This is a genomic window from Brevundimonas sp. LPMIX5, from assembly GCF_003576505.1.
Classification (GTDB): domain Bacteria; phylum Pseudomonadota; class Alphaproteobacteria; order Caulobacterales; family Caulobacteraceae; genus Brevundimonas; species Brevundimonas naejangsanensis.
On sequence record NZ_QWTZ01000004.1, the window covers coordinates 221,180 to 332,163 of the forward strand.

General features: G+C 67.9%; 109 protein-coding genes and 1 tRNA gene (2 of these 110 running past the window's edge). 54 read left to right on the plus strand and 56 right to left on the minus strand.

All coding sequences use genetic code 11. The features are described from left to right. Both D1604_RS06170 and D1604_RS06175 read right to left on the minus strand, forming a co-directional pair. Window positions 1–1,393 carry the 5' portion of a M16 family metallopeptidase gene (locus tag D1604_RS06170; protein WP_119412644.1) on the minus strand. The gene continues 1,463 nt to the left of window position 1, outside the view, so 1,393 of the gene's 2,856 nt are visible here — the first part of the coding sequence; its start codon is at window positions 1,391–1,393; its stop codon lies off the left edge, out of view. 112 nt (window positions 1,394–1,505) lie between these two features. Next, window positions 1,506–1,766 (minus strand): Lrp/AsnC ligand binding domain-containing protein, encoded by a 261-nt coding sequence (locus tag D1604_RS06175; RefSeq protein WP_024353765.1) that lies wholly within the window; start codon window positions 1,764–1,766, stop codon window positions 1,506–1,508. Window positions 1,767–1,816: 50 nt separating this feature from the next. Here D1604_RS06175 and D1604_RS06180 point away from each other — a divergent pair, with 50 nt between their 5' ends. Together D1604_RS06180 and D1604_RS06185 are read left to right on the plus strand one after the other, a co-directional pair. After that, the gene (locus D1604_RS06180; RefSeq protein ID WP_119412645.1) at window positions 1,817–2,656 is read left to right on the plus strand and encodes an alpha/beta hydrolase; all 840 of its coding nucleotides are present in this window, start codon (window positions 1,817–1,819) and stop codon (window positions 2,654–2,656) included. A gap of 31 nt (window positions 2,657–2,687) precedes the next feature. Then, window positions 2,688–3,362, plus strand: a complete 675-nt coding sequence (locus D1604_RS06185; protein ID WP_119412646.1) for a bifunctional 4-hydroxy-2-oxoglutarate aldolase/2-dehydro-3-deoxy-phosphogluconate aldolase — start codon at window positions 2,688–2,690, stop codon at window positions 3,360–3,362. A gap of 256 nt (window positions 3,363–3,618) precedes the next feature. On the opposite strand, the gene ppa is transcribed toward D1604_RS06185, so the two are convergent. Continuing rightward, entirely contained in the window at window positions 3,619–4,176 is a 558-nt protein-coding gene (ppa, locus tag D1604_RS06190) for an inorganic diphosphatase (RefSeq protein ID WP_024353762.1), read from the minus strand. Window positions 4,177–4,301: 125 nt separating this feature from the next. Here ppa and D1604_RS06195 point away from each other — a divergent pair, with 125 nt between their 5' ends. Next, window positions 4,302–4,988: a DUF599 domain-containing protein gene (locus D1604_RS06195; RefSeq protein ID WP_119412767.1), complete on the plus strand. Its 687-nt coding sequence runs from the start codon at window positions 4,302–4,304 to the stop codon at window positions 4,986–4,988. 248 nt (window positions 4,989–5,236) lie between these two features. Here the strand turns inward: D1604_RS06195 and D1604_RS06200 are convergent, their stop codons facing one another. After that, on the minus strand, window positions 5,237–6,058 hold the full coding sequence (locus tag D1604_RS06200; RefSeq protein ID WP_119412647.1) for an N-formylglutamate amidohydrolase: 822 nt from the start codon (window positions 6,056–6,058) through the stop codon (window positions 5,237–5,239). A 122-nt stretch (window positions 6,059–6,180) separates the two neighbouring features. Between D1604_RS06200 and cpdR the strand changes: the two genes are divergently transcribed. The 5 genes from cpdR to hmgA all read left to right on the plus strand — a co-directional run bounded on the left by cpdR (window position 6,181) and on the right by hmgA (window position 11,959). Beyond that, window positions 6,181–6,537, plus strand: a complete 357-nt coding sequence (gene cpdR, locus D1604_RS06205; protein WP_003166166.1) for a cell cycle two-component system response regulator CpdR — start codon at window positions 6,181–6,183, stop codon at window positions 6,535–6,537. Window positions 6,538–6,652: 115 nt separating this feature from the next. Then, window positions 6,653–6,727, plus strand: a tRNA-Val gene (locus D1604_RS06210). A 285-nt stretch (window positions 6,728–7,012) separates the two neighbouring features. Then, on the plus strand, window positions 7,013–8,542 hold the full coding sequence (locus D1604_RS06215; protein WP_024353759.1) for a S10 family peptidase: 1,530 nt from the start codon (window positions 7,013–7,015) through the stop codon (window positions 8,540–8,542). A 176-nt stretch (window positions 8,543–8,718) separates the two neighbouring features. Then, window positions 8,719–10,527, plus strand: a complete 1,809-nt coding sequence (gene lepA / locus D1604_RS06220) for a translation elongation factor 4 (protein WP_119412768.1) — start codon at window positions 8,719–8,721, stop codon at window positions 10,525–10,527. Between the two features lie 136 nt (window positions 10,528–10,663). Continuing rightward, a complete protein-coding gene (gene hmgA, locus D1604_RS06225) occupies window positions 10,664–11,959 on the plus strand; it encodes a homogentisate 1,2-dioxygenase (protein WP_119412648.1) in 1,296 nt (431 codons plus the stop codon). Between the two features lie 63 nt (window positions 11,960–12,022). Here the strand turns inward: hmgA and D1604_RS06230 are convergent, their stop codons facing one another. The 13 genes from D1604_RS06230 to D1604_RS06290 form a co-directional block, all read right to left on the minus strand. After that, window positions 12,023–12,328: a hypothetical protein gene (locus D1604_RS06230; protein WP_024353756.1), complete on the minus strand. Its 306-nt coding sequence runs from the start codon at window positions 12,326–12,328 to the stop codon at window positions 12,023–12,025. Window positions 12,329–12,384: 56 nt separating this feature from the next. Continuing rightward, window positions 12,385–13,386 carry a glucokinase gene (gene glk / locus D1604_RS06235; RefSeq protein WP_119412769.1) on the minus strand — a complete coding sequence of 334 codons (1,002 nt, stop codon included), beginning with the start codon at window positions 13,384–13,386 and terminating at the stop codon, window positions 12,385–12,387. Between the two features lie 11 nt (window positions 13,387–13,397). After that, window positions 13,398–15,287, minus strand: coding sequence for a phosphogluconate dehydratase (gene edd, locus D1604_RS06240; protein ID WP_119412649.1), 1,890 nt, complete (start codon window positions 15,285–15,287; stop codon window positions 13,398–13,400). Next, on the minus strand, window positions 15,287–15,988 hold the full coding sequence (pgl, locus tag D1604_RS06245) for a 6-phosphogluconolactonase (protein WP_119412650.1): 702 nt from the start codon (window positions 15,986–15,988) through the stop codon (window positions 15,287–15,289). The genes edd and pgl overlap by 1 nt, the downstream gene beginning before the upstream one ends. Window positions 15,989–16,166: 178 nt before the next feature. Beyond that, window positions 16,167–17,633, minus strand: coding sequence for a glucose-6-phosphate dehydrogenase (gene zwf, locus D1604_RS06250; protein WP_119412651.1), 1,467 nt, complete (start codon window positions 17,631–17,633; stop codon window positions 16,167–16,169). A gap of 41 nt (window positions 17,634–17,674) precedes the next feature. After that, entirely contained in the window at window positions 17,675–18,304 is a 630-nt protein-coding gene (gene hisIE / locus D1604_RS06255; RefSeq protein WP_119412652.1) for a bifunctional phosphoribosyl-AMP cyclohydrolase/phosphoribosyl-ATP diphosphatase HisIE, read from the minus strand. Then, window positions 18,301–19,068: an imidazole glycerol phosphate synthase subunit HisF gene (gene hisF, locus D1604_RS06260; RefSeq protein WP_119412653.1), complete on the minus strand. Its 768-nt coding sequence runs from the start codon at window positions 19,066–19,068 to the stop codon at window positions 18,301–18,303. Before hisF ends, hisIE begins: the two co-directional genes overlap by 4 nt. Beyond that, window positions 19,065–19,799: a 1-(5-phosphoribosyl)-5-[(5-phosphoribosylamino)methylideneamino]imidazole-4-carboxamide isomerase gene (gene hisA, locus D1604_RS06265; RefSeq protein ID WP_119412654.1), complete on the minus strand. Its 735-nt coding sequence runs from the start codon at window positions 19,797–19,799 to the stop codon at window positions 19,065–19,067. The genes hisF and hisA overlap by 4 nt, the downstream gene beginning before the upstream one ends. Continuing rightward, a complete protein-coding gene (gene hisH / locus D1604_RS06270) occupies window positions 19,796–20,410 on the minus strand; it encodes an imidazole glycerol phosphate synthase subunit HisH (protein ID WP_119412655.1) in 615 nt (204 codons plus the stop codon). Before hisH ends, hisA begins: the two co-directional genes overlap by 4 nt. Next, a complete protein-coding gene (hisB, locus tag D1604_RS06275; RefSeq protein WP_119412656.1) occupies window positions 20,407–21,840 on the minus strand; it encodes an imidazoleglycerol-phosphate dehydratase HisB in 1,434 nt (477 codons plus the stop codon). Before hisB ends, hisH begins: the two co-directional genes overlap by 4 nt. Before the next feature lie 181 nt (window positions 21,841–22,021). Continuing rightward, on the minus strand, window positions 22,022–23,329 hold the full coding sequence (gene hisD, locus D1604_RS06280) for a histidinol dehydrogenase (protein WP_119412657.1): 1,308 nt from the start codon (window positions 23,327–23,329) through the stop codon (window positions 22,022–22,024). Next, on the minus strand, window positions 23,329–24,210 hold the full coding sequence (gene hisG, locus D1604_RS06285; protein WP_119412658.1) for an ATP phosphoribosyltransferase: 882 nt from the start codon (window positions 24,208–24,210) through the stop codon (window positions 23,329–23,331). Before hisG ends, hisD begins: the two co-directional genes overlap by 1 nt. Window positions 24,211–24,219: 9 nt before the next feature. Further along, window positions 24,220–24,516: a YerC/YecD family TrpR-related protein gene (locus D1604_RS06290; protein WP_119412659.1), complete on the minus strand. Its 297-nt coding sequence runs from the start codon at window positions 24,514–24,516 to the stop codon at window positions 24,220–24,222. Between the two features lie 125 nt (window positions 24,517–24,641). On the opposite strand from D1604_RS06290, the gene D1604_RS06295 reads away from it, so the two are divergent. From D1604_RS06295 to D1604_RS06305, 3 genes are all read left to right on the plus strand, one after another. Continuing rightward, window positions 24,642–25,856, plus strand: coding sequence for an NAD(P)/FAD-dependent oxidoreductase (locus D1604_RS06295; protein WP_119412660.1), 1,215 nt, complete (start codon window positions 24,642–24,644; stop codon window positions 25,854–25,856). A 112-nt stretch (window positions 25,857–25,968) separates the two neighbouring features. Then, on the plus strand, window positions 25,969–28,266 hold the full coding sequence (locus D1604_RS06300) for a TonB-dependent receptor (RefSeq protein ID WP_119412661.1): 2,298 nt from the start codon (window positions 25,969–25,971) through the stop codon (window positions 28,264–28,266). 82 nt (window positions 28,267–28,348) lie between these two features. Then, a complete protein-coding gene (locus D1604_RS06305; RefSeq protein WP_119412662.1) occupies window positions 28,349–29,026 on the plus strand; it encodes a Fe2+-dependent dioxygenase in 678 nt (225 codons plus the stop codon). A 13-nt stretch (window positions 29,027–29,039) separates the two neighbouring features. On the opposite strand, the gene D1604_RS06310 is transcribed toward D1604_RS06305, so the two are convergent. Continuing rightward, window positions 29,040–30,641, minus strand: coding sequence for an ATP-binding protein (locus D1604_RS06310; RefSeq protein WP_119412663.1), 1,602 nt, complete (start codon window positions 30,639–30,641; stop codon window positions 29,040–29,042). A 118-nt stretch (window positions 30,642–30,759) separates the two neighbouring features. After that, on the minus strand, window positions 30,760–32,172 hold the full coding sequence (locus D1604_RS06315; RefSeq protein ID WP_119412664.1) for a UDP-N-acetylmuramate--L-alanine ligase: 1,413 nt from the start codon (window positions 32,170–32,172) through the stop codon (window positions 30,760–30,762). 79 nt (window positions 32,173–32,251) lie between these two features. Between D1604_RS06315 and D1604_RS06320 the strand changes: the two genes are divergently transcribed. Further along, window positions 32,252–33,091, plus strand: coding sequence for an LD-carboxypeptidase (locus D1604_RS06320; RefSeq protein ID WP_119412665.1), 840 nt, complete (start codon window positions 32,252–32,254; stop codon window positions 33,089–33,091). A gap of 7 nt (window positions 33,092–33,098) precedes the next feature. On the opposite strand, the gene D1604_RS06325 is transcribed toward D1604_RS06320, so the two are convergent. Then, window positions 33,099–33,590 carry a retropepsin-like aspartic protease family protein gene (locus D1604_RS06325; protein ID WP_119412666.1) on the minus strand — a complete coding sequence of 164 codons (492 nt, stop codon included), beginning with the start codon at window positions 33,588–33,590 and terminating at the stop codon, window positions 33,099–33,101. Between the two features lie 87 nt (window positions 33,591–33,677). After that, on the minus strand, window positions 33,678–33,896 hold the full coding sequence (locus D1604_RS06330) for a DUF1289 domain-containing protein (RefSeq protein ID WP_119412667.1): 219 nt from the start codon (window positions 33,894–33,896) through the stop codon (window positions 33,678–33,680). 166 nt (window positions 33,897–34,062) lie between these two features. On the opposite strand from D1604_RS06330, the gene D1604_RS15795 reads away from it, so the two are divergent. Then, window positions 34,063–34,224 carry a hypothetical protein gene (locus D1604_RS15795; protein WP_003167825.1) on the plus strand — a complete coding sequence of 54 codons (162 nt, stop codon included), beginning with the start codon at window positions 34,063–34,065 and terminating at the stop codon, window positions 34,222–34,224. 126 nt (window positions 34,225–34,350) lie between these two features. Then, entirely contained in the window at window positions 34,351–35,148 is a 798-nt protein-coding gene (locus D1604_RS06335) for a crotonase/enoyl-CoA hydratase family protein (RefSeq protein WP_119412668.1), read from the plus strand. A 110-nt stretch (window positions 35,149–35,258) separates the two neighbouring features. On the opposite strand, the gene D1604_RS06340 is transcribed toward D1604_RS06335, so the two are convergent. From D1604_RS06340 to D1604_RS06350, 3 genes are read right to left on the minus strand one after another with little or no spacing between them, the layout of a single operon-like run. After that, on the minus strand, window positions 35,259–36,275 hold the full coding sequence (locus D1604_RS06340) for an HlyD family secretion protein (RefSeq protein WP_024353724.1): 1,017 nt from the start codon (window positions 36,273–36,275) through the stop codon (window positions 35,259–35,261). Between the two features lie 23 nt (window positions 36,276–36,298). Then, a complete protein-coding gene (locus D1604_RS06345; RefSeq protein ID WP_119412669.1) occupies window positions 36,299–37,057 on the minus strand; it encodes an ABC transporter ATP-binding protein in 759 nt (252 codons plus the stop codon). Window positions 37,058–37,062: 5 nt separating this feature from the next. Beyond that, window positions 37,063–38,235: an ABC transporter permease gene (locus D1604_RS06350; RefSeq protein ID WP_024353722.1), complete on the minus strand. Its 1,173-nt coding sequence runs from the start codon at window positions 38,233–38,235 to the stop codon at window positions 37,063–37,065. A 183-nt stretch (window positions 38,236–38,418) separates the two neighbouring features. Between D1604_RS06350 and D1604_RS06355 the strand changes: the two genes are divergently transcribed. The 4 genes from D1604_RS06355 to ilvA all read left to right on the plus strand — a co-directional run bounded on the left by D1604_RS06355 (window position 38,419) and on the right by ilvA (window position 45,101). After that, the gene (locus D1604_RS06355) at window positions 38,419–40,512 is read left to right on the plus strand and encodes a S46 family peptidase (protein WP_119412670.1); all 2,094 of its coding nucleotides are present in this window, start codon (window positions 38,419–38,421) and stop codon (window positions 40,510–40,512) included. Between the two features lie 318 nt (window positions 40,513–40,830). Continuing rightward, window positions 40,831–42,960 carry a S46 family peptidase gene (locus tag D1604_RS06360; protein WP_119412671.1) on the plus strand — a complete coding sequence of 710 codons (2,130 nt, stop codon included), beginning with the start codon at window positions 40,831–40,833 and terminating at the stop codon, window positions 42,958–42,960. Continuing rightward, window positions 42,957–43,484 (plus strand): GNAT family N-acetyltransferase, encoded by a 528-nt coding sequence (locus D1604_RS06365; RefSeq protein WP_119412672.1) that lies wholly within the window; start codon window positions 42,957–42,959, stop codon window positions 43,482–43,484. The genes D1604_RS06360 and D1604_RS06365 overlap by 4 nt, the downstream gene beginning before the upstream one ends. Before the next feature lie 99 nt (window positions 43,485–43,583). Beyond that, on the plus strand, window positions 43,584–45,101 hold the full coding sequence (gene ilvA / locus D1604_RS06370; protein ID WP_024353718.1) for a threonine ammonia-lyase, biosynthetic: 1,518 nt from the start codon (window positions 43,584–43,586) through the stop codon (window positions 45,099–45,101). A gap of 4 nt (window positions 45,102–45,105) precedes the next feature. On the opposite strand, the gene D1604_RS06375 is transcribed toward ilvA, so the two are convergent. Genes D1604_RS06375 through D1604_RS06385 form a run of 3 tightly spaced genes read right to left on the minus strand, consistent with a single transcriptional unit; the run spans window position 45,106 to window position 47,231 of the window. Then, window positions 45,106–45,507: a host attachment family protein gene (locus D1604_RS06375; RefSeq protein ID WP_024353717.1), complete on the minus strand. Its 402-nt coding sequence runs from the start codon at window positions 45,505–45,507 to the stop codon at window positions 45,106–45,108. Between the two features lie 40 nt (window positions 45,508–45,547). Continuing rightward, the gene (locus D1604_RS06380; protein WP_119412673.1) at window positions 45,548–46,099 is read right to left on the minus strand and encodes a methylated-DNA--[protein]-cysteine S-methyltransferase; all 552 of its coding nucleotides are present in this window, start codon (window positions 46,097–46,099) and stop codon (window positions 45,548–45,550) included. Continuing rightward, the gene (locus D1604_RS06385) at window positions 46,080–47,231 is read right to left on the minus strand and encodes a bifunctional transcriptional activator/DNA repair enzyme AdaA (protein WP_119412674.1); all 1,152 of its coding nucleotides are present in this window, start codon (window positions 47,229–47,231) and stop codon (window positions 46,080–46,082) included. Before D1604_RS06385 ends, D1604_RS06380 begins: the two co-directional genes overlap by 20 nt. A 147-nt stretch (window positions 47,232–47,378) precedes the next feature. On the opposite strand from D1604_RS06385, the gene D1604_RS06390 reads away from it, so the two are divergent. Continuing rightward, on the plus strand, window positions 47,379–50,006 hold the full coding sequence (locus D1604_RS06390; protein WP_119412675.1) for a M14 family metallopeptidase: 2,628 nt from the start codon (window positions 47,379–47,381) through the stop codon (window positions 50,004–50,006). Between the two features lie 21 nt (window positions 50,007–50,027). On the opposite strand, the gene uvrB is transcribed toward D1604_RS06390, so the two are convergent. Then, entirely contained in the window at window positions 50,028–52,355 is a 2,328-nt protein-coding gene (uvrB, locus tag D1604_RS06395; protein ID WP_373561208.1) for an excinuclease ABC subunit UvrB, read from the minus strand. A gap of 129 nt (window positions 52,356–52,484) precedes the next feature. On the opposite strand from uvrB, the gene D1604_RS06400 reads away from it, so the two are divergent. The 5 genes from D1604_RS06400 (at window position 52,485) to D1604_RS06420 (ending at window position 58,224) form a co-directional block, all read left to right on the plus strand. After that, window positions 52,485–53,621 (plus strand): beta-ketoacyl-ACP synthase III, encoded by a 1,137-nt coding sequence (locus D1604_RS06400; protein WP_119412770.1) that lies wholly within the window; start codon window positions 52,485–52,487, stop codon window positions 53,619–53,621. Next, on the plus strand, window positions 53,561–54,301 hold the full coding sequence (locus D1604_RS06405; RefSeq protein WP_119412677.1) for an iron-containing redox enzyme family protein: 741 nt from the start codon (window positions 53,561–53,563) through the stop codon (window positions 54,299–54,301). Before D1604_RS06400 ends, D1604_RS06405 begins: the two co-directional genes overlap by 61 nt. Continuing rightward, window positions 54,298–55,227 (plus strand): DUF6999 family protein, encoded by a 930-nt coding sequence (locus D1604_RS06410; RefSeq protein ID WP_119412678.1) that lies wholly within the window; start codon window positions 54,298–54,300, stop codon window positions 55,225–55,227. The genes D1604_RS06405 and D1604_RS06410 overlap by 4 nt, the downstream gene beginning before the upstream one ends. Window positions 55,228–55,332: 105 nt before the next feature. Continuing rightward, window positions 55,333–56,556 (plus strand): dicarboxylate/amino acid:cation symporter, encoded by a 1,224-nt coding sequence (locus D1604_RS06415; RefSeq protein WP_233551923.1) that lies wholly within the window; start codon window positions 55,333–55,335, stop codon window positions 56,554–56,556. A 63-nt stretch (window positions 56,557–56,619) separates the two neighbouring features. Then, window positions 56,620–58,224 (plus strand): hypothetical protein, encoded by a 1,605-nt coding sequence (locus D1604_RS06420; RefSeq protein WP_147399883.1) that lies wholly within the window; start codon window positions 56,620–56,622, stop codon window positions 58,222–58,224. A gap of 25 nt (window positions 58,225–58,249) precedes the next feature. Here D1604_RS06420 and D1604_RS06425 read toward each other — a convergent pair whose 3' ends face one another. Beyond that, window positions 58,250–58,468, minus strand: a complete 219-nt coding sequence (locus tag D1604_RS06425) for a hypothetical protein (protein ID WP_119412681.1) — start codon at window positions 58,466–58,468, stop codon at window positions 58,250–58,252. Window positions 58,469–58,667: 199 nt separating this feature from the next. Here D1604_RS06425 and D1604_RS06430 point away from each other — a divergent pair, with 199 nt between their 5' ends. Next, complete coding sequence (locus D1604_RS06430; protein WP_003167846.1) at window positions 58,668–58,994, plus strand: hypothetical protein; 327 nt, start codon at window positions 58,668–58,670, stop codon at window positions 58,992–58,994. A 131-nt stretch (window positions 58,995–59,125) separates the two neighbouring features. Here the strand turns inward: D1604_RS06430 and D1604_RS06435 are convergent, their stop codons facing one another. From D1604_RS06435 to D1604_RS06460, 6 genes are all read right to left on the minus strand, one after another. Then, window positions 59,126–59,416 (minus strand): GNAT family N-acetyltransferase, encoded by a 291-nt coding sequence (locus D1604_RS06435; protein ID WP_119412682.1) that lies wholly within the window; start codon window positions 59,414–59,416, stop codon window positions 59,126–59,128. A gap of 25 nt (window positions 59,417–59,441) precedes the next feature. Continuing rightward, window positions 59,442–59,816 (minus strand): membrane protein, encoded by a 375-nt coding sequence (locus D1604_RS06440; RefSeq protein ID WP_024353706.1) that lies wholly within the window; start codon window positions 59,814–59,816, stop codon window positions 59,442–59,444. Between the two features lie 14 nt (window positions 59,817–59,830). Then, window positions 59,831–60,202 carry a serine/threonine protein kinase gene (locus D1604_RS06445; RefSeq protein ID WP_119412683.1) on the minus strand — a complete coding sequence of 124 codons (372 nt, stop codon included), beginning with the start codon at window positions 60,200–60,202 and terminating at the stop codon, window positions 59,831–59,833. A 58-nt stretch (window positions 60,203–60,260) separates the two neighbouring features. Further along, a complete protein-coding gene (folB, locus tag D1604_RS06450) occupies window positions 60,261–60,650 on the minus strand; it encodes a dihydroneopterin aldolase (protein ID WP_024353704.1) in 390 nt (129 codons plus the stop codon). Continuing rightward, window positions 60,647–61,183 (minus strand): 6-pyruvoyl trahydropterin synthase family protein, encoded by a 537-nt coding sequence (locus tag D1604_RS06455; RefSeq protein WP_119412684.1) that lies wholly within the window; start codon window positions 61,181–61,183, stop codon window positions 60,647–60,649. Before D1604_RS06455 ends, folB begins: the two co-directional genes overlap by 4 nt. 104 nt (window positions 61,184–61,287) lie before the next feature. Then, window positions 61,288–62,076: an SDR family NAD(P)-dependent oxidoreductase gene (locus tag D1604_RS06460; RefSeq protein WP_119412685.1), complete on the minus strand. Its 789-nt coding sequence runs from the start codon at window positions 62,074–62,076 to the stop codon at window positions 61,288–61,290. Window positions 62,077–62,230: 154 nt separating this feature from the next. On the opposite strand from D1604_RS06460, the gene D1604_RS06465 reads away from it, so the two are divergent. The 11 genes from D1604_RS06465 to nadC all read left to right on the plus strand — a co-directional run bounded on the left by D1604_RS06465 (window position 62,231) and on the right by nadC (window position 71,997). Beyond that, on the plus strand, window positions 62,231–62,704 hold the full coding sequence (locus D1604_RS06465) for an NUDIX domain-containing protein (protein ID WP_119412686.1): 474 nt from the start codon (window positions 62,231–62,233) through the stop codon (window positions 62,702–62,704). An 8-nt stretch (window positions 62,705–62,712) separates the two neighbouring features. Further along, window positions 62,713–63,159, plus strand: coding sequence for a DMT family transporter (locus D1604_RS06470; RefSeq protein ID WP_024353700.1), 447 nt, complete (start codon window positions 62,713–62,715; stop codon window positions 63,157–63,159). Between the two features lie 16 nt (window positions 63,160–63,175). After that, window positions 63,176–65,074, plus strand: coding sequence for an excinuclease ABC subunit UvrC (uvrC, locus tag D1604_RS06475; protein ID WP_119412687.1), 1,899 nt, complete (start codon window positions 63,176–63,178; stop codon window positions 65,072–65,074). 54 nt (window positions 65,075–65,128) lie between these two features. Next, window positions 65,129–65,743, plus strand: a complete 615-nt coding sequence (locus tag D1604_RS06480; RefSeq protein WP_024353698.1) for a carbonic anhydrase — start codon at window positions 65,129–65,131, stop codon at window positions 65,741–65,743. 61 nt (window positions 65,744–65,804) lie between these two features. Beyond that, on the plus strand, window positions 65,805–66,431 hold the full coding sequence (gene pgsA / locus D1604_RS06485; RefSeq protein ID WP_024353697.1) for a CDP-diacylglycerol--glycerol-3-phosphate 3-phosphatidyltransferase: 627 nt from the start codon (window positions 65,805–65,807) through the stop codon (window positions 66,429–66,431). 98 nt (window positions 66,432–66,529) lie between these two features. Beyond that, window positions 66,530–67,222, plus strand: a complete 693-nt coding sequence (locus D1604_RS06490) for a hypothetical protein (RefSeq protein WP_119412688.1) — start codon at window positions 66,530–66,532, stop codon at window positions 67,220–67,222. Then, window positions 67,215–67,424, plus strand: coding sequence for a helix-turn-helix transcriptional regulator (locus tag D1604_RS06495; RefSeq protein WP_119412689.1), 210 nt, complete (start codon window positions 67,215–67,217; stop codon window positions 67,422–67,424). Before D1604_RS06490 ends, D1604_RS06495 begins: the two co-directional genes overlap by 8 nt. Before the next feature lie 107 nt (window positions 67,425–67,531). Further along, on the plus strand, window positions 67,532–68,611 hold the full coding sequence (nadA, locus tag D1604_RS06500; RefSeq protein ID WP_119412690.1) for a quinolinate synthase NadA: 1,080 nt from the start codon (window positions 67,532–67,534) through the stop codon (window positions 68,609–68,611). 58 nt (window positions 68,612–68,669) lie between these two features. Continuing rightward, the gene (locus tag D1604_RS06505; RefSeq protein ID WP_119412691.1) at window positions 68,670–69,548 is read left to right on the plus strand and encodes a metalloprotease; all 879 of its coding nucleotides are present in this window, start codon (window positions 68,670–68,672) and stop codon (window positions 69,546–69,548) included. A gap of 4 nt (window positions 69,549–69,552) precedes the next feature. After that, the gene (locus D1604_RS06510) at window positions 69,553–71,121 is read left to right on the plus strand and encodes an L-aspartate oxidase (RefSeq protein ID WP_119412692.1); all 1,569 of its coding nucleotides are present in this window, start codon (window positions 69,553–69,555) and stop codon (window positions 71,119–71,121) included. Further along, window positions 71,122–71,997 (plus strand): carboxylating nicotinate-nucleotide diphosphorylase, encoded by an 876-nt coding sequence (nadC, locus tag D1604_RS06515; protein ID WP_119412693.1) that lies wholly within the window; start codon window positions 71,122–71,124, stop codon window positions 71,995–71,997. 6 nt (window positions 71,998–72,003) lie between these two features. On the opposite strand, the gene D1604_RS06520 is transcribed toward nadC, so the two are convergent. Beyond that, on the minus strand, window positions 72,004–73,143 hold the full coding sequence (locus D1604_RS06520; RefSeq protein WP_233551924.1) for a cell wall hydrolase: 1,140 nt from the start codon (window positions 73,141–73,143) through the stop codon (window positions 72,004–72,006). Between the two features lie 427 nt (window positions 73,144–73,570). Between D1604_RS06520 and D1604_RS06525 the strand changes: the two genes are divergently transcribed. Continuing rightward, on the plus strand, window positions 73,571–73,768 hold the full coding sequence (locus D1604_RS06525; protein WP_024353691.1) for a hypothetical protein: 198 nt from the start codon (window positions 73,571–73,573) through the stop codon (window positions 73,766–73,768). Between the two features lie 223 nt (window positions 73,769–73,991). Continuing rightward, window positions 73,992–74,354, plus strand: a complete 363-nt coding sequence (locus D1604_RS06530) for a DUF6481 family protein (protein ID WP_024353690.1) — start codon at window positions 73,992–73,994, stop codon at window positions 74,352–74,354. Window positions 74,355–74,397: 43 nt separating this feature from the next. Here the strand turns inward: D1604_RS06530 and D1604_RS06535 are convergent, their stop codons facing one another. Then, window positions 74,398–74,667 (minus strand): hypothetical protein, encoded by a 270-nt coding sequence (locus D1604_RS06535; RefSeq protein ID WP_147399884.1) that lies wholly within the window; start codon window positions 74,665–74,667, stop codon window positions 74,398–74,400. A gap of 236 nt (window positions 74,668–74,903) precedes the next feature. On the opposite strand from D1604_RS06535, the gene D1604_RS06540 reads away from it, so the two are divergent. From D1604_RS06540 to D1604_RS15590, 4 genes are all read left to right on the plus strand, one after another. Beyond that, a complete protein-coding gene (locus D1604_RS06540; protein ID WP_024353688.1) occupies window positions 74,904–75,380 on the plus strand; it encodes a Dps family protein in 477 nt (158 codons plus the stop codon). A gap of 124 nt (window positions 75,381–75,504) precedes the next feature. After that, window positions 75,505–76,695, plus strand: a complete 1,191-nt coding sequence (locus tag D1604_RS06545) for a cell wall hydrolase (RefSeq protein ID WP_119412772.1) — start codon at window positions 75,505–75,507, stop codon at window positions 76,693–76,695. A 121-nt stretch (window positions 76,696–76,816) separates the two neighbouring features. Beyond that, entirely contained in the window at window positions 76,817–77,803 is a 987-nt protein-coding gene (locus tag D1604_RS06550; RefSeq protein ID WP_119412695.1) for a hypothetical protein, read from the plus strand. An 11-nt stretch (window positions 77,804–77,814) separates the two neighbouring features. Then, complete coding sequence (locus D1604_RS15590) at window positions 77,815–78,129, plus strand: hypothetical protein (RefSeq protein WP_147399885.1); 315 nt, start codon at window positions 77,815–77,817, stop codon at window positions 78,127–78,129. Between the two features lie 54 nt (window positions 78,130–78,183). On the opposite strand, the gene trxB is transcribed toward D1604_RS15590, so the two are convergent. From trxB to D1604_RS06605, 11 genes are all read right to left on the minus strand, one after another. Further along, window positions 78,184–79,191: a thioredoxin-disulfide reductase gene (trxB, locus tag D1604_RS06555; protein WP_119412696.1), complete on the minus strand. Its 1,008-nt coding sequence runs from the start codon at window positions 79,189–79,191 to the stop codon at window positions 78,184–78,186. 75 nt (window positions 79,192–79,266) lie between these two features. Next, window positions 79,267–79,608: a hypothetical protein gene (locus D1604_RS06560; protein WP_119412697.1), complete on the minus strand. Its 342-nt coding sequence runs from the start codon at window positions 79,606–79,608 to the stop codon at window positions 79,267–79,269. Window positions 79,609–79,766: 158 nt separating this feature from the next. Then, the gene (locus tag D1604_RS06565) at window positions 79,767–80,747 is read right to left on the minus strand and encodes a mitochondrial fission ELM1 family protein (protein ID WP_199683709.1); all 981 of its coding nucleotides are present in this window, start codon (window positions 80,745–80,747) and stop codon (window positions 79,767–79,769) included. A 38-nt stretch (window positions 80,748–80,785) separates the two neighbouring features. After that, the gene (gene greA, locus D1604_RS06570) at window positions 80,786–81,259 is read right to left on the minus strand and encodes a transcription elongation factor GreA (RefSeq protein ID WP_003170051.1); all 474 of its coding nucleotides are present in this window, start codon (window positions 81,257–81,259) and stop codon (window positions 80,786–80,788) included. A gap of 204 nt (window positions 81,260–81,463) precedes the next feature. Then, a complete protein-coding gene (locus D1604_RS06575; protein WP_024353680.1) occupies window positions 81,464–81,664 on the minus strand; it encodes a hypothetical protein in 201 nt (66 codons plus the stop codon). A gap of 42 nt (window positions 81,665–81,706) precedes the next feature. Beyond that, the gene (locus D1604_RS06580; protein WP_024353679.1) at window positions 81,707–81,913 is read right to left on the minus strand and encodes a hypothetical protein; all 207 of its coding nucleotides are present in this window, start codon (window positions 81,911–81,913) and stop codon (window positions 81,707–81,709) included. Between the two features lie 71 nt (window positions 81,914–81,984). Continuing rightward, window positions 81,985–83,313 (minus strand): amidohydrolase, encoded by a 1,329-nt coding sequence (locus tag D1604_RS06585; RefSeq protein ID WP_119412699.1) that lies wholly within the window; start codon window positions 83,311–83,313, stop codon window positions 81,985–81,987. 169 nt (window positions 83,314–83,482) lie between these two features. Then, window positions 83,483–86,782: a carbamoyl-phosphate synthase large subunit gene (gene carB / locus D1604_RS06590; RefSeq protein WP_119412700.1), complete on the minus strand. Its 3,300-nt coding sequence runs from the start codon at window positions 86,780–86,782 to the stop codon at window positions 83,483–83,485. A gap of 10 nt (window positions 86,783–86,792) precedes the next feature. Beyond that, window positions 86,793–87,113: a ribonuclease E inhibitor RraB gene (locus D1604_RS06595; RefSeq protein WP_119412701.1), complete on the minus strand. Its 321-nt coding sequence runs from the start codon at window positions 87,111–87,113 to the stop codon at window positions 86,793–86,795. Between the two features lie 174 nt (window positions 87,114–87,287). Further along, window positions 87,288–90,647, minus strand: a complete 3,360-nt coding sequence (locus D1604_RS06600) for a TonB-dependent receptor domain-containing protein (RefSeq protein WP_158584918.1) — start codon at window positions 90,645–90,647, stop codon at window positions 87,288–87,290. A gap of 223 nt (window positions 90,648–90,870) precedes the next feature. Beyond that, on the minus strand, window positions 90,871–91,569 hold the full coding sequence (locus D1604_RS06605; protein WP_024353675.1) for an HAD family hydrolase: 699 nt from the start codon (window positions 91,567–91,569) through the stop codon (window positions 90,871–90,873). A gap of 121 nt (window positions 91,570–91,690) precedes the next feature. Here D1604_RS06605 and D1604_RS06610 point away from each other — a divergent pair, with 121 nt between their 5' ends. From D1604_RS06610 to D1604_RS06620, 3 genes are all read left to right on the plus strand, one after another. Beyond that, window positions 91,691–92,998 (plus strand): amino acid permease, encoded by a 1,308-nt coding sequence (locus D1604_RS06610; protein ID WP_119412773.1) that lies wholly within the window; start codon window positions 91,691–91,693, stop codon window positions 92,996–92,998. Window positions 92,999–93,085: 87 nt separating this feature from the next. After that, window positions 93,086–94,246 (plus strand): glutamine-hydrolyzing carbamoyl-phosphate synthase small subunit, encoded by a 1,161-nt coding sequence (carA, locus tag D1604_RS06615; RefSeq protein ID WP_119412703.1) that lies wholly within the window; start codon window positions 93,086–93,088, stop codon window positions 94,244–94,246. Next, on the plus strand, window positions 94,247–95,215 hold the full coding sequence (locus D1604_RS06620) for a hypothetical protein (RefSeq protein WP_119412704.1): 969 nt from the start codon (window positions 94,247–94,249) through the stop codon (window positions 95,213–95,215). A gap of 6 nt (window positions 95,216–95,221) precedes the next feature. Here D1604_RS06620 and D1604_RS06625 read toward each other — a convergent pair whose 3' ends face one another. Both D1604_RS06625 and D1604_RS06630 read right to left on the minus strand, forming a co-directional pair. Next, window positions 95,222–95,485: a hypothetical protein gene (locus D1604_RS06625; RefSeq protein ID WP_119412705.1), complete on the minus strand. Its 264-nt coding sequence runs from the start codon at window positions 95,483–95,485 to the stop codon at window positions 95,222–95,224. A 185-nt stretch (window positions 95,486–95,670) separates the two neighbouring features. Beyond that, complete coding sequence (locus D1604_RS06630; protein ID WP_119412706.1) at window positions 95,671–96,879, minus strand: patatin-like phospholipase family protein; 1,209 nt, start codon at window positions 96,877–96,879, stop codon at window positions 95,671–95,673. Window positions 96,880–97,051: 172 nt separating this feature from the next. Between D1604_RS06630 and dnaG the strand changes: the two genes are divergently transcribed. Together dnaG and rpoD are read left to right on the plus strand one after the other, a co-directional pair. Beyond that, window positions 97,052–98,929 carry a DNA primase gene (gene dnaG, locus D1604_RS06635; RefSeq protein WP_199683711.1) on the plus strand — a complete coding sequence of 626 codons (1,878 nt, stop codon included), beginning with the start codon at window positions 97,052–97,054 and terminating at the stop codon, window positions 98,927–98,929. A gap of 75 nt (window positions 98,930–99,004) precedes the next feature. Further along, window positions 99,005–100,927, plus strand: coding sequence for an RNA polymerase sigma factor RpoD (gene rpoD, locus D1604_RS06640; protein WP_024353668.1), 1,923 nt, complete (start codon window positions 99,005–99,007; stop codon window positions 100,925–100,927). 212 nt (window positions 100,928–101,139) lie between these two features. On the opposite strand, the gene D1604_RS06645 is transcribed toward rpoD, so the two are convergent. The 4 genes from D1604_RS06645 to D1604_RS06660 form a co-directional block, all read right to left on the minus strand. After that, on the minus strand, window positions 101,140–101,493 hold the full coding sequence (locus tag D1604_RS06645; RefSeq protein WP_024353667.1) for a DUF1428 domain-containing protein: 354 nt from the start codon (window positions 101,491–101,493) through the stop codon (window positions 101,140–101,142). Window positions 101,494–101,653: 160 nt separating this feature from the next. After that, window positions 101,654–102,157 (minus strand): VOC family protein, encoded by a 504-nt coding sequence (locus D1604_RS06650; RefSeq protein ID WP_119412708.1) that lies wholly within the window; start codon window positions 102,155–102,157, stop codon window positions 101,654–101,656. Continuing rightward, window positions 102,154–102,630 (minus strand): SRPBCC family protein, encoded by a 477-nt coding sequence (locus D1604_RS06655; protein WP_119412709.1) that lies wholly within the window; start codon window positions 102,628–102,630, stop codon window positions 102,154–102,156. Before D1604_RS06655 ends, D1604_RS06650 begins: the two co-directional genes overlap by 4 nt. Before the next feature lie 3 nt (window positions 102,631–102,633). Then, window positions 102,634–103,077, minus strand: a complete 444-nt coding sequence (locus D1604_RS06660) for a VOC family protein (RefSeq protein WP_024353664.1) — start codon at window positions 103,075–103,077, stop codon at window positions 102,634–102,636. Window positions 103,078–103,169: 92 nt separating this feature from the next. Here D1604_RS06660 and D1604_RS06665 point away from each other — a divergent pair, with 92 nt between their 5' ends. The 3 genes from D1604_RS06665 (at window position 103,170) to D1604_RS06675 (ending at window position 106,424) form a co-directional block, all read left to right on the plus strand. Next, entirely contained in the window at window positions 103,170–103,859 is a 690-nt protein-coding gene (locus tag D1604_RS06665; protein ID WP_119412710.1) for a winged helix-turn-helix transcriptional regulator, read from the plus strand. Between the two features lie 173 nt (window positions 103,860–104,032). Then, on the plus strand, window positions 104,033–106,039 hold the full coding sequence (locus tag D1604_RS06670; protein ID WP_119412711.1) for a DEAD/DEAH box helicase: 2,007 nt from the start codon (window positions 104,033–104,035) through the stop codon (window positions 106,037–106,039). Window positions 106,040–106,103: 64 nt separating this feature from the next. Beyond that, complete coding sequence (locus tag D1604_RS06675; RefSeq protein ID WP_119412712.1) at window positions 106,104–106,424, plus strand: Mpo1-like protein; 321 nt, start codon at window positions 106,104–106,106, stop codon at window positions 106,422–106,424. A 75-nt stretch (window positions 106,425–106,499) separates the two neighbouring features. On the opposite strand, the gene D1604_RS06680 is transcribed toward D1604_RS06675, so the two are convergent. Then, window positions 106,500–107,063, minus strand: a complete 564-nt coding sequence (locus D1604_RS06680; protein WP_119412713.1) for a 3D domain-containing protein — start codon at window positions 107,061–107,063, stop codon at window positions 106,500–106,502. A 394-nt stretch (window positions 107,064–107,457) separates the two neighbouring features. Here D1604_RS06680 and D1604_RS06685 point away from each other — a divergent pair, with 394 nt between their 5' ends. The 3 genes from D1604_RS06685 (at window position 107,458) to D1604_RS06695 (ending at window position 110,355) form a co-directional block, all read left to right on the plus strand. After that, window positions 107,458–108,489, plus strand: coding sequence for a S1/P1 Nuclease (locus D1604_RS06685; protein ID WP_119412714.1), 1,032 nt, complete (start codon window positions 107,458–107,460; stop codon window positions 108,487–108,489). Window positions 108,490–108,580: 91 nt separating this feature from the next. Further along, the gene (locus D1604_RS06690) at window positions 108,581–109,504 is read left to right on the plus strand and encodes a nucleoside hydrolase (RefSeq protein WP_233551925.1); all 924 of its coding nucleotides are present in this window, start codon (window positions 108,581–108,583) and stop codon (window positions 109,502–109,504) included. Further along, window positions 109,501–110,355, plus strand: coding sequence for a ribokinase (locus D1604_RS06695; protein ID WP_119412716.1), 855 nt, complete (start codon window positions 109,501–109,503; stop codon window positions 110,353–110,355). Before D1604_RS06690 ends, D1604_RS06695 begins: the two co-directional genes overlap by 4 nt. 3 nt (window positions 110,356–110,358) lie before the next feature. On the opposite strand, the gene D1604_RS06700 is transcribed toward D1604_RS06695, so the two are convergent. Next, window positions 110,359–110,568 carry a hypothetical protein gene (locus D1604_RS06700; protein ID WP_003170082.1) on the minus strand — a complete coding sequence of 70 codons (210 nt, stop codon included), beginning with the start codon at window positions 110,566–110,568 and terminating at the stop codon, window positions 110,359–110,361. A 125-nt stretch (window positions 110,569–110,693) separates the two neighbouring features. Between D1604_RS06700 and D1604_RS06705 the strand changes: the two genes are divergently transcribed. Next, a protein-coding gene (locus D1604_RS06705; protein ID WP_024353655.1) for a YebC/PmpR family DNA-binding transcriptional regulator crosses the window boundary here: on the plus strand, window positions 110,694–110,984 show its 5' end (the start). Its footprint extends 483 nt past the window's final position; only the first 291 of its 774 coding nucleotides appear in the window; its start codon is at window positions 110,694–110,696; the stop codon falls past the right edge of the window.

Here is a 110,984-nt window from a genome sequence, read left to right on the forward strand (position 1 = left end):
GCATGACGATCTGGCTGTAGACGGGGCGGCTCAGCCATTTGCTCATGGCCGCCTGGACCTGGGCCGGGGTCACCGCCGCATAGGCCGCCAGCTCCTTTTTGTAGAAGTCGGGATCGTTCGAATACAGCTGCCCCTCGGCCAGGACCGAGGCCTTGCCGTTGGCCATTTCCAGCCCCTGGATGCGCTGCGAGGCGTAGCGCGTCACCACCCGGTCGATCTCGTCCTGGGTCGGGCCGTTGGCGATCAGGTCGGCCAGCACCTCGTCCATGCGCTTGGCCACGGCTTCGGCGTCGGCCCCCGGCTTGACCATGGCGGAATAGCTGAACATGCCGACGCGCTGGAACACCTGATTACCGGCCGACACGCCCGAGGCCGTCTGCTCGTCGCGCACCAGGACGTTGTCCAGACGCGAGCTGGCCAGGCCGCCCAGCACCGAGGCGCCGACGCTCAGCGGCACGGAGTCCGGATCGCCCAGGCCCGGCACGGCCCAGGTGCGGCTGATGCGGGTCTGGGCCACGCGGTCGTGCAGCACCTGCTCGACCGGCGCCGCCAGGGTCGGCACGGGAGCCGCCGCCGGAGTGTTGACCGGGCCGCGTGCGATGGAGCCGAAATATTTCTCGGTCAGCTCGCGGGCCTTGGCTTCATTGATGTCGCCTGACAGGACCAGGACGGCGTTGTTCGGGCCGTAATTCTGGCGGAACCAGTCGCGCACCGTCTCCATGCTGGCGGCGTCCAGATCGTCCATCGAGCCGATGGTCGAGTGGCGATAGGGGTGCCCCTCGGGGAACAGGGCTTCCAGCGTGGCGTAATAGGTCATGCCGTAGGGCTGGTTGTCGCCCTGGCGCTTTTCGTTCTGGACGACGCCGCGCTGCAGATCCAGCACCTCCTGGCTGACCTGACCCAGCAGATAGCCCATGCGGTCGGATTCCAGATAAAGCGTGTACTCCAGCGCCGGGGTCGGCACCGTCTGGAAATAGTTGGTGCGGTCGAACCAGGTCGTGCCGTTCAGGCCCGTGGCGCCCGCTGCGTTCATCGTCTGGATGTGGCTGGAAGGCGAGTTCTCCGACCCGCCGAACATCAGGTGCTCGAACAGGTGGGCGAAGCCGGTCGACCCCTTGGGTTCATCCTTGGAGCCGACGTTGTACCAGACCGACACCGCCACCACGGGCGCCTTGCGGTCCTCGTGCACCAGAACGGTCAGGCCGTTCTCCAGCTGAAAGCGCTGCCACGGAATATCGACGCGGGCGATCAGCTCAGACACCGGCGCGCCGCGCAGAGGCTGGGCCTGAGATGGGGCCTGGGTTGCGGCGGCGGTCGCGACGGGCGCGGCCAGAACGGGCGTGCTCACGGCCAGAAGGGCGGCGAGGGCTACGGAAGAGGCGGCAAGGCGCATGGTGTTTGGTCCCCAACGGATCATGTTGGGCCGGACCTTAGCCGTGTAAACGCGTCCCGCAACGCGGCACATGGCTCCATGAACGATTGTTCATGTTGCGAGCGAGGGCCCCTCAGGCGCGCTTGCTGGGCAGGAAGGGCGAGAAGGTGATGACGGTGAAGGTGTCGCGGATGTGCGGGCGCGTCTGCACCTGCTTGGTCACGAAGGTGCCGATGTCGGCGTCCTTCGGCAGCTGGAACTTGGCCAGCAGGTCGTGCTGGCCCGATGTCGAATAGACCTCGCTCACATTCTCGACATTATCGACCAGATCGGCCGCAACATCGTTGGCGTAGCCCAACTCGCATTTGATGAAGACGAAAATGGCGGTCATCATGGCCTTCAAGCCTCCCGTTCAAGCGGAGGTCTCTAGCGGATGGAGACGACATGGGTAAGGCTTTGTCGCCCGAGGCGACGCAGAACGAACGGGCTGCGGCCTATGAGGCGGCCTATAACAACCGCGCCCGCGTGCCGGGCCACCCCGCCATTCTGGACCGCTGGCGCAAGGATTCGCTGCGGGTGATCGACGCCCGACGGCCTGAAACCCTCGAATACGGCCCGTCTGAGCGCCAGAAGATGGAGTGGTTCGACGCCGGGCCCGGCGCTCCGGTCGCCGTCTTCATGCACGGCGGCTATTGGCAGGCGCTGGACCGGGGCTGGTTCGCCTGGGCAGCGCCCGCCCTGCTGGAGCATGGGATCAGCGTCGCCGTGCCGGGCTATGATCTGGCGCCGGGCGTCACGGTCGGCAAGATCATCAGCCAGATGCGCGACGCTACGGAGTTCGTCCGCGCCCGCAGCGGCAAGCGGCCGCTGGTGTTCGGCCATTCGGTCGGCGGCCATATGGCGGCGGGCATGTTGTCCGAAGGCCGGGCGAGGGCGGCGCTGGCGATCTCGGGCGTGTTCGATCTGGAACCGCTGGTCCACACCTCGCTGAACGAGGCGCTGGGGCTGGATGCGCCGGTCGCCCGCGCCCTGTCGCCGATCCACTGGCCCGCGCCGAACGGGGCGACGCCGGGCGGCACGACGCTGGACTGCTGGGTCGGCGGCGATGAGAGCAATGAGTTCGTCCGCCAGAGCCGAGAGATGGCCGCCGCCTGGGGCGGCAAGGGCGCCGACACCCATGTCGAGATCGTCGAGGGCGCGGACCACTTCACCGTGCTGGACCCTCTGGCCGATCCGAACAGCCCCATGGTCAAGCGTCTGGTGGAACTGGCGACCGCCGAATAGGCTTCGGTCCATCAGGCCGTAAGGAGTTTTCATGCGTCACGACCGCCTCGCCGTGCTGACCGCCATCGAGACGCAAGGGGTGGTGCCCGTCTTCTACCACCCCGACGCCGAGGTCTGCGCCGAAGTGATCCGGGCCTGCGCGCGCGGCGGCGCGCGGGCGGTGGAGTTCACCAATCGCGGCGACTTTGCGTGGGAGACGTTCACCGCCCTGGCGAAGGAGTTCGCACAGACCGACCCCGACATCATCATGGGCGTCGGCTCGATCCTGGATGCGGCGACGGCGGCCCTCTATCTGGCGTCGGGCGCGCGGTTCGTGGTCAGCTCGTGTCTGGTTCCCGAGGTGGCGCAGGTCTGCAACCGCCGTATGGTGGCCTACGCCCCCGGCTGCGGCTCGGTGCGCGATATCTCCGAGGCCCAAGGTCTGGGCTGCGAGATCGTCAAGCTGTTCCCCGGCGCCTCGGTCGGCGGGGCGGACTTCGTCAAGGCGGTGCTGGGGCCGATGCCGTGGACCAAGATCATGCCGACCGGCGGGGTCGACCCGGACGAAGCCTCCATCCACGACTGGTTCGGCGCAGGCATCGTCGCGGCGGGCATGGGGTCCAAGCTGATCACCAAGGCCGCCATCGAGGCGAAGGACTGGGCGGGGATAGAGGCGCAGGTGCGCCGGACGGTCGAAGCGATTGCGGCGTTTCGGAAGAAGGGCTGACCCTCCCCCTCCCCTTCATGGGGAGGGTGGCTGTGGCCGTCAGGCCGCAGCCGGGTGGGGGCGGCGAGGCCATTCAGGCTGCCAGGATCGCCTGGCCCTCCCCACCCGGTCTCCGCTTCGCTCCGACCACCCTCCCCATGAAGGGGAGGGAGAAGGTTGCGCTTAAGCAGCGAGCCGCCGCGCGGCGAGCGATAGCGCACAAAAAAGACCCCGCCGTTTCCAGCGGGGCCTCTTCATTTTCAGACACGCGCGCCGATCAGGCGGCGGCTTCGTGCTTGGCGGCCAGTTTGGCCTGGTGAGCGGCCATGCCGGCGGCGATCAGCTCTGCGGCTTCGCCCGCGTCGCCCCAGCCGTTGACCTTGACCGACTTGCCCTTTTCCAGATCCTTGTAGCGGGTGAAGAAGTGCTCGATCTGCTCGATCAGGATGGCGGGCAGCTGACGGTAGCTGGAGACCTCGGTGTAATAAGGGTTCAGCTTGTCGACCGGCACGGCCAGGATCTTTTCGTCGCCGCCGGCTTCATCGACCATCTTCAGCACGCCGATCGGGCGCGAGCGGATGACGCAGCCCGGCACCACCGGCGTCGGATTCAGCACGATCACGTCGCAGGGGTCGCCGTCGTCCGACAGGGTGTGCGGCACGAAACCGTAGTTGCCCGGATAGTACATGGCGGTGTGCAGGAAGCGGTCGACGAACAGGGCGCCGGAGTCCTTGTCCATCTCATACTTCACCGGCAGGCCGCCCTGCGGGATCTCGATGATGACGTTGATGTCCCACGGCGCGTTGGGGCCGACCGGGATGGCGTCGATGTTCATGGTACGCTCTTGTTGCAGGTGCGAACGGGGAGAATTGACGCGCGTGATAAGCTTTGCGCGCCTTTACGGCAAGCGTCGCGGCGATCACGCTTGCCTTGCGCGAGCCGACGTGGCGTCAATCAGGCATGAGTCTGTTCGATTGGATCGCCCTGTTCGTCTTCGTCATAGCCTGGTTGGGCTATGGCCCGCTGATGCGTCTGACAGCGCGACGCAGCGGCTCGCTCAACGTGGACATGCTGTCGGTGCGCGACGCCTGGATGCGCGCCATGACCCACCGCGAGATGCGGCTGATCGACAGTCAGCTGCTGGGCCATTCCATCAACTCGGGCTCCTTCTTCGCCTCCACCAATCTGCTGCTGATCGCCGCCGTGGCGGGCGTGCTGTTCGGAGGGGAGGCGGCCCTGCGCGGTTTCGCCGCCGTCGGCGCCGAGGCCGTCACGCCGCGCCTGATGGAGGCCAAGCTGGCCCTGGTGCTGCTGTGCCTGGCGCGCGGCTTCCTCGACTTCATCTGGGCGCTGCGCCAGTTGAACTACACCGTCGCCCTGATCGGCGCGGCGCCGGAAATCCATGAAGAGGCCGACCGCGTCGCCTATGGCCGGGCCGTGGCGCGGGTGCTCAATCCCGCCCTGACCAACTTCAATCAGGGCGTGCGCGGTTATTATTTCGCCCTGGCCGCCGCCGCCTGGCTGTTCGGGCCGCTGTGGCTGCTGCTCGGCGCAGTGTCTGTGTTCGCGCTGCTGGCCTGGCGCCAACTGGCCTCCCCCGCCGCCGGCGCCATCCGCCAGGCCCGGCGCCTGCTGGAGCGGGGCTAGGCCATCTCGCAGTTGCGAAGTCGGCCATGACGCCCGGCGCCCGGAGAACGGCCAAACTCCGTAACATCCCGTGATTGTATAAGGTTGAATCGGGCCTTGTTTTTTTGTGCGCTGCAAACTAACTTTGCTTTCGACGCTTTCGGGCGTCTTGCCCTTCCTGGGCGTTTCCTCCCTATAGACTTTACAAAGCCGCGCCGTTTGGCGCGGCTCTTTTTTTGTCCCGCGCCCAATCGTCAGGCGACCTGTCGTCAGGCGCGCCGGTCGGCGCACAACTCGGCGATCACCCGTCGCAGGGCCGAGCGGCAGCGGTTCCAGCCGGGGGAGGGGGCCCAGGCGGCCTCGTCCCAGTACAGGCCCCGGCTCAGTTCCACCTGAATGGCCTCAAAGCCCTCGTCCGGCCGTCCCCACCGCTGGGTCGCATAGCCGCCCGCATAGGGCCGGTTCAGCCCGACCGTCAGCCCCTGCGCTTCGAACAGCCGTCGCAGCCGCCGCGTCAACGCCACGTCGCAACTGGTCCCATGCCGGTCGCCCAGCACTACGTCCACCGCGCCGCCTGTCGCCCGCGCAGGCATGGAGTGCCAGTCGACCAGCACCGCCCGCCCGACGAGCGATCGCGTCGCCTGCATCATCTGCGTCAGGGCCGCGTGATAGGGGGCATGGACCTGCGCCACGCGCGCCTCGGCCTCGCTCTTGGTCAGGCGTCGGTTGTATAGAGGCGTCCCGTCCCCCGCCAGACGCGCCACCACGCCGTATCCGGCCAGAGCCTTGGCGGTGGCGGGCGCCTCGTGCGCGTCGATGATCAGGGCCGGATCCCACTCGTCCGGCGCACGGTTCAGATCGACATAGGCCCGCCCGAACCGCGCGGCGATCACGGCGGCGCCGTCCTTCGGCCCGCAGTCGATCAATTGATCCACGGCGGCGTCCTCTGCGCTGCGGACGGCGCGGACAGAGGCGGCGGTCTTCATGTCCTCCGGATAGATGTCTCCCGAATGCGGCGAGGCGAACACCAACGGCGTCGCGCGCCCGGCGTCGGCCGGTACGATCCAGAAGGGCGACTGAGGCGCATCCATGCTTCGCCCATAGCCTGCTTCGCGCGCAAAGGCGCGTCTGGCGAGGTCGCCCTTCCTCTTCATCGCCGGTTTACCCGGCCTGACTAGGCTGTCGGCTGATTTCCAACGGTTTAGACTCGATCATGGCGCGCATTCTTCTGGCCGAAGACGACAACTCCCTTCGCGGCTTCCTGACCCGCGCGCTCGAGCGGGCCGACCATGAGGTCGTGGCCTGCGAGAACGGCGACGACGCCATCGACGCCCTGGACCAGGGCCCCTACGACCTGCTGCTGACCGACATCGTCATGCCGGGCGCCGACGGGATCGAGGTCGCCCGTGTCGCCGCCGCCCGCCAGCCGGGCCTGCGCATCATGTTCATCACCGGCTTCGCCGCCGTCGCCCTCAGCGCCGCCCAGGCCTCGCCCCAGGCCAAGGTCCTCTCCAAACCCGTCCACCTGCGCGACCTGGTGAACGAGGTCGAACGCATGATCGCGGCCTAAGCGAAAGAAAAGTCGGAGAAAGGCGCCAAACCCCCTTGCAGCCTGCGCAAACTGCGGGTTATAGACGCCGCCTTCCCGCCCACCGGCCTAACCGCCGAGGGGCCGCAGAACAGGCGGACGCGTAGCTCAGCGGGAGAGCACTACGTTGACATCGTAGGGGTCACAGGTTCAATCCCTGTCGCGTCCACCATTCTTTTCAAGCAGTTATCTGGGATGCGTGGCGCGAGGGCGGTTTCACTGTGCGCCGGGTTTGCCTCTGTCGGTGTGTGACGAGCTGTTCGCCAGCTTCGAGCCTCTTGCTGTCCGGGGTCGCGTTTTCTTCGGCAAATGGTCGTGGCGTCATCGATCTGTCCGGGATTTCTGCGCGCGCCCTTGGTTTACATTCGGCGTAGCTTGCCGCCCAATCCCCCATTGGCGACGCTTGTTTGCGCGCCTGGCTCTCGAGGGGAGCCGTGACGCTTATTGGGGGTTGATGATGAAGAAACTGCTTGTCGCCGCGGTGTCGGCGCTCGCTCTGGCCGGGCCGGTCATGGCTCAGGACGCGGCGCCGGCCGGGGCGCGTTCGGATGCGGCGCGTGAACGTGGCGAGGCGGCCATTCCGCCGCCCGTGATGTCCGAGACCCGCCACACCGGCGTCTTCGGCGGGCAGCGCATCGCCTACCGCGCCATCGCCGGCGAGACCTATCTGAAGGACAAGGACGGCAAGCCGCTCGCGGCTATGGTCTCCTACAGCTACATCAAGGAAGGCCCGACCGATCCGAACCGTCCCGTGACCTTCCTGTGGAACGGCGGTCCTGGCTCGGGCTCGCTGTGGCTGCACATGGGCGCCTTCGGACCCAAGCGCGTGGTCGTGCCCTCCGACGCCAAGGATGACGGCGCCGCGCCGTTCCCGATCATCGACAACGTCGATTCCCTTCTGGACGTCACCGACATCGTCTTCATCGACCCGATCGGCACCGGCTTCAGCCGCGCCCTGGGCAAGACCGACCCGGCCGACTACTGGGGCGTGACGAAGGACGCCAAGTCGATCGCCGAGTTCATCCGCCTGTGGCTGAACGAGCATGGCCGCTGGAATGCGCCGAAATTCATCGGCGGCGAAAGCTATGGCACCACGCGTTCGGCGGCGGTGATCCATGAGCTGGAAGGCAGCTATACTGACGTTTCGATCAACGGCATCCTGCTGATCTCGTCGATCCTGGACTTCAGCCTGGCGGCCGATGCGCAGGGCAACGAATTGGGCTTCGTCACCAATCTGCCGTCGATGGCGGCGACGGCCTGGTATCACGACAAGGTGCCGAACAAGCCTGCCACGGTGGAAGAGTTCGTCGCCGAGGCCCGCGCCTGGGCCATCGGCCCCTACGCCACCGCCCTGCTGAAGGGCAATGATCTGACGGCGGAAGAGCGGGCGGCCATTCTGCCGCAGTTGTCGCGCTATACCGGCGTGTCCCAGACCTATCTGAGCAACGCCAACCTGCGCCTGTCGCCCAGCCGTTTCTACAAGGAGCTGCTGCGCGATCGCGGCCTGACCATCGGCCGTCTGGACACCCGCTACACCGGCGTCGACTATGACAATGCCGGCGACCGGCCGGACAACGACCCCAGCTTCTATGGCATCGACGGCGCCTATACCGCCGCCATGAACGCCTGGGCGCGCGAAGGCCTGAAGTATTCGCCCGACGTGGTCTATTCCTCGATCGGCGGCACGCGCGGCTGGGACTGGAACCTTCCTTCCGCCGGGCGCGGCGGGGCTGAGTATCTGAATGTGGCCCCCTATATCGGTCGCGCCCTGCGTGAGAACAGCGGCCTGCGCGTCTGGGTGGGGCAGGGGTACTACGACTTCGCCACCCCCTTCTTCGGCGCCGAATATTCGCTGAACCGTCCAGGCTTCCCGACCGACGGCCGCATCGAGTGGCACTACTACCACGCCGGCCACATGATGTACGTGCGTGAAGACGACCTGAAGAAGCTGTCCAGCGACATCCGCTCCTTCATCCGCGCGCGCTAAACAAGCGCCCGCCAAGGCTGAGACGCCGCCCGTTCCTCATGCAGGGACGGGCGGCGTTTTTCCGTCGCCCCTGAGCGGCGATGAAGGACGCCGGTCGTCCCTGAGGTCTGATCTTCGCCTCCTTGCGCGTCAGCGTCGTGGCGCAAAGCCGCGCGCCGTGCTACGCGCGCCGGACCATGACGACGCCCCCTATCGAACGCATCCGCAACTTCTCGGTGGTCGCCCACATCGACCACGGCAAGTCGACCCTGTCCGACCGCCTGATCCAGTTCACGGGCGGCCTGACCGCGCGCGAAATGTCCGAGCAGGTGCTCGACAACATGGACATCGAGAAGGAGCGCGGCATCACCATCAAGGCGCAGACCGTGCGCCTGAACTACAAGGCCAAGGACGGGCTCGACTACGTCCTGAACCTGATGGACACGCCGGGCCACGTCGACTTCGCCTATGAGGTGTCGCGCTCGCTGGCCGCCTGTGAAGGCTCGATCCTGGTGGTGGACGCCTCGCAGGGCGTCGAGGCGCAGACGCTGGCCAACGTCTATCAGGCCATCGACAACAACCACGAGATCGTCCCGGTCCTGAACAAGATCGACCTGCCCGCCGCCGAGCCGGAGCGGGTCAAGGCCCAGATCGAGGACGTCATCGGTCTGGACGCCTCGGACGCCATCGAATGCTCGGCCAAGTCGGGTCTGGGCATCGAGAATGTGCTGGAAGGCATCGTCGCGCGCCTGCCTGCGCCCAAGGGCGACATCAACGCCCCGCTGAAGGCCATGCTGGTCGACGCCTGGTACGACCCTTATCTGGGCGTGGTGCTGCTGGTGCGCGTCTTCGACGGCGTGCTGAAGGCGGGGATGCGCGTCAAGATGATGCAGACCGGCTCGACCCATCTGGTCGACCGCGTCGGCGTCTTCCTGCCCAAGAACACCCCGGTCGAGCAGCTTGGCCCCGGCGAGGTCGGCTTCATCACCGCCCAGATCAAGGAAGTCGCCCACGCCGCCGTCGGCGACACCATCACCGACGAGAAGAAGCCCACGGCCGAACCGCTGAAGGGCTTCAAGGAAGTCCAGTCAGTGGTCTTCTGCGGCCTGTTCCCGGTCGACGCCGCCGATTTCGAGGACCTGCGCGCCGCCATCGGCAAGCTGCGCCTGAACGACGCCAGCTTCACCTATGAGATGGAATCCTCAGCCGCCCTTGGCTTCGGCTTCCGTTGCGGTTTCCTGGGACTGCTGCACCTGGAGATCATTCAGGAGCGCCTGAGCCGCGAGTTCAACCTCGACCTGATCGCGACGGCGCCTTCGGTCGTCTACAAGATCGGCCTGCGCGACGGGACCGAGATGGACCTGCACAATCCGGCCGACCTGCCGGACGTCATGCAGATCGAGACGATCAGCGAGCCGTGGATCAAGGCCACCATCCTGACCCCCGACGAATACCTCGGCGGGGTGATCAAGTTGTGCCAGGACCGTCGCGGCAGCCAGATCGAACTGTCCTACGTCGGCGCCCGCGCCCTGGTGGTCTATGAGCTGCCGCTGAACGAGGTGGTGTTCGACTTCTACGACCGGCTGAAGTCGATCTCGAAGGGCTACGCCTCGTTCGACTATGAGATCACCGATTACAAGGTCGGCGACCTGGTGAAGATGTCGATCCTGGTCAACGCCGAGCCGGTGGACGCCCTGTCGATGCTGGTCCACCGCGCCCGCGCCGAGACGCGCGGCCGCGGCATGGTCGAGAAGATGAAGGAGCTGATCCCTCCGCACATGTTCACCATCCCGATCCAGGCGGCCATCGGCGGCAAGATCATCGCCCGCGAGACCGTCCGCGCCCTGCGCAAGGACGTGACGTCCAAATGCTACGGCGGCGACGCCACCCGCAAGAAGAAGCTGCTGGAGAAGCAGAAGGCCGGCAAGAAGCGCATGCGCCAGTTCGGCAAGGTGGAGATCCCGCAGGAAGCCTTCATCGCCGCGCTCAAGATGGACGAGGACTGACGGCCGAGCCCGCCCGTCTTCATCCCTGTTCGCACACGGATGATGCCTGGGCGGGTTTGATCCAGGGCAAAGTCATCCCCCTCGGGGTGACGCTGCGATGCGGATCGCTTACATCTCTCGCCAAGGGAGAAACGATATGACGCGATCCAACGCGCCCGCCTATCAGAGCGGCTTCGCCAACCACTTCGCCACCGAGGCGGTGGACGGCGCCCTGCCGGTCGGCCGCAACTCGCCGCAGCGCCCGGCGCTGGGCCTCTATGCCGAACAGCTGTCGGGCACGGCCTTCACCGCCCCGCGCGACCACAATCTGCGCAGCTGGCTGTATCGCCTGCGGCCCTCGGCCCAGCACGGGCCGTATCAACCGTTTGAGCAGGGCCGGGTGCGGTCCGGCCCCTTCACCGAGACGCCGCCCAATCCCAACCGGATGCGCTGGGACCCGCTGCCCATGCCGGACCAGCCGACCGACTGGGTCGAGGGGCTGACCACCTATGGCGGCAACGGTTGCGCCGATTCCGGCACGGGGGTGGGCGTCCACCTCTATGTCGCCAACCGCTCGATGGTCGACCGCGTCTTCTATTCCGCCGACGGCGAACTGCTGATCGTGCCGCAGCAGGGGGCGCAGCGTTTCGTCACCGAGATGGGGGTGATCGAGGCGGCGCCGGGCCACATCCTCGTCATCCCGCGCGGCGTCCGCTTCCGCGTCGAGGTGGACGGTGAAGCGCGCGGCTATGTCTGCGAGAACTACGGCGCGCCCTTCCGCCTGCCGGACCTCGGCCCCATCGGCTCGAACGGTCTGGCCAATCCGCGCGATTTTGAGACGCCCGTCGCCTGGTTCGAGGACGTGGATCGTCCGACGCAGTGCGTTCAGAAATACGGCGGCCAGCTGTGGGCCACCACCTTCGACCACAGCCCGCTGGATGTTGTGGCGTGGCACGGCAACTACGCCCCCTGCCGCTATGACACGGCGCGGTTCAACACCATCGGCACGGTCAGCTTCGACCACCCGGATCCGTCGATCTTCACCGTCCTGACCTCGCCCAGCGACACGCCCGGCACGGCCAACTGCGACTTCGTCATCTTCCCGCCGCGCTGGATGGTGGCCGAGGACACCTTCCGTCCGCCGTGGTTCCACCGCAACGTCATGAGCGAGTTCATGGGGCTGATCTTCGGCGAATACGACGCCAAGGCGGGCGGGTTCGCGCCGGGCGGCGCCTCGCTGCACAACCGCATGAGCGGCCACGGCCCTGATCAGGCCAGCTGGGACGGCGCGACGAAGGCGGACCTCAAGCCGCACAGGATCGAGAACACCCTGGCCTTCATGTTCGAGACGCGGATGCCGATCCGCACGACGCAATGGGCCGAACAGACGCCGTTGATGCAGCTGGACTACGACGACTGCTGGACCGGCTTCGAGAAGGGCAAGGTCGAATAGGCCATCAAAAAGGCCCCCGTCGCAGGCGCGGCGGGGGCCTTTTCTATAAGGGTATCGCCGACCTTAGTTGGGCTTGGCGGCGTCCTTGATGGCGTCGGCGCGCTCGCCGGCCGCCTGCTGGGCGTTGTCGGCTTGAGCCTTCATGGCGTCGGCTTGCTGTTCGGCCTCGGCCTTGACGGCGTCGGCCTGAGCCTGTGCCTGGGCGACGGTGGCGTCGGCCTGGGCGTTCAGTTGGTCGGCGGCGGCGTCGCCTTGAGCTTCGACCGCATCCGCGCGGCTGTCCGCAGCTTGCTCAGCCGGGGTTTGGTTGCAGGCAACGAGACCGGCGACGGCGAACAGGGCGGCGGCGGTGAGGGCGATCTTCTTCATGGAATTGCTATCTCCTGAACTCATGAACCCCATTAACGCCGTATTTCAAATTCGGTTCACGCGGCCGTGATCATTTTGCCGGACAGCGCCGACCCTGCGCGCGCAGCCCCCAGCAGGGCGGCGTGTTCGTGCAGGATCACCTTCGTCGGTATGGCGGCCATATAGCCCTCGAACCGCCCCTTGCGCTCGAACCGGCGCCGGAAGGGGCTGGCCTTAATGAAGGGCAGGATGCGCGGGACGATGCCCCCGGCGATATAGACCCCGCCGCGCGCCCCGGTGGTCAGGGCGATGTCGCCCGCCACGGCGCCCAGCATGGCGCAGAACCGGGCCAGGGTGGCGCCGCATGCACTGTTCGGATCGTCCAGCGCTTGGGCCGTGATCTGGGCGGGGTCGTCGATATGGGTCTCGCGGCCGTCAATCTCGGCCAGGGCGCGATGCAGGTTCAGCAGACCGGGACCGCAGATCAGCCGCTCGATCGAGACCCGTTCATAGCGGCGTCGCAGGATGCGCAGCACCTCGTCCTCCACTGTGTCGCCGGGGGCGAAGCAGGCGTGCCCGCCTTCGCTGGCCAGCGCGGTCTCGCGCCCCTGGGCGTCGCGCGCCAGGGCCGATACGCCGAAGCCCGTGCCGGGCCCGACCACGGCGATGGCGGCGTGTGGATCGCCCTCGTCAGGCCCGCCGAGCGACGCCAGCTGATCCGGCGGCACGACCGGCGCACCCCAGGCCTGGGCCTCGAAGTCGTTGATCAGCCGCACGGGATCGAGGCCCAGCGTCTGCAGCTCCTGCTCCGACACGCGCCAGGGCGAGTTGGTCATGTCGATGGCGCCGTTCGTGACCGGCCCGGCCACAGCGATCACTCCCCCGGCAGGCCGAACGGGGCATCCGTCCAGATAGGCGGCCACGCCCTCCAGAAAGGTCGGATAGGTGCGGGCGGGAAAGCTGTCGAAATGCTCCAGCACCGTGCGGCCCTCGACGGTGCGGGCCAGGGCGAAGCGGGCGTTGGTGCCGCCGACGTCGCCGACCAGAAGCGGGACTGGAGTCATGTTTTCCTGCGTCATGCGCTCCTGCGTCATGCGTCCACCGCGCGATCGACCAGGTTCGGATCGGGCGGGCCGTCGTCGTGGCCGTCGGCGCCGATGGGGGCGGTGAAACAGACGCTGGCGCCGTCCTCGGCCGTGGACACCGCCTGGCGGAAGGCGCCGAACAGCTCGCGCCCATAACCCCAGGACGAGCCTTCGGCGTGTGTGCGCGACCGCACCGCCGCTGGACGCGCGCTCAGGTCTCCGACGCCCACCGTAGTCAGCACCCCGGCCTCGGGGTCCAGCCGGATCACGTCGCCGTCGCGCACATGGGCCAGCGGCCCGCCCGCCAGCGCCTCGGGGCTGACGTGGATGGCGGCGGGCGTCTTGCCGCTGGCGCCCGACATCCGGCCGTCGGTGACGAAGGCGACCCTGAAGCCCTTGTCCTGCAGCACGCCCAGCGCCGGCGACAGGCTGTGCAGTTCCGGCATCCCATTGGCGCGCGGCCCCTGAAAGCGCAGCACCACCACGACATCGCGGTTCAGTTTCCCGTCCTTGAAGGCCTGCAGCGCGTCCTCCTGCGTCTCGAACACGGCGGCGGGAGCCTCGACGATGCGGTTCTGCGGTTTGACCGCCGAGATCTTGATCACCGCCCGGCCCAGATCGCCCTGCACCAGCCGAAGGCCCCCCTCGCGGTCGAACGGGTCCGAGGCGGGGCGCAGGATGGTCAGGTCCAGACTCTCCTTCACCGTGTCGCGCCAGACCAGTTCGCCGTCCTCCAGCCGAGGCTCCTTGAAATAAGCTTCCAGCCCCTGGCCCATGATGGTCGTCACATCGGGGTGCAGATTGCCCGCCTCGACCAGTTCGCGGGTGACGAAGGCGACCCCGCCCGCTGCCTGAAAGGCGTTCACATCGGCCGACCCGTTCGGATAGACCCGCGCCAGCAGCGGCGTGACCGAGGACAGCTGATCCATGTCGGTCCAGTCGATCAGCACGCCAGCCGCCCGCGCCATGGCGACCAGATGGATGGCGTGGTTGGTCGATCCGCCGGTGGCCAGCAGGGCCACGATCATGTTGACGATGGTCTTCTCCGATACGACGTCGGCCATCCGCCCGCGCCCTTCGCGCGCCAGCTCGATCGCCCGCTGGGCCGCCGCCGCCGTCAGGGCGTCGCGCAGGCCGGTGTCCGGATGCACGAAGGCGGTGGACGGCATATGCAGTCCGGCGATCTCCATCATCATCTGGTTGGAATTGGCCGTGCCGTAGAAGGTGCAGGTGCCGGGCGAATGATAGGAGGCGATCTCGCTCTTCAGCAGTTCGGCGCGATCGATCAGCCCCTGCGCATATTCAGCGCGCACCCGGGCCTTCTCGGCGTTGGGAAGCCCTGAGGGCATCGGCCCGGCCGGGGCGAAGACGACGGGCAGGTGCCCGAACGCCAGCGCGCCCATGAAAAGCCCCGGCACGATCTTGTCGCACACGCCCAGCATCAGGGCGGCGTCGAAGGCGTCGTGGGTCAGGGCCACCCCCGTCGACATGGCGATGACGTCGCGGCTGAACAGGCTCAGCTCCATGCCGGGGCGGCCCTGGGTGACGCCGTCGCACATGGCCGGGGTGCCGCCCGCCACCTGGGCCGTGGCGCCCGCCTCGCGCGCCGCCTGTCGGATGATCTCGGGGAAGCGCTCGAACGGATGGTGCGCCGACAGCATGTCGTTATAGGCGGTGACGATGCCGAGGTTCGGCTGGGCGCCGGTCATGGCCGTCAGTTTATCGGCGACGGTCTGCCCGGCGAAGGCGTGGGCCCAGTTGGCGCAGGACAGCTTGGCCCGGCCCGGTCCCGAGGCGGAGCCCGCGTCCATGCGGCGCAGATAGTCGGCGCGGGTCTGTCGGCTGCGTACGACGATGCGGTCGGTGACCTCGGCCACCACAGGATTGAGCGCCATCACCCGGCCTCCGTCCAGATTACTTCAAGAGGGGCCCTCGCCGCGATCAGGGCGGCGACAGGGCTGACGGCCGGATCGCCCGCCGCCTCACGCTCGAACACGGCGCGCTTGTTCGCGCCCGCCAGGGCCAGCGCCACGCATCGAGCCCCCGTCAGCCACGGCAGGTTGAGCGTCAACCGCTCCTGCGGCGGCGCCGCGCCGTCGCGCCCGGCAGGCACGCCATAGATGGCGGGTTTCAGTCCCGGCGTCAGCAGGGTGGTCAGCGTCGGACTGCCGGGAAACATCGAACAGATATGCCCGTCCTCGCCCATGCCCAGCAGAACGGCGTCCAGGGCTCTCCCCTCGGCGGCCAGAGCCTGAGAGGCGAGGGCGGCCGCCCGATCCACCGTCACGGCGGGACTGTAGAGGGGAATGAACCGCGCGACGGCGGCCGGGCCGGTCAGCAGGGTGCGCTTCAACAGGGCCGCGTTCGAGTCCGGCGAGGCCTCGGGCACATAGCGCTCGTCCGCCAGCGTCGCCGCGACCCTGGCCCAGTCGAGATCGGCCTTAGCCAGTTGCGCATAGATGGGCGAGGGCGTCGATCCGCCCGATCCGGCGAACAGGGCGCGCCCGTCGGCGGCCAGCGCCTCCGCCAGCGCCGCGGCCAGCCGATCCGCGGCGGCCTCGGCCCATGCCTCGCGGGTGGGAAAGTTCTGGATCATGTCGACACGCTCCTTCTCCCCTCGGGGGAGAAGGTGGGCCGCAGCGCGGCTCGGATGAGGGGGACGCCGAATGCAGACGCAACCTCAAAGGTCGAGCGGGCGGACACAGCCCCCTCATCCGTCCTGCTTCGCAGGCCACCTTCTCCCCCGAGGGGAGAAGGAAGAACGCTGATGCCGGTCATCTCACGTTCCACTTCCTGCCCGTGCGCGACAGCAGCACGTCCGCCGCCTCCGGCCCCCAGCTTCCTGCTTCATAGTCCAGCGGCCGACATTCCCGGCACGACCAGGCGTCCGCCACCTCATCCACCCATTTCCAGGCCTGCTCGGCCTCGTCTCGCCGCACAAACAGGGTGGAGTCGCCGTGCATGGCGTCCAGCAGCAGCCGCTCATAGGCGATGCGGCGACGCGGAGCCGCACCGTCCTTGCCGTTCGTGCTTTTTGGCTGCCCCCATGACAGGCTCATCTGGATCGGCTGAAGCTGCATCCGCTGCTCCAGCCCCGGCTTCTTGTTCATCACCGACAGAGAGATGTCCTCATCCGGCTGAAGCTCGATCACCAGCCGGTTGTCGTAAATGGCCCCGCGCTCGCCGTGACCGAAGATGGAGTGGGGCACCGGCTTGAACTGGATGACGATCTCGGTGCGCTTTTCGGCCAGCCGCTTGCCGGTCCGCATGAAGAAGGGAACGCCTGCCCAGCGCCAGTTGTCGATGTCGGCGCGCAGGGCGACGAAGGTCTCCGTGTCCGACGGCTGGCCGCGCTCGGCCTCATAGCTTTCGACCGGGCGCCCCTCGACTTCTCCGGCCGTATACTGGCCGCGCACGGTCACGCGCTCGGCGTCCTCGGCCATGATGGGGCGAAGCGAGCGCAGCACCTTCACCTTCTCATTGCGCACCGAGTCGGGGTCCAGATCGCTGGGCGGCTCCATCGCCACCAGACACAACAGCTGCAGCATATGGTTCTGCACCATGTCCCGCAGGGCGCCGTATTCGTCGTAATAGGGCCAGCGATCGCCGACGCCGACCGTCTCTCCGACCGTGATCTGCACATGGTCGATGGTCAGGCTGTTCCACAGCGGCTCGAAGATGGCGTTGCCGAAACGCAGGGCGATCAGGTTCTGGACCGTCTCCTTGCCCAGGTAGTGATCGATGCGGAACACCTGCCGCTCGTCAAAGGCGTCGGCCACGGCGTCGTCGATTTCGCGGAAGCTTTCCAGGTCGCGCCCGACCGGCTTTTCCAGCACGATGCGGTCGTCAGGCCCGGCCAGACCGGCCGCCTTCATCGCCGTGACGATGCGACCGTACAGCGACGGCGACACCGCCAGAAAGGCTGTGATCGCGCCCTCGCCAGCGCGGGCCTTCAATGGCTTCAGACTCTCGGCGTCGGTGGCGTCTACGGCCATGTATTCCAGCCGCCCAGTCAATCGCCGCCAGCTGTCTTCGCTCCAGGCGTTGTCGGCTTCCGCGCGGGGCTGCACCGCCGCGCGCACCTTTTCCAGATAGGCCTCGGTCGTCTCTTCGGTGCGCGCGGCGGCGATGATCCTCAGCCCGTCCGGCAGAAGGCCGTCGTGATCGAGGAAATACAGCGACGGCAGCAGCATCCGCAGGGCGAGGTCGCCCCCGCCTCCGAACAGTATCAGCGCCGCCATTCAGGTCTCCTTCGCTTGAGGCCGACCCGCACCGCGGGCTGTCAGCCTTGATCTTCAGCCGGTTCCGCCCGCCGGGTCAGAACGTCTAGGACGTCCTGGAATACCATGTCACGGGCGTGCAGAAGCACCAGCAGGTGATAGATCAAATCCGCCGCCTCGCTGGCGAGTTCCGCATTATCTCCCGCCGCCCCGGCCAGAGCCGTCTCGACGCCCTCTTCGCCGACCTTTTGCGCCGCGCGCTTGGGGCCTTGCGCGATCAGACGGGCGGTCCAGCTGTCGTTGGGATCGGCCTGGGCGCGGACATGGATGGTGCGCTCCAGCCGCCCGATACGGCCCAAGCCGGGAGCGTCCTCCTCGCTGAAGCAGCTGATGCGGTTCAGGTGGCAGGCGTCTCCGACCGGCCGTACCTTCACCACCACGGCGTCGCCGTCGCAGTCAGGCGTCACCGAGACGACGTTGAGAAAGTCCCCTGACGTCTCGCCCTTCCTCCACCGCCCGCCGCGCGAGCGCGAGAAGAATGTGGCCTGTCCGCTGTCCAGCGTCTCGCGCAGCGCCGCTTCGTCCATATAGGCCAGCGTCAGCACCTGAAGGGTGTCGGCGTCCTGCACCACGGCCGGGATCAGGCCGTTCCCTTTTGCGAAGTCGATTTTGGAGAGGTCGATGGCCGTCATATCCTCATCTCCACGCCCTGCTGATCCAGATAACGCTTCAACTCCGGCACAGCGATCGCGCCCGAGTGAAACACGCTGGCCGCCAGCGCGCCCGACACGTCCGCCTGCAAGAACACCTCGCGGAAATGCTCCACCGCCCCCGCCCCGCCGGACGCCACCAGCGGAATGGTCAGCCGCCTGCGCGCCTCGGCCAGCTGGCCCACGTCATACCCTTTGCGCACCCCGTCCTGATCGATGCAGTTCAGCACGATCTCGCCCGCGCCCAGCCCCTGCGCCTCGACGATCCACTCCATCGTCAGCCGCCCGGCGCCGCGCCGCGCATTGGGATCGCCGGTATACTGATGCACCCGCCATTCGCCGTCCTGAAAGGCGCTGTCGACGCCGACGACGACGCACTGGCGCCCCAGCCGCGCAGCCATCTCGCCGATCAGTTCGGGCCGCTCCAGCGCGGGCGAGTTGATCGACACCTTGTCGGCGCCGTGGTCGAGACAGCGCGCCGCCTGTTCCACGGTGCGGATGCCGCCCGCCACGCAGAAGGGAATGTCCAGCAGCCGGGCGATGTCCTGCACCCAGCCGTAGTCCAGCGTGCGTCCTTCAGGGCTGGCGGTGATGTCGTAGAAGACCAATTCGTCGGCGCCTTGATCGCGATAGCGCGCGGCCAGTTCGGCGGCGTCGCCCATGTCGACATGGCCCTCGAACCGCACGCCCTTGACCACCCGGCCGTCCTTGACGTCGAGGCAGGGGATGATGCGTCTCGCAGTCATTGGGCGACGGCCTTCAGCGCCTCGGCCACGCTGAAGCGGCCTTCATAGATGGCCCGCCCGACGATGGCGCCGTCGCAGCCGATGGCCTTCGCGGCGGTCAGGTCGTCCAGCGTCGCCACCCCGCCCGAGGCCTGGATCTTCAGCTCGGGCCGCCGCGCCCGCGCCTCGCCCAGCAGGTCGAGGTTCGGCCCGGTCAGGGCGCCGTCACGACCCACATCGGTCATCAGCACATGGGTCAGCAGGTCGGACGGATAGCGGTCCAGCACGCTCCACAGATCAACGCCTGCCGAGAGGGTCCAGCCCTTCAGCGCCGGAACGGGAACCCCGTCCTCATATTTCACGTCCAGCGCCAGGGTGATGCGCTCGGACCCGAAACGATCCAGCCAGGCCAGCACCTCGTCCGATTTCGTCACGGCCAGCGATCCGACCACGACGCGGCTGACGCCCGCCGCCAGCAGACGCTCGACATCGGCTTCGGAGCGCACGCCGCCGCCTGACTGAATCTTCACCGTGACGCTGGCCGCCAGTTCTCCGATCAGGCCGTGCTGCATGGCGCGTCCGGCCTCGGCGCCATCCAGATCGACCACGTGGACCCATTGGGCGCCCTCTGCCGCAAAGGCGGCCAGACGTGCGGGCGGAGACTCGTCATAACGGGTCACCTGATCGAACCGCCCGTGCATCAGCCGTACGCAGACGCCGTCCTTCAGGTCGATGGCGGGATAGACGATCACGCGGGCAACTCCAGGAAGTTCTTCAGAATACGCGCTCCGGCGGCCGCCGAACGTTCCGGGTGGAACTGGCAACCCCAGCGGTTGGCGCTGTTGACTACGGCGGGGACAGCGATGCCGTAATCGGCGGCGGCGAGGGTCGCCGGGCCGTCCGGGCAGACAAAGCCGTGGACGAAATAGGCCCAGTCGCCGGACTGGACGCCGTCCAGTAGCGGATTGTCGCGCCGGATCGTCAGGCGGCTCCAGCCCATGTGCGGCGAGGGGCACGACGGGGCGGGCAGGATGGCCTCGACCCGGCCGGGGATCAGACCCAGCAGGTCGGCGTCCCCGTTCTCGGCATCCTCGTCTTCCGCACTCGTCTCAAACAATAGTTGCTGGCCCAGACAGACGCCCAGCAGGGGGCGCGCGAAGCGCCGCAGCGGCTCGACCAGACCCAGCGCCTTCAGCCGCTGCATGGCGTAACCGGCCGCGCCGACGCCGGGCAGGATAATCCGCTCGGCCTCGGCCACATCGGTCGGGTCGTCGGTGATCCGCACCCGCGCGCCCAGCCGCTCCAGCGCGAACCGCACCGAGGCGACATTGCCCGAGCCGTAACCGATCAGGGTGACGTTCACAGCACGCCCTTGGTGCTGGGCACCACATCGCCCTCGACCCGGATCGCCTGACGCAGGGCGCGGCCCAGCGCCTTGAACACGGCCTCGGTCTTGTGGTGGTCGTCGTCGCCGGTGACGCGGACGTGGACCGCCGCGCCCAGATTCTCGGCCAGCGACCGCACGACGTGCGCCGTCAGATCCGTGCGGTAATCGCCCAACATCGGCGTGGCGAACGTCCCCTCGAACACCGGATAGGGCCGCCCCGACAGGTCGATGGAGACCGACGCCTCCGCCTCGTCCATCGGCAGGACGAAGCCGTAGCGGCCGATGCCGCGCCGCTCGCCCAGCGCCTGTTTCAGCGCCTGACCCAGAGCAATGGCGCAGTCCTCGATCGTGTGGTGGGGGTCGATGTGCAGGTCGCCCTCGCACGAAAGGCGGATCGAGAAGCCGCCGTGCGCCGCCACCTGTTCGATCATGTGGTCGAAGAAGCCGACGCCGGTTTCGATCTGCACCGGCCCTGCGCTGTCCAGATCGACGGCGCAGACGATGCGCGTCTCTTTCGTGTCGCGGATGGCCTGACCGACGCGGCTGCGGCGGACGCCGGGGCTGGCGGCGCCCAGGGCGGTCAGCAGGCGGTCGTTGATTTCGGGCTTCAGCGAGACAGGCAGGCGCACGCGTTCGCCGGCCGGATCAGCGACCAGCCCATAGCGCCGCAGGGCCTCAACCACGCCCGCCGGGTCGGAGGGCTTGGCGATGATCACCGGCCCGACCCCGGCCTCCAGCGCCATGATGCGCGAGAGGGCCTCGACGACACGGACGCGCTCGCGGCGCACGGCGTCGATGCGCGCCGCTGTCTCGATCAACCGCGACGGGTCCAGCGCCTGCATGGCCAGCCGCACCGAGACTTCGGGCAGGGCGTAGGGCTCCAGCACGCCGGCCAGACGGGCCAGCGTCTGCGCCTGCCCGACCGCCGCCCCGACCCGCGCGCCGGCCAGCCCATAGGCCAGCGACAGGCTGCGCAGCACGACCAGATTGGCGTGATCCTTCACCACCGCCGCAGCGGACGGCGCGTCGGCGAATTCGAGCAGTCCTTCGTCCACGACCAGCAGGGCGGGGGCAACGCGCTCGGCCATCTCGGCCACGGCCTCGGGCGAGCCGAGGGCGCGGATAATCACGGCGGCGGTGTCGGAGCCTTCAGCCGGTCGGGCGTAGAGGGCGGCCAGTTGCGTATAGGGCTCGGCGTCGGGCGCCTGCACCTTCAGCCCGTCGCGCGCGGCGAGGCGCCAGACCAGTTCCAGCCCGTGCGTCAGCCCGCGCGTCGGCAGCACCTGATCGGCGCCGACGCCATAGAGGGCGGCCATGCGGGCCGCCAGCGCGGCAGGCTCGACCGGATAGCGATCCAGACCATCGCCGCCGGAAACCAGCGGAGGATAGGGGGCGGGAAGCGTCATGATCCTTCTCCCGCGCCATACTGCCCTTCTCCCCTCGGGGGAGAAGGTGGCTCGCGTAGCGAGACGGATGAGGGGGCGGTGTCCAAAGGCGAGACGGGCGAGGGCGAAGCCAGCACACCCCTCATCCGAGCGCCTCCGGCACCCACCTTCTCCCTCAAGGGGAGAAGGAAGAAACTCTGTGTCATCCCGCGCTCCTCAGATCGGCGGCTCTGGCGTGGGCTTCCAGCCCCTCCAGCCGAGCCAGTGCGGCGGCGACGGGGGCCAGGGCGGCGGCGCCCTGTTCGCTGACGGTCTGGACCGACATGGTGGTCATGAAGCTGGCGGTGGTCACGCCGCCCAGCGTCCGCGCCGCGCCGTCGGTCGGCAGGACGTGGCTCGGCCCCGCCGCATAGTCGCCCAGCGTTTCCGCCGCCCAGCGCCCGACGAAGACGGCGCCTGCCGCGCTGATCCGCTCGACCAACTTCTCGGCTTCCTGCGTCTGGATCGACAGGTGTTCGGGGCCATAGAGGTTCGCCACCTCGCACGCCTCGGTCATGTCGCGCACGCGGATGGCGCAGGCCTCGGCCAGAGACGCGCGGGCGATGGCGGCGCGGGGCAGGCGCTCCACCTGACGCTCGACCTCGGCGATGATCTCGCTCAGGGCCGTGCCGCTGTCGGAGACGAGGATGACCTGCGCGTCCGCGTCATGTTCGGCCTGGCTCAACAGATCCGCCGCGACGATCTCAAAATCAGCGTCGCGGTCGGCGATGACCAGCAGCTCGGACGGCCCTGCCGGCAGGTCCTGCGCCGGACCGCCGGGCAGGGCGGAGGCGTATCGCTTGGCCTCGGCCACATAGGCGTTGCCAGGGCCGAACAGCTTGTCGACCGGCGCGATGACGCCGTCTTCCAGTTCGACGCCGAAGGTCAGGGCGGCGATGGCCTGCGCCCCGCCCAGCAGCCACAACTCATCCAGCCCCGCCTCGGCGGCGGCGGCGATCATGGCGGGGTGGACCGAGCCGTCCTTCGACGGCGGCGTCACGGCGACGCGCCGTCCGACCCCGGCCACGCCCGCCGGTATGGCCAGCATCAGCAGCGATGAAAACAGCGGCGCCGTCCCGCCCGGCGCATAAAGCCCCGCCGAGCCGATGGGCCGCCAGACCAGCTTCGACCTCACGCCGGGCGTCGTCTCGATGAAGGGCGTGTCCTCGGGTTTCGTCGCCTGATGGAAGACGCGCACATTGTCGGCGGCGACGCGCAGGGCGCGGGCGGCGGCGGGCGGCAGGTCGCGACGTGCCTTGGTCGCAGCGGCCTCGGTGATTTCGATGCGGCGCGGCGGGGCGCCGTCCAGACGGGTCGCCCAGTCGCTCACGGCCTCGCCGCCGCGCGCCTGCACGTCGTCGAAGATTTCGCGCACCACGCTGGAGACGAAGCCCTCGGTGCGACGCTGCGGGCGGGCCAAAGCGGCTTTGCGCCCGGCGGCGTCCAGTTGGTTCCAGTCGATACGCTTCATCACATCATCTTCTCGATGGGCAGGACCAGTATGGCCGACGCCCCTTCGGCCTTCAGTTTCTCCAGCGTCTCCCAGAAGACCGCCTCCTGACACACGGCGTGGACGGCCACGGCGTCGTCGCGGCCCGACAGGGGCATGACGGTTGGCGACCCTGCGCCGGGCAACAGGGCGGTGATCCGGTCCAGCGCCGCGCGCGGCGCGTTCAGCATCACGTATTTGGCCCCCTGCGACGACACCACGCCCGCCATCCGCTCGACGATGGAGTCCAGCAGGTGCTGCAGACCCGCTTCGGGCGCGGTCGGCGCCTTAATCAGCACCGCCTGACTGTCCAGCACCGTCTCGCGCGCGCTCAGGCCGTTGGCATCCAGCGTGGCCCCGGTCGAGACCAGATCGCAGATGGCGGCGGCCAGCTTCAGCCGCGGGGCCACCTCGACGGCGCCGCGCATGGTGACGATGTCGGCGTCGACGCCCGCCTCATCCAGAAAGCGCCGCAGGATTTTCGGATAGGAGGTGGCGATCCGCAGGCCTTGCAGCGACGTCGGCCCGGCGTAGTCCAGCCCCGGCGGCGTCGCGATCTTTAGCGTGCAGCGGCCGAAGCCCAGCGGCATGACGACCTGCGCGTTCGGCCCGCCGTTCTTCACCTCTTCCAGCACATTCTCGCCGACGATGCCCAGATCACAGACCCCGTCCGCCACGAAGGTCGGAATGTCGTCGTCGCGCACCCGCAGCAGGTCGATCGGATAGTTCTCGATCCGATACAGCAGGTCGTTGTTGCCCTTCACCACGCGCAGGCCCGCATCGCGGACCAGATCAAGGCTGCGTTCGGCCAGACGGCCGGATTTCTGGACGGCGATGCGCAGCCGCCCCTGAACCGTGCTCATGATGTCAACTCAGGCTTTCAGTCTGTCCAGCACCAGCCGATAGCCCTGGTGCGGCATGTCTTTCAGGGAGCGCGCGACGCGCACCACGGTGGTCGGGCTGGCGGGCGCCTCGGCGGCGATCTCGCGATAGGTCTTGTCCCCGACGTCCAGCATCCGCGCCACCTGCCACCGCTCGGCCATGGCGCGCAGCTCGGCCGGGGTGCACAGATCGGCCAGAAACGCGTCCGCCTCCTCCCGCGTTTTCAGCGAGAGCAGGGCGTCCAGCAGGGCGGTCTTGGCGGCGTCGGTGCTCATGGCGCGGTCCATTATGCTGTAACAATGGAACGGTCAACCCGCCGAGTTGACGTCACCTCTTTTTCCTCCCCATTCCATGGGGAGGAAAAAGTTGACGACCACTCGCTAGTCGAGCCTCGCCGCTCTATCTGTCCGCCATGAGCAAGGTTCTGATCATTGGCGCGGGACACGCGGGGGGCTCGGCGGCGGCGCTGCTGAGGCAGTATGGGTTCGAGGGCGAGATCGTCCTGGCGGGGCAGGAGACGGCGCCGCCCTATCAGCGACCGCCCCTGTCCAAGGCCTGGCTGAAGGGCGAGGCGGGGCTGGAAGACCTGCTGCTGCGCCCCGAGAGCTTCTACGCCGAGCAGAATATCGCCCTGCGCACCGGCGTCACGGCGACCGCCATCGACGCGGGCGCCAAGGCCGTGACCTTCGCCGACGGCACGGTCGAGGCTTATGACACGCTGATCCTGGCCACCGGCTCGACGGCCCGTAAGCTGAGCCTTCCCGGCGCCGACCGGCCAGACCTGCTGGAGCTTCGCACCCTTGAGGACGCCGAACGGCTGAAGGCGGTTCTGGCTCCGGGCAAGCGGCTGGCGGTGGTCGGCGGCGGCTATGTCGGGCTCGAGGCGGCGGCCTCGGCCCGCGCCTTGGGCGCCGAGGCGGTGGTGATCGAGCGTATGGACCGGGTGCTGGCGCGCGTGGCCTCTCAGCCCCTGTCGGCCTTCTTCACCGACCTGCACAAAAAGCACGGCGTCGAGATTCTGACCGGCGCCGAGGTCGCGGGGTTTGAGGATGCGGGCGTGCGTCTGGCGGACGGCGAACTGATCGCGGCGGATGCGGTGCTGGTCGGCGTCGGCGCCTTCGCCTGCGAGGCTCTGGCGCGGACGGCGGGACTGACGTGCGACAATGGCGTGGTGGTGGACGATACCGCCCGCACCCGCGACTCGCACATCTACGCCATCGGCGACGTGACGCGGCGGCCGATCCCGGTCCATGGCGGCGTCATGCACCGGTTGGAGAGCGTGCCCAACGCCCTTGAACAGGCCAAGCAGGCGGCCTCGGCTATCGTCGGCCGAGCGGCCCCGGCGCCGGAGGTCCCCTGGTTCTGGTCTGACCAGTACGACGTCAAGCTGCAGATCGCGGGCGTGCCCTTCGACGCCGACCGCCAACTGGTGCGCGGCGATCCGGCCAGCGGCGCCTTCTCGGTCTTCCATCTGGCGGGAGAGCGCATCGTGGCGGTGGAGGCGGTCAACGCCCCGGCCGACTTCATGGGCGGGCGCCTGCTGATCAGCAAAGGGGCGCCGGTCGACGACGTTCTGCTGGCCGACCCTGCGGTCTCGATCAAGGCGGTGGCCAAGACTCAGGCGTGACCTGCGTGTGACATTGAAGTCGCAAGTGCGATTTAGTCGCAGGAGTCAGATTGTCGCACCCCGAAATGGTGCTAATGCGAGCCGGTCTCAATCATAGATCGGTTCCTCCCCCATGTCCGACGCTCGCCCCGACGCTCGCTTTGACACTCGCTCCGCCGCCCTCAAGGCGCTCCTGTTCGCGTCCAGCGCCGCCGGCATGCTGTGCGCTGCACCCGCGATGGCGGCGGCCGCCGACGAAGCCGCGCCCGCCGATGGCGTGATCAGCCAGGACGCCACCCACCTGGGCACGGTGGACGTGAACGGCCATCGCGTGAAGCGCGAGCCGAAGGATCCGCAGTTCGTCGCCCCCCTGGTCGACACGCCGCGCGCCGTGACCGTGATCCCGCAGCAGATCATTGAACAGACGGCGGCCACCTCGCTGCAGGACATCCTGCGCACCTCGCCGGGCATCACCTTCGGCGCGGGCGAGGGCGGCCAGCCGCTGGCCGACCGGCCCTTCATCCGGGGTCAGGCCTCGGGCAACAACATCTTCGTCGACGGGGTGCGCGACACCGGCGGCCAGCAGCGCGAGGTCTTCAACCTGGAGCAGGTCGAGGTCATCAAGGGCGCCGATTCCGTCTACTCGGGCCGGGGCTCGGGCGGCGGCAGCATCAATCTGTCATCCAAGGCGCCGCGCCTGACCAATTTCGTCAACGGCTCGGCCGGGGCCGGTACGGACGATTATCTGCGCGGCACGGTGGACGCCAACTGGCAGGTCGGGCCGACCGCCGCCATGCGCCTGAACCTCATGGCCTCGCAAGGCGACGTGCCGGGCCGCAACGGCGCCGACTTCGACAAGTGGGGCGTCGGCGCCGCGATCGCCGTGGGTCTGGGCACGCCGACGACCGTCACCGCCAGCTATTATCACCTCGACAGCAATCAACTGCCTGACTACGGCGTCCCGCTCTACACCAAGCTGGGCGGGGCGACCGCGCCGCGTCCGGACGCCTCGGGCGTGCTGGACGTGCCCTACGACAGCTTCTACGGCCTGAAGGCGCGCGACTATCTGAACAATACGGTCGACAGCCTGACGCTGGAGATCGAGCACCGGTTCAGCGACAATCTGGCCCTGCGCAACGTCACCCGCTACTCGCAGACGCTGAATGATTACGTCGTCACCAACCCCGGCGACGGTGGAAACGCCCAGTTGATCGACGGCGTCTGGTGGATGAAGCGGGGCCTGAAGTCGCGCTGGAATCCGGCCGAGACCCTGGCCAACGTCACCGACCTGCACGGCTCGTTCCTGACCGGTTCGATCAAGCACGACTTCGACGTCGGCGTCGAGCTGTCGCGCGAGAAGAACCAGAACGCCTCCTACACGGTCACGACCCTGACCGGCACGGCCTGCCCGGCGCCGCTGACGGGGCTGGACTGCACCCAGGTCTATGCACCCAATCCGAACGACCCGTGGACGGGCACGAAGACGCGCGGTCTGGTCAGCCGGGCCGACACGGATTCCGTGGGCGTTTACGCCTTTGACGCCATCCACCTGAGCGACCGACTGATCCTGAACCTGGGTCTGCGTTGGGACGACTATTCGGTTGAGGGGCTGAACGCCTCGGGCACGGTGACGGCGCCGATCTATGCCCCCACGCGCGGCGACTGGGACTTCGTCAACTATCAGGTCGGCCTGGTCTACAAGCCGACGGCGAACAGCAGCATCTACGCCTCCTTCTCGACCGCCTCGACGCCGCCGACCATCTCGGCCGGGGATCAGAATACGGGCACGACCAACGGCAGCGCCAACTTCGTCGCCACCGTTCTCGACCCTGAGGAAACCGAGAGCTTCGAGATCGGCGCCAAGGCCAATCTGTTCGGCGATCGCCTGGCGCTCAGCGGCGCCCTGTTCCACCTGACCCGCAAGAACGCAGCCATTCTAGTAGCGCCGGACCGCTATGAGCAGGCGGGCGAGGCCAGGGTGCAGGGTCTGGAACTGGGCGTGTCGGGCAACATCACCGACAAGTGGCAGGTGTTCGGCGGCTACACCTGGATGGACTCCGAACTGGTGCGCGGCGCCTATAACAGCATCAATCTGGGCGACGCCCTGGCCAATACGCCCGAGCACAGCGCCAGCCTGTTCACCACCTATCGCCTCCTGCCGAAACTGAGCCTGGGCGGCGGCGTCTACTACGTGTCCAAATCCTGGGGCGGCAATCAGGGCGGGGCCGGCGGTGGCGGCAATCGCGTCTATGCGCCCGAATACACCCGGTTCGACCTGTTCGCCTCCTACGACATCAACGAGCGCGCCTCGCTGCAGCTGAACGTCCAGAACGCCGGGGATGAGGAATACATCATCCGCACCAACGGCGTGCACCACGCCGACGTCGCGCCGGCGCGTCAGGCCATCCTGACGCTGAACGTCCGCTACTAAGAGGCCGCGTTTCGCGTCATCATGTCGGCCCCGCGCTTTCGCCAGCAGCGGGGCCGATGCGTTTTCAGACGGTGAGAGAGCCATGCTGCTGCACATCCCCGAAGTCTTCACCAAGGCCGAGGTGCATGCGCTGCGCCAGACGCTGGACGCCGGTCCCTGGGCCGACGGCAACATGACGTCGGGCCATCAGTCGGCGACGGCCAAGCGCAATCAGCAGTTGCCCGAGGACAGCGCCCCGGCGCGCGAGGTGTCGGCTCTGGTGGTCCAGGCGCTGAACGCCAATCCGATGTTCGTCTCGGCCGCCCTGCCGCACACGATCTTTCCGCCGCTGTTCAATCGCTATGAGGGCGGCGGCGAGTTCGGCACGCACGTCGACAACGCCATCCGCCAGCGCGAGGGCCATCGCATCCGCAGCGACCTGTCGGCCACCCTCTTCCTGTCCGAGCCAGAGGACTATGACGGCGGCGAACTGATCATCGAGGAGATGTACGGCGCCCAGTCGATCAAGCTGCCGGCGGGCGATCTGGTCCTCTACCCGTCCAAGAGCCTGCACCGGGTGACGCCCGTCACGCGCGGCGCCCGCGTCTCCAGCTTCATGTGGCTGCAGAGTCTGATCCGCGACGACGCCGATCGCGAGACCCTGTTCCGCCTCGACGTGGCGATCCAGCGCGTCAACCTCGACAAGGGGCCCAAGGATGCGGCCGTGATCGAACTGACCGGCGTCTATCACAACCTGCTGCGGCGCTGGTCCGAGGTGTGACGCCTCGGCGCGCTCAGGCCGCCTGCGCCGCCTCGCCGCGCGACAGTACAAGTCGTATCGCGTTCAGCAGGGCCTCGGGCTGGATCGGTTTCTGCGCCACCCCGTCCATCCCCGCCGCCAGATAGGCGGCCTCGTCGCGCGGATCGGCGTTGGCGGTCAGGGCCAGAATGGGCAGGGCGCTCGCAGGACCGGGCAGGGCGCGGATCGCCCGCGTCGCCGCCACCCCGTCCATCACCGGCATCTTCACATCCATCAGGATCAGGTCGAAGGGCGCGGCGGCCGCGCGCTCGACCGCCTGACGGCCGTTCTCGGCGGTCTCATGGGTGCAGCCGAACAGCTCCAGCACCTTGCCCGCGACGAAGCGGTTGGCGGCGTGGTCGTCCACCACCAGCACATGCAGGGTGTCATGGAAGGTCGGCGCCGCCTGACGGTCCTCATCGCGGCGGCCGTCGGCCTGCGCCAGCGGCAGGCGCAGGTCGAAGCAAAATCGCGCCCCGCCCTGAGGCGAACGCTCGACCGCCAGCACCCCCTCCATCCGTTCGACGATCTGACGGCAGATGGCCAGGCCGAGGCCCGCGCCCGCGCCCTGCCGTCCCGCCTCGCCGGTGTTGAACGGCTCGAAGATGGCGCGCGCCGCCTCGTCGCTGACGCCGGGGCCGCTGTCGTCGACGGTCGCGGACAGCCGCACCTCTCCGTCCTGCAGCGCCGTCGCCAGCCGCACCCGCACCACGCCCGCCTCGGTGAACTTCAGGGCGTTGCCGATCAGATTGTTCAATAGCTGTTTGAGCCGCATCTCATCGCCGACGACCCATCGCGCGGCCGTCAGCTCCGCCTCGACCTGCAGTTCCAGCGCCTTCTCCTCGGCGCGCGGGCTCCACAGGGCCGACAGGTCCGCCGCCACCGACTGCAGGTCCAGCGGCGCGGGCTCCAGCGTCAGCATCCCGGCCTCGGCCCGCGACATGTCCAGCGCATCGGTCAGCAGCCGCAGCAGGCTGGCGCCCGAATCCAGAATGGTGCGCACGTGCGGGCGCAGGGCTTCCTGCGTCAGTTGCCGCTCCATCAGGGCGGCCACCCCCAGCACCCCGTTCAGGGGCGTGCGGATCTCGTGGCTCATCACGGCCAGGAACTCGGACTTGGCGCGGCTGGAGGCGCGGGCCTCCGCCTCGGCGCGGACCAGATTCTGGGCCAGTTCGGCCATGGCTTCCGCGCGGCGTTTGTGGATCGCCACCCCGGCTTGAAGCACGTGCAGCCCTGCGCCCACCCCGACATAGCGGCCGCGCGAGACGACGATGAATCCTTTCAGCAGGGCGCCCAGACCGGCCGCGTCCATCGATTGGAACAGCACGTCGGCCGAGGCGTCCGCCTCCACCACCATCGGCGCCGGGTCCATCAGCGCCGAGACCGGGCGCCGGACATAGAGGGCGCGACCGAACTCGGCCGCCAGCTTCAGGGTGAAGGCGTTGCGCTCGATCAGGCCGACGGGCCGTCCCTCGGCGTCGGCTACGGCGATGACCAGTGTTTCGGGCTCAGCCTCGAACCGGGCCAGCGCCTCTGCGCCCAGGGCGTCGGGCGCCATCGGCGCCGAGGCGTCCACGAAATCTCCGATCCTGGCCATTTCCTAGCCGTCTCCTGCGTCTTGCCAGAGCAGGGTTAGGTCAGGGCGCTTAACAGGCGATTTGCCGGAAATGAATGTTTTGCAAGGCTAATTTGACGATTGATCTGATGGCGGACAGTCAGAGGCGCGTCAGCAGTTCCGCCGCAAAGGTCGACAGGCTGTCGTCGCGCGCCCCCATGACCACGACCCGGTCGCCGGGGCGGGCTATGTCCACGATGCGGTCGCCGCAGTCGGCGCGGGTCGCCAGCGCCTGGGCCTGACGCCCGGCCACGCGCACGCCGGCCGCTATGTCCTCGCTGCCGACGCTGCGGTCGGTGGTGCCGCCGTAATAGACCGGCTCGGGCATCAGCAGCACGTCGTCCGGCCGCATCAGCCCGGCGAAGCCCTCGATGAACGCCTGCTGCATCAGCTTCAGCGGGCCGAAGCCGTGCGGCTGGAACAGGATCAGCAGCCGCCCGTCAAAGGCGTGCAGGGTCTTCAGGGTGGCGGCGATCTTGTCCGGGTTGTGGGCGAAGTCGTCGATGACGGTGACGCCGCCCTGCGTCCCCACCACCTCCAGCCGTCGCCGGATACCGCTGAAGGTCTCCAGCGCCGCGACCGCCTGATCCATGTCGACGCCCAGCGCCCGAACCGCTCCCAGCGCCGCCAGCGCATTGGCGACATTGTGCGCGCCCGGCACGTTCAGCGTCGCCGCCCGCGTCGCCTCGCCGCGCACCCGCAGCTCAAACGTCATGCCGGTCGGCAGGGGCTGAAGGTCGTGCGCCGACAGGTCCGCCTCTTCCTCGCCCAGCGCGAAGGTGATGGCCTTGCCGGGGGGCAGGGTCTGCGCCAGTTCTTGGGCCAGCGCCGCCGTCTCGGGGTTGTCGAGGTTCAGCACCGCCGTCGTGGCCCGGCCGACGAAGCCGCCGAATAGCTCGCGCAACTCCTCCATCGACTTGTGGTCGAGCGAGATGTTGGAGACCACGGCGACCGTGGGATCATAGCGGGCGATGGAGCCGTCGCTCTCGTCCACCTCGGCCACGAACAGCCCAGTCTCGTCATTTGGTCCGCCGATCAGGGCGCTGGCGAACGGTTGTGTGGCGCTGGCGAAGTTCTTCATCACCGCGCCGTTGACCACGGTGGGCGCGCGGCCCGCCTGATCCAGGATCCACGCGACCATGCCGGTGATGGTGGACTTGCCGCTGGTGCCCGCCACGCCGATCGAGGTCGGGGCCGCGTTGAACAGTTCGCTGAGTAACTGAGGCCGGGTCTTGATGACGGCGCCGACGCGCCTGGCGGCGCCGATGTCGGGCACGGTGTCCTCGACCGCGCCGGTGGCGACGACCACTTGATCCTTGCTGACCACGCCCGTTCCGTCCTGCGGGTGCAGGGTCACGCCGTGGGCGCGCAGCCAGTCGAACTTCTCGGGCGTGCGGCCCTGATCCAGCGCCCGGTCGGAGCCGGAAATCCGGCCGCCTTGCGCCTGAACGATCATGGCCAGCGGCATCATGCCCGAGCCGCCGACGCCGCAGAAGAAATAGTCTTTGTTCATCGGCTTGATTTCAGAGCTCGAAACCGGGGAATGTCCGGCGGCCTGACTAGCACGTGAGGCGACCGAGGCCACCCCGTCCATGCAGACCAGACCGTTCCGAATCGGCGTCGTCAACGCCAGCTCCCGTCTCGATCCGGCGCGGGGCGAGGCGATCCGGGCGTGGGCGGCGGCGCAGTGGCCGGACGGCGCGGTCGAGCTGGTCATGCATCCGGCCGTGCATGAGGTCCACGGCCACTTCGGCGGCGACGACGCCACCCGCGCCCGCGCCTTCGTCGAGACGGCCAACGACCCCGACATCGACGCCGTCTGGTTCGCGCGCGGGGGTTACGGCGCCTGCCGCATCGCCGAGGCGGTGATCCCCGAGCTGACCGCCCACGCCTGGGCCAAGCGTTACCTCGGCTATTCCGACGCGGGCAGCCTGCTGGCGGCGCTGTATCGCGCAGGGTTTCCCCATGTGGCGCACGGACCGATGGCCTCGGATGGGTCGCGTCATGACGCCACGGGCCTTCGGGCGGTGAACTGGCTGCGGAGCGGCGACCCGGCTTCGCTGGAGCCGTCGTTGCTGGGCGACCCTCGGCCGGCCGTCGGCTTCAACCTGACCATCCTGAACGAACTGGTCGGCACGGCGATCGAGCCGGACCTGACCGGCCACGTCGTCATGCTGGAAGAGGTGTCCGAGGCCCTCTATCGCGTCGACCGGATGATGTTCCACCTGACGGGGCAGGCCTCGATCCGTCGCGTGGCGGGCATCCGTCTGGGCCGTGTGTCCGACGTGACGGCCAATGACCCCGACTTCGGCCTGACGGCGGAGGAGATCGTGCGTCACTGGTGCGTGCGCTCCGGCATTCCCTATCTGGGCTCGGCCGATATCGGCCATGACCGGGACAATAAGGTCGTGCCTTTCGGCCCGCGCGCCTGAGGCGCAATCAGCCCCTAAGGATCAACCCGTCCGGCCGCGCCTCAAAGGCCGACAGACGGCCCAGAAAGCTCATCCCCAGCAGGGCCGCGGGCATGTCGCGGTCGATCACCAGGGCCTCGACCGAGGTCATCTCCACCCCCGCCACCGACAGGGAGGTCAGCAGCACCCGCGCGGCGGGAACCTGGCCGGAGGCGGTGTTCAGCGTCTGGTTGAAGTCGTGGGCCTTCAGGCGCACGCCCAGTCGTTCGGCGTCGGCGCGACTCAGCGTCACCACGCTGGCGCCGGTGTCGACCAGCATCCGCATCGGCCGCCCCTCGACGGTCGCCTCGGCCCAATAGTGACCGTCGGCCGCGCGCGTCACCGACGGCGCCTCCTTCAGCGCCACGGCGGCGTAGGCCTTGGCTGGGCCCTCCCACCACATCAGGGCGCCGGCGCAAGCGCAGGCCGACGCCAGGGCGGCGGCGAAAACGACAGCGGAGCGCGGGTCAAAGCGGATCATGAAAGCGACTATGCCGCCTGGGTCTTCCCATGCGGTGAAGCGACGTGGCGAACGAAAGGTTGACGCCGGACCGTTGATCGCCGCGGCTCACTCGCCCAGCAGCCTGGGGTCGATCCGGCTCTTGCGGCCGGGCAGGTCGGCCATGACGGCGGCCCGGCCCTCGTCCGTCATTCGGCTCCAGGTCGCGATTTCCTGCAAGGTGCGCAGACAGCCCAGGCACAGGCCCGAGGCGCCGTCGACGGTGCAGACCATGACGCAGGGGCTGGCGATGGAGCGGGGCGGGGTCGGGGCGGGCGTGTCAGGCATGGTTCGTGACGGTATCGCAACATTGAGTCCGAGAACGGACTATAATTTCTTGACTTTTCGCGTCGGGCGACTATCTTCAACCTCGACGCGAAACGACTGACAGGGTGAGAGTCCCAAAAAGCACGACGTGTCTTCTTTCATCGTTCAACGAAAGGAGACGCCAAAAATGAACGAAAACAAAGAGCGCAATCTCCAGCACGCCATGATGTCCTTCGCCCTTTTCGGCGGGATGCTGGTGAACACGAAGCAGATGAACGGCGCCGCCGACCGCGTGGTCAGCCACCCGTCCAACTTCGTACCCATAACGATCAAACGGCCGCGCGCGTAGTCGCGAGACTGGATGATCCAGCCAGAAGCCCCGGTCAGAACGACCGGGGTTTTTCAATTCCGCCCTTGCCACCGCCGCGCGCCCTGGCCGAAACCCAAGCCTGCATTGTCAAAGAGGATACGCGGCATGGGTCTGATCGTCGAAGAGCGCAAAGGCGCGGTCATGGTCTGGACGCTGGACCGGCCCGACCGGCTGAACGCCCTGCCGGACCTTGAGGACGGCGAGGCCTTCGCCGCCGCATGCGACGCCGTCAACGCCGACTCCTCGATCCGCTGCGTGGTGATGACGGGCGCCGGGCGCGCCTTCTCGGCGGGCGGCGACCTGAAGGCGATGAAGGACCGCCGCGACCTGTTCGAGGGCTCGGGCGCCGCCATCCGCGAACGCTATCGCCGGGTCGTCCACCGCATCGTGCGCGCCCTCTATGGGCTGGAGGTTCCGTTGATCAGCGCGGTCAACGGCCCGGCCATGGGGCTGGGCTGCGACATCGCCGGTCTGGGCGACATCCGCATCGCTTCCGAGCGCGCCAGCTTCGGCGTGCCCTTCATGAAGCTGGGCATTATTCCCGGCGACGGCGGCTCCTGGTTGTTGCCGCGCAACGTGGGCTACGCCCGCGCCGCCGAACTGCTGTTCACCGCCCGCTCGATCGACGCGGCGACGGCCGAGCAGTGGGGCCTGGTCAACCGCGTCGTCCCGCATGAAGCGCTGATGGACGAGGCGATGCAGACGGCGGACCAGATCGCCGCCCAGCCGCCCCAGGCCCTGCGCATGGCCAAGAGTCTGCTGCGTCAGGGCCGCGACATGAATTTCGATCAGATGCTGGAACTGTCCGCCGCCATGCAGGCCCTGGCCCACCTGACCGACGACCACATCGAGGGCGTGAGCGCGGTGCTGGAAAAGCGGATAGGGGAGTTCAAGGGGAACTAGATTTCATAACCCGCTCACCCCGGCGGACGTCGGGATGAGCGGGAGAGTATGCGCAAACAAAAAAAGGGCCCCTCACGAGGCCCCTTTTCCGGTCTTGTCCCGATCAGGAGTTACGTCCGTGCGGGCGCCTTCATGGCGCGCGTAGCGGGCACGCCGGTCGAGGCGTTGTCGCGCTTGGCGCCCGCCGTCTCGCCCGGCTTCATGAACTTGACCAGCACGCGCTGGCCGATCAGCAGCGGGGCCTCGTCGACGGCGACCACCACCTCGACCACGCGCTCGTCGGTGCGTTGCGACGGGTCGTCCGAGGCCAGTTTGCGGGCGCCGAAGACGGCGGCGCGGCGCAGCACCTTGCCGACATAGACCTTGGACGGATCGCCTTCGGGGGTGATCTCGACGGCCTGATCGACGCTGACGTTGGGGATGTCGGCCTCGACGATCTCGGCGCGGGCGATGCGCGGGGCGGCGGGCTCCAGGTCGAACATGTTCGACACGTTCAGGGTCGAGGCGCCGGCGCCGGGGTTGGCGTAGCGGCGCACGATGCGGCCGTCGGCGGGCGAGCGGATCACCGTCAGCTCGACATTATAGGCGGCCTGATCGCGGCGGGCGCGGGCGGTCTGGACGGCGGCCTGTTGCGAGGCGAGGCGGGCCTGGGCCTGGGCGATGGCGTCGCGGGCCTGATCCATGCGCTGGGCGGCGACGAAGTTGGTGGCGACCAGTTTCTGCAGCCGGTCGTGCTCGCGCTGGGCCGTGGCGATGTCGACATTGATCATGCGCAGCTGGCTTTCGGCCTGGGCCAGATCGGCGGTCGCCGTCTGCAGCGACAGGCGCGGCTCGTCGTCTTCCTGACGGGCCAGGATCTGACCGGCCTTCACCAGGTCCCCTTCCTGAACCAGGACGTCACGCACCACGCCGCCGCGCCGCGCAGCGATCTGGATGATGCCGCCCTCGATGTCGATCTTGCCGTTGGCGATGGCCGAATAGGGGCTTTCCACCTTCTTCTCGGCCGCCTCGGCCAGCTCGGCCTTCTTGGCGGCACCGGCCTTCTGCATCAGGCTCAGGCCGATGACGACGGCGACCAGCAGCGCCAGGCCGATCCAGAGCCATTTGTTTTTCAGGAATGCGGGCATGGGGGTCCTCAAGGGGATCGGGGTCAGTGCGACGCCAGGATGGCTTCGGGATTGGGGGTGCGGCGCTGATCGTCGATGATCACGCCGTCTTCGATGTGGATGACCCGGTCGGCCCAGGCTTCCAGGCGCGGGTCATGGGTCACGCAGATGACGGCCGCGCCGTGTTCGGTGGCCGCCCGGCGCAGCAGTCTGATGACCACCTGGCCGTTCTCGCCGTCCAGCGCCGAGGTCGGTTCATCGGCGAACAGGATCTGCGGGTCCTTGGCCAAGGCGCGGGCGATGGCGACGCGCTGCTTCTCGCCGCCGGACAGGGCGGCCGGGCGCTGATGCAGACGATGGCCCAGGCCGACCTCTTCCAGAGCGAGTGCGGCGCGCTTCTTGGCCTTCTCCGGCGACAGGCCCTGATATTTCAGCACCGTCGTCACCTGCTGCAGGGCGCTGAGCGCCGGGAACAGGTTGAAGCCCTGGAAGATGAAGCCGCAGTGATCCAGCCGGAACTTGTCGATCCTGCCGCCCGACAGTTTCCACAGGTCGTCCACGTCCAGGGCGTCGACGCGCCCTTCCTCGGGCCGCAGCAGGCCGGACAGGGCGGCGATCAGCGTCGACTTGCCCGAGCCCGACGGCCCCATGACCATGGTCAGGTCGCCGTGGCGGGCGTCGAAATCCACGCCCTTCAGCACCTCGACATAGGACCGGCCGGACTTGAACCGCTTGACCAGTCCCTTGGCTTCCAGGGCGAACTCGCCGTGCTTGCCGTGAACCTTGGTGTGCCCAGAAGCCATAGTGTTCATCGCAGCAGGTCCGCAGGTTGGCTCTTCTTCAGAATGCCCATCGACAGCAGGCCCGAGAGCATGGAGATGGCGATCAGGCCGCCCCCGACGATGATCAGCAGCATCGGCGGCATGGAGATGATGACGGCGTTGGACAGGGCCAGCAGCGACAGCAGCCAAGTCAGCAGGATGGCTGCGCCGACCCCCACCATTCCGACCCAGAAGCTCAGCTCCATGACGATGCGGCGCAGGCTGCCCATGCCGACGCCCAGGGCGCGCAGGGAGGCGAACTCCTTGATGTTGGCCATGATGGCGCCGCGCAGGGTCTGCCAGGTGATGGCCACGCCGATGATGATCCCCAGCACGACGCAGCCGCCGATGATGATGACCAGAATGCCTTCCTCGAACATGGCGCCGGCGTTGGCGTCGGCCAGCTGCTGGCGGGTCCAGGCCTTCCACTGGCCGTTGCCCATGGCGTTCAGCTGGGCGACCACGACCTCGGCGCGGGCCGGGTCCTTGATCTTGAGCATCAGCGGGCCGACGCGCGGCCCCTCAAAGGCCTGGCCCAGCATCCGCAAGGAGTCTCGCGACATGACGATGGTCGGCTGCATCATGTTGGGATAGCCGCGCAGCACGCCGACCACGGTCACGGTCTGGCCGTTGAACAGGGCCTTGTCGCCCAGTTTGACGCCCAGCGGCGTCAGCGCCGTCTCGTCCACCGCCACGGTGAAGGGCTGGCGCAGGGCCTCGACCAGTTCTTCGGAATAGTCGCGCGGGATGGTGACCGAGCCGGGCGCCGTGTCGATGATGTTGACCAGCACGCTCTTCTGGCGCGGCGCGCCCTGCTTGGCGCGGTCGGCGGCCGTGGCGGTCGGGTCGACGTTCTTGATGTTCTGGAAATTGCCGCCCGACATGTCGAGGGTCTTCACCTCGACCACCTCGGGGTGGTTATAGGCCAGCGGGACAAAGCGTCGCGGCATGCCCATCGGCCCGCTGAACAGGGCCTTGGCGCCCGGCTGCATGATGAAGATATCGGCGCTGGAGCGCTCGATGGCGGCGGTGAATCCCTTGCCGATGCCGATGAAGACCCCGGTCATGGCCAGCACCAGCAACCCCGAAAGGGCCAGCGCCATGACGGCGGCCATATAGCGGCGCCACTCGAAGAGCAGCGTGGACAGCGCGAGCGACATGACGCGTATTCATTCCCCTGACTTGCGCTGTTATCTGACCGCCTGCGGGCGCTGGGCCAAGTTAAATCGGGGTAAGGCTGGCTGCGCCGGATTTGTTACGGGGGTTGAGGGCGCGGCCCTTGCGGGTCTAGTGACGGCGGACAGCAAGGCGTGGGCGTGGTGTCCCGCCTCTCGGAGACGCCCATGTCGCTTCGCCGCACCCTTTCCTTCACCGCCTCGCTGGCCGCCCTCGGCATGGCCGCCGTGGTGGTCAACGCCCCCGCTTCGGCCGCGCGCGCCGACGAGGGGATGTGGACCTTCGACAGCTTCCCGATCCAGACGGTCAATGAGAAGTACGGCACGCGCATCGATCAGGCCTGGCTGGACCGCGTCCGCAACGCCGCCGTGCGCCTGCAGGGCTGCTCGGCCTCGTTCGTGTCGGGTGAAGGCCTGATCCTGACCAACCACCACTGCGTCATCTCGTGCGTCCAGGACCTGTCGACGGCCCAGAACGACTACGTCAAGAACGGCTGGATGCCCGCCACGCGCGAGGAAGAGAAGACCTGCCCCGGCCAGACGGCCGAGGTCCTGACCGACATCACCGACGTCACCGACCGCGTCCTGGGCGCTGGCTCGGGTCTGGAAGGCGCGGCCTTCGTCGCCGCCCGCTCGGCCGAGATCGACAAGATTCAAAAGGAAGCCTGCGGCGACGACCGCAAGCTGACGTGTCAGGTCATCAGCTTCTATCGCGGCGGCAAATACGCCCTGTACAAGTTCCGCAAGTATGAGGACGTGCGTCTGGCCTTCGCGCCGGAGTTCCAGGCGGCCTTCTTCGGCGGCGATCCGGACAACTTCAACTTCCCGCGCTACGCCCTCGATGCGGCCTTCCTGCGCGCCTATGAGGACGGCAAACCGGTCGCTTCGCCCAACCACCTGAAGTGGAACCCCAACGCCCCGACCGACGGCGAGGCCACCTTTGTGGCGGGCAACCCCGGCTCGACCTCGCGCCTGCTGACCATGAGCCAGCTGGAGCGCCTGCGCGACCAGCAGATCCCCATCACCCTGATCCAGAGCGCCGAACTGCGCGGCCGTCTGGTCGAATATTCGACCCTGGGCGAGGAAGAGAAGCGGGTCGCTCTCGACCCCATCTTCGGTCTGGAGAACAGCTTCAAGGTCTACTACGGCCAGCAGGGCGCCCTGACGGACCCCGCCTTCATGGCCAAGAAGCGCCAGGAAGAGGCCGAGCTGCGCCAGCGCGTCGCCGCCGACCCGGCCGTGGCCGAGCGCATCGGCGACCCGTGGGCCGATCTGGAAAAGGTGCAGGCGACGGCCCGCGACCTCTATCTGCCCTATCGCCAGCTTGAGGCGAACGCCGGCGGCGGCTCGACCCTGTATTCCTACGCCCGCGCCATCGTCCGCGCGTCGAAGGAACGCGCCAAGCCCGTCGCCGAACGCCGCGCCGGATACGCCGACAGCGACATCGCCGCCCTGGGCCGCCGCCTGGCCTCGGATGCCCCGATCCCGGTCGGCGTCGAGGAGATCCAGCTGTCGCACTGGATGCTGAAGACCCGCGAATACCTGACGGTCGACAGCGCCGATGTGAAGGCCATGCTGGGCGCTGAAAGCCCCGAAACCATCGCCGCTCGTCTGGTGCAGAGCCGCCTGATCGACCCGGCCTATCGCGCGCAGGCCCTGGCCATGACGCCGGAGCAGCTGGCCGCCTCGGGCGATCCGATGATCGCCTTCGTCCTGGCCAACGACGACGCCGCCCAGGCCGTCCGCACCCAGTGGGACGCCGGGGTCAACGCCCCGACCGCCCGCGCCGCCGAAAAGGTCGCCCAGGCCCGCTTCGCCGTCTACGGCGACAACCTGTACCCGGACGCCACCTTCTCCTTGCGTCTGTCCTACGGTCAGGTGAAGGGCTGGACCTATCGCGGCGTCACCGTGCCGTCCTTCACCCACATGGGCGGCCTGTACGAGCGCGCGACCGGCGCCGAGCCGTTCAACGCCTCCGAGCGTTTCCTGGCCGCCAAGGACCGGATCAACAAGGACGTAGTCTACGACTTCGTCTCGACCAACGACATCATCGGCGGCAACTCCGGCTCGCCGGTGATCAACGCCAAGGGTGAAGTGATCGGCGCCGCCTTCGACGGCAACATCCACTCGCTGGGCGGCTCGTTCGGCTACGACGGCGAGCTGAACCGCACGGTCAGCGTCTCGACGGCCGCCGTCACCGAGGCCCTGCGCAACGTCTACAACCAGCCGCGCCTGCTGCGCGAACTGGGCGTGCGTCGCTAAGGCCTGTGCGCGGCGTCCCAGCGACGCCGCGCCTCTCCCTCCCCTTCATGGGGAGGGTGGTCGCGTAGCGACCGGGTGGGGAGGGCCGGGCGATCCCGGCCTCCAGTCACGGCTTTGGCCGAGCGCCTGAACAGCCCCGCCGCCCCCACCCGGTTTCGCCCTGTCGGGCTCAACCACCCTCCCCATGAAGGGGAGGGAGAAACCAATACGCCCCCGTCTGACGCATCGGCCTGCTAGCTTTCTTCCCGCCGATTTCAGACTATTCAGACGAATTAGACTCTGTTTTTTCCTCGCCGGAGTCTGAAACAGGAGCTTCTCATGCGTCACATGCTGTTCGCCTCGGCCGCCGTCCTGGCCTTCGCCGCCGCTTCCGCGGCCGCCTCTTCCGCCAAGGCAGAGGAGGGCATGTGGACCTATGACAACTTCCCCATCGCTCGCGCCAATCAGACTCTGGGCACGAACATCGATCAGGCCTGGCTGGACCGCGTGCGCCTGTCGTCGGTGAAGTTCGGCGGCTGTTCGGCGGGCGTCATCTCGGCCGAGGGGCTGGTGATGACCAACAACCACTGCGTCTCGTCCTGCGTCGCCAACCTGTCGACGCCGCAGCTTCAGTATAACGAAACGGGCTTCACCCCCAAAAGCCGCGAGGAAGAGCTGCAATGCCCCGGCGCCTCTGCGGAAATCCTGACCGACATCACCGACGTCACCGAGCGGGTCCAGAAGTCGGGCGCCGGTCTGGACGGCCAGGCCTACACCCAGGCGCGCGAGGCCGAGGCCGGCCGCATCGAAACCGAAAACTGCGGCGACGACGCCAAGATCCGCTGTCAGGTCGTCAGCCTGTATCGCGGCGGCCAGTTCAAGCTCTACAAGTTCCGCAAATATTCCGACGTGCGTCTGGCCTGGGCGCCGGAAGACCGCGCCGCGACCTTCGGCGGCGACCTGGACAACTTCTCCTTCCCGCGCTTCGCCATCGATGCCGCCTTCATCCGCCTGTATGAAGACGGCAAGCCCGCCGCGACCCCGACCCACTTCACCTGGAATCCGAACAAGCCGACCGAGGGCGAGCCTGTCTTCGTCACCGGCAACCCCGGCTCGACCCAGCGTCTGCTGACGCAGGCCCAGCTGATGACTATCCGCGACGTGGTCCTGCCGCTGGACCAGCTGATCGCGTCCGAACTGCGCGGCCGTCTGATCCGCTATTCGGAAGAGGGCGAGGATCAGGCCTTCATCGCTATGGACCCGCTGTCGGGCGTCGAGAACACCTATAAGCGCGGGCGCGGCCGGATGGCCGCCCTGATCGAGCCGGCCTTCATGGACCAACTGGCCGGGCAGGAAACCGTCTTCCGGCGCGGCGTGGCCGAGAACGAGGCCCTGTCGGCCGAGGTCGGCGATCCCTGGGCCGTTCTGACCGATGTTCAGCCGATCGCGCGCGAGCTCTATGCCCCGATGGCCCTGCTGGAAGGCGGCACCGGCATGGGCACCACCTCGGTGGCGGGCGGCTCGCCCCTGTTCCAGTGGGCGCGAGCCATCGTGCGCGGGGCGCAGGAGCGCGCCAAGCCGTCCGACCAGCGCCTGGCCGAGTTCGCCGACAGCCGCCTGCCGGGCGTCCAGTCCGGCCTGTTTGCCGCACGCCCGACCTATCCGGCGCTGGAGCAGGTCCGTCTGGAATGGTGGCTGTCCAAGACGCGCGAATGGCTGACCGTCGACAGCCCTTACGTCCGTACCCTGCTGGGCAAGGAAAGCCCCGAGGGCCTGTCCGCCCGTCTGGTCGAAGGCACGAAACTGGCCGATCCGGCCGTGCGCCGCGCCCTGTGGGAAGGCGGCCTGCCCGCCGTCCAGGCCTCGACCGATCCTCTGATCCAGTATGTCCTGGCTATCGACGCCGACGCCCGCGCCGTCCGCACCGACTGGGAGAACCGGGTGCAGGCGCCGACCGACCGCGCCTCGGAACAGCTGTCGGCCGCCCGCTTCGCTGTCTTCGGCGACGCCGTCTATCCGGACGCCACCGGCACCCTGCGTCTGACCTACGGCCGGGTCGAGGGGACCGACGTGCCGGGCCAGCGCATCCCGGCCTTCACCACCTTCGCCGGCCTGTGGGATCGGGCGACCGGCGCCGAGCCGTTCAACGTCGCGCCCAAACTGCTGGCCGCCAGGGACCGCATCGACCCGAACGCGGTGATGAACATGGCCGTCTCGTCCGACACCATCGGCGGCTCGTCGGGTTCGCCTGCGGTGAATGCGAAGGGCGAGATCATCGGCGCCAACTTCGACTCCACCGTCCTGACCCAGCGCAACGCCTATGGCTATGACCGCAACGTCAACCGCAGCGTCATCGTCACCACCCAGGCCGTGACCACGGCCCTGCGCGACGTCTACGGCATGGATCACCTGATCGCCGAACTGGGCGCGGATGCGCCCAAGGCCGCCTCGCGCCGGGCGCGCCGTTGAACGGCTCGGTCTTTCGACCTGCGGCGCCGGACGACGTTCCGGCGCTGCGCGCCCTGATCGAAAGCGCCTATCGCGGCGACAGCGCCAAGGTCGGCTGGACCCACGAGGCCGACCTGCTGGAGGGCCAGCGCACCGACGAGGCGGAGCTGCGCGACATCCTCGCCGACGCCTCGCGGATCATCCTGCTGGCCGAGGTCGGCGGCGCCCTGATCGGTTGCGTTCAGGTCGCGGATCAGGGGCGGGGCCTGGCCTATCTGGGCCTGCTTACCGTCGATCCGGCGCGTCAGGCGGGCGGTCTGGGCCGTCTGTTGATCGAAGCCGCCGAGGCCGAGGCCGCCGCCCGCTTCGCCGCCACGCGCATGGAGATGACCGTCATCCGCCAGCGCGCCGAACTGATCGCCTGGTACGAACGGCGCGGCTATCGCCTGACCGGCGAAACCCGCCCCTTCCCGCTGGACGACCCCCGCTTCGGCCTGCCCCGAACGCGCGACCTGGCCTTCGTGGTTCTGGAGAAGGCGCTTTAGATCAGCAGGGAAGGGCGCAATTTTCGTTCTCATAAGGTTTGGTCTGGCCTAGACGAGCACACGCTTCGTTTCTTTTTCTGACGCCTGACCGAGATCATCGTGCAAGACACCGTCCGCCGCATCCTGACCGCCCGCGTCTATGACGTGGCCGAGGAGACCCCCCTCGATCCGCTGAAGCGGCTGTCGGCGCGGATCGGGCGCCCCGCCCTGCTGAAGCGCGAGGACCTGCAACCGGTCTTCTCGTTCAAGATCCGCGGCGCCTACAACCGCATCGCCGCCCTGAGCCAGGCCGAGCTGGCGCGCGGCGTCATCTGCGCCTCTGCGGGCAATCACGCGCAGGGGGTGGCGCTGGCGGCGGCGAAGCGCGGGGCGGCGGCGACCATCGTCATGCCGACCACCACGCCCGGCATCAAGGTGGCGGCGGTTCGGGGGCTGGGCGGCCAGGTCGTCCTGCATGGCGAGAGCTTTGACGACGCCTACGCCCACGCCCGCGCGCTGGAAAAGGAAACCGGCGCGACCTTCGTCCACCCCTTCGACGACCCCGACGTCATCGCCGGGCAAGGGACGGTGGGGCTGGAGATCCTGCGCCAGCACGCCGATCCGATCGACGCCGTCTTCATCCCCATCGGCGGCGGGGGGCTGGCGGCGGGGGTGGCGGCCATCGTCCGCTTCCTGCGCCCCGAGACGCGCCTTATCGGCGTCGAACCGGCCGAGGCCCCGACGATGAAGAGCGCCATCGAGGCCGGGCGCGTCGTCGATCTGGATCAGGTCGGCCTGTTCGCCGACGGGGTGGCCGTGCGCCGCGCGGGCGACGAGACCTTCCGCCTGTGCCGCGACCTGCTGGACGAGATCGTGCTGGTCGACACCGACGCCGTCTGCGCCGCGGTGAAGGACATCTTCGACGACGTGCGCGCCGTGGCCGAGCCGTCAGGCGCCGTGGCTCTTGCCGGGATGAAGGCGTGGGCTGCGCGCAACCCCGGATCGGGGGCGCTGGTGGCGATCAACTCGGGCGCCAACGTCAACTTCGATCGCCTGCGCCACGTCGCCGAGCGGGCCGAGATCGGCGAGGGCGCCGAAGCCCTGTTCGCCGTCTCCATGCCCGACCGGCGCGAGGATTATCACCGCTTCCTGCAGAGCCTCGACGGCCGCTCGATCACCGAATTCAACTATCGCTGGTCCGGCGACGGCACGGCCCAGATCTTCGTCGGCGTGGCCCTGCGCGACGGCGCCGCCGAGCGCGAAAGCCTGCTCAGGCGCCTGACCGCCGACGGCTATTCCGTCGTTGACATGAGCGACAACGAGACCGCCAAGCTCCACGTCCGCCACATGGTCGGCGGGCGCACCATCGGCCTGCCGCACGAGCGGCTGCTGCGCTTCGAATTCCCCGAGCGGCCGGGCGCCTTCCTGCGCTTCCTCAACAGCCTTCAACCCGCCTGGGCGCTGACCCTGTTCCACTATCGCAACCACGGCGACGACGCGGGCAGGGTGCTGGCGGGCGTCAGCGTCCCGCCAGACCAGGCGGCGGCCTTGAGCGCCGCTCTGGACGAACTGGGCTATCCTTACGTCGACGAGACCGACAACCCGGCCTGCCGCCTGTTCTTGGACGGGGCGGCCTGAACGGCTACGCCCGGCTGATCGCCTCGGCGATCTCTTCGGCCGGTCGGCCGGCCAGGGCCTTGGGAATTTCGCCGACCAGCAGGCCTTCCAGCGTCTTGTGCCAATGCTTGCGCAGCTGGCCCAGGGTCTTGGGCGCGGCGACGACGGCCAGGGCCTCGATCTTGTTGGTCAGGGCCATGTGGTTCAGCGCCTCGGCCACGCCCATGGCGAAGCCGTCCTCGGCCTGGGTGTCGTTGTCGGGGTTGGCGTCGCTGGAGCGGCGGCCCGGCGCTCCGGACAGGCGTTCGGGGATCTCGGGCGTCGCCATCGGCTTGAGCTGGATGTCGAGGTTGTGGCCGGTGTTGCGGAACAGGCTCAGCTTCTCGCCGTCGGCGACGGCGACCAGGGCCCCGTTGGGCAGGTTCATCATCAGACTCCAGAAATGAGCGCCGAAAGGGAGGGCGCTGTCAGTCCAGCGCAAACGCCCCCTGTCCTGTTCCCTCCTGCGACGCTTCGTGCGCTAACAGCCAGCGCTTGCGCTCCAGCCCGCCCGCATAGCCGGTCAGGGTTCCATCAGCCCCGACGACGCGGTGGCAGGGCACGATGACCCCGATCGGATTGGCGCCGTTGGCCAGCCCCACGGCCCGCACGGCGGCGGGCTTGCCGATGGCCTGGGCCAATTGGCCGTAGCTCCAGGTCCGCCCCGCCGGAATGGTCCGCAGCGCCGCCCAGACCGCACGCTGGAAGTCCGTGCCGCCGGTCTTCACGGCGAGCCCGTCCAACGCCGTCAAATCGCCGTCGAAATAGGCGGCGACGGCGGCCCGCACCGCCTCCGGCGCCCGTCCCGGCGTCAGCTGAACCTCGCAGTAATGACGGGCCAGCAGCGTCATCATCCGCGTCTCATAGTCGGTGAAGTCGAAAGCGCGCACGGCGCCGTCCGCATCGGTGACCAGCAGCACCTCGCCCACTGGCGTGGCGATGCGGTCCAGGGTGAAGACTTCAGGCTGCGTCTTTTTCATCGTCGTTCTCCATGATCGTCATGCCGTCGATCCCCGCCTCGCGCAGTTGCAGCACGCCATAGGCCCGCCAGGGCCGCCATCGTTCGGCCCGCCCCGCCAACCGATCGTCTTCCAGCCGGTCGCTGGCCATGTCCGCCGCCTCATCCAGCCAGAGGCCCGGCAGACGCAGGCCCGGCCGCGCCTTCACCAGCGGCGCCAGCAAGGGGTCGATAGACAGGTCGCGCTGGATCGCCTCGGGGTCGGCCGATAGATCGAACAGTCGCCGCACCCGCGCCAGCACGCCGGGCAGGGCCTTCAGATCATCCAGCGCCGCCGTCACCGCCAGCCGGTCGCCCGCCTCGAACCGGGCCGAGACCTCGCCCATCGCCCCGTCCGTCGCGGGGTTCAGGACGCGGCGCCAGACGCCGCCCTCGACCGTCTCGCCGTCCGCCTTCAGTGCGGCCAGCATGGCCTCGACCTCATAGGGCGGGCGATAGGGCAGGCTCAGCCGCACCCCTCCATCCCACGGCCGCTCGGCCCGCGCCCGCAGCGCCGACGGCGGTCGTCCATACAGGGCCTGAAACGTCTCATTGAACCGTCGCACGCTGCCGAAGCCGGACGCCATCGCCACCTCGGCCATTGGCAGGTCGGTCTGGTGGATCAGGGCCTTGGCCAGCAGGACGCGGCGCGTCTGGGCCACGCTGACCGGGGCGGCGCCCAGGTGCTGGCGGAACAGGCGGCGCAGGTGCCGCTCGCCCACCCCCAGCCGCGCGGCCAGGGCGTCGACGTCGCCCCCATGCTCAGAGTGGCTATCGAGCGCCCCCGCCTCGATCAGGTTCAGCGCCCGACTGACGGTGTTGGACGTCCCGCGCCACGCGCCCCCGCGCGGCTCCATGCCGCGCCCGCCATAGATGTCGGGCGCGGTTTCCGGCCGACAGCGCAGGCAAGCCCGAAAGCCCGCCTCTTCGGCCGCCGCCGCGCTGATGACGAAACGCATGTTCTCGCGCTTGGGCGTCCGCGCCGGGCAGACCGGGCGACAATAGATGCCGGTGGACTTCACGCAGGTGAAGAAGCGCCCGTCGAAGCGCGGGTCGCGCGTCAGGACCGCCCGATAGCAGGCCTCCTGATCCAGCATGTCGCGGGGGTTTTCCATAGCCGCACCCTGCGCCTTCGACGCCGCCCTGTCTCGCGGTTTTCGGACATGACGGCGCCGCGCGATGATCCTGCGGTTTTGTCGTGGCCGCTTCCTTCGCGGCGCCTGCACGGCTAAGTTCGTCGGTCTGTAGGGGGAGTATTCTGAATGTCGTATCGTCGCCGCGCCGCCTGTTCCTTGCTGGCGCTCAGCCTGGCCCTGGGCGCTGCGCCCGCCCTGGCGCAACAGACGCCGCCCGCGCTACAGGCCGTCGTCGGCCATGACAGCGGCGAGCGCATTACCCGCTCGGCTGATGTGCGCCGCTATTTCGAGGCGCTGCGCGTCGCCAACCCCGACCGCATGGTCATGGGCGACTACGCCCAGTCGTGGGAAGGCCGCCCCCTGTTCTGGGCCGCCGTCGGCTCGCCGCGTAACATCGCCCGGCTGAACGCGATCAAGGCCGCGACCAACGCCCTGGCCGACCCGCGCAGGACCAGCCCCGAGCAGGCCCGCGCCCTGATCAACGACACCCCCGCCATCGTCTGGATGGCCTATTCAGTCCACGGCAATGAGATCAGCCCCGCCGACGCCGCCCTGGCCGCCGCGCGCCGCCTGACCGACGCCGCCGACGCCGAGGCTCAAGGATGGCTGGAGGACGTCGTGGTCGTCTTCGTCCCGACCCAGAACCCCGACGGGCGCGAACGCTTCATCAACAGCTTCGAGGCGGGCCTCGGCGCCCAGCCCAACGGCGATCCCCTGTCGGCGGAGCGGGCCGAGCCCTGGCCGTCCGGCCGCTACAACCACAATCTGTTCGACCTGAACCGCGACTGGTTTATCCAGTCCCAGCCGGAGACGCAGGGCCACTCGGCTCTCATCCGCGAATGGCGCCCGCAGGTGGTGGTCGATTCCCACGAGATGGGCACCGACTCCAGCTTCTTCTTCCCGCCCGAGGCCCAGCCGCTGAACCCTTGGATCTATCCGCCGATCCTCGACGCGCGCGAGCGGTTCGGCCGCAACACCGCCGGGCGCTTCGATCAGGCCGGGCTGGACTATTTCACGCGCGAGACCTTCGACGCCTTCTATCCCGGCTACGGCGACGGCTGGCCGGCCTATTTCGGCGCCGTCTCCATGACCTATGAGCAGGGCTCGTCGCGCGGTCTGTTGGCGCGCCGGTCGTCGGGCGAGATGCTGACCTACGCCGACACGGTCAAAGGCCATCTGACCGCCACCCTGTCGACCATCGAGACCGCCGCCCGCGACCGCGAAAAACTGCTCAGCGACTTCTACGCCTTCCACCGCGACGGGATTTCGGGCGGACGCGGCGCCTATGTCCTGTCGCGCTCCGCCGCCGCCGACCCAGCCGCCGCCGACAAGCTGGCGGGCCTGCTGGTCCGTTCGGGGCTGGAGGTCGGACGCGCCACCGCCGCCTTCTCCGCCTGCGGCCAGACCTATCAGGCGGGCGACTACGTCGTGAACCTGGCCCAACCCCAGCGCCGCATGGCCGAGACCCTGCTGGCCAAGGACGTGCCGCTGGACCCCAAATTCCTGGCCGAACAGGAGGCTCGCCGCGCGCGCGGTTTGGGCGATGAGATCTATGATCTGACCGGCTGGTCCCTGCCGCTTCTTTTCAACGTGCCGAGCCAGCGCTGCACCGGCGCTCCGTCGGTGCAGACGGCCGCTGTCGGCCCGGAACTGATCCGCCCGGCCGCCGTGGCTCAGGGCGACGCGACCTATGGTTACGCCATCCATCCGGGCACGGCGGGTATGCGCTTCCTGACCGCCGCCCTGACCGACAAGCTGCCGGTCCGCTCCGTCGAGGAGCCGTTCACCCTGGACGGCCGCGCCTATCCGGGCGGAACCTTCATCGTGCCGCGCGCCGGGTCGCCCGCCGACCTGGACGAGCGCGTCCGCCGTCTGGCCGCAGGCAGCGGCGCCCAGGTGACGCCGCTGGCGACGTCGTGGGTCTCCAGCGGTCCCAGCGTCGGCTCGGACAAGGCGACCGTCATCGCCGCCCCGCGCGTCGCCATGGCCTGGGACGACCCGACCGAGCCGGAGTCCGCCGGTTCCATCCGCCACGTGCTGGAGCGTGAATACGGCTGGCCCGTCACGGCGGTGCGCACCCGCCGCCTGGCGAACGCCGACCTGTCCCGCTACCAAGTGCTGATCCTGCCGTCTGGCGGAAACTATGAGCAGATCCTCGGCGAGAGCGGCGTCGCCAACCTGCGCGCCTGGGTTCAAGCGGGCGGCGTCCTGATCGGCGTCGGCTCGGCCAGCCGCCTGCTGACCGATCCCGATTCCAAGCTGCTGGACAGCCGCCGCGAGAGCGCCGTCTCCGGCGACGGCGACCAGGACAAGAAGGACGGCAGCGAGATCGCCACCGACGCCGAATACCTGGCCCTGACCGGCCACCACGGTGGCGCCCCCGATCCTGTCGCCGGCGTCCTGGCCAGCGCCGTGGTCGACAATGAACACTGGCTGGGCGCAGGCGTCGCCCCGACCCTTAGCGTCATGGTGCGCGGCTCGGACATCTATGCGCCGCTGGCCCGCGATCAGGGGACCAACGTCGTGCGTCTGGCCGGCCCGGATCAGGTGCTGGCGTCCGGCCAGCTGTGGGCCGAGAACCGCCGCCAGCTGGCCTACAAGCCCGTCGCGATGGCGTCCGAAGTCGGTCGCGGTCAGGTCGTCGCCTTCACCCAGGACGTCACCATGCGCGCCTTCCTGGAAGGGCTGAAGCCGCTGTTCCTCAACGCCGTCTTCCGCGGTCCGGCCCACACCTCGGGGGCCAAGGGGAATTGAAGCGGGTGAAGGGGAAGGGCGTCAGCGCCCCTTCCTGAACGCCTCGGCCTTTTCGGCCGCCGCTTCCCTGCGCCAGCGTTTGGGGGCTGACCTGTCCACCTCCTCGCCCGCGCCGGTGAGGGCTTCGTTGGCGAATTCGAGGTCGAGGAGCTTCATCTTCTTGATCTCGTCGCGCAGGCGGGCGGCTTCCTCGAACTCGAGGTTGGCGGCGGCTTCGCGCATCCGACCTTCCAGATCCTTGAGCGCGGCCTGGAAGTTGGAGCCGACGAAGGGCTTGGCTTCCTCGGCGAGGCCGGGGCGGGTCAGGCGGTCCAGGTCGCGGGACTCATAGGGGCTGTCGAGGATCTCCTTGATGTCGCGCTTAACCGTCTCGGGCGTGATGCCGTGTTCGAGGTTGTAGGCCTGCTGTTTCTCGCGGCGGCGGTCGGTCTCGGCGATGGCGCGTTCCATCGAGCCGGTCATGCGGTCGGCGTAGAGGATGACGCGGCCGTCGACGTTGCGCGCTGCGCGGCCGATGGTCTGGATCAGGGAGGTCTCGGAGCGCAGGAAGCCCTCCTTGTCCGCGTCGAGGATGGCGACCAAGCCGCACTCGGGGATGTCGAGGCCCTCGCGCAGCAGGTTGATGCCGATCAGGCAGTCGAACGACCCCAGGCGCAGGTCGCGCAGGATCTCGATCCGTTCCAGGGTGTCGACGTCGGAGTGCATGTAGCGGACGCGCACGCCTTGCTCGTGCATGTATTCGGTCAGATCCTCGGCCATCTTCTTGGTCAGGGTGGTGACCAGGGAGCGGTAACCCGCGCGGGCGGTCGCCTTGACCTCGTCGATGACGTCGTCGACCTGGTTGCGGGTGGCGCCGGAGACGGGGCGGATCTCGACCGGGGGGTCGATCAGACCGGTGGGGCGGATGACCTGTTCGGTGAAGACGCCGCCGGTCTTGTCCAGCTCCCAGGCGCCGGGGGTGGCCGAGACGAAGACCGTCTGGGGCCGCATGGCGTCCCATTCCTCGAACTTCAGCGGGCGGTTGTCGATGGCCGAGGGCAGGCGGAAGCCGTATTCGGCCAGGGTCGATTTGCGGCGGTAGTCGCCGCGATACATGGCGCCGATCTGGCCCACGGTGACGTGGCTCTCATCCACGAACAGCAGGGCGTTGTCGGGGATGTATTCGAAGAAGGTGGGCGGCGGCTCGCCCGGCGCGCGGCCGGTCAGCCAGCGGCTGTAGTTCTCGATGCCGGCGCAGGAGCCGGTGGCCTCCATCATCTCCAGATCGAAACGGGTGCGCTGCTCCAGCCGCTGGGCCTCCAGCAGCTTGCCGTTCTCGACCATCCAGTCGAGCGTCTCCTTCAGCTCGGCCTTGATGCCGTTGACGGCCTGATTGAGCGTCGGCCGCGGCGTGACGTAGTGGCTGGCGGCGTAGACGGTGACCTCGTCCAGCGCATTGGTCTTCTTGCCGGTCAGGGGGTCGAACTCGTCGATGGCCTCGATCTCGTCGCCGAACAGGCTGATGCGCCAGGCGCGGTCCTCGAGGTGGACGGGGAAGATCTCCAGCGTGTCGCCGCGCTTGCGGAACATGCCGCGCTCGAAATGGACGTCGTTGCGCTTGTACTGCAGGGCGATCAGGTCGGCGCGCAGCTTGGCCTCGTCGATCTGGTCGCCGACCTTCAGGCCGAAGGTCATGGCGGTATAGGTCTCGACCGAGCCGATGCCGTAGATGCAGCTGACCGAGGCGACGACGATGACGTCATCCCGCTCCAGGATCGCACGGGTGGCGGCGTGGCGCATCCGGTCGATCTGCTCGTTAATCGACGAGTCCTTCTCGATGTAGGTGTCGGTGCGCGGGACGTAGGCCTCGGGCTGGTAGTAGTCGTAGTAGCTGACGAAATACTCGACCGCATTGTCGGGGAAGAAGGCCTTGAACTCTGAATAGAGCTGGGCCGCCAGCGTCTTGTTGTGGGCCAGGATCAGGGCCGGGCGCTGGGTCTGTTCGATCACCTTGGCCATGGTGAAGGTTTTGCCCGAGCCGGTGACGCCCAGCAGCACCTGTTCGCGATCGCCTTCATCCGCCTGGGCGACCAGTTCGGCGATGGCCGAGGGCTGGTCCCCGGCGGGCTGGTATTTCGTCTCCAGCCGGAAGGGGATGCGCTTCTTGTTGGTCGGCCGGTCGGGGCGGTGAGGGACCCAGTCGGCGGGGGCGGCGGGGGCCTCCTCCGGCGTGAGGCGCGGGCCGCTCACAGGCGCGAACATGGGCGCACGACCGTGGTCGAAGACGACGGGCGCCTCGCTGAGACCGGGATTGGGCGTGTGGACGGGCTTGGTCAGCTTCTGGGACGGTGTCGCGGGAGAACGGGCCATGAACATCAAGGTAATGCCTGCGCGTGCGTGACGCTAGGGCGAGCGGATCGGCGATTCCGATAAAGAGAGGCCCCTGAACCGATGATTTCCGGCTTGTGCGGCGCCGGGCGCGTCGCCAAGGTCCGCGCCATGAGTATGCTTCGCGACGTCTTCATCACCGGGACCGGCGCTGTGCTGCCTGGAGAGCGGATCGGCAACGATCGGATGGAGGACTTCATCGGCCGCATCGGCGGGCGGCCGTCCGCCGTGGGGCGGCGCGCCCTGCGCTGGAACGGGATCGAGGGGCGGCATTACGCCCTGACGCCGGACGGGCAGCCGCTGCATTCCAACGCCTCCATGTGCGCGGACGCCGTGCGGGCGGCGCTGGATGAGGCGGGGCTGAGCCTGGGCGATCTGCAGCATCTGGGCGCGGCGGCGACGCAGGGCGACTATCTGGTGCCCGGCCACGCCAGCGCGGTTCAGGCCGAATTGGGCGCGGGGCCGCTGGAGGCGTTCAGCTATCAGTCGGTCTGCGCCAGCGCCCTGATGGCGGCCAAAGGGGCGTGGCTGAGCGTGCGCGCGGGCGAGGCGGATGTGGCCGCGGCCTGTGCGGGCGAGTTTTCCTCGCGCTGGTTCCGGCCCGCCTTCTATGAGGGCACGGCGCTGGTGGACGAGAAGGGCCGAGCGCGGATCGAGGCGGACTTCCTGCGCTTCACCCTGTCGGACGGGGCGGGCGCCGTGGTGATGGAGCCGAGGCCGAAGCCCGACGGCCTGAGCCTGAAGGTCGAGTGGATCGACATGACCTCGCTGGCCGGGCGTTTTGATCCCTGTATGTGGGCCGGATCGACGCCGCAGGCGCGCGCCGACATGACCAGCGCCTGGAGCCACGCCGGACCGGCGGCGGCCCATGCGGCGGGGGCGGTGGCCCTGTTGCAGGATTTCGAGCTGCTGAAGATCGTCATTCGCGCGTGGATCGGGGTCTGGCTGGAGAAGGTCGACGCCGGGCGGATCGTCCCGGATCAGGTCGACCATCTGTTGTGTCACTACTCGGCGCGGTCGCTGCGTCAGGAGATCGTCGGCCTGCTGGAAAGCACCGCCGCGATGATTCCCGAAGAGAAGTGGTTCACGACGTTGGCCGACAGCGGCAATGTCGGCTCGGCCTCGATCTGGGTCATGCTGGACGCCTTCCTGAAGTCGGGACGCGGAAAGCGCGGAGACAAGGTGCTGTGCATCGTGCCCGAGAGCGGGCGGGCGATGATCGGCTTCATGATGCTGGAGATAGTCTGATGGCGGAACAACTGGCTGAGGCGGCGGTGGCCGACACCCTGCGCAAGCTGGCGGTGGTCTTCGCCGATTTTGAACAGCGGCTGGAGGCGACGCCTCTGATCCGCAAACTGACGCGGGGGCGGTTCGAGGTCGCCGACTACCACGCCTTCCTGATCAACCTGCGCCAGCAGGTGAAGGACGGGGCGCTGTGGATGAGCCGGGCGGCGTCGAACATCGGCGAGGATCATCTGGAGCTACGCTCGACCCTGATGCGCCATGCGGTGACGGAGCATCGGGACTTCCGCCTGCTGGAGGCCGACTTCACAGCCTCGGGCGGGGCGCTGGAGGACATTCAGTCGGCGCCGAAGAATGTCGGGTCCGAGGCCCTGTCGGCGTGGATGTTCCATGAGGCGTCGAAGCCCGATCCCTTCGGCCTGCTGGGCGCCATGTTCATCATCGAGGGGCTGGGCTCGATCAAGGCGCGGCCGTGGGGCCTGAAGGTGCAGGAGCGGCTGGCCCTGCCCGACGAGGCGGTGCGCTTCCTGCTGTATCACGGCGACAACGACGCCGAGCACATGAAGGAGTTCGAGGAGATGCTGGGCATGGTCCTGCCCGATCCCTTCATCGCCGAACGCATTGTCGTCACGGCCAAGGTGACGGCCCGCCTCTACGCCCTGCAGATCGAGGAGATCGCGGCGTGAGATACTACAAGCCGCACGAGGATCCGTTCGACCCCGCGCGGTTCGATCCCAAGGATCCCGATCCGTGGATGGCTCTGTATTTGGACCACAGCCTGCCGATCGACGACGGGGCCAAGCGCGACCTGTTGCTGGGGGCGCGGTCGCGGTCGCGGCGCTGGCTGTTTCCGATGGCGCGGCCGCTGGTGTTCCTGTTCTTCTGTCTGGTGAAGGTGCTGCGGGTCATTTCGCCCAAATATCCGAACCTGAACGGCCTGCTGCACAAGACCATCCACTGGGGGCTGCGGACCTTTGTGACGCCCGAGGGCAACCGGGTGATCCTGCGCCACTTCCACGTCGGGTCCGAGCTGACCGCCTTCGTGCGCGAGAACGCGGGCGTGGGCGACAAGGTGACGAAGTGGCCGCTGACGCCGACGCGACTGAAGGATATCGAGCCGGACCTCTTCCTTCAGCACGACCTGAACATCTTCAACTTCGTCATCGAGATGAACGCCGCCCTGCGCGCCGAGGGACGGGAGCTGACGCCGCCCGAGCGCATCGACTTCTCCATGATCTCGGACGAATTCCCGCCGTTCGAGGAGTTTCCGCGCAAGTGGTGTAACTTCGTCGACGTGCAGACGGCGGTGGAGTTCTACACCCCGATCTATGCGCTGATGCTGCCGCGCGACGACTTCGTGCGGGCGTCCAGTTCGCTGCAGCTGGACGAGGTGATGGCCATCTATATCGCCCGTATTCTGGGCACGAGCTACCACATGGCCTTCGTCAAGAACGGCCATCCGCTGGTGGCGCTGTCGACGTTGCAGGCGGGTTACCGGCTGATGATGCACGGGCTGGATTCAGAGGCCATGCACGGCTGGCTGCGGGTGATGAAGGCGCGTCAGGCGGCGGGCCTGCCGCTGGACCCGGCGAACTCGGGCACGCCGCATTAGGGGGAGGGGAGCCTTCCGCCGATTTCCGCTGGCGCCCGGCGCGGCGGCTGCTAGCGTGGTCGGATGAAATCGGCGCGTTCCTTTCTGACCTCTCTCAGCACGCTTGTGTTGCTGTCGCTTGTGCTGGGCCTGGTCGCTGGGGCGGCGGCGCAACGCTGGGGCCTGCCGGGCGGGCATGTGACGGCGGACTTCATCCAGGCGCTGGGCCAGCTGTGGCTCAATGCGCTGAGGATGACGATCATTCCGCTGGTGTTCAGCCTGCTGGTGACGGGCATCGCCTCCATCGCCGATGCGGCGCGGACCGGGCGGCTGGCGCTAAAGGCGGTGGCCTGGTTCGGGGGGCTGATCGTGTTTGCGACGATTTATGCGGTAGCGGCGGCCTATGGGCTGCACGCCCTGTGGCCGATCGACCCGGAGGGCGCGCGCCTGCTGCTGGCCATCAAGCCGGAGAGCGCCGAGGGCCTTGGCGCCGGGGCGCCGTTCAGCGAATTTCTGAAGACCATCGCCCCGTCCAACCCGATCCGCGCGGCGGCCGAGGACGCTATTCTGGGCATGGTGGTGTTCGCCGTCTTCTTCGGCTTTGCGGCCTCAGGACTGCCTGAGCGGCTGCGCGTTCCTCTGATCACCTTCTTCGAGGCGGTGGGCGAGACGATGATCGTCATCGTCCGCTGGGTGCTGAGCGTCGCGCCGCTGGGCGTCTTCGCCCTGTCGATCGGGGTGGGGCTGACGGCGGGCGCCAGCGCAGCGGGGGTGCTGCTGCACTATGTGGCGCTGATCTCCATCGCCTGCATCGGCATCGGCCTGATCTTCTATCCGCTGGCCGTCGTCTTCGGCCGGGTGTCGCTGGGCCGGTTCGCGCGGGCGGCGGCTCCCGCGCAGGTGGTGGCCTTTTCCACCCAGTCGTCGCTGGCCAGCCTGCCGGTCATGGTCGAGCGGGCGGTCGACGAACTGGGCGTCAAACGGGCGACGGCGGGTCTGGTCCTGCCGCTGGCGGTGGCGGTGTTCCGCATCACCAGCCCGGTCGCCAATCTGGGTGTGGCCATCTATTGCGCCCACCTGTTCGGACTGGAGCCTTCGGCGGGCCAGCTTTTCGCCGCCATGCTGACGGCGGTGCTGATCTCGATCGGCACGGTAGGCCTGCCCGGTCAGGCCAGCTTCTTCGCCTCCATCGCCCCCATTTGCATCGCGATGGGCGTGCCGCTGGAGCTGCTGCCCCTGCTGCTGGCCGTCGAGGTCGTGCCCGACATCTTCCGCACCCTCGGCAACGTCACCGCCGACTTGGCCGTGGTGCGCATCGTTCAGGGCGGAGAGGCGGAAATCATCGAGTGAACATCGATTGACGAGACGCGCGCGACGCGGCCAAGCTCTAGTCCCAGGGGCGTAGGGATGATCATGAACAAGATAATTCTGCGCACGGCCGCTATGATGGCGGCGGCGGTAATGATGTGCGGCGCGGCGAAGTCTGCACTGGCCCAGCAGGCGGCGACGGTCGAGGCGCGCTCGACTCCCGGCGGCGTGGCCGTGACGTGGCGTTTGACCGAGCCAACGACGCGCGTGACGTTTCTCGACGAAAACATCGTCCGCACGGAATGGACGGTGACGACGCCGGGCCTGACCTTGGCGGAAGGCGCGGTCGAGGGGGGCGAGCCGTTTCAGGTGTTTGAAATTCGGATCGCGCCCGACGCGACCGAGCGGGACCGCGGCTACTTGGCTCTGACGCGGATCGGGGCCGGGCGCATTCTCTACGGACCCGCCCTGATGTTGCAGGGAATGGACGCCGAACTGACCGCGCGCGCCGCAGCGGGCGAGACCGCCTTGCCGACGACGCAACCGGGGAAGGGTTATGTCTATCTCGGTCCCGACAGCAACGTCGAGGTCTATCCGGGCGCCAGGGTGGTTCAGGGCGAGACGGTGTCGCCGAAGCTGGCCGCGATCATGCGCGACGGCTTCGCTGCCGCTCAGGCCTTCTACGGCGCCCGACTTGGGCGGGATATGCCCTATGAGCCGACGCTTCTGGTCACTGTCGACAGCCCGGGGCCTATGGCTTTTCGCGGCGATGTGACGGATAGCGGTGTCATCTCGGCTCGGTTCCACGGTTCAGCTTGGGAGAATCCGCCGGCTGACGTGGCGGTCAGCTTGGCGACCTTCGTCTGGCATGAGACTTTTCATCTGTGGAATGGGCATCGGCTGGAGAACCGGGACGGCGAGGCGGCTCCCTGGCTTCATGAGGGAGGGGCCGAATACGGCGCCCTGGCGGCCGCGGTGTCTACCGGAATGGTGACGGAGGCGGCGGCGCGTGAGACCCTGTCGCAGCGGTTGAATGGGTGCCGCAAGGCGCTGGGCGACCGGGATTATGACCCGGCGCGATTGCGGTCGGGGTCGCCGGTCTATGACTGCGGGACCGTGGTGCAGTGGCTGGCTGATCTGGAGACTCGGCAGGCGTCATTCGGCGCACGTGATATTTTCGATCTGTGGAAGGACGTTTTGGATCAAGGCATGGCGAGCGAGGGCTACGGCGTTGCCGAATTTCGAGCTCGACCGGAAGCCGAACGTGCGGTCGCCCTGCTGATGGACGGGCCGGGAGCGGAGCGTTGGCAAGACGTGGCCGCGGGGTTGGCGGCGTTGGGGGTCGTTCTGGAGGAAAAACCTTCGCCGGACGAGTATCGCTTGGCGGCCCTATTCCATCTGAACGGAGAGAACTGCACCGGGGGAAGCACAGGCTTCTATAGAACTGAGCAGGGCGTGCGGCTGGATACGGGCGACAAGTGCGGGGTGCTGTCGGGCGACCCGCTGCTCGCGGCCGTCGAGGGCCATGATCCGATGGCTGAGGCGACAGCCATGTTCTTCGCTGTTCAGGCGCGCTGCATGGCCGCTTCGGCGGTGCGGGTCATTACGCAAGAGGGAGCAATAATCGAGGCGAAATGCGACCGTCCTCTGATTGCACCTCGGGCCTGGAGCGTAGCGACGGCTCCGCCGCTGGCGACGCGGACGCTGTGATTCGGGGCGAAGGCCTCACGAGGCTTTACCCTTCCATCGCTTCGAACATGGCCTCGGCCTCGTCGAAGGTGTCGTAGTCGAGGCGCTCGGGCGGGCGGACGATGACGAATCGGGTCAGGGTCGGAGCTGTCGGCTCGGGGCGGCGGTCCCACTGCCAGAAATTGCGGTCGACCCGGCTTTGCAGCAGGGTCCATTCGCCTTCCTCTCCCTGAGGAGGCCGGGGCGGCGGAACGGTCTGGGTCATCAGCGTCTCCCTGTGCGACAGTCAGGAAAGCGCGGCTGGACCACACTGTCAAAGAGCGTCACAGGCGGGGAACTGTTGCAACCCCTCCGCGCTTGATGCGGCCTTGGCGCAACATCCGGCGCCGTCCTTGCAGCTTGGCTGCAGATGGGATGCGACCTTAGGGCGAAAATGAGGCATGGTGCCGCCAGGAGATGATGCGATGACCAAGTCCAGCAATGAATCCGACGCCCGCGCGGCTCTGCGCGTGGTCTCCTCGCCGGAAGCCGAGGTCTACGACCTGATGCGCGCCCCCGAAACCACCGCTGAACGGGTCAAGCGCCTGCAGGCCGAGGCTCGCGCCCTGGCGATCGAACAGGTCGAGGCGCTTGAGGCCGCTCTGTGCAAGGCCGCCGACATGGCCAAGGAGATCGCTGACGGGGGCGACGCCTATCCGGTCGGCGCCCGCGAACTGGCCGCCCGCCTGGTCGCCGACCTGCCGTCCAAGGCCGAGACGATGAAGGCCATCGTCGCCAAGAGTCATCCTTGATCTAAGGGCGCTACCGCTCGCGACGCGGTCGCTCACTGCTTGAGCGCCCGCGCGAAGCGCCAGGCTGCGTCGGGTCGACCCGAAGGGCGGCGCGAAGCAGCCACAAGGCGGAGCCTTCTGACCGCGGCCGACTAGGAACCGAGTACGTCTGCGTACTCGGAATGGCGTTTCAGCCAGGCGACGGCATAGCTGCAGTGCGGAATCAGCGTCAGTTTCTCGGCGCGGGCGTGTTCGGCCAGGGCCTGCATGAAGCGGCCGGCGGCGCCCGTGCCGCGCAGGGCCGGGTGGGCCTCGACGTGCAGGATGACGCGGGCATGGCCGCGCACGGCGTATTCGGCCCAGACGAGATGCTCGGTCCCGTCAGCGTCGGCGAACATCTGCTGGAAACGGTGGTCGGCGGCGTGGTCTTTGAAGGCGGACACGGCGGCTCCTCCTGAAGGGGTCAGATCAGGCCGGCCGATCGTTCAACAGGGCCAGCAGACCCAGAACGCTTTTCACCGTGAACCAGATCGACACCAGCAGCAAAAGAAGTCCGAACAGCAGCAGGAAGGGAATGCCGATCAGGAAGGCCGAGGCCACGGCGCTGATCGCCACAAGCACCCACAGGATGGCGCTGATCCAGAAGACGGACCAGAACAGCTTGATCTGCGCCTCGACGTGCTGAGCCGCCAGACCCGTCGCCGAGCCGCGATTCACATAGGCCAGGACAAGTCCGACCAGCACCAGCACGTTCGCGCTGGGGATCGACAGGATGTAGAGAATCCACGCCACGACGGCGCCGTCGCGGCCCGCAATCGGGGCGGCCGGGTTCTGATCGCTCATGAAGGGCGGTCCTTTCAGTAGAAGAGGCGACGGGGCGCGGCGATGGGGCGTCCGTTCAGCAGGTCCTTGAGCCCCAGGGCGCCGCGCACGATGGTCCACACGGCCATGATGAACAGGACGAAGACGCCCAGGTTGACCAGGATCAGCACCGCGCCGGCGACGATGGCGCACACCGCCGCTACCAGGGTCCGCTGCTGAAAGATGAAGTGACTGCGCAGGATCGGGTCGACCGGCGCCGAGCGCCCCCATGCGCGCAACAGGCCGATGGCCGCCGCCACGCCGAAGGTCGGCGCCGCCAGCAGGATCAGCGCATAGCCGGCATAGATGCCGGTCAACCCAGCCGAAGCCTCGCCGCTGTTGCTGGTGTAATCGCCGGGCTGAACCATCGGAACCTCTTGTCAGGGCGAAGATGATGGCGGGACGAACGGCCCCGCGCAACCAGCCTCAACGCGAATAGGCGACTTCGCAGGCGGCGGCCGCCGCATCGGGAATGGCGCCGGGCTTCTCGACCCGCACGACGACGCCCAGCACGCGCGGATCGGCCAGGCAGGCGACGGCGGTGCGCTCGGCGAAGGTTTCGATCAGGGCGATGTGCGGCCCCGCCGCCAGCTCGCGCACGATGCGGGCGACGCCGTCATAGTCCAGCGTGTCGGCCAGCCGCTCGACCGGCGCGGCGCCCAGGTCCAGTTCGACGTCGACCGACAGCGGCTGCAGGCGTCCGTGCTCGTGGTCGTAGAAGCCGATGGAGGCCTCGACCTTCAGGGCGCGCACCATGACCTTCAGGCCCAGGCGGCGCGGCTCGGCGGAGGGCAGGGGGGTGACGACGGCGCTCAAGACCAGGTCTCCGGCGGCAGAAGATCATTGATGCTGAAATCGGCCCGGTCGCACCAGGCGCCCAGCGCCCACGCCCGCTCGGCTTCGGTCAGGCCGCGCGTCAGGACGGTGTTGGTCGGCGTTTCCTCAATGGCCAGCTCGGCCAGGCGGAAGGGCAGATGCTCGGCCGACAGGATGGCTTCCAGCTTTCGCCACAGAGCGATGACCAGAGCCTCGGTCGTCGGGTCGCCGTCGACCGTCAGCACCTGGTTGAGCCGATGCGGTTCATGCTGCTGGAACCAGCCGAGCAGGGGGTCGGCGCGGTTCAGCTGGAAGGCGTGGTCCAGGCTGCGGTCGACGAAGCCGTGCCAGCGCGCCTTCAGCCGCTCGAAGGAGGCCGCATAGTTGGCGCCGCCGAAATCGATTTCGGCCATCGGCTCCAGCGTCACGGTCACGAACTCATTGTGTCCATGCGGCACGGCGCATTTCGACCCCGCATCGGCGATCAGCCGGTGCGCCATCGAGAAGCGGCGAGTGAAACGGACAGCGGGCATGAAGGTCTCAGGGTGAACGGCGGCAGCTAAAGCACCAACCTATCGACAAATAAAGGTCATGTGGCGGCGAACGCGACCGAGCCTGAAGGCTCGGCCATGATGGTTCAGGCGAACTCCAGATCGCGGTCGCGGCGGGTCAGGGCCGCGCCCGCATCAACCACCAGATTCTGCCCCGTCAGGCTGCGCGCCGTCAGGATGAAGGTCAGGGCGGCGGCCAGATCCTCGACCGGCACGGGCCGTTTCAGCGGCGTGGCCTCGGCTCCGGCCTGATAGTCGGCTTCAGGCCACCCTGCCGAGGGCAGGGTCAGGCCCGGCGCGATGCCGCAGACCCGGATGCGCGGCGCCAGGGCCAGCGCCAGGGCTCCGGTCATGTGGGCGATGCCGACGCGGCTGACGGTGTAGGAGAAGAAGTCGGGGTTCGGGGCCGTGACCTTATAGTCCAGCATATTGATCACCACGCCTTCGTCCGCCTCAGGCAGGCGCGCAGCGAAGTCGCGGGTCAGGGCCAGCGGCGCCAGGACGTTGACCTCGTGATGAAGGCGCAGATCCGCCTCCTGAAAGGTCTGCAACTGGTCATAGACGAACAGTGAGGCGTTGTTGACCAGCGCCCGCAACGGCCCGAAGGCGAAGGCCTGATCCATCAGGGCGGCGCGCGCGTCGGGGTCCGTCAGCTCGGCCTGAACGGCGATGGCGCGCCGTCCCATGCCCTCGATCGCCTGAACCACGCCCTGTGCGCCGTCCGCGTCGGATCGATAGTGGACGACGACGTCATAGCCTGCCTGAGCGGCCGCCTTGGCCAGCACCGCGCCGATCCGGCCCGAAGCGGCGGTGACCAGCGCAGCGCCTTTGAACTGAGCCGTCGAAGGAGCGTCCGCGCGCCCGGACTCAGTCAACCCGGCCGAACTCGTAATAGTTGACGGCGGCGATGACGGCGATGAAAACGAAGATGGTGGCGATGGCCAGCATGGTGCAGCTCCTGATTTTGTCCCCGAATAGGGGCAAGCGCGCCCCTGTTCAAGCCGCCCGACCGCGGCCTATCGTTCGCGCATGGCGAACTGGCGCACCCGCATCGAACCCTTCACCCGGCCTTTGTTCTTCGCCTGGTCGCGGATGAGCCGGGGCATGACGCTGGGCGTGCGCGGCGCGGCGGTTGATGGCGAGGGCCGGGTGCTGCTGGTCAAACACACCTATCTGGAGGGCTGGTGGCTGCCCGGCGGCGGGGTGGACCGGGGCGAGACGACGCAAGCCGCCGTCATCCGCGAACTGCGCGAAGAGGCCGGGCTGATCGTCAGGGGCGAGCCGCGCCTGCTGTCGGTTCATTCCAATGAACGCTTCTTTCCGGGGGATCATGTTTTGGTCTTCCGCATCGACGCCTTCGACATGACCGAGCGGACCAGTCACGGCGAAATCGCCGAGATCGGCTGGTTCCATCCGGATGCGCTGCCCGAAGATACGACCCGCGCCACCCGCGCCCGACTGGCCGAGATCTTCGGCGGCGCCGCGCCCGATCCGAACTGGTGAGACAGCCGATGCAGTTACCCGTCCTCGCCCTGCTGGCCATGATTATCGGCGGCGCCGCCACCGCCCTGCAGGGGCCGACCAATGCGCGGCTGGCCAGCGCGGTGGGCTCGCCGGTCAATGCGGCCTTCGTTTCCTTCTTCGTCGGGACGGTGGCGCTGGGCGTGCTGGCGATGGCGTTACAGACGCGGCCGGACGTGCAGGCGATGAAGACCTTGCCTGCCTGGGCCTGGATGGGCGGGCTTTACGGCTGCGTCTTCGTGGTGGCGGCCGCCTGGGGCGTGCCCAAGATCGGCGTGGCGCTGACCATCACCCTAATGGTGGCGGGCCAGCTGGCGCTGAGTCTGATCCTCGATCATTTCGGCGTCATGGGCGTGCCGCAGCAACCGATCAGCCTGACCCGCATCGCCGGGGTGCTGTTGGTGATCGGCGGGGTGCTTCTGGTCCGGCGCGGCTGAGCCTATATCCGGCCTGATGACCGATCCGACGCCAGACATTCCGGAGACGCCCGTCTCGCAGGCGAACCCCCTTCCGCTTCAGGCCGCCGAGCTGATCGCGGACGAGGCCCGGCGCGCGCCTGACAAGCCCGGCGTCTATCGCATGTACGGCGAGGACGGCGCCTGCCTCTATGTCGGCAAGGCCAAGTCGCTGAAGAAGCGGGTGGTTCAATATGCGCAAGGGCGATTCCACACCCAGCGCATCGGCCTGATGGTTAGCCTGACCCGCTCAATGGAGCTGGTGGTCACCGCCTCCGAGACCGAGGCCCTGCTGCTCGAATCCAACTTCATCAAGAAGTTGAAGCCGCGCTTCAACGTGGTGCTGAGGGACGACAAGTCCTTCGCCGAGCTGATGATCCGCCGCGACCACCGCGCGCCCCAGGTCCGCAAGCATCGTGGCGCCCACACCATTCCCGGCGACTATTTTGGCCCCTTCGCCTCGACCTGGGCGGTCAACCACACGCTGAACACGCTGCAGAAGGCCTTCCTGCTGCGGTCCTGTTCCGACAGCGTCTACGAGACCCGCACCCGCCCCTGCATGCTGCACCAGATCAAGCGCTGCTCGGCGCCCTGCACCGGCCTGATCAGCCTTGAGGACTACGGCGAGCTGGTCACTGAGGCCGAACAGTTCCTGCGCGGCAAGTCGCGCGCGGTCATCGGCCGTCTGTCGCAGGAGATGCAGGCGGCGTCGGACGACCTGGACTTCGAGACCGCCGCCCGCGTGCGCGACCGGATTCGCGCCCTGTCGGCCATTTCGATGGAAAGCAGCATCAACGCCGACGGCGTGGCCGAGGCCGACGTCTTCGCCCTGCATGCCGAGGGCGGTCAGGCCTGCGTCCAGGTCTTCTTCTATCGCGCGGGTCAGAACTGGGGCGGGCGCGCCTATTTCCCGCGCGTGGACAAGAGCGACAGCGACCCGGAAATCCTCGCCGCCTTCCTGGGCCAGTTTTATGAGGACAAGCCGATTCCGCGCCTGATCCTGTCCAACGTCCGCCCGCACGAGCTGGAGCTGCTGGAGGAAGCCTTCAGCATGAAGGCCGGACATCGGGTCGAGATCGCCCGCCCCCAGCGCGGCGGCAAGGCCAGTCTGGTCGATCACGCCCTGACCAACGCCCGCGAGGCGCTGGGCCGCAAGCTGGCCGAGAACTCGGCCCAGTCCAAGATTCTGGACGAGGTCTGCGAGGCCTTTGGCCTGGACGCCCGGCCCGAGCGGATCGAGGTCTATGACAACGCCCATATTCAGGGAACCAACGCCGTCGGCGGCATGATCGTCGCGGGGCCTGAGGGCTTCCGCAAGAACCAGTACCGCAAGTTCAACATCAAGGGCGAAGACCTGGCGCCCGGCGATGACTACGGCATGATGCGCGAGGTCATGCGCCGCCGTTTCGGACGGCTGGTGAAGGACGAGGAAGCCGGCGAGGCGGTCGAGCGCCCCGACCTGCTGCTGATCGACGGCGGGGCGGGCCAACTGGCCGAGGTGCTGGCCGTCATGGCCGATCTGGGCGTCGACGACATCGCCGTGGTCGGCGTGGCCAAGGGTCCGGACCGCGACGCAGGCCTGGAGAAGTTCTTCATGCCTGGCAAGGCGCCCTTCATGCTGCCGCTGAAAAGCCCCGCGCTCTACTATCTGCAACGGCTGCGGGACGAGGCGCACCGTTTCGCCAACGGCGCCCACGCCAAGCGCCGCTCGATGGACATCAAGAAGAATCCGCTGGATGAGATCGACGGCGTCGGGCCGGGGCGCAAGAAGGCCCTGCTGCACGCCTTCGGCTCGGCCAAGGGCGTCAGCCGCGCCTCGGTCGCCGATCTGGCCAAGGTGGATGGCGTCAGCCAGGCCCTGGCCGAGCGCATCCACGGCTTCTTTCACAAGTCATGAGAGACGAAGATTCCGGGTTGAGCGACCAAGCGTCGCGGGTCTAGGAACGATCTCATGATCGCCGAACTGACCAAGGGCTACCATCGCTTCCGCGCGAACAGGTGGCCGTCCGAACACGCCGAATACGAGGCCCTGGCCGCCAACGGCCAGAAGCCGCACACCCTGGTCGTGGCTTGCTCCGACAGCCGCGCCGATCCGGCCCTGATCTTCGACACGGCGCCGGGCGAGCTGTTCGTCGTGCGCAACGTCGCCAATCTGGTCCCGCCTTATGAGCCGGACGGCAAGCTGCACGGCGTCTCGGCGGCGCTGGAGTTCGGCGTCAATGTTCTGAAGGTCCGGCACATCGTCGTCATGGGCCACGCCTCATGCGGCGGGGTGAACGCCATGCTGAACGGCGCCCCCGCCAACTGTCAGGACTTCGTCGCCCCCTGGGTCGAGCAGGCCGCCCCCAGCGTGCGCCGCGCTGTCGAGACCCTGCCCGCCGAACAGGTCGAATGCGCCGCCGAGGAGGCCGTCGTGCGCCTGTCGCTGGACAACCTGCGCACCTTCCCCTGGATCGCGCAGAAGGAGGCGGCGGGCGAACTGAAGCTCAGCGGCCTGCATTTCGGCATCGCGCTGGGCATTCTGTCCAAGCTGACGGGGCCGGGACGGTTCGAGCGGCTGGACTGACGCCACCCTCGCCTCTGGCCGCGAACCGTGGCACACCCGGCGTGTTGCAACGGAAGACGTCATGGCCCCTGCCTACAAAGCCATCCCCAACATCCTGACCAGCCTGCGACTGGCGGCGGGGATCGTCATGTTCCTGCTGCTGGCGGGGGCGACCAGCGGCTTCCCCTTCGTCTCGGCCTGGCTGAGCCCGGACGACCAGTTCGCCATGTACCGGACGGGGTTCTGGATCTTCGTCATCGCCGCCTCGACGGACTGGATCGACGGTTATCTGGCCCGCCGCTGGAAAGCGGAGACGCGCTGGGGCGCCATCCTGGACCCCATCGCCGACAAGATACTGGTCACCGGCGCCGTGCTGGGCGTCCTGACCAGCGGCTCGGTGCAGCAGATCATCATTCCCTGCGGCCTGATCCTGTTCCGTGAATTCGCCGTCTCTGCCCTGCGTGAGACGATGGCCGGGCGCATCAAGCTGCCCGTCACCCTGGCCGCCAAGTGGAAGACGACGCTGCAGATGGTGGCCCTGGGCTGCCAGCTGTTCGCCCGCAACTGGGACGGCTGGGGTCTGCCGTTCGACTATCTGCCGCACTTCCAGCTGTTTTCGGACGCCCTGATCTGGCTGGCCGCGATCGTCACCCTGTGGACCGGCTGGCAGTATTTCAGCGCGGCGCAAAAGCAGATGCGCGACCTGTAGGTCGTTTCGTCGCCTGTTCGGAATGTCAGCGATGGCGATTGCGTTTGTCATGTAACCCATAGGTGATATGTAACCTGTAGGTATCACAGGAAGCGCCGATGGACGACGATCTGAAACAAGCCAAGGCGAAAGAGCGGCGTCGGGTGCGGCGCTTGCAGATGGTGGCGGCGCTCGGCGGGGTTGGCGCGACGGCGGGCGTGCTGGGCGTTGGCATTGCGAAGAGCGGCGAAGGCTGGATGGCGCTCGTCGGAGTCGTGCTCGCCCTTGCGGGGCTGGGCGCCGTCATAGCCTCCTTTTCTCTGGCGGGACGTTTCCTGCCTGACGGCGACACCATCCGGGTCGAGAACGCCAGGGGCGGTTATCGCGATAGTCTGCAAAGCCAGCGGGCCTATTGGGGCGCCTATGCGCCTTTGCTCATTCTGTTTCCGACCTGGAAAAGCATCGAGGCCGCCTGGGCGATCGCCGGGCGTCAGGCTGAAGCCCTGCACTGGATGATGGTGGGGCTGGGACCTTTGTGCGCCGTGGCGATTCTCTTGGTGGTGGCGGGCCTCGACAATCCCGGCGACAGAAAGATGAAGCGGTTGCTGGAGGACGAACTCACTCTGTCATTCCGGCGTTCGGCGCTGAGTCTGGCTTTGGGCGTGGCTCTGGCGGGGATGGTTGTGGTCTTCGCCCTCGGCCTTTGGAAGCCGCAGGCAGCGGTGGCGGCCATGCCGGGGCTGATGTTCGTCACGGCCTCGGCGGCGGGGCTGCGTTACTGGCAGTTGGACCGGCGGGCCGCCGGTGGCTGATCCGCGACTGGTCGTGAAGCTGAAGGCCGCGCGCACGGCGGCGGGTCTTACGCAGCAGGAACTGGCCGACCGCGCCGGGCTGTCGCGCAAGACGGTGAACACGGTGGAGAACGGGGTCTTCACCCCGTCGGTGCTGGTGGCCCTGACGCTGGCGCAGGCGCTGGGCGTACCGCTGCACGCCCTGTTCACCCTCGAGGACTGAGGCGATTTCCCTTGCGCCGTGTGCGGAACGGCCTACATTACGCCTGCTTATGCTAAGTCTGAGCATAAGTCGGGGCCGCGCAGATGGCCGTTGAGGGAGTAGGGACGATGGCGGACGGCGCTTTCGGTCTGTCGAAGGAACTGGCGGAAGAAACCGCCTCGGTGTGGGACAAGGTCAAGGACCACGTCACGCCGCTGGAATGGCCCGAACAGGCGCGGCTGATCAGCGAGATCAACCGGCTGAAACGCGAGCGCGACGCGGTCATCCTGGCCCACAACTATATGACGCCCGAGATTTTCCACGGCGTGGGCGACTATGTCGGCGACAGCCTGGGGCTGGCCAAGGAGGCTGCGCGGTCCAGGGCCAAGGTGATCGTTCAGGCGGGCGTTCACTTCATGGCCGAGACGTCCAAGATCCTGTCGCCGGACAAGACGGTGCTGATCCCCGACCTGCGCGCGGGCTGTTCGCTGGCCTCCTCGATCACGGGGGCGGACGTGCGGCTGATCAAGGAGCGGCATCCGGGCCTGCCGGTCGTCACCTATGTGAACACTACGGCCGATGTGAAGGCCGAGACGGACATCTGCTGCACCAGCGCCAACGCCGTTCAGGTCGTCGAATGGGCGGCGAAGGAGTGGGGCGTCGATAAGGTCATCCTGATCCCGGACGAATATCTGGCGCGCAACGTGGCGGCCCAGACGACGGTGGGCATCATCGCCTGGGCGGGCCACTGCGAGGTGCACAAGCGCTTCACGACGCAGGACATCGCCGACATGCGCGACGCCTGGCCGGACGCCGAGGTGCTGGCCCACCCCGAATGCCCCGAAGAGATCCTGCGTGCGGCCGACTTCGCCGGGTCGACCGCGGCCATGACGGAGTATGTCGAAAAGCGTCGGCCGAAGCGGGTGGTGCTGATCACCGAATGCTCGATGGCCTCCAACATCAAGGGCGACGTGCCCGAGGTGGAGTTCGTCGGCCCGTGCAACCTGTGCCCGCACATGAAGCGCATCACGCTGGAGAACATCCGCGACTGTCTGCTGCATATGCAGTTCGAGGTGACGGTGCCGGAGGACATGCTGGAGAAGGCGGCTCTGGCGGTGCAGCGGATGATCGACCTGCCGCCGCCGTCGAAGCCAGCACGCTATGATCTGGTCAAGGCGCGGCATCATGTCGATGTGGAGCTGATCTGATGGCCCTGCGGCGACGCGGCCCGTTGCGGGGCCGTCGCCGCGCGCCCAGTTCGAACCCATGAGCGACACAGACAACACCCTTCCCCCCGGCGGCCGCAGAGCCGGACCCTGGGATGCGCGGCTGGAAGAGACGGCGCCTGCGCCCGCGCGCGAGACGCCGCGCTACAGCGCGCGCCATGAAACGCCGCAGGAGGACAAGGGCCAACACCCCGTATGGGCGGTGGTCTCGACCTTGCTGATGGCGGGTTTCCTGTGGTTCCTGACCGGCAGCTGGGTCGTGGCGGGGGCGGTGCTGTTCGGCCTGTTCGTGCACGAGTACGGCCATGTGCTGGCGATGAACCGGGTCGGCATGGGTCCGGCGCGCATCTACATCATCCCCTTCCTGGGCGGGCTGGCGAAGGGCCAGCGCGCGCCGAAGAGCGAATGGCACGGGGTGCTGGTGTCGCTGGCGGGGCCGGCGTTCGGCCTGCTGGCCATGATCCCCTTCGTGGCCGTGGGTCTGGCGATGAAGTCGCCGGAATGGCTGATGGGCGCCTTCTTCATCGCCATGATCAATCTGCTGAACCTGCTGCCTGCGCCGCCGCTGGACGGGTCCAAGGCGCTGGGGCCGGTGCTGACACGGGTGCATCCGCGGCTTGAGCAGGTCGCCCTGCTCGCCGTCGGCGGGTTGGCGGTGTGGTGGGGGCTGTCGACGGGGCGGCTGATCCTCGCCGTCTTTCTAGGGCTGGCGGTGTTCGGCCATCTGAAGCGCGGCGTGTGGCGTGCGGCGTGGGGGCAGTTGAGCTGGCCCGAGGCGGGGCGCAGTCTGGCCCTCTATCTGCTGACGGCCGTGATCTGCGCGGCGGCGGCGATCGGCGCCCTGCTGCCGCTGACGGGCGGGGCGGTCGAACCGGCGCTGGAGATGGGCCTGCGCTTCTTCGGCGTGGGAGGCCGTTAGGCGAATGGCGCGCATCCGGCATGACGGCCCTCTGATCATCGGCGGCGGGCTGGCGGGGCTGTCGGCGGCGCTGGAAGCGGCCGGGGCGCTGGGGCCGGACGGCCGGGTGCTGGTGGTCACGCCCGAGCCCTTGCTGAACGCCTGCTCCTCGGCGTGGGCGCAGGGCGGGTTGGCGGCGGCCCTGTCGCCGCAGGACAGCGCGGCTCTGCACGCGAAGGACACCGAGGGCGCGGGCGCCGGTCTGGTGGAGGCCGAGGCGGCGCGCGCCCTTACGATGCGGGGTCGCGAGACCGTCGAGTGGCTGGCGGCGCTGGGGGCGCCCTTCGACCGCGACGCCGACGGCGGCTTTTCCGTCAGTCTGGAGGCGGCGCACAGCCTGCCGCGCGTGGCGCGGGTGGGCGGCGACGGTGCGGGCCGGGCCATTCTGTCGGCCGTGGTCGCCGCTGCGCGGGCGGCAAAGGCCATTGAGATCTGGGAAGACGGGCGGCTGCGCGGCCTGATCCGGGACGTCGACGGCCGGGTGCGCGGTGCGGTGATCGAGCGGCGCGGGGGCCGTCTGGACGAGGTGTTCGCGCCAGCGGTGGTGCTGGCCACCGGCGGCGTCGGCGGCCTGTTCGAGGCGACGACCAATCCGTCGGCCCTGCGCGGCGAGGGGCTGGCGCTGGCGTATCAGGCCGGGGCCGAGATTCTGGACCCCGAGTTCGTGCAGTTCCACCCCACAGCCATCGACGTGGGGCTGGACCCGGCGCCGCTGGCGACCGAGGCCCTGCGCGGCGAAGGGGCGCGGCTGGTCGATGGAAACGGCGCCTTCCTGCTGGGCGATCATCCGGACGCCGATCTGGCGCCGAGGGACATCGTGGCGCGGGCGGTGCACGCGGCGCGGGTCGCTGGAAGCGGCGCCTTCCTCGACGCGACCAGGGCGGTGGGCGAGGCCTTTCCACATGAGTTTCCGGCCGTCTTCGCCGCCTGCATGAGGGCCGGGCTGGACCCGCGTGTCAGCCCCATTCCGGTGGCGGCGGCGGCTCACTATCACATGGGCGGGATCGTCGCCGACGACGAGGGGCGCACGACCGTCCCCGGCCTGTTCGCCATCGGCGAGTGCGCGGCGACGGGGGTGCATGGGGCCAACCGGCTGGCGTCCAACTCCCTGCTGGAGGCGGGCGCCTTCGGGCGGCGCGCGGGCCGGGCGGCGGCGGGCGAGGTCCAGCCCGAGCGGCGGCCGCTGACGGCGGCGCCGGCGATGACGGATCTGCCGCCCGAGGCGCTGGCGGCTTTGCGCGCGGCCATGACGCGCCATGCGGGCGTGGTGCGGGACGAGGCGGGACTGACGGCGCTGCTGGTCCTGATCGACGACCTGGCGAAGGCGTATCCGGCGGCGGCCTGTCTGACAGCGGCGCGGCTGGTCGCCGAGGGGGCGCTGAACCGGCGCGAGAGTCGGGGCGGCCACTATCGCCGCGACTTCCCCGACAGCCTGCCGAGGGCCGAGCACACGCGGATGCGCGCGGCGACGACGCCCACGCGCGACGAAGAGGCCAGGGCGGCGACGCTCGCCGCCCTGGCGGCCGTGATCTGAATGATGAAGGACGTTTCCGTGACCCGAACCCTGCCGGACCTGTTGATTGAGCCCGTAGTGCGCCTGGCGCTGGCCGAGGATCTGGGGCGAACGGGCGATGTGACGGCGCAGGCCTGCATCCCCGAGGACGCCCGCTTCAGCGCCGTCTTCTGCGCGCGTCAGGCCGGGGTGATGGCGGGCGGTGCGGTGGTGCGGATCGCCGTCCACGCGCTGGACCCGCTGGCGACGGTGACGGTGACGGTCGCCGACGGCGAGGCGTTCGAGGCCGGAGCTGTGCTGATCGCGGTCGAGGCGAACGCCCGCGCCCTGCTGTCGGCCGAGCGGACGGCGCTGAACCTGCTAGGCCGGATGTGCGGAATCGCCACCCTGACGCGGACCTATGTGCGGGCGGTCGAGGGGACCAGGGCGCGCATCGCCGACACCCGCAAGACCACGCCGGGGCTACGGGCGCTGGAGAAGCACGCGGTCGCCTGCGGCGGCGGGCTGAACCATCGCTTCGGGCTGGATGACGCCGTCCTGATCAAGGACAACCACGTCGCCGTCTGCGGCGGGGCGGGCGAGGCGGTTCGCCGGGCCAGGGCCTTTGCACCCCACCTGATGAAGGTCGAGGTCGAGGTCGACGGTCTGGATCAACTGGACGAGGTCCTGCCTGAGCGGCCGGACGTCATCATGCTGGACAACTTCAGCCTGGACGACATGGCCGAGGCGGTTCGGCGCGTGCGAGACAGCGCCTTCGGATCAGTGGTGCTGGAGGCGTCGGGAGGGGTGAACCTGAGCACGGTCGCAGGCATCGCCGCGACCGGCGTGGACGTCATCTCCGTGGGAGCCTTGACCCATTCGGTGATGCAACTGGATATCGGCCTGGACGAGGCGTGACGCCGGTCAGGCTCCGCCCGCCGCAACCGTCGAAGCGGCCGGGGTCAAGGCGGCGGTCTTGATCGTCACAGGCTGGGGCTCGGCGCCGCGCGAGGCCGTGGTGCGCGGCGCGGCGGCCGCAGGGGCCGCAGCCGGGGGAGCGGCGGCCGGGGCCTTGTCGCCGGCGACGGCGGCTTCGCGCGCCAGTACGGCGGTATAGGCGATCGCGCCCGATACGTTGCGCGCGGCCTCGACGGGGTCGAGGCTGGCCTGAACCAGTCGCGGGGCCTGCTCGACCGGGCCCGAGGGGCGCGGATTATAGGCGAAGGCCTGACTGGCGCCCGAACGACCGCCGAAGCGATAGAAAAGATGGTCGCCGACCTGATTTACGCGGATCAGATTGTTGCGCCACGACGGCGAGACGGCGGTGGTGTGGAAGTGGGTGGCGTTGCCGACGGCGCTGAACACCTGGCCGGACAGGGCCTTGGTCGCGACTTCGCGGGCGCGGTTCCAGGCGCTGCGGTTGACGGCGCCGCGCATGGCGCCGTTGCAGGTGAAGCTGAACTGGCAGCCTGAGCCTCGGTTGGCGCCCTGATAGACGACGGCGCAGACGGTCTTGGGAAAGGCGGGGTGGCGGGCGCGGTTCAGCACCACCTGGGCCACGGCCTTCATACCGTCGCGGCCCTCGCCGCGCGCTTCATAATAGACGGCCTGGGTCAGGCATTCGAGGTCGCGCGACTGGTCCAGGGCGCCGTCGAGGCGGAAGGGACGGGCGGCGGAAATCTTGGTCGCGCCAGCGGCCTGCAGGTTGGCGCGGCGCAGGCCGTCCTGGCCCTGAAGCTGCTCCAGCCGGGCGGTCAGCAGTTCGGCCTGGCGGTCTCGCTGGGCGGACCCGGCGACGGAATAGGGATCGTGGCGGTGGGCGATGGCCAGGGCGCTGGCGTCCAGGCCGCCGGCCGCTTCGGCCAGGGCTTCCTGGGTATAGGCGCCCTGCAGGCGCTCGGCCTGACTGCGCACGGTCGAGGCCTGGGCGGCCAGGCCGCCCAGATAGGCCCCTCCGACTGCGAGGCCGACCACGCCGCCGAACGCCGCCGCAGCCGTCGTCGGGCGCAGGCGGAATGAGCGGGCGGCGTGCATCAGCGCGCGCGTCTGCGAGGAGAAAGACAAAGGCGTAGTCCTGTACAACAGGGCGAGGATGCCGCCCCCGTAGTTCCCGAACCCTGGCGACAAGGACGCGTCGCGCTTCAAGCGGGTCGGGTGAACGCCGACTGAACGCCGGCCCTCGAAGGCGGGCCTTTATCCATTGATTTATGGCCTCAATGTGACTGATTCGCTAGAATTGTAATTTCTTCAGCATAGGGAAATTGCCGGAAAGTCATTATTTTTGTTGTTTCAAATCATGACGAAATTGCGCCTGAGACATTCTTGGGAATACCGTATTGTTCTGTTGAACAAAGATTGTGCGGTGCGAGGCGCGGGCATGAATAAGCTATTGGCGGGGGTGTGACATCTTGGATGCCTGAGTCGTGCCTCAGATGGGAACCAGTCGGTAATTTCCGCGTTCCAAGCTGAGCTATTTCAAGGAGTTGACCCCATGACCCGCATCGCTTCCCGCCTGCTCGTTCTGACGCTGGCCGGCGCCGGAGCCCTGGCCCTGTCGGGCTGCGGCCACACGGTCGAACAGAAGGCGGCGACCGGAGCCGTCGCTGGGGCCGTGGTCGGCGGCCCGGTTGGAGCGGCCGTTGGCGGCGCCGCGGGCGCTGCGGTCGGCCACGCTCAAAAGCCGCAGTAACGACGCGTCTCTTTGACCGCGAAACGCGGTCGGAGGGCGTCAGTCGCCGCTAAATCCTATGAAATCGGGCTGTAGAGCTTGATTTCGGCGCGAAATTCGGCTTTGCCCTCCCGCCGGGCCGAGCGTGCCGAAACGCGCTTTGCGCCCCGTCTTGCGGCCGTCGCTTCGGCGATCGGCCCTATTCGCCGTTTCCATCCCCTATCAAGGACACCCGCCTCTCAGCATGCGCGACCTCAAGAACACCGGCTTCAACGACCGCCTGTCCGCCCAGAAAGACGCCAAACAAGCCCTGCTGGCCCGGTTCAAGCCGAAGCCGACGGTTCAGGACCCCGAGTTCGAGAAGCTGGCCGCCAAGCGCGCCGCCGAGAAGGAGGCGATCCGCCAGCAGCACGAACTGGCCAAGGCCGAGCTGCGCCGTGAGAAGGCCGAGAAGGACGCCGCCCGCCTGGCCGCCGAGATGGCCGCCCAGGAAGAGGTCGACGCCGCCAAGCGCGCCGCCCGCAAGGAGCGCAAGCAGTTGACCAAGGAAGAGCAGAAGGCCGCTCGCGACGCCCGCTACGCCGCCCGCAAGGCGCGCAAGCGCTAGGTTTGAAGACGCCCCGGCTCGGGCCGGGGCGTTTACGCGCGGCTCACTGATAGATGGCGCCGTTGCTGGTGCAGGTGCCGGTTCGAACGAGCACGTAATGGGACGTCACCGTTCCCACAGCATGCTCGGCCACTCCAGCATAGCCGTTGTAGCAGACGCCCGCCTGATAGCCGACCTGAACGGTCTTGGTTGCGTCGCTGAAATAGATGTAATCGTAAAGGGGTTCAGACCACGGCGTGGCGAGTGCTGCGGTGGATAGAGCTGCGCTTATGACGGCTGCCACACACGCAATAGTCTTGATCGAACGAGCCATGATAAAACTCCGCTGATTGGCGACGTGTGACGCTCTCATAAAAAACGTCTGTTTCTGAAATAGAAAATCCGTGATCGCTGAAATCGAAGGGTTTCATGTGCGCGGCAACGCTCATGCCGGTCTGACGTTAGAGGGGCGAAGATTCCTGCGAAGTGATGTCGCCGGCCCCTTGGAACGCAGGCCAGACGACCTAACTGCAAGGCTGATCTTCCCCAGCAATGCCAACAGGAGCCGTCATGAACGCCATCGACACCGGTCTGAAGCCCAAGGAACGCGCTGACGTCGCGCGCGAACTGTCCAAGGCTCTGGCCGACAGCTACGCCCTCTATCTGAAGACGCACGGCTACCACTGGAACGTGCGCGGGCCGGAGTTCTTCAGCCTGCACAATCTGCTGGAAGAACAGTACCGCGAAATCTGGGCCGCGCTGGACGAGATCGCCGAGCGTATCCGCGCCCTGGGCGAACTGGCGCCGCAGAGCGCTTCGGCCTTCGCCAATCTCACCTCGATCAAGGACGGCGATCCTGAGAAGGATTCCGCAGCCATGCTCAAGGAGCTGATCAAGGACCACGGCGTCGTCATCGCCACCGCCCGCGCGGCTTTGGACGCCGCCGATGAGGTCGGTGACGAGGCCTCGGTCGACCTGATGACGGTGCGTCTGGCCGCGCACGAAAAGGCGGCCTGGATGCTGCGCTCGAGCCTCGGCGAGCGATAAGGGCCGGCGGGATTACCGTTCCATCTCACGCAACGGTAATCTTGGCGTCTGAAAAGCGCCGGATTGGGCGGTCATGCAGATCGCCGGTTTCCGGCGCCGTCAGGCGTCGCTATACGGACGTCGCATGACCCTGGGCCGCCTCACGCCGCTGAAGACGACCGGACGCCGCGCCCTGGCTGCGGCGCCCGCCGCCATGGCCGTCACCCTGGCGGCGATGGGCGTGGCCATGTCCGCCAGTTCGACGCCGCGCCCCGACATCGACCGGACGGCCGAGGCGGTGGCGCGCGCCACCGGCGGGGATCTCGGTCCGAACGGCCTGGCGGCGGTGATGGCGCGGATGGACGCGGGCCAACTGGCTGTGGCGCGTCGTCACGACCCGGCTCTGGGGCTGCCTGAACTTTACGGCCTGACGCCGGGTTGGGAGAGTCTGACGCTCGGCGGCAAGCCCAGTCTGGATCAGGGCGTGGCCGGCGTCGCCGCCCAGCAGTTGAACGCCGCCATGCCCAACGCCTTCGGCGCGCTTCAGCCCGCGCTGCCCTTCGTCTTCCGCCCGGCGGACGAGGCGTCGCGCCAGCGCGCCCTGCGCTGCCTGACCCAGGCCGTCTATTACGAGGCGGCGCTGGAGCCGACCGAGGGGCAGGAGGGCGTGGCCCAGGTCGTGCTGAACCGGGTGCGCGATCCCAACTATCCCGCCAGCGTCTGCGGCGTCGTCTATCAGGGCGCCGAGCGGACCACGGGCTGCCAGTTCAGTTTCACCTGTGACGGCTCCCTGGCGCGCGGTCCGGTGCGCTGGGCCTGGGACCGGGCCGAGCGGGTCGCGGCGCGCGCCCTGAACGGTCATGTGGCCGAACGCGTGGGCACGGCCACCCACTACCACGCCGACTACGTCCACCCCTGGTGGTCGCCGACCCTGGCCAAGATCACCCAGGTCGGGGCGCACATCTTCTATCGCTGGAAGGGCGCGGCCGGTGATACGGCCGCCTTCGTCAATGCATACGCGGGCCGAGAGCCGTCGATCGACGAGGCCCGCTTCGCCAAACCGCGCGTCCTGCTGGCGACGGCCGCCGACAGTGTGGAAGCGGCGCTGGAGGGCGCCAGGTCGGGCGAACTGCGCACGGTTGAGATCGAGGGCCAGACCCGCGTCGTCGGCATCGCCAGCCTGGGCGGCCGTCGTCAGGCCAGCAAGGAAGAAATCGCCGCCATCAACGAGCGGCTGAAGGCCTTGGAAAGCGGCGCCGTCCCCACCGTGACCGCCCCGCCGCCCGCCGGCGTCACGCCCATGGTTGTCGAAGAGGTCGGCAAGCCTCAGGGGTGAGGGCGGGACGATCGCCCTATTCAGCCCGCTTCCGGCCATACTATCGTCGCTTCGAGCTTCACCATATTTGGGGAGCCTGCGCTGGAGGGAGTGCGGGGGCTGGTGTTCGGAAGGGGAAGTCATGGCGTTGCGTTTCGGGGGCGGGCGGCTCGGCCTGGCCATGGGGCTGGTCCTGTTTTCGGCGGAGGCCGCCCTGGCGCAGGCGCGACTGGACGCCGCCTCGGCCACGACGGTCTTCGGACAGGCCCAGGCCTTGTGCGACGCGGACGGCGGTCGGGCATGGGGCGTGTCGCTGTGCGGGCCGATCCTGATCGCCGATCCGGCGACGCGCGACTTCATCGCCAATGCGGACGGCGTCGATGCGCCCCTGGAGCGGGAAGGCGCGTTCTTCACAGGGCGACTGCCGGACTCCGTGCCCATCGCCAATACGGCGGTGCGCTGGAACGGTCGGGTCTGGACCATGCTGATGGCGCCGCTGCCGGAGGATGAGACGGCGCGGTCCATCCTGCTGATGCACGAGGCCTGGCATCGCATCCAGGACCAGATCGGTCTGAAGGCGATCCACGCCGACCAGCCTCAACTGGAGACCGAGGCGGGGCGGTTGTCTTTGCGTCTGGAGTTGCGGGCCCTGTCGGCGGCGCTCGCGGCGGTCGAGACGGTTGAGCGCCGTCGGGCGGTCGAGGACGCGCTGGCCCTTCGGGCCTGGCGGCACGCCCGGTTCCCGGAGGCGCAGGCCGCCGAGGACGCCATGGAGCGGAACGAGGGCGTCGCCGAATACACCGGCCGCCTGTTGTCGCGCGATGATCAGATGACGTCCCGCCTCGCCGCCCACCTGGCCAGGGGCGACCGGGTGCGCGCGTACGCTCGATCCTTCGCCTATTACACCGGCCCGCCTATGGCGTCCTTCTGGATGAGGCTGCGCCGGGCTGGAAGGCGGACTGGGATCGCCGCCAGGGACTGGGGCGGATGCTGGCGCGCGCGCTGGAGCTGCAGGTCGTCGCCGATGAAGAGGTCTTCGCGGAACGCGGGGCCCGATACGGGGCGGCGCAGATCGAGGCCGAGGAAACGGCAAGGGCGCGCGAACAGGCGGCGCGCGTCGCCGCCCTGAGGGCCGGACTGGTGGACGGTTCCGTCCTGACGACGCCAGTATCCGGCGCCAGCTTCAGCTTTGATCCCAATCAGGTGACCCCTCTGCCGCCGGAAGGATCGGTCTATGGCGTCATTCGCGCCGCAACGGACTGGGGCGTGCTGGAGGTCGAGAAGGGCGGCGCCCTTCTGTCGAGCGATTGGTCGCGCCTGTCCGTGGCCCTTGCCGAAGCGAGCGCGACGCCGGACGGCATGACGGGGGACGGCTGGACCCTGACGCTGAAGCCGGAGTGGATGGCGACGCCGGGACCGCGCGAAGGAGATTGGACGATCAAGCGGCGGCCCTGATCGCGAACCGCCGCCTTCGAGGCGGGAAGGGTCGGCCGCCGGGGCGGCCGAGGTTCACCAGGCTCCCAGCTTCTCGGCTTCCTTGTGGCTGATGGGGTGGTGGGCGGCCTTGTGGTCTTCTTCGGCGAGGAAGCGGGCGGCTTCGAGAGCGGCCATGCAGCCCATGCCCGCCGCGGTCACGGCCTGACGATAGACGTCGTCGGTGACGTCGCCGGCGGCCCAGACGCCCTCGATGGCGGTCGCGGCCGTGCCCGGCTTGACCCGCAGATAGCCCCCGGAGTTGGTCTCCAACTGGCCCTTGAACAGTTCGGACGAGGGGGCGTGGCCGATGGCGATGAAGACGCCGTCGGCGGCAATTTCGCTGATCTCGCCGGTCTTGACGTTCTTCAGGCGCACGCCGGTGACGTTGCGGGCCAGGCCGTCGACGACGCCGACGACTTCCTCGACGGCCACGTCCCAGACGACCCTGATCTTGGGATGGGCGAACAGGCGGTCCTGCAGGATCTTCTCGGCGCGGAACTCGTCGCGGCGGTGAACCACGGTGACGGTCTCGGCGAAGTTGGTCAGGAACAGGGCTTCCTCGACGGCGGTGTTGCCGCCGCCGACCACCACGACCTGCTTGCCGCGATAGAAGAAGCCGTCGCAGGTGGCGCAGGCCGAGACGCCGAAGCCCTGATAGGCGGCCTCTGATTCCAGCCCCAGCCATTTGGCCTGGGCGCCGGTGGAGATGATGACCGTCTCGGCCAGGATTTCAGCGCCTGAATCGAGCGTCAGGCGGAAGGGGCGCTGGGACAGGTCGGCCTGGGTCACGATGTCATGCAGGACTTCCGTGCCGACATGTTCAGCCTGGGCCTGCATCTGCTGCATCAGCCAGGGGCCCTGAATGGTCTCGGCGAAGCCGGGGTAGTTCTCGACGTCCGTGGTGATGGTGAGCTGGCCGCCAGGCTGAAGCCCGGCGATCATCACCGGGTTCAGCGAGGCGCGGGCGGCGTAGATGGCGGCGGTCCAGCCGGCGGGGCCGGAACCGATGATGGCGACACGGACGGTACGAGCTTGGGTCATGGCGCCTATTTAGGCGCTGATTCTCTTAAGCGCGATGCCGATGCGACATTTCACGACCTGCTGCGCCGATTGGCGTCAGGCGTGAGCCTGCTGGCCCTCAGCCTTGCGGGCGGCGCGCAGGTTTTCCAGGGTGTCGGCGACGTCGGACAGAAACGCCTCACGTCGTGCGGCCGCTTCGGCAGGGTCGGCGCCGTTGCGCATGACGCGGCCGTTGAAGACGGAGGCCTCTTCGCGGATGCGGGCGACCAGGGCGGTCAGGTGTCCCTTGCCCTTGCGCTGGTCCATCACCTGGGCGTGGTTGTCGGCGTCACGCAGCCGCCGGGCCAGAGCATCATCAACATCCTGTCCCATCTCGGCGCGGCCAGCCATCTGGCTGAAGTCGTGGGCGTAGAGGCGGATGAAGTTTTCTACGATCAATTCGGAGCGTCCTTTCCGTGAAAAAAGAGCGTCAAAGTTCAAGGCGCAGCTATCCGATCAGCGTTTCCGCCGTCGGATTGGGGGCCGTATTTTTCCTTGATCCCGACATATGGGGACGGCGAGGACGTTTCGCCACCCTTGCGGGGCGGGGGCCGATTTCAGCGGGGTTTGAGGGCCGCCAGAACGGCGCGGGCGGCGCGTTCGGTCTCGTTCAATGGCGCATAGGTCCACGGCGTCAGCGCGCCGTCGAAGGGGCGGGCGGCGCGGCGCGCCTGAAGGTCGGCGTGCAGGCGGGCGAACTTGCCCGGCGCCTTCTTCGCGATCATCGGCAGGACGTGGACCGGCTTGCCGGTTGAGGCGGCCTCGGCGGCCATATTGGCGCTGTCCTCGGTGACGAGGATGTGGTCGGCGGCGTCCAGCATGGCGAACAGGGGGTTGTCGCCCTTGCCGTCCCAGATCCAGCCTGGCAGGGCCGACAGCCGGTCGCTCATCACCGCCTTTGCGGCTTCGGGCGTGCGACGCGAATAGGTCAGCAGCAGGGAGCCGTTTGCGGCGGTGACAGCCTCGGCGATGCGCTGGGCCAGATCGGCGGCGTGGTCGGGCGGCAGGTCGAAGGCGGCGGAGGCGCCGCCCACCATCACCGCCACGCGTGGATGGGGCAGGGGGGCGATGCGCGCGGCGAAGGCGGGCGCCGCCTCGGCCAGTCTTTCGCGCGTGATGCGGTGGGGGCTGCCGGTGATCGACAGGACGTTGGGGCCGCTGAGGTCGTCATGGGCAGGGGCGACGATCAGATCATAGCGGTCGTTGCGCCAGCGCGGATCCTGGGTCTGGACGACGAAGGTCTTGCCGCCGCTCCAGTCGCGCACGCGCGCCGACAGGGGCAGGCTGGCGCGGCCCGTGGCGATCCACAGGTCGGGCCATTCCGCGACGCTGCGCGGATCGAAAGAACCCGGCGCCAGCATGGCGGGCGACTTCAGGGCCGAGGGGAGCCGGTCGAAGGCGGGGCGCCAGCGGACCTGCTTGATCTTGATCTCGGCGGGGGTCAGGCGGGCGATGGCCTCGGCCAGCCCCAGAGCCTGGTTCTGGATGCCGGTCCGGCCGTCGGAGACGACCCAGATGGAAAGAGGGCGCGCGGCCATGCCGCGCGCCCTGCCTTCAGCCTCGATGTCGGCGGAGGTTACTTCCACTCGACCTTGAGGATTTCATAGGCCTTCACGCCGCCGGGCGTGTTGACCTCGACCACGTCGCCGACCTCCTTGGAGATCAGGGCGCGGGCGATCGGCGAGGCGATGGAGATCTTGCCCAGCTTCACGTCGGCCTCGTGTTCGCCGACGATCTGATAGACGCCTTCTTCCTCGGTGTCCTCGTCCACGAAGGTGACGGTGGCGCCGAACTTGACCTGGTCGCCGGACAGTTTGGACACGTCGATCACCTGGGCGCGGGACAGCTTGTCCTCGATCTCGGCGATCGAGCCTTCGATCCAGCCCTGGCGCTCCTTGGCGGCGTGGTATTCGGCGTTTTCAGACAGATCGCCATGCTCGCGGGCTTCCGCGATGGCGGCGATCACGCTGGGTCGTTCCACCGACTTCAATTGCTTGAGTTGATCGTCGAGGGCGCGATAACCCTCGGCCGTCATCGGCACTTTTTCCATTTGTGTCGTGAGTTTCTTGCTACGCCCGAAGACAGATGAGAGACGGTTCGGTGCACCGCGGCCACGGGGGCGTCGCGTGACCGGCCAAAGAAGGTAGGGCGCCCAGCGCTCAAACTCAAGATGGGGCAGGCAGGTCGCTGGACGTTGTTCGTCGCGGCGGAACAGCGCAAGGCGCAGGTCGCCAGCATTTCATTCGCCCGCCCTTCATTCGCTGGACGGCGGTCCTGGCAGGCGATCCCTGCCGAAGGCGCGGCGCAGGGCGGTCCAGGCGATAAAGCCCAGCGCCGCAAGCGCCATCAGCATGAAGGCGCCGGATACGACAGCGACGCCTGCCGCGATAAAGGCGATGACGAAACAGACGGCCGAAAACAGGGCCGCGATCACTTGGATTACGGACAGGCGCATGAAGGTGTTAACGCCTCACAAACCGCCGAGTTGCGGCCGAGCTCAGCGTGCGCGCCCGCGTGATCTACGACGCTGCGGCGGCGCAGCCTTGACCGCAGGCGCGTCTTCGGCGGCGCCGCGACGGTGCTTCCACAACTGCCAGGCTATGCCCGCCAGAGCGATCTTGCCCATGTGGCGGCCCATCATCGCGCGGCCGCGACGCGACAACAGCAGACTGCTTACGAGGGTAGGCAGAGTAGGCAGGAACATGGGCGGCGTCTCCAGACGGAAAGGGAATGTTCCTTCCTCAACGACCAGGACGCCGCCCGGTTCAACAGCCTTTACCGTTTCGGCATCAGGGCCTCGGCGGCCAGCACCGAACCTTCGACGCCCAGGGTGACGGCGGGCTCCGGCGTGATGCGGAACAGGCCCGAGTGGTGACCGGCCGCGCCCTTGACCTGGTCGGGCGGCGTGCCGCCGACGCGGAAATAGACGCCCTTCACCCCGAGTTCGGGCGTGACGAACTCGGCGAAGTCCTCGGCGCCCATGCCGGTGCGCGGATTGTCGATCAGCACGTCGTCGCCCAGACCGGCGGTCAGGGCTTCGCGGACGCGGGCGGCCGTCTCGGCGTCATTGATGGTGGGCGGGGTGTTTTCCAGCGGCGACCGCACGACGGTCGGTAGCTTGTCCTCGGGCACGCCCAGGGCGCGGGCGGTGTTCGCCGAGATGCGGTCGATGCCGTCCAGCAGCTTGGCGCGAACCTCGGGGCTGTCCGAGCGGACGGTCAACTGCATGTCGACGCGGTCGGAGATGATGTTGTGTTTGATGCCGCCCTTGATGGCGCCGACCGTGACCACGGCGCCCTCCAGCGGGCTGGTCTCGCGGCTGCGCAGGGATTGCAGCGCGACCACGATGTGCGAGGCGACCAGGATCGGATCGACCCCCAGGTGCGGCGAGGCGCCGTGGGTGGCGACGCCGTGGACGGCGATGTCCACGCTGTCCGAACTGGAGGAGGTGATGCCAAGTGGCACGCCGATCCGGCCCGTTGGCGTGTCGGACGAGACGTGGAAGGCCAGGGCGTAGTCCGGCTTGGGGAAGCGCGAATAGAGGCCGTCCTGCACCATGGCGCGGGCGCCGAAGATGCGTTCCTCGGCCGGTTGGGCGATCAGGACCAGGGTGCCCGACCAGTTGGCCTTGCGCGCCTGCATCTGGCGCGCCGTGCCGACCAGGGCGGTGATGTGCACGTCGTGGCCGCAGGCGTGCATGACGGGTTTTTCGACGCCGTCGGTGTCGACCTGGCGGGCGGTGGAGGCGTTGGCCAGGCCCGACTGCTCCTCGACCGGCAGGCCGTCCATGTCGGCGCGGATCATCACCGTGGGTCCAGGGCCGTTGCGCAGGACGGCGACCACGCCGGTGCCGCCGACGCCGGTGGTGACATCATAGCCCAGAGCGCGCAGTTCCTCCGCCATGCGGGCCGAGGTCTGGACCTCAAGGCCCGACAGTTCGGGGTTGCGGTGGAAATGGTCGAACAGGGCGCCGAGGTTGGCGTCGTAGTCCGCCTTGACGGCGGCCTTCAGCGCAGCGGCGTCGTTCGCGTTCTGGGCGATGGCGGGCGCGGAACCGGCGGCCAGAACGGCGGCCAGAATGGCGGTGAGCGCGGTCTTCTTCATGGTGGTGTCCCCTCCGGTGTCAGGCGCGACCTTAGCCGCTGGAGGGGATGGGGCAACCGGATAAGGCGTGCATTTATCCGCCGTCATCCTGGGGCTTGATGGGCCGGTCCCACGAAAAAGCCCCCGACGATCGCTCGTCGGGGGCCTTTCTTCAGGTCTGGGCCTGATCTCAGTTGTAGCTCTGGATCGGGCGGACATCCATTTCGCCGTGGCGGACGGCGGCGATGCCCTGCGCGGCGGCCAGCGAGCCGGACGCCGTGGTGTAGTAGGGGATCTTCATCATCAGCGCCGTGCGGCGGATCGAGAAGCTGTCGGCCAGGGCCTGCTTGCCGTCCGTGGTGTTGAAGACCAGCTGGACCTCGCCGTTCTTCATGGCGTCGACGATGTTCGGACGGCCTTCCAGCACCTTCTTGACCAGACCGACCTCAAGGCCCTGTTCGGTCAGGTAGCTGTGGGTGCCGCCGGTGGCGATGACGGAGAAGCCCTGCGCCAGCAGGGTCTTTACCGCCTCGACGATGAAGGGCTTGTCGGCGTCGCGCACCGAGACGAAGGCCGTGCCTTCGGTCGGCAGGATGGTGCCGCCGCCGGTCTGGGACTTGGCGAAGGCGCGGGCGAAGGCGGGGGCCAGATCGGCCTCGCCCTCGCGCTTCCAGTCCAGACCCATGACCTCGCCGGTCGAGCGCATTTCCGGGCCCAGGATGGTGTCGACCCCGGCGAAGCGGGCGAAGGGGAAGACGGCTTCCTTGACCGCGATGTGGTCCAGTTGCTTGTCGACCAGACCGAAGGACGACAGCGGAACCCCGGCCATGACCTTGGCGGCGATGGCGGCGACCGGCTGGCCGATGGTCTTGGCGACGAAGGGCGCCGTGCGGCTGGCGCGCGGGTTCACTTCCAGCACGAAGATGCGCGGGTTCTCGCTGTGCGGCTCTTCGATGGCGAACTGCACGTTCATCAGGCCGCGCACCTTCAGGGCCTTGGCCATGGCGGTAGTCTGGCGCTTCAGCTCGGCCACCGTTTCGGGGCGCAGGGAGAAGGGCGGCATGGAGCAGGCGCTGTCGCCCGAGTGGACGCCGGCTTCCTCGATATGCTCCAGAACGCCGGCGACGAAGACGGTTTCGTCGTCGCACAGGGCGTCGACGTCCACCTCGGTGGCGCGGTTCAGATAGTGGTCGATCAGCACGGGATCGTCGCCCGAGACGCGCATGGCCTCGCCGACGTAGCGGTCCAGACCCTCGCGATCGTGGACGATCATCATGCCGCGGCCGCCCAGGACGTAGGAGGGGCGCAGGACGACCGGATAGCCGACTTCCTCGGCCTTGATCGCGGCTTCCTCGGCCGAGCGGGCCAGGGCGTTGGGCGGCTGTTGCAGGCCGATGGCCTGAAGCATCTGCTGGAAGCGTTCGCGGTCCTCGGCCAGGTCGATGCTGTCGACGCTGGTGCCCAGGATCGGCACGCCGTCTTCCTGAAGCGCATGGGCCAGCTTCAGCGGGGTCTGGCCGCCGAACTGGACGACCACGCCGATCAGCTCGCCTTTGGAGCGTTCGACGTCGATCAGCTCCAGCACGTCCTCGGCCGTCAGCGGCTCGAAATACAGTCGGTCGGAGGTGTCGTAGTCGGTTGAGACGGTCTCGGGGTTGCAGTTGACCATGATGCTCTCGACGTCGATGTCGGCGAAAGCGAAGGCGGCGTGAACGCAGCAGTAGTCGAACTCGATGCCCTGACCGATACGGTTCGGACCGCCGCCGAGGATGACGGCCTTGCGGCGATCCGACACTTCGGCTTCGCAGGCCGGAACCTGGCCCAGGGCGCCGGTCTCATAGGTCGAATACATATAGGCGGTGGCGCTGGCGAACTCGGCGGCGCAGGTGTCGATGCGCTTGAACACCGGGCGCACGTCCAGGGCGCGGCGGGCCTTGCGGACCTCGCCCTCGGTCTTGCCGGTCAGGGCGCCCAGACGGGCGTCCGAGAAGCCCTTGGCCTTGAGCTTGCGGAAGTTGGTCGCGTCCGTGGGCAGGCCCTGAACGCGGACGTGGCCCTCGGTGCGGATCAGGTCGGCGATCTGACGCAGGAACCACGGTTCATACGAACAGGCGGCCTGGACTTCCTCGACCGTCAGGCCGTGGCGGAAAGCCTGGGCGATGACGCGGATGCGGTCCGGCGTGGGCAGGCCCAGGGCGCGGATGACGGCGGCCTTGATCGCGGCGTCGTCCTCGGCGCCGGTTACGCCGTCGATCTCGATGTCGTCAAAGCCGTTCAGGCCGGTCTCCAGCCCACGCAGGGCCTTCTGCATGGATTCCTGGAAGGTGCGGCCGATGGCCATCACCTCGCCGACCGACTTCATCGCCGTGGTCAGCGACGGCTCGGAGCCCGGATATTTCTCGAAGGCGAAGCGCGGGATCTTGGTGACCACGTAATCAATGGCCGGCTCGAAGCTGGCCGGGGTCACCATGGTGATGTCGTTCTTCAGTTCGTCCAGCGTATAGCCGACGGCCAGCTTGGCGGCGATCTTGGCGATCGGGAAGCCGGTGGCCTTGGACGCCAGCGCCGAGGAGCGCGACACGCGCGGGTTCATCTCGATGACGACCAGACGGCCGTCCTTAGGGTTGACCGCGAACTGGACGTTCGAGCCGCCCGTCTCGACCCCGATCTCGCGCAGCACGGCGATCGAGGCCGCGCGCATCATCTGGTATTCCTTGTCCGTCAGGGTCATGGCCGGGGCGACGGTGATGCTGTCGCCGGTGTGGACGCCCATCGGATCGATGTTCTCGATCGAGCAGATGATGATGCAGTTGTCCGCATGATCGCGGACGACCTCCATCTCATATTCCTTCCAGCCCAGCACCGACTCTTCGATCAGCACTTCGGTGGTCGGCGACAGGTCGAGGCCGCGCTCCACGATTTCGTGGAATTCCTCGACGTTGTAGGCGATGCCGCCGCCGGTGCCGGCGAGCGTGAACGACGGACGGATGATGGCGGGCAGGCCCACGAAGGCCAGGGCCTCGTCGGCTTCTTCAATATGGTGGATGGCGCGCGAGCGAGGCGATTCCAGACCCAGTTTGTCCATCGCGTCGCGGAACTTCTGACGGTCCTCGGCCTTGTCGATGACCTCGGCCTTGGCGCCGATCATCTCGACGCCGTGACGGGCCAGGGCGCCCGATGCGTTCAGGGCCAGGGCGGTGTTCAGCGCCGTCTGGCCGCCCATGGTGGGCAGCAGGGCGTCCGGCTTTTCCTTGGCGATGATCTTCTCGACCATCTCGGGCGTGATCGGCTCGATATAGGTGGCGTCGGCCACCTCCGGGTCGGTCATGATGGTGGCGGGGTTCGAGTTGACCAGGATGACCCGGTAGCCCTCGGCCTTCAGCGCCTTACAGGCCTGAACGCCGGAATAGTCGAACTCGCACGCTTGGCCGATGACGATCGGCCCGGCGCCGATGATCAGGATGGACTGGATGTCTGTGCGCTTGGGCATCGGCGTCTACTCAGTTCGTCACGACCGCGCACTCCCAGCCGTCGTAGTCGAGCTGGAAGGCCGCGGCCCAGGTTTGCATCATGGCCGACACAGGCGAAAACGACGCCTCGTCGACCGGCATGGTGGTCTCCAGGACGGTCATGTCGCCCTGGCCCCGCGTCAGGAAACCCGCACGGCGGGCCACCTCGCACAGGTCGCCGTGCGCCTCTTCCTCGCCGTAGAAGTAGAACAGCGTATGGCGCGGGGTGATCCCGCTGTCGCCCTGCTCTGCGAGCGCGGCGCGCACCATGGCGTCCTTTTCTTCATGACAGGTCAGGGCGGCGGTCTCCACGCGCGCAGACGGACGGGCGCGAGCGCGCTCGCGGCCGATCCGTTCGGGTTGTCGGTTAAGCGGCCCGTTTAGAGAGGGAGCAGCCGGGGGGCAAGGGCCTATCCCCCATGAGCGCACAAGAAAAAGGGGCGGCCCGTAAGGACCGCCCCCAGAGTTTCAAACCTCGTCCGTCCTTTAGAAGGGACGGAAGTTCAGGCCGACGAAGAAGCGGCGGCCGTAGGGGTCGAAGTTGGAGTAGATGGTGGTGCCCAGGATGTCGCGCTGTTCAGCGTCGAACAGGTTCACCACGCCGGCGCGCAGCGTCAGGTCGTCACGCACGTTGTAACGCACGGTGATGTCGTGACGCGTGAAGTTGCCGGTGTCCATCTGGTCGGCCAGACGCGAGTCCGCGTTGTTCACGAAATCGCGGGCGCGAACGATGTTGGTGGCGGACTGCCAGTCGGCGGTCCAGTTCACGTTCCAGATGTCGTTCGGACGCCAGGACAGCGACGAGGCCATGCGGACGCGCGGGTAGGCGTTGGTGCCGCTCAGGCCGATGCTGGCCGCCAGTTCGTTGTAGTCCGACGGATCCGCTTCGTTCAGGAACTGCTTCTGCTCGATCAGCCACGAACCCTGCAGGCGCCAGTCGAAGGAGCCCCAGTTCTTGCCCCAATCCGCGGTGTCCCACGAATAGTTGGCGCCGAAGTCCAGGCCGCGCGTTTCCAGAGCCGCGTAGTTGAACGACCGCTCGATAAAGCCGCCGATCGGGTCGCCCGAGGGGGCGCCGACGCCGAACTCGATGTTCGGGTTGTTGCGGAAGATCGAGTTACAGGCGTCCATGTTCAGCTCGGCGCCGCTGACGCAGTTGGCGGCGATGCCGGCGGCCGACACGGCGGCGATGACCTTGTCGATGCGGATTTCATAGTAATCCAGCGACAGGGTCAGGCCCGGCGCGAAGCGCGGCTGATAGACGGTCGAGAAGGTGAAGGATTCCGACTCTTCCGGCTTCAGGTCGGGGTTGCCGCCCGAAACGCCGGCGATGCCCGAGGTGTAGTTCGGACGGAAGTCGTCGGTGTTGGTGGCGGTTTCGCCGGCGAAGTCGAACGACAGGCCCTGCTGTGCGGCCAGGGCCGTACAGTTCTTGACGCGGTTGGCCTTGATCTGCTGGTCGTCGAGAGCCGCGATGTTGGCCGTGGCGCAGGGGTCGCTGAAGTTGTTGGCGAACGTCTGGCCGTACGGCGAGTAGTTCTCACCCAGGTTCGGCACGCGGACCGAGGTGTTGAAGCTGGTCTTGAATGTCAGATCGCGGATCGGACGGTAAACCAGGTTCACGCCGTAAACGTCGACGTTGCCGACGGTCGAATAGTCGGCCCAGCGGTACGAGCCGCTCAGCTCGGCGTACTCGCCCAGGAAGGAGTCGCGGAACAGCGGCACAGCGACTTCCGCGAACAGTTCCTTGGACTCATAGCTGACTTCCGGGAAGTCGTCGCCGGTGTTCAGGAACAGCAGGCGGTCGCCCGCCGTGGTGCTGCGACCGACGGCCGAGGTGGTTTCCTTGCGCCATTCGCCGCCGACGGCCAGGCCGAGGTTCCCCGCGCCCCAGAAGTCCCACAGTTCGGTCGAGACCGAGCCGATGAACTGGTGCTGCTCGTTCATTTCCTCGACGCGGACGAAAGCGTCGACGTAGTCCAGAGCTTCAGCCGACTGGTTGCCGGCGCCGAAGATGTTCAGCGGAGTGCACTGGGCGATGGCGTTGCGGCCATACTCCGTCTCACGCAGGTCGCCGCCACGGACCGGGTCGTACAGACCGGCCTGAATGACTTGGCCCTGCTCATTGACCTCACGCATCGGCACGCCGCGCGCATTCAGCAGGGCCGAACGGCAGACGACGGCGCCGGCGGAGCCCAGCAGGCCGGTCGTGTCGACCACGGCGTCGGCGGCCAGGGCCATGCGCTGCACGTCTACGCCGCGCTCGATGTTCTCGATCTCGACCTTGCCGTAGGTATAGCCCAGGTCCCAGGACAGGGACTTGGCGAAGCCGATCGGGCCGTGGTCGCCGTCGAAGCCTACGACGTAGCGTTGCAGGTCGCGGGTGTTCTTCTGCGAACGCTCGGGGCCAAAGAAGCTGTGACGCGCGATCGGCAGGCTTTGCGAGCCGATCAGTTCGCCGGCGTTCTCGGCCGTCGGGGGAGCGTAGATGTCGATCCTGTTGTTGGCGATCGCGCTCTTCATCGACTGCGGCAAGAAGGCGTTGTCATCCCAGCGCAGGTCGAAGGCAGAGGTGGCCCAGATCGAGTTCGTCTCACCGGCGCCATAGGAGTCATTGTCCAGGTCGACGTCGAAGAACGTCGGCTGACCACGCATGAAGGTTTCCTCGGTGATGTATTTGGCCGAGGCGTGGAAGTTGATCGAGTCGGTGATCTTGAAGTTGGTCCCGACCTGATAACGCTGCGATTCCGAGGCCGGAATGCGGCTGTAGCCGGCGACTTCGCCGATCGGCATGCCGTCGCCGCCGATGTTGTAGGGGCGGTTGATGCCGACGTTGCCGACGCGTTCACCGAAGTTGGCTTCGCGGGCCGCGTTGCCGTCATAGACGAAGGTCTTGCCCGGCATGATGCCGTAGCAGTTGGCGGCGTAGGTGAAGCCGTTTGCGTTGAAGCAGTTCTGGTACGGAACGTTCGGGTTGGTCAGGTCGCTGGGGCGCTGCAGGTTGGCCAGGGTGGTCTGGCCCCAGGGCAGGATGTCCAGGCGGTTCAGGCCGTAGAAGACCTCGGCGTCGAGGATGCCGTCATAGGGGTTGTTCGTGGGGTCGGCGTCGACGGCCAAGCGGGCCGGGCCGCGACGAATCCAGTCGATGTCCATCGAGTCGACGTTGTCGATCTTCTCATACTCGGCGTGAGCATAGACGTTCAGACGGTCGTCGAAGAAGTTCTTGCCGATCAGGCCCGAGATGCGGCGGGTGGCTTCGCCGTTGTCGTTGATCTGGCCGTAGTTGGCGTCGATCTCGAGGCCTTCGAAGTCCTTCTTGAGGATGAAGTTCAGCACGCCCGAGACGGCGTCGGCGCCGTAGACCGACGAAGCGCCGCCGGTGATGATCTCGACGTTCTGGATCAGCAGACGCGGGATGGCGTCGACGTCCACCGACAGTTCGCCGCCCGAAGAACCGACGTGGCGACGGCCGTCGACCAGGGTCAGGGTGCGGTTGGCGCCCAGCGAGCGCAGGTTGGCCAGCGACAGGCCGCCCGTGTTCAGGCTGGAGCCCGTGGTGTCGGACGGAACGGTGGAGTTCGACAGGGCCGGGATGGTGGCCAGGTAGTCGATCAGGCTGGTCTGGCCGGTCGACAGGATCTCTTCCTGCGTGACCTGGATGATCGGGGTCGGCGCGTTGGCGGCGCTACGGCGGATACGCGAACCGGTGACGACGATTTCGCCGACTTCCGTGGCCTGGGCGTCCGACGCGGGCAGTTCCGCCACCTGGGCCGAAGCAACGCCGGCGGCGGCGATGGTGCTGATCAGAACAGTGCTGCCCAGCAGACGGGAGCGATTAATACGCATACAGTTAAGCCTCACATTGCGACACGGTAGGAACCATGATCCGCCACAGGATTGCCTCAACCAGATGAGGTCAAGTTGCATCGGTCGCATGTGGGGCGAAGTGCGACGGTAATGTTGCCGTGTTGCAAATTTGGGACGAAATCTGTCCAATAATGACGAAATAACGGCACGTTATTGCACCAAATGGGGCGAACTATGTTTGAATTTAGGCCAAGTAACCTTGTTATGGGTCGACTGTCTGAAGCCAGGCCGGCACTTCGTCGAAACGGCTCAGGCTGACGAAACGGGGGTGGCCTTCCGGAGCTTCCGCCAGTTCGTGCGTCCATGTGATCGGGTACGGGATATGGATTCCCCAGGCGCCGGCCTCGATGGCGGGCAGGACGTCTGATCGCATCGAATTGCCGACCATTGCCGCGTCGGTGGGGGCGACGCCGTGACGGGAAAATACAGTTTGGTAAGTTCCCCGGTCCTTTTCAGACACAATCTCGACGCCCGAGAAGTAGTCGCCCAGCCGTGAGGCGGCGAGCTTGCGTTCCTGGTCCATCAGGTCGCCCTTCGTGATCAGAATGAGGCGATAGCGCGTCGACAGATCGGCGACCGTGTCGGCGACGCCGGGCAGGGTTTCGACCGGGTGGACCAGCATTTCGCGCCCGGCGGCGAGGATTTCGCGCACGATGTGGGGCGGGGCCGAGCCCTCGCACAGCTCCATCGCCGTCTCCAGCATCGACAGGGTGAAGCCCTTCACCCCGTAGCCGTAGAGACGAAGGTTGCGCCGTTCGACCTGCGCGAGGCGGTCCATCATCACCGGCTCTTCGGCATGATCGGCCAGCAGTTCGGCGAACCGCTTCTGGCTCAGGCGAAAGATGGTCTCATTGTGCCAGAGGGTGTCGTCGGCATCGAGGCCGACCGTGGTGACGGGCATGGGCGAACTCCAGAACTTTTGGCGGGGCTTTAGCACGCCAGCGCCGACCGCTCATCCCGGCGACGGCGCGGGGAAGAATCTTCATGGCGACGGCTGCGACATTTCGGTCTATGCGGCGGGCATGAGCCAAGTCGACATCCTGCCTGAACCCTCGCGCCGCATCGGCTGGGGCCTGGCCGCCCTGGTGGTGGCCGGGAACATGATCGGATCGGGCGTCTATCTGCTGCCCGCCACCCTGGCGCCGACCGGCAGCAGCAGCGTCATCGGCTGGATCGTCTGCGGCGTCGGAGCCGTGACCCTGGCCCTGGTGTTCGGCGGGCTGGGGCGGATGCAGCCGGAGGCCGACGGCCTGTCGGACTTCGCCCGGCGGGGGCTGGGGCGGTTTCTGGGCTATCAGACGGGACTGGCCTATTGGGCCGCCTGCCTGACCGGCAACGTCGCCGTGGCGGTGGCGGGGACCGGCTATCTGGCCTTCTTCTTCCCGGCGCTGAAGGAGCCGATGTGGGGCGCGCTCAGCAATCTGGCGCTGATCTGGCTGACCACGGCGGCCTATGCGGCGGGGTCGAAGACGGCGGCGCGGTTCGGAGCGATCACCCTGGTGCTGGGGCTGATCCCGATCGGCCTGGCCATCATCGCCGGCGTCATCGCCTTCAGCGGCGACACCTTCACCGCGTCGTGGAGCCCGGCGGGCGAGCCGTTGATGAAGACGGTTCCGGCGTCGCTGGCCGTGATCTTCTGGGCCTTTCTGGGCGTCGAGAGCGCGGCGGCCCTGTCCAGTCAGGTGAAGAATCCTGCGACCGACGTGGGCCGCGCCTCGCTGGGCGGAGTGCTGCTGGCCTTCGTCGTCTATGTGGCGGCCAGCGTGGCGGTGTTCGGCGTCATCCCGGCCGATGTCCTGGCCCATTCGACCAGCCCCTATGCCGATCTGGTGGCGCGGGTCATGGGGGCCTCGGTGGCCGGTCTGGTGGCGGCCTGCGCCGTCATCAAGGCGACCGGCACGATCGCGGGCTGGACCATGATGGGCGGCGAGACGGCGCGCGCCTCGGCCGAGGCGGGCTGGCTGCCGCGCTGGTTCGGCGGGGCGCAGAAGGGCAGGACGCCCCTGTCCAATCCCCTGATCAACGGCGTCATCATGAGCGCCATGGTGATCGCCAGCGCCCAGCCGACGCTGGGCCAGCAGTTCGGCGTGCTGATCGGCGTGACCTCGGTGCTGACGTTGTGCCTGTACGCCCTGTGTTCGGTGACGCTGTGGAAGCTGACGACCAAGCCGGGCTGGCGCCTGCTGGCCGTCGGCGGGGCGGTGTTCTCGGCCTTTGCGGCCGCCGCGGCGGCGGGGGGCTATATCTGGCCCAGCGTCGGCTTCTTCGCCGTCACCAGCCTGGCCTGGCTGTGGGTGCGGCGGGGACAGCCCCGTGTTCAGGGCGCATAGACCGGAGGCCGTGTTGACAGGACCCCTTCATCTCTTTAGCGACCCCGCCGTTTGTCCGCCCGTATTCACTGCTAGGAGCCCTGCGCCATGACGACTCAAATCCTGTCCGGCGCCACCGGCGTCCTCGTGCTCGCAGATGGAACGGTCCTGTCGGGGATCGGCGTCGGGGCGACCGGTTCGGCGGTCGGCGAGGTGGTCTTCAACACCGCCATGACGGGCTATCAGGAAATCCTGACCGACCCCTCGTACATGAGCCAGATCCTGGCCTTCACCTTCCCGCACATCGGCAACGTCGGCGTGAACCTGGAGGACGTCGAGCAGATCGGCGAGGCGCCCGAGCGGGCCGCCCGCGGCGTCATCCTGCGCGACGTGCCGACCGACCCGGCCAACTGGCGCGCCACAGGCGGGCTGGACGACTGGATGAAATCGCGCGGCGTCATCGGCCTGGCGGGCGTGGACACCCGCGCCCTGACCCAGCTGATCCGCGAAAAGGGCGCCCCGCACGCCGTCATCGCTCATGACCCCGAAGGCCGGTTCGATCTGGAGGCCCTGACGGCGCAGGCGCGCGACTGGAAGGGGCTGGTCGGTCTGGACCTGGCCAGGGACGCCTCGACCACCCAGGCCTTTGAATGGACCGAGGGCGCCTGGGACTGGCCGACCGGCTACGCCAAGCCCGAGGCCGGCGACCAGTCGGTGGTGGTCGTCGACTATGGCGTCAAGCGCAACATCCTGCGCGCCCTGGCCTCGACCGGAGTGAAGATCACCGTGGTCCCCGCCTCGACCACGGCGGAAGAAATCCTGGCCCGCAACCCTGACGGCGTGGTTCTGTCGAACGGTCCGGGCGATCCGGCCGCGACCGGCGAATACGCCGTGCCGGAGATCAAAAAGCTGCTGGACAGCGGCAAGCCGCTGATGGGCATCTGCCTGGGCCATCAGATGCTGGCCATCGCTCTGGGCGCCCGGACGCTGAAGATGGAACAGGGCCACCACGGCGCCAACCATCCCGTCAAGGACCTGACCACGGGCAAGGTCGAGATCGTGTCGATGAACCACGAGTTCTCGGTCGACGGCGCCAGCCTGCCCGAGGCGGTGGTTGAAACACATGTGTCGCTTTTCGATGGTACCAACTGCGGCATCGCGCTGAAGGACCGGCCGGTGTTCAGCGTGCAGCATCACCCGGAGGCCTCGTCGGGTCCGACCGACAGCCTCTACCTGTTCAAGCGTTTCGTGGATTCCATGAGGGCGTAAATGGCTTCACCGGCGGCGAAGTCGGCCTATCTGGGCTGGGTCGCCGCCGCGATCACGGGCGAGAGGGGGGCCTCTCCGACCTTTGCGGCGGCCGAACACGATCTGATCCTGGGCTACGCCACCGGCTATGAAGCGGCCGATGTGGCGGTCTTTGTGCGCTCCCTGCGCGCGGTCTACGCCGGGCCTGTGGTGCTGGTGACGGATCAGGAGCCGGCGCTTCTGGATTTTCTGGCGCAGTATGGCGTGGAGTCTGCGCCGCCGCCTGCGGCTTGTAGCGGCGTGTGGCGTCCGCATCCGGTGATGCAGCGCTTCGCCGCCTTTGATGCTCTGATGAGCGAGCGGCCCTGGGCGCGCCATGTGCTGCTGACGGACGTGCGTGACGTAGTCTTTCAGGCGCCGCCGTTCGATCCGCCGCCTCAGAAGCTCGAGTTCTTCGTCGAGTATGACGGCGGGCTGAAGGGCCATGCCTTCAACATGAAATATCTGCGCGGCGTCGGCGGCGAGGACGTGGCGCGCGCCCTGGCTGAAAAGCCCTGCGTCTGCGTCGGCACCGTCATGGGGCCGCGCGCGTGCATGATCCGCTTCTGCCGCACCCTGCTGATGCTGGCGGCCATTCCCCGGTCCGAGATCGGCGGCGCCTTCGGGGCGGATCAGGCGGCGTGCAACATCGCCCTGCATCTGGGTCTGGTCGAGGGAGAGACGCAGCCCAACTACGGCCGGATCGCCACCGTGGGTCTGACGCCCGGAGGGGGCCTGTCGCTGGACGGGACCGGTCGGATCGTGAACCCCGACGGCGGGGTCAGCCCGATCGTGCACCAGTATGATCGCCACCCCGTGCTGATGGCGGCCGTTCACGAACGCTGGGGGCAGGGTTTCGAGGCGCGCGAGCGGCGTCGGGGCAAGAGTCTGTCCGAACGCGGGCGCAAGCTCAGAGACTCCTTCGCCCGACGCCTGCCGGAACTGCGCTGAGGCGCTTTACGGCAGGAAGGCCGGTTCGGCGCGACGCAGGGCGGCGGCCTTGCTGATGGCGACGCAGGCCGCGTGCAGCCAGTAGTCCGCGTCCTCGCTGCGGTTTTCCTGACGCCGGAGCCGGCCGCGCTGACGGCGCAGGGCCGCGTTGGCCAGCAGGCGGGCGTGCAGCGCGCGCGGCTTGAGCAGGGGAACAGCGGGAGAGCCGGGGACGGCGACGGCGTCGGGGCCTTGGGGCTCCACCGCCGGGCGGGCGATGGCGATGAACATAAGAAAACCCATTCTGTGAACGGCGGTTGTCGCAGTCTGCGACGGGGCCGTCGGCGAAGGTCTCTGTTTCTCAGAGACGCAGGAAGAATCCACAGGAACTGTGGATAGTTCCGCCGTTATACGAAAAATATTGTTCTTAATCAGATGGTTGTGGCCCCAATGCGGCCAATATGGTTAATGAAATCCTAACCTGTCGGAGCGATGACGACCGTGGGCGGCGTCTGTTCGCGATGTCTGCGGCGGCTGGGGCGCGGCTCGGACGGGTCGACGCGCCGGTCGAAGGCGCGGCCGGCCAGAGCCTCGGCCTCGCCTGCCTGGAACAGGGCGGTCATGTGGGCCTGGGTGAAGTCCAGGGTGTTGGCCTCGGCGTGGTCGGGGATGGCGGCGACCGACAGCGTCAGATCATAGCGGCGGGCGAACTGTGTGATGGCGGTCAGGTCCGAGCGCTGCAGGGCCTTCATCATGGTGTCGAAGCTGCGGGCGGCGATGCTGATGGCCGAAATGCGCGAGACGTCGAAACGCGGATCCCATTTGCCGTTGACCACGATCCAGATGCGGGCGTCGCCCAGAGGACGCGCGTTCGGCGCCTCCAGCAGCAGGGCCTGGGGCACGACCAGGAAGCTGGACACCGTGCCGCCGTCGACGTGCAGTTCCTGAATGCGGCGGCCGTCATGCTCGACGTTCAGCAGGACGGGCGGAAAGGCGCCGGGGATGCTGGCCGAGGCGATCAGCACATTGACGAACAGCAGACGCGAGGCCTCGTCGTTTTGCTGGGCGATGGCGCCCATGTCCCAGACGACCTGGGTCTGGGTGTCCAGACTGGTGGTCGAGACGTAGAGCCGACGACCCTTGCGGTGCTCCTCGGCGATGGCGGTCAACAGCTCGGGCGAGATGTTGTTCAGCACCAGATTGGTCAGCGGCTCGGGCTTGAACACGCCGGGCAGCATCAGGGCCAGCAGGCCGCGCGACTTCAGCAGATCGTCGGTCTGGCCGCTGGTGTAGGCGTGCTCCAGCGCCGGGTCGAACCGCTGTCCCGCAAAGACGAAGGGGGCGATCAGGGCGCCGGTGGAGACGCCGGTCACCACCTCGAACTGGGGGCGGGTTCCCGCCTGGCTCCATCCGACCATGACGCCCGCGCCATAGGCGCCGTTGGCCCCGCCGCCGGACAGGGCCAGAATGTCGAACGTGCCGTCGGCCGTGGCGTTCTGGGCGTTGACCGTCTCGCGCACGAAGCGGTCGCGCGCCTCTGGAGTCAGGAAGTCATAGCGCCACGGCGGGCTGGCGGCGGTCAGGTCTGCGGCGTCGAAGGCCGGGCGCGGAATCGTCTGGCAGGCGCCGAGCGTCAGCAGGGCTGAGGGCAGCAGCATCAGGATCAGAAGACGAAGACGGCGCATGGTCGCAAAGGCTCCGGCGAGGCTTGCATGAGTTAAAGCCCAGACGCTCGCCGGAAGGAAGCAAGCGGTTGTCCCCGCACTTATCCCCAGGCGGGGTTTTGCTCGGGGGCCGTCCGGGCGACGCAGCGGCGGGGGCTGGCCTTTGCCCGCCATCGGACGGCATAGGTCCAGGGTGCGATTTGACGAACGGTTCATCGAGGAGCTGAAGGCCCGCCTTCGGCCGTCCGATATCATCGGGCGGACGGTGAAGCTCAAGCGTCAGGGACGCGAGTTCGTCGGCTTGAGCCCCTTCTCGAAGGAGAAGTCGCCGAGCTTCTTCGTCAATGACGACAAGGGCTTCTTCCACGACTTCAGCTCGGGCAAGCACGGCGACGTCATCACCTTTTTGCAGGAGACGGAGCGGCTCAGCTTTGTCGAGGCGGTCAGCCGCCTGGCGGGCGAGGCGGGGATGCAACTGCCTGCCGAAGACCCCCAGGCCGCCGAGCGCGAGCAGAAGCGCCAGGGGCTGGCCGACTGGATGGACCTGGCCCAGAAATGGTTCGCCGCCAATCTGCGCCGCAACGTCGGCAAGGCGGCGCGCGAATATCTGGAAAAGCGCGGCCTGCCCGAGGATCAGTGGGAGCGCTTCGGCCTGGGCTATGCGCCCAACGACCGTGAGGGGCTGAAGCAGGCGCTGGTCCAGCGCGGGGCGCGCCCGGGCGATCTGGTCGAGGCGGGGCTTCTCATTGCGCCGGAGGGCGGGGGGCAGCCCTATGACCGTTTTCGCGACCGGCTGATCTTCCCGATCCTGGACGCGCGCGGCCGCATCGTCAGCTTCGGCGGGCGGGCGATGAACCCCGACGACCGGGCCAAATATCTGAACGGGCCGGAGACGTCGCTGTTTCACAAGGGGGCGACCCTCTACGGTTTACCGGAGGCGCGGCGGATCATGGGGGCCGAGAGCCGGGGCGAGCAGGGGATCATCGTCGTCGAGGGCTATATGGACGTCATCGCCTGTCACCGGGCGGGGCTGCCGGCTGTGTCGCCGATGGGCACGGCCCTGACCGAAGAGCAGATGGCGGTGCTATGGCGCGTCTCGTCCGAGCCGGTGCTGAGCTTTGACGGCGACGCAGCGGGTTTGCGCGCCGCCTATCGTTCGATCGAGCGGGCGCTTCCGCTGCTGAAGTCGGGCAAGTCCTTCCGTTTCGCCCTGCTGGAAGGCGGGCAGGACCCGGACGACATCCTGCGTGATCGCGGGGCGCCGGCCCTGCGTCAGGCCATGGCCGAGACTCGGTCCTTCGCCGAGGTGCTGTTCCGTCGCGAGGTCGAGGCCGAGCCGCTGGACACGCCCGAGCGCAAGGCGGGGCTGAAGGGGCGACTGCGTCAGGCGGCCAACGCCGTGCAGGACAAGGATCTGGCCGAACAATACAGGCGCGACCTGTTCGACCGGTTCGACGCCCTGTTCCCGCGCCAGCCGCAGAGGCCGCAACAGTTGGGCGGTCGGCCGGGGCCGGGCGGGCGCTGGCGCGGTCCGCCGCCGCTGCAGGGGCAGACGGCCGAGGGCGCCCAGGCCATGCAGGCCCTGTTCCGCTCGGTCGAGCCGATCGCGGCGGCTCTGGCCCACGGGGCGCTGGACGACCCGGAGCGGCTGGACGACCACATGGAGGCGGTGGCCCGCTATGGCTTCGGCGATCCGGCGTTGGACGGGCTGGCGCAGGAGATGGTGCGTCTGCGTTTCTCAGGCCGAACCCTTGACTCCGCCGCCCTGCGCCGCCATCTGGCCCAATCGGGTCATGACGCCATGTTGCGCGAGGTCGAGAAGGCGGCGGCGAAGTCCGGCGCGCCATTCCTGGCTACAGACAAGCCCCTCGGCGAGGCGAGGACCCGGTGGTCGCAGGCGTTCGACGCTCTGACCCGCGCAGCGGCGTTGGACGAGGCGCTCGCTTCGGCAAAGTCGGAGGCCCACAAGGCTTTCGACACCTCGGCTTTCGCTCTGGTGAAGGCCGAGCGCGATGCGTTGCGACGGGCCATCAAGACCGGAACGATTTGGGAAGACTCGGCTTCTTCGTAGTGAACGAAGTCGTCGGGCGTTGTATTTTCGCCGCAGGGGCCTGATCACCCCCTGTCGGCCGTGGAGACAGACTGAATGAGCGCGCAGACCGAGACGCAGGACGCCGAAACCAACACCGACGGGCCCCTGCTCGATCTCACCGACGCCGGGGTGAAGAAGTTCATCCGCCAGGCCAAGACGCGCGGCTATGTCACGATGGAGGAGCTGAACAAGGTCCTGCCGTCCGAAGAAGTCACGCCGGACCAGATCGAAGACATCCTGGCCATGCTGTCGGAGATGGGCGTCAACGTCGTCGAAGCCGAAGAGGACGCCGCCGAGGCGACCGGCACCGACGTCGCCGCCGCCGCCGAGACCTCGGTCGCCGAAGCGCCCGCCAAGTCCGCCTATGACCGCACCGACGACCCGGTGCGGATGTATCTGCGTGAAATGGGCACGGTCGAGCTGCTGAGCCGCGAGGGCGAAATCGCCATCGCCAAACGCATCGAGGCCGGCCGCGACGCGATGATCTCGGGGCTGTGCGAAAGCGCCCTGACGTTCGAAGCCATCATGGTGTGGCGCGAGGAACTGGCCAACAACCGCATCCTGCTGCGCGAGGTCATCGACCTGGACGCCACCTACGGCATCCTCAACCCCTCGTCCCTGCCGCATAACCAGCCCGCCCCGGCCCAGCCGACCGGCGAGCCGGACGGCGACGGCGAAGAGGATGACGACGAGGACTTCGACGACGGCGGCGCCATGTCGATCTCGGCGCTGGAAGCCGAACTGCGCGACGGCGTCATGGAGGTGCTGGACGCCATCGCCTCGGACTTCGGCGAGTTCCGCAAGCTGCAGGACAAGCTGGTCGAGGCGCGCCTGAAGGGCGATGTCCTGACCGCCAAGGACCAGAAGACCTATGAGTCCCTGTCGACGGCGATCTCGGACCGTCTGAAGACGATGAAGCTGAACAACGCCCGCATCGAGGCGCTAGTCGAGCAGCTCTACGCCATCAACAAGCGTCTGATCGGTCTGGAAGGCCGCCTGCTGCGTCTGGCTGACGGCTACGGCATTTCGCGTCCGGAATTCCTCAAGGCCTATTTCGGCTCGGAGACCGACCCCAACTGGGCCGAGCGCATCAAGGAGATGGGCGTCCGCTGGACCAAGTTCAGCGAAAACGAGACCAGCCAGATCGGCGACATCCGCAGCCGGATCGCCGCTGTGGCGTCCGAGGCCGGGGTGCCGATCGACGACTATCGCCGCATCGTCCAGATGGTTCAGAAGGGCGAGCGCGAGGCCCGTCAGGCCAAGAAGGAAATGGTCGAGGCCAACCTGCGCCTCGTGATTTCCATCGCCAAGAAATACACTAACCGCGGCCTGCAGTTCCTGGACCTGATCCAGGAGGGCAACATCGGCCTGATGAAGGCGGTCGACAAGTTCGAGTACCGCCGCGGCTACAAGTTCTCGACCTACGCCACCTGGTGGATTCGTCAGGCGATCACCCGCTCGATCGCCGACCAGGCCCGCACCATCCGCATCCCGGTGCACATGATCGAAACGATCAACAAGATCGTCCGCACCCAGCGTCAGATGCTGCATGAGATCGGCCGCGAGGCGACCCCGGAAGAACTGGCCGAACGTCTGGCCATGCCGCTGGAAAAGGTCCGCAAGGTGCTGAAGATCGCCAAGGAGCCGATCAGCCTTGAGACGCCCATCGGCGACGAGGAAGACAGCCACCTGGGCGACTTCATCGAGGACAAGAACGCCATCCTGCCGATCGACGCCGCGATCCAGTCGAACCTGCGTGAGACGACGACCCGCGTCCTGGCCTCGCTGACCCCGCGCGAAGAGCGCGTGCTGCGGATGCGCTTCGGCATCGGCATGAACACGGACCATACTCTGGAAGAGGTCGGCCAGCAGTTCTCGGTCACGCGCGAGCGCATCCGTCAGATCGAGGCCAAGGCCCTGCGCAAGCTGAAGCACCCCAGCCGGTCGCGGAAGCTGCGGAGCTTCCTGGACTCCTAAACGAGACGATGAAGATCAAAAGGGCGGCTCCGTCGGAGCCGCCCTTTTTTGTTTCTCCTCCCCATGAAATGGGGAGGTGGATCGGCGGCGTAGCCGTTGAGACGGAGGGGCCGATGGCTTCCGCTGTCGCAAGCCCTCCACCACTTGGCAGCTCCGCGCCGCCCTTCGGGTCGTGGTCCCCCTCCCCACGATGTGGGGAGGAGAGCGCCGCTTTACTGCTTCTCGTCGAAGATGGTCTCGAAGCCGCCCCACATCATGCGCTTGCCGTCGAAGGGCATGTCCATATTCGCCATGGCGGGGTCGTCCTGCATCTTGGCCCAGGCGTCGTCGGCGGTCTTCTTGTCGGGCCAGATCAGCCAGGAGAAGACGACGACCTCGCCGTCCTCCAGCTTCACCGACATGGGGAAGCTGGTGACCTTGCCGTCGGGCACGTCTACGCCCCAGTTCTCGACATGGGCCAGAGCGCCGTAGCCCTTGAACAGCGGCCAGGCGACGCGGGCGGACTCGATGTAGCGGTCCTTGTTCTCGACCTTCACGGGGGTCAGGAAGCCGGTGATGTAGGTCATTTTAGTTCTCCTTCGGAGGTTGGCCCCTATTGCTCGCCGCGCGGCGGCTCGCTGCTTGAGGGGGGGCGGATCATCGGGGCAGGCGCAGGCTAAGGCTTGGTGGAAAGCGACAATTCAGGCCGCGTCGGGTCGAGAAGGCGGAGCCTTCTGACCGCGGCCACTAGGAAGAAGCCTTGGACGCCGCGTCAGCGGCGGCGTCCAAGGCGCTGATGTCGATCTTGTGCATGGTCATCATCGCCTCGAAGGCGGCCTTGGCGCGGGCGGGGTTGGGGTCGTCGTAGAAGGCCATCAGGCGACGCGGCGTGATTTGCCAGTTCACGCCCCAGCGGTCCTTGCACCAGCCGCAGGCGCTTTCGGCCCCGCCGTTGCCGACGATGGTGTCCCACAGGCGGTCGGTCTCGGCCTGATCATCGGTCATGATCATGAAAGACACGGCCTCGGTCTGGGGGAAGATCGGGCCGCCGTTCAGCCCCATGTAGCGCCTGCCGGCCAGGGTGAACTCGACCACCAGTTCGGCGCCTTCAGGATTGGAGGGATTGTCAGCCGGGCTGGCGACGACGCGGTCGATGCGGCTGTCAGGCAGGCCGAGCGAGACGTAGAACTCGGCCGCCTTCTTCGCCTGGCCGAGATCGTACCAGATACAGGGAATGATCTTGTCGTTCATGACGCGCTCTCCTGCGGGGTGAGGTTTTCGGCGACCTGAGCCAGTTGGTCGGCGGCGGCGCCCCACCCGGTCTCGAAACCCATGTCGCGGTGGGTCAGCATGGCTTGTTCGCTCCAGTGGCGGGCGCGGGCGGTGTAGCGCGTGCCGTCGCCCTCGGGCTCGAACGTGTCGATGCGGACGAAGTTCATGTCGCCGGGCTGCGGAATCCAGCCCTCGGTGAAGGCGCTGGTCGTCACCAGGCGGCGGCCCGTCTCCACCTCCAGCACCACGCCGCGATACTCATGCCGCTCGCCCTCGGGCGACTCCATGACGACATCGGCGCGGCCGCCGGGGCGCAAGTCATGGTCGACCGACACCGTGCGCCACGGGCGAGGCGTGAACCATTCGGTCCCGTGTCGGGTCCAGGCGCGCCACACCCTCTCCGGCGGGGCCTTGATGAAGCGGCTGACGGCGAGTTCGTAGAGGCCGCTCACGGCTCAGCCCCCGCCGACCTGAGCGGCGAAGCCTTCCGGACCTTGCGCGGCGGCTTCCGGGTCCATCCACATGATCTCCCAGATGTGGCCGTCGGGGTCGGCGTAGCTGCGGCCGTACATGAAGCCGTAGTCCTGTTTGGCGCTGGGGTCGGCCTGGCCGCCGGCCTTGGCTGCGCGCTCGACCACGGCGTCGACGGCCTCGCGGCTGTCCTCGGACAGGCAGAGCAGCACCTGCGCCGTCTTGTGCGCGTCGGGGATGGAGCGATCGGTGAAGGTCGCCCACTTCTCATGCGTCAGCAGCATGGCGTGGATGGTGTCGGAAAAGACCATGCAGGCCGCCGTCTCGTCCGAGAACTTCGGGTTCTTGCTCGCCCCCACCGCCTCGTAAAAAGCGACGGAGCGCGGCAGGTCGGCGACCGGCAGGTTGATGAAGATCAGCTTGGGCATCGGCGGTTCCTCCCTCTGCGCGGCCCTCCCTCCCCGGACGGCCTGCTCTGTGGTGTGGCGATTTCTGCGCCTCGATGTTATGTTAGTCAACTATGAAGTTAGAAAAAGTAACTAGTCAGTCCTTCTCGCGATCCCGGCGCTATCACGACGCCTGCGGCGCGGCGCACGGGCTGGATCTGGTGGGCGAGCGATGGGCCTTGCTGGTCATCAGAGAACTCATGATGGGGCCGCGCCGTTTCAGCGACCTGCGAAAAGATCTGTGCGGCCTGTCCGCCAATGTGCTGACCCAGCGGCTGGAGGGGCTGGAGGCCTCGGGCGTGATCCAGCGCCGCAAGCTGCCGCCGCCCGCCTCGGTCCAGGTCTATGAACTGACCGACTGGGGCTATGAGATCGAACCGGTCTTCATGGTGCTGGGTCGCTGGGCCGCGCGCTCGCCCCAGCACGACCCGACCCTGCCGATCAGCGCCGTCTCCATCATGCAGTCGTTCAAGACGATGTTCGATCCTGTGCGTGCGGTGAACGCGAAAATGCGGCTGGGTTTTGTGCTGGGCGAGGATCGTATGGTCGTGACTGTCGCGGACGGGGTCATCGACGCTCGGCGCGGCGAGGTCGAGGCCTGCGACGTGGTGGTGCGCGCCCCGGCCCAGGCTGTCGCGGCCGCCGTTTACGGCAAGGCGCCGCTGGTGGTTCTGGAAGGCGAGGGGACGATGGCGATCGAGGGCGATCGGGCGATGTTCGAGCGGTTCGTAGACTTCTTCCACCTGCCGGCCAAGGCCGGGTAGGGGGCTGACCTGTTTCCCAATCCGGTGATGAACGCCGGTCGATTTATGAAAATCGGCCCCACCCCGGCCCTTATTCGTGTATAGGGAGCGCCTTCCCCGACGCCCGGCAGGCTGCGACGCCTCGCCGGGCGCGGCCGTTTAACGGTCGCCTCATCTGAATTTCCAGGCCCTTCATGCCCTTTCCCGCGATCCATCCCGCGCTTGACCGCGCCTTGCTGAACAAGGGCTATCTTGAGCCCACGCCGGTCCAGGCGGCCGTGCTGGAAGGCCATGGCGAGGCGGATCTGCTGGTCTCGGCCCAGACCGGGTCGGGCAAGACGGTGGCCTTCGGCCTGGCGGCGGCGCCGACCCTGCTGGGCGACGCCGAGAAGTTCGGTCAGGCGGATACGCCGCTGATGCTGGCCATCGCCCCGACGCGCGAACTGGCGCTGCAGGTCGCGGCCGAGCTGGAATGGCTCTATGCCGAGGCGGGCGCCAAGATCGTCACCTGCGTCGGCGGCATGGACGCCCGCAAGGAAGCCCGCGCCCTGAACCACGGCGCCCACGTCGTGGTCGGCACGCCGGGCCGTCTGAAGGACCACATCGACCGCGGAGCGCTGGACCTGTCGGCCGCCCGCGTCGTCGTGCTGGATGAAGCCGACGAAATGCTGGACATGGGTTTCCGCGAGGACCTGGAATACATCCTCGAACAGGCGCCGGAAGAGCGCCGCACCTTGCTGTTCTCGGCCACCATCGCCCGCGACATCGCGATCATGGCCAAGCGCTATCAGAAGGATGCGGTGCGTATCGACACCGTCGACCGCAGCCAGCCGCACAACGACATCGAATATCGCGCCATGCGCATCGCGCCGAACGAGATCGAGCGCGCCGTGGTCAACGTTCTGCGCTATTTCGAGGCGCCGGGCGTGCTGGTCTTCTGCTCGACGCGGGATTCGGTGCGTCACCTGCAGGCCTCGCTGGTCGAGCGCGGCTTCGCCTCGGTGTCGCTGTCGGGCGAGATGGGCCAGCGCGAGCGTAATGAGGCGCTGCAGGCGCTGCGTGATCGCCGCGCTCGCGTCTGCGTCGCCACCGACGTGGCCGCGCGCGGTCTGGACCTGCCCGATCTGGGTCTGGTGATCCACGCCGAACTGCCGATCAATAAGGCGACCATGCTGCACCGTTCGGGCCGCACCGGCCGTGCGGGCAAGAAGGGGATTTCGGTCCTGCTGGTCCCGCACAGCCGTCGCCGCAAGGCCGAGATGCTGTTGGGCTCGGCCGGGGTTGAGGCCGTCTGGTCCGGCGCTCCGACCGCCGATGAGATCCGCGCTCAGGACGAACAGCGCCTGCTGGCCGCGCCTGTCTTCGCCGAGGAAGGCTCGGACGAGGATGCTGGCCTGATCGCGACGCTGGTCAAGGAGCGCACGCCGGATGATCTGGCGCGCGCCCTTCTGGTGCTGCTGCGCAAGAACCTGCCCGCGCCGGAAGACCTGAGCGATCCGGGCGAAGGCCCGCAGCGCAAGCCGCGCAAGGACCGCGATGCGGCGGGCGGCGACGATTACGCCCCTGCGCCGTGGCCGGGCGACCGCCTGCAACCGGACGAGGTCAGCTGGTTCCGTCTGGACATCGGCCGCAACCGCAACGCTGATCCCAAATGGCTGATCCCGCTGATCTGCCGCATTGGCGGCATCACCAAGCAGCAGATCGGTTCGATCCGCACCTTCCCCGAAGAGACCCGCTTTGAGGTCGCGCTGACCCACGCCGACGCCTTCCGCGCGGCGGCGGCCCAGAGCAGGGAAGAGGCCCGCATCACTCCGTCAGAGGCGCCGACGCCCGGCTCGATGAAGGGCGCGCGCAACCGTAATTTCGAGCGCGACGGCGAGGCTCGTCCCTTCGCCAAGAAACCTTTCCGCCGCGACGAGGACGGTCAGGGCCGCCCGCCGTTCAAGAAGAAGCCGTGGAGCCCCGAGGGCGACGCGGGCCGCAGCGCGGATGGCGAGCGTCCCTTCAAGAAGAAGCCCTATGCGCCCCGCACCGATGCTGCGCCGGGTGAAGGCGGCTTCAGCAAGAAGCCGGGCTTCAAGGACAAGGGCGACAAGAAGCCCTTCACGCCCAAGCCGGGCTTCAAGGGCAAGCCGGACTTCAAGGCCGGGGCCAAACCTTTCGCCAAGGGCCCGAAGAAGGCCGGTAAGCGCTTCGACTGATCGTTGATCCCTGATCGATGATCCCTGGCTTGCCCCCGGCGCGATCCGGGGGCAGGCTGGGGTCATGAGCATCGAGCAACCCCAAGGGCGGTACGCCTCGTTCGAGGCCTTCTACCCCTATTACATTCATGAGCACTCGAACCGGACGTGCCGCCGCATCCATGTGGTCGGGACGGGTTTGGTGATCGCGGCCTTTCTGGCCTTCTGCTTCACCTTGAACGCCTGGTGGCTGCTGGCCATGCCGCTGGTCGGCTACGGCTTCGCCTGGGTCGGGCACTTCTTCTTCGAGAAGAACCGGCCCGCGACGTTCAAATACCCGCTGTGGAGCCTGATGGGTGATTTCCGCCTGTTCTTCGAGACGGTCAGCGGCAAGCGGAAGTTCTAAGGTCGGACCGAAGCGCAACGAAAAAGGGCGGCCGGTTCGATCCGGCCGCCCTTTTTGTCGACAGGCTGAAAGGCCTTAGTTCGAGGCCGTCTCCCACGCCGGGGGGCAGCCATCGAAATCGCCCGCGTCGGCGATGGTCAGGGTCTTCATGTTCAGGGTGCGGGCCTGCTGCATCGAGCCGCGGCCGTGGCCGGTGTAGAGGTCGATTTTGGCGCCCTTGATCGCGCCGCCGGTGTCGGACGCGTACCAGTAGCCGTCGTGCACCGTGCCGTCGCTCATGCGCAGACCGACCGTCTCGCGGATGAACAGCTTGGTGCGGCGCGGGATGACGCGCGGGTCGACCGCGACCGTGCGCATCGGAATCGGGCGGCAGCCCAGAGAATCGTTGCCGGTCGCTCCACCGCCGCCGGCGTGATAGAGGCGGGCCGAGGCGCGCCAGTCGGGATCGCCGGCCATCAGCTCAAGCTGTTCAGCCGACAGGTCCGCCGTTTCGGCGGAATCGATGGAACCAGGGGCCGTCGCGGCGGCTTCTACGATTGCGGCGTCGCGGGCGACGGCCGTTTCGTAAGGGACAGGCTCTCCGGACCCGGAGAAGGCCATGGTCCACAACATGGCAAGCGCGGCGGCCGTGCTCAACATCGTTCAAACTTCACGCAGCACCGGTCCCGACACGCTCCGGCGCGGCGGTTTTTGACGGCCAATTGAGGCGTAATTGCGGCGAATGAGATCAGTAGCTGTATCGATAGTGGATAAGGCGCAAATGGGGCCAGTCTATCGCCGGTCGGTCTCAGACTATCATGACTATATCATATCAGTATTTGGCTGATTTGAGTTCTATACTTTGACGTGTGTCTGTGTCGTTAACGACTTGATCGTGGCATCTAACACTTTATTGGCAAGAAAAGCTGGCGATGACGCCAAGATAACGGCGGCGTGATCGGCGCTGCGGCTGTCATCCGGGGCGGGTAGAGGCGGGCGCGGGAATGGGATAAGCCGTCGTTTCCCCTTCTGAAATTTCCGATGGCGCCGCCCCATGAACCGACAAGTCAAACGACTGATGATTTCCGCCGCCGCCCTGATGCTGGTTGCGGCGCCCGCCGTTCAGGTCGAGGCCTGGGGCAGTTCGGGCCACCGGATGATCGGCGTGGCGGCGATGCGCCATCTGCCGGGCGATCTGCCCGCCTTCCTGCGTACGGCCGGGGCCGCAGCAGACGTCGGCGAATATTCGCGCGAGCCTGACCGCTGGAAGGGCGCCGGCCAGCCGCACGACCGCGAGCGCGACACCGCCCACTTCGTCGACATGGATGATGAGGGCCGGGTGATGGACGCGCGCGGCATGACGATGGCCGATCTGCCGCGTCTGAAGTCGGAATACGACGCCGCCTTGATCCGCGCCGGTCTGGATGTGGATAAGGCGGGCTATCTGCCCTACGCCATCATGGACGCCTGGCAGAATCTGGAGCGCGACTTCGCTTATTGGCGCGTGCTGAGCGCCGCCGAGGCGCGCGAGCCGGATCTGGCGAGGCAGGCCTGGTATCGCGCCGACCGCGAACGTCGCGAGCAGCTGATTCTGCGCGACATCGGCGTGCTGAGCCACTTCGTCGGCGACGCGGCCCAGCCGCACCACACGACCATCCACTTCAACGGCTGGGCGGGCGAGACCAACCCTGAAGGCTTCACCAAATCGCGCCGCACGCATGGCGACTTCGAGGGCGCCTTCACCAGCCGGACCCTGCGTCTGGAGGCGGTCGAGGCGGCGATGGTCCCGATGAGTATCGAAGGCTTTGACGTGCGGGCGCGGACGGCTTCGCACCTGAACGCCACCCTGGCGACGGTCATCCCCTTCTATCGGATGGAGAAGGCGGGCGCATTCAAGGATACGGACCCGCGCGGCGCCGTCTTCGTCAATGAGCGGCTGGCGGCCGGGGCGTCGGAACTGCGCGACTTCGTGTCGGCCGCTTGGCGCGTCTCGGCCAGCAGCAGCATCGGCTGGCCGGCGGTCAAGGTCGCCGAGGTCGAGGCCGGGCGGGTCGATCCGTGGGCTTCTATGGTGGGCGAGGACTGACGCACGCGTAAGGCGGTTGGCTCAGGACGATTGATTCAGCACGATTGATTCAGGCGGCGGCAGGCGGCACACCGGATCGGTGAAACAGAGCTTGATCATTGATTGCGACCCCGGCGTGGACGACGCCACCGGGTTGCTGACCGCCTTCGCCTCGCCTGATCTCGACCTGCTGGCCGTGACCACGGTCGGCGGCAACGTCAGCGCCGCCAAGACCGCGCGCAACGCCCGCATCCTGCGCCAGATCGCCGGGCGCGAGGACGTGCCGGTCTATCGCGGCGCCGAACGGCCCCTGCGCCGCGCCCCGGCCGGAGCGGGCGAGTTTCACGGACGCGAAGGACTGGGCGACCTGACGCCGTTTGAGCCTGTCGCCCCGGTCGCCGAGGGCACGGTGGCGGGGGCCATCGTGCAGCAGGTGATGGCGCGCCCGGCGGGCTCCGTGGCGCTGGCGATCATGGGGCCTATGACCAATCTGGCGCTGGCCATGCAGGCTGAACCGGCGCTGGCGGCGCATCTGGGGCCGGTGGTGGTCATGGGCGGGGCGCGCGCAGAGGGGGGCAACATCACAGCCTCGGCCGAGTTCAATATCTGGGCCGACCCGGACGCCGCGGCCGAGGTCTTCGCGTCCGGTTGCCGCATGATCGTCATGGGGCTGGACGCCACCCATCAGGTGCGGGCGACCGAGGAGCGGATCGCGAAGATAGAGGCCTTGCCCACGGCCTCGGCTCGTACGGCGGCGGCCATGCTGCGTTTCTCCCAGCGGGTGGAGCGGCAGATCGTTGGCTGGGACGCCGGGCCTCTGCATGATCCCTGCACTGTCGCCTGGCTGCTGAAGCCGCAGTTGTTCGAACTGGCCCCCTGCCGCATCGCGGTGGAGACCGAAAGCGAGCTGACCCGCGGCCACACGGTGGTCGAGTTCCGCGTCGATGCGGCGACGGCCAACCATTTCTGGGCGACGAAGGCCGATGCGGCCGGGATCTTCGCCCTGATCACCCAGTGTTTGGGAGAAGGCGCATGAGGATCACCGTCGTCGGCTCGATCAATCTGGATTTCGTGGCGGCGGCGCCGTCCCTGCCTGCGCCGGGCGAGACGGTGACGGGAGCCAGCCTGTCCCGCCATCCCGGCGGCAAGGGCGCCAATCAGGCGCTGGCGGCACGCAGGCTGGGCGTCGAGGTGTCGCTGATCGGCCGGGTCGGCGACGACGAGATGTCAGGTGCGGCGGTCGCCCTGATGCTGGCGCACGGCGTCGACCTGTCGGGAGTGGAGACGGACATCGCCGCGCCCACCGGCGTGGCCCTGATCACCGTCGATCCGACCGGCGAGAACCAGATCGCTGTGGCCGCCGGCGCCAACCACTTCGTCACGCCCGAACAACTGCCTGCGCGAATCGAAAGCCCGCTGATCGCCCAGTTGGAACTGCCGATCGAGACGGTCGAGGCGGCCGTAGGCCGTGCGACGGACTTCGTCTGCGTCAACCTGGCGCCCGCCGCGCCGGTGTCGGAGGCCTTGTTGCGCCGGGCCGACCTGCTGGTGGTCAATGAGACTGAGGCCGCCTTCTATGGCGACGCCCTGCACGTCGGCGGCGGCATGGTGGTCGTGACCAAGGGCGCGCGCGGAGCGGTCATGTATCGACGCGGGGTCGAGATGGCCTGGGCCACGCCGCCGCGCATCACGGCCGTGGACGCGGTCGGAGCGGGGGACGCCTTCGTCGGGGCGATTACGGTTGCGCTGCTGGAGGGCATGACGCCGAACGATGCGCTGCATTTCGCCTGTGCGGCCGGTGCGCTGGCGGCGACCCGGCCGGGGGCGCAGCCGTCGCTGGGCGACCGCGCTGAAGTCCAGGCCCTGATAGCTCAGGGCGCCGCGTAAGGCTCAGTCCCGGTCGTACAGACGCATGATCGCCAGGGCGCCCACCGTGGTCAGAACGCCCAGGGCGAAGGCGCCGACCAGGGAGCTGGTGGCCGCGGCGGTGGAGACCGTCACTGGCCGTTTTGCGTACCATTGCACGATCTCGCCGGCATTGGCGTGGTCGATGCCTTCATCATAGGCTTCGTCCAGATAGGTGTCGTCAGCGGCGGCCATCGGCGTCTCCCAATCATGCCCGCGGTTAATCTCCGGCGCGGTCCGGCGGTTCCCCTCAGGTGACAGAAGGGAGTCTGTCCATTAAAGGACCTGCCCCAACTTACAAATTCCTGTCGGGTGAGACCATGGCCGGCCATTCGAAATTCAAGAACATCATGCACCGCAAGGGGCGCGCCGATGCCGTGCGCTCCAAGCTCTTTTCGCGTCTGTCACGGGAAATCACCGTGGCGGCCAAGTCGGGGATGCCCGACCCGGCGATGAACCCCCGGCTGCGCCTGGCGGTAAACAACGCCAAGGCCGAATCGATGCCGAAGGACAACATCGAGCGCGCCATCAAGAAGGCCTCGGGCGGCGAAGTCGATGCGATGGAGGAAATCCGCTACGAGGGCCGCGGCCCCGGCGGCGTTCAGGTCATC

Excerpts from the sequence above, each read along its gene's own strand:
- D1604_RS06525 (WP_024353691.1), top strand. The coding sequence starts at position 73,571 with ATGACCCGCATCGCTTCCCGCCTGCTCGTTCTGACGCTGGCCGGCGCC.
- D1604_RS06425 (WP_119412681.1), bottom strand. The coding sequence starts at position 58,468 with ATGACCCAGACCGTTCCGCCGCCCCGGCCTCCTCAGGGAGAGGAAGGC.
- rpoD (WP_024353668.1), top strand. The coding sequence starts at position 99,005 with ATGAGCGCGCAGACCGAGACGCAGGACGCCGAAACCAACACCGACGGG.
- D1604_RS06430 (WP_003167846.1), top strand. The coding sequence starts at position 58,668 with ATGACCAAGTCCAGCAATGAATCCGACGCCCGCGCGGCTCTGCGCGTG.
- nadA (WP_119412690.1), top strand. The coding sequence starts at position 67,532 with ATGGCGGACGGCGCTTTCGGTCTGTCGAAGGAACTGGCGGAAGAAACC.
- D1604_RS06600 (WP_158584918.1), bottom strand. The coding sequence starts at position 90,647 with ATGCGTATTAATCGCTCCCGTCTGCTGGGCAGCACTGTTCTGATCAGC.
- D1604_RS06465 (WP_119412686.1), top strand. The coding sequence starts at position 62,231 with ATGGCGAACTGGCGCACCCGCATCGAACCCTTCACCCGGCCTTTGTTC.
- carA (WP_119412703.1), top strand. The coding sequence starts at position 93,086 with ATGACGACTCAAATCCTGTCCGGCGCCACCGGCGTCCTCGTGCTCGCA.
- zwf (WP_119412651.1), bottom strand. The coding sequence starts at position 17,633 with ATGGCGGCGCTGATACTGTTCGGAGGCGGGGGCGACCTCGCCCTGCGG.
- D1604_RS06540 (WP_024353688.1), top strand. The coding sequence starts at position 74,904 with ATGAACGCCATCGACACCGGTCTGAAGCCCAAGGAACGCGCTGACGTC.
- D1604_RS06420 (WP_147399883.1), top strand. The coding sequence starts at position 56,620 with ATGAACAAGATAATTCTGCGCACGGCCGCTATGATGGCGGCGGCGGTA.
- D1604_RS06700 (WP_003170082.1), bottom strand. The coding sequence starts at position 110,568 with ATGGCCGCCGCTGACGACACCTATCTGGACGAAGCCTATGATGAAGGC.
- D1604_RS06650 (WP_119412708.1), bottom strand. The coding sequence starts at position 102,157 with ATGAACGACAAGATCATTCCCTGTATCTGGTACGATCTCGGCCAGGCG.
- lepA (WP_119412768.1), top strand. The coding sequence starts at position 8,719 with ATGACGACGCCCCCTATCGAACGCATCCGCAACTTCTCGGTGGTCGCC.
- D1604_RS06325 (WP_119412666.1), bottom strand. The coding sequence starts at position 33,590 with ATGATCCGCTTTGACCCGCGCTCCGCTGTCGTTTTCGCCGCCGCCCTG.
- ppa (WP_024353762.1), bottom strand. The coding sequence starts at position 4,176 with ATGAACATCGACGCCATCCCGGTCGGCCCCAACGCGCCGTGGGACATC.
- D1604_RS06380 (WP_119412673.1), bottom strand. The coding sequence starts at position 46,099 with ATGAAAAAGACGCAGCCTGAAGTCTTCACCCTGGACCGCATCGCCACG.
- D1604_RS06580 (WP_024353679.1), bottom strand. The coding sequence starts at position 81,913 with ATGTTCCTGCCTACTCTGCCTACCCTCGTAAGCAGTCTGCTGTTGTCG.
- D1604_RS06630 (WP_119412706.1), bottom strand. The coding sequence starts at position 96,879 with ATGCGCCGTCTTCGTCTTCTGATCCTGATGCTGCTGCCCTCAGCCCTG.
- D1604_RS06470 (WP_024353700.1), top strand. The coding sequence starts at position 62,713 with ATGCAGTTACCCGTCCTCGCCCTGCTGGCCATGATTATCGGCGGCGCC.
- D1604_RS06320 (WP_119412665.1), top strand. The coding sequence starts at position 32,252 with ATGCAGACCAGACCGTTCCGAATCGGCGTCGTCAACGCCAGCTCCCGT.
- D1604_RS06530 (WP_024353690.1), top strand. The coding sequence starts at position 73,992 with ATGCGCGACCTCAAGAACACCGGCTTCAACGACCGCCTGTCCGCCCAG.
- uvrB (WP_373561208.1), bottom strand. The coding sequence starts at position 52,355 with ATGGCCCGTTCTCCCGCGACACCGTCCCAGAAGCTGACCAAGCCCGTC.
- D1604_RS06400 (WP_119412770.1), top strand. The coding sequence starts at position 52,485 with ATGAGTATGCTTCGCGACGTCTTCATCACCGGGACCGGCGCTGTGCTG.
- D1604_RS06620 (WP_119412704.1), top strand. The coding sequence starts at position 94,247 with ATGGCTTCACCGGCGGCGAAGTCGGCCTATCTGGGCTGGGTCGCCGCC.
- D1604_RS06230 (WP_024353756.1), bottom strand. The coding sequence starts at position 12,328 with ATGAAGAAGATCGCCCTCACCGCCGCCGCCCTGTTCGCCGTCGCCGGT.
- D1604_RS06355 (WP_119412670.1), top strand. The coding sequence starts at position 38,419 with ATGTCGCTTCGCCGCACCCTTTCCTTCACCGCCTCGCTGGCCGCCCTC.
- D1604_RS06340 (WP_024353724.1), bottom strand. The coding sequence starts at position 36,275 with ATGCCCGCATTCCTGAAAAACAAATGGCTCTGGATCGGCCTGGCGCTG.
- D1604_RS06330 (WP_119412667.1), bottom strand. The coding sequence starts at position 33,896 with ATGCCTGACACGCCCGCCCCGACCCCGCCCCGCTCCATCGCCAGCCCC.
- uvrC (WP_119412687.1), top strand. The coding sequence starts at position 63,176 with ATGACCGATCCGACGCCAGACATTCCGGAGACGCCCGTCTCGCAGGCG.
- D1604_RS06480 (WP_024353698.1), top strand. The coding sequence starts at position 65,129 with ATGATCGCCGAACTGACCAAGGGCTACCATCGCTTCCGCGCGAACAGG.
- D1604_RS15795 (WP_003167825.1), top strand. The coding sequence starts at position 34,063 with ATGAACGAAAACAAAGAGCGCAATCTCCAGCACGCCATGATGTCCTTC.
- trxB (WP_119412696.1), bottom strand. The coding sequence starts at position 79,191 with ATGACCCAAGCTCGTACCGTCCGTGTCGCCATCATCGGTTCCGGCCCC.
- D1604_RS06375 (WP_024353717.1), bottom strand. The coding sequence starts at position 45,507 with ATGAACCTGCCCAACGGGGCCCTGGTCGCCGTCGCCGACGGCGAGAAG.
- hisIE (WP_119412652.1), bottom strand. The coding sequence starts at position 18,304 with ATGACGGCCATCGACCTCTCCAAAATCGACTTCGCAAAAGGGAACGGC.
- D1604_RS06200 (WP_119412647.1), bottom strand. The coding sequence starts at position 6,058 with ATGGATGCGCCTCAGTCGCCCTTCTGGATCGTACCGGCCGACGCCGGG.
- D1604_RS06295 (WP_119412660.1), top strand. The coding sequence starts at position 24,642 with ATGAGCAAGGTTCTGATCATTGGCGCGGGACACGCGGGGGGCTCGGCG.
- D1604_RS06505 (WP_119412691.1), top strand. The coding sequence starts at position 68,670 with ATGAGCGACACAGACAACACCCTTCCCCCCGGCGGCCGCAGAGCCGGA.
- D1604_RS06545 (WP_119412772.1), top strand. The coding sequence starts at position 75,505 with ATGACCCTGGGCCGCCTCACGCCGCTGAAGACGACCGGACGCCGCGCC.
- nadC (WP_119412693.1), top strand. The coding sequence starts at position 71,122 with ATGATGAAGGACGTTTCCGTGACCCGAACCCTGCCGGACCTGTTGATT.
- D1604_RS06510 (WP_119412692.1), top strand. The coding sequence starts at position 69,553 with ATGGCGCGCATCCGGCATGACGGCCCTCTGATCATCGGCGGCGGGCTG.
- D1604_RS06550 (WP_119412695.1), top strand. The coding sequence starts at position 76,817 with ATGGCGTTGCGTTTCGGGGGCGGGCGGCTCGGCCTGGCCATGGGGCTG.
- D1604_RS06390 (WP_119412675.1), top strand. The coding sequence starts at position 47,379 with ATGTCGTATCGTCGCCGCGCCGCCTGTTCCTTGCTGGCGCTCAGCCTG.
- D1604_RS06345 (WP_119412669.1), bottom strand. The coding sequence starts at position 37,057 with ATGGCTTCTGGGCACACCAAGGTTCACGGCAAGCACGGCGAGTTCGCC.
- D1604_RS06310 (WP_119412663.1), bottom strand. The coding sequence starts at position 30,641 with ATGGCCAGGATCGGAGATTTCGTGGACGCCTCGGCGCCGATGGCGCCC.
- D1604_RS06360 (WP_119412671.1), top strand. The coding sequence starts at position 40,831 with ATGCGTCACATGCTGTTCGCCTCGGCCGCCGTCCTGGCCTTCGCCGCC.
- D1604_RS06535 (WP_147399884.1), bottom strand. The coding sequence starts at position 74,667 with ATGGCTCGTTCGATCAAGACTATTGCGTGTGTGGCAGCCGTCATAAGC.
- hmgA (WP_119412648.1), top strand. The coding sequence starts at position 10,664 with ATGACGCGATCCAACGCGCCCGCCTATCAGAGCGGCTTCGCCAACCAC.
- D1604_RS06605 (WP_024353675.1), bottom strand. The coding sequence starts at position 91,569 with ATGCCCGTCACCACGGTCGGCCTCGATGCCGACGACACCCTCTGGCAC.
- D1604_RS06175 (WP_024353765.1), bottom strand. The coding sequence starts at position 1,766 with ATGATGACCGCCATTTTCGTCTTCATCAAATGCGAGTTGGGCTACGCC.
- hisF (WP_119412653.1), bottom strand. The coding sequence starts at position 19,068 with ATGACTGCGAGACGCATCATCCCCTGCCTCGACGTCAAGGACGGCCGG.
- D1604_RS06185 (WP_119412646.1), top strand. The coding sequence starts at position 2,688 with ATGCGTCACGACCGCCTCGCCGTGCTGACCGCCATCGAGACGCAAGGG.
- D1604_RS06490 (WP_119412688.1), top strand. The coding sequence starts at position 66,530 with ATGGACGACGATCTGAAACAAGCCAAGGCGAAAGAGCGGCGTCGGGTG.
- D1604_RS06670 (WP_119412711.1), top strand. The coding sequence starts at position 104,033 with ATGCCCTTTCCCGCGATCCATCCCGCGCTTGACCGCGCCTTGCTGAAC.
- carB (WP_119412700.1), bottom strand. The coding sequence starts at position 86,782 with ATGCCCAAGCGCACAGACATCCAGTCCATCCTGATCATCGGCGCCGGG.
- D1604_RS06685 (WP_119412714.1), top strand. The coding sequence starts at position 107,458 with ATGAACCGACAAGTCAAACGACTGATGATTTCCGCCGCCGCCCTGATG.
- edd (WP_119412649.1), bottom strand. The coding sequence starts at position 15,287 with ATGGCGCTCAATCCTGTGGTGGCCGAGGTCACCGACCGCATCGTCGTA.
- D1604_RS06195 (WP_119412767.1), top strand. The coding sequence starts at position 4,302 with ATGAGTCTGTTCGATTGGATCGCCCTGTTCGTCTTCGTCATAGCCTGG.
- D1604_RS06445 (WP_119412683.1), bottom strand. The coding sequence starts at position 60,202 with ATGGTTCAGCCCGGCGATTACACCAGCAACAGCGGCGAGGCTTCGGCT.
- D1604_RS06645 (WP_024353667.1), bottom strand. The coding sequence starts at position 101,493 with ATGACCTACATCACCGGCTTCCTGACCCCCGTGAAGGTCGAGAACAAG.
- D1604_RS06625 (WP_119412705.1), bottom strand. The coding sequence starts at position 95,485 with ATGTTCATCGCCATCGCCCGCCCGGCGGTGGAGCCCCAAGGCCCCGAC.
- D1604_RS06675 (WP_119412712.1), top strand. The coding sequence starts at position 106,104 with ATGAGCATCGAGCAACCCCAAGGGCGGTACGCCTCGTTCGAGGCCTTC.
- D1604_RS06350 (WP_024353722.1), bottom strand. The coding sequence starts at position 38,235 with ATGTCGCTCGCGCTGTCCACGCTGCTCTTCGAGTGGCGCCGCTATATG.
- D1604_RS06385 (WP_119412674.1), bottom strand. The coding sequence starts at position 47,231 with ATGGAAAACCCCCGCGACATGCTGGATCAGGAGGCCTGCTATCGGGCG.
- pgsA (WP_024353697.1), top strand. The coding sequence starts at position 65,805 with ATGGCCCCTGCCTACAAAGCCATCCCCAACATCCTGACCAGCCTGCGA.
- D1604_RS06440 (WP_024353706.1), bottom strand. The coding sequence starts at position 59,816 with ATGAGCGATCAGAACCCGGCCGCCCCGATTGCGGGCCGCGACGGCGCC.
- D1604_RS06680 (WP_119412713.1), bottom strand. The coding sequence starts at position 107,063 with ATGTTGAGCACGGCCGCCGCGCTTGCCATGTTGTGGACCATGGCCTTC.
- D1604_RS06315 (WP_119412664.1), bottom strand. The coding sequence starts at position 32,172 with ATGAACAAAGACTATTTCTTCTGCGGCGTCGGCGGCTCGGGCATGATG.
- D1604_RS06585 (WP_119412699.1), bottom strand. The coding sequence starts at position 83,313 with ATGAAGAAGACCGCGCTCACCGCCATTCTGGCCGCCGTTCTGGCCGCC.
- D1604_RS06455 (WP_119412684.1), bottom strand. The coding sequence starts at position 61,183 with ATGCCCGCTGTCCGTTTCACTCGCCGCTTCTCGATGGCGCACCGGCTG.
- D1604_RS06215 (WP_024353759.1), top strand. The coding sequence starts at position 7,013 with ATGAAGAAACTGCTTGTCGCCGCGGTGTCGGCGCTCGCTCTGGCCGGG.
- greA (WP_003170051.1), bottom strand. The coding sequence starts at position 81,259 with ATGGAAAAAGTGCCGATGACGGCCGAGGGTTATCGCGCCCTCGACGAT.
- D1604_RS06290 (WP_119412659.1), bottom strand. The coding sequence starts at position 24,516 with ATGGACCGCGCCATGAGCACCGACGCCGCCAAGACCGCCCTGCTGGAC.
- D1604_RS06610 (WP_119412773.1), top strand. The coding sequence starts at position 91,691 with ATGAGCCAAGTCGACATCCTGCCTGAACCCTCGCGCCGCATCGGCTGG.
- D1604_RS06305 (WP_119412662.1), top strand. The coding sequence starts at position 28,349 with ATGCTGCTGCACATCCCCGAAGTCTTCACCAAGGCCGAGGTGCATGCG.
- D1604_RS06180 (WP_119412645.1), top strand. The coding sequence starts at position 1,817 with ATGGGTAAGGCTTTGTCGCCCGAGGCGACGCAGAACGAACGGGCTGCG.
- D1604_RS06695 (WP_119412716.1), top strand. The coding sequence starts at position 109,501 with ATGAGGATCACCGTCGTCGGCTCGATCAATCTGGATTTCGTGGCGGCG.
- D1604_RS06335 (WP_119412668.1), top strand. The coding sequence starts at position 34,351 with ATGGGTCTGATCGTCGAAGAGCGCAAAGGCGCGGTCATGGTCTGGACG.
- hisD (WP_119412657.1), bottom strand. The coding sequence starts at position 23,329 with ATGAAGCGTATCGACTGGAACCAACTGGACGCCGCCGGGCGCAAAGCC.
- D1604_RS06660 (WP_024353664.1), bottom strand. The coding sequence starts at position 103,077 with ATGCCCAAGCTGATCTTCATCAACCTGCCGGTCGCCGACCTGCCGCGC.
- pgl (WP_119412650.1), bottom strand. The coding sequence starts at position 15,988 with ATGATCCAGAACTTTCCCACCCGCGAGGCATGGGCCGAGGCCGCCGCG.
- hisG (WP_119412658.1), bottom strand. The coding sequence starts at position 24,210 with ATGAGCACGGTTCAGGGGCGGCTGCGCATCGCCGTCCAGAAATCCGGC.
- D1604_RS06300 (WP_119412661.1), top strand. The coding sequence starts at position 25,969 with ATGTCCGACGCTCGCCCCGACGCTCGCTTTGACACTCGCTCCGCCGCC.
- hisB (WP_119412656.1), bottom strand. The coding sequence starts at position 21,840 with ATGACGCTTCCCGCCCCCTATCCTCCGCTGGTTTCCGGCGGCGATGGT.
- glk (WP_119412769.1), bottom strand. The coding sequence starts at position 13,386 with ATGACGCAGGAAAACATGACTCCAGTCCCGCTTCTGGTCGGCGACGTC.
- D1604_RS06565 (WP_199683709.1), bottom strand. The coding sequence starts at position 80,747 with ATGGCCGCGCGCCCTCTTTCCATCTGGGTCGTCTCCGACGGCCGGACC.
- D1604_RS06575 (WP_024353680.1), bottom strand. The coding sequence starts at position 81,664 with ATGCGCCTGTCCGTAATCCAAGTGATCGCGGCCCTGTTTTCGGCCGTC.
- cpdR (WP_003166166.1), top strand. The coding sequence starts at position 6,181 with ATGGCGCGCATTCTTCTGGCCGAAGACGACAACTCCCTTCGCGGCTTC.
- D1604_RS06665 (WP_119412710.1), top strand. The coding sequence starts at position 103,170 with ATGAAGTTAGAAAAAGTAACTAGTCAGTCCTTCTCGCGATCCCGGCGC.